Source organism: Enterococcus sp. CWB-B31 (assembly GCF_020567645.1).
Lineage (GTDB): Bacteria > Bacillota > Bacilli > Lactobacillales > Enterococcaceae > Enterococcus_L.
Map to the genome: position 1 here is coordinate 115,344 of NZ_JAJDJW010000001.1, position 115,343 is coordinate 230,686.

General features: G+C 36.8%; 79 protein-coding genes, 5 pseudogenes and 1 CRISPR repeat array (2 of these 85 cut by a window edge). Of the genes and pseudogenes, 59 read left to right on the forward strand and 25 right to left on the reverse strand.

Going from position 1 to position 115,343, the window contains the following annotated elements; genetic code table 11:
- From LI954_RS00475 to rhaD, 8 genes are all read left to right on the forward strand, one after another.
- On the forward strand, nucleotides 1–743 hold the 3' portion of the coding sequence (locus LI954_RS00475; RefSeq protein WP_229442086.1) for a DUF4357 domain-containing protein. It extends 109 nt beyond the left edge of the window; only the last 743 of its 852 coding nucleotides appear in the window; its start codon lies off the left edge, out of view; its stop codon occupies nucleotides 741–743.
- Between the two features lie 1,246 nt (nucleotides 744–1,989).
- Nucleotides 1,990–4,050 (forward strand): BglG family transcription antiterminator, encoded by a 2,061-nt coding sequence (locus LI954_RS00480; protein WP_202067019.1) that lies wholly within the window; start codon nucleotides 1,990–1,992, stop codon nucleotides 4,048–4,050.
- 7 nt (nucleotides 4,051–4,057) lie between these two features.
- Entirely contained in the window at nucleotides 4,058–4,525 is a 468-nt protein-coding gene (locus tag LI954_RS00485) for a PTS sugar transporter subunit IIA (RefSeq protein ID WP_202067018.1), read from the forward strand.
- 13 nt (nucleotides 4,526–4,538) lie between these two features.
- On the forward strand, nucleotides 4,539–4,955 hold the full coding sequence (locus tag LI954_RS00490; RefSeq protein ID WP_202067017.1) for a hypothetical protein: 417 nt from the start codon (nucleotides 4,539–4,541) through the stop codon (nucleotides 4,953–4,955).
- 51 nt (nucleotides 4,956–5,006) lie between these two features.
- A complete protein-coding gene (locus LI954_RS00495; RefSeq protein WP_202067016.1) occupies nucleotides 5,007–5,300 on the forward strand; it encodes a PTS sugar transporter subunit IIB in 294 nt (97 codons plus the stop codon).
- A gap of 26 nt (nucleotides 5,301–5,326) precedes the next feature.
- Nucleotides 5,327–6,598 (forward strand): PTS galactitol transporter subunit IIC, encoded by a 1,272-nt coding sequence (locus LI954_RS00500; RefSeq protein ID WP_202067015.1) that lies wholly within the window; start codon nucleotides 5,327–5,329, stop codon nucleotides 6,596–6,598.
- A gap of 27 nt (nucleotides 6,599–6,625) precedes the next feature.
- A complete protein-coding gene (locus LI954_RS00505) occupies nucleotides 6,626–7,672 on the forward strand; it encodes a zinc-binding dehydrogenase (RefSeq protein ID WP_202067014.1) in 1,047 nt (348 codons plus the stop codon).
- Between the two features lie 72 nt (nucleotides 7,673–7,744).
- Nucleotides 7,745–8,557, forward strand: a complete 813-nt coding sequence (gene rhaD / locus LI954_RS00510) for a rhamnulose-1-phosphate aldolase (RefSeq protein ID WP_229443197.1) — start codon at nucleotides 7,745–7,747, stop codon at nucleotides 8,555–8,557.
- Nucleotides 8,558–8,666: 109 nt separating this feature from the next.
- Here rhaD and LI954_RS00515 read toward each other — a convergent pair.
- A pseudogene (locus LI954_RS00515) lies at nucleotides 8,667–9,851 on the reverse strand (IS110 family transposase).
- Between the two features lie 306 nt (nucleotides 9,852–10,157).
- On the opposite strand from LI954_RS00515, the gene fucO reads away from it, so the two are divergent.
- The 11 genes and pseudogenes from fucO (at nucleotide 10,158) to csn2 (ending at nucleotide 25,268) form a co-directional block, all read left to right on the forward strand.
- Nucleotides 10,158–11,309, forward strand: coding sequence for a lactaldehyde reductase (gene fucO / locus LI954_RS00520; protein WP_229443198.1), 1,152 nt, complete (start codon nucleotides 10,158–10,160; stop codon nucleotides 11,307–11,309).
- Between the two features lie 134 nt (nucleotides 11,310–11,443).
- On the forward strand, nucleotides 11,444–12,274 hold the full coding sequence (locus LI954_RS00525) for a class II fructose-bisphosphate aldolase (RefSeq protein WP_202067011.1): 831 nt from the start codon (nucleotides 11,444–11,446) through the stop codon (nucleotides 12,272–12,274).
- An 11-nt stretch (nucleotides 12,275–12,285) separates the two neighbouring features.
- Entirely contained in the window at nucleotides 12,286–12,978 is a 693-nt protein-coding gene (locus tag LI954_RS00530; RefSeq protein WP_202067010.1) for a triose-phosphate isomerase, read from the forward strand.
- Complete coding sequence (locus tag LI954_RS00535; protein WP_229443199.1) at nucleotides 12,975–13,490, forward strand: YjbQ family protein; 516 nt, start codon at nucleotides 12,975–12,977, stop codon at nucleotides 13,488–13,490. The genes LI954_RS00530 and LI954_RS00535 overlap by 4 nt, the downstream gene beginning before the upstream one ends.
- Nucleotides 13,491–14,746: 1,256 nt before the next feature.
- Nucleotides 14,747–15,214, forward strand: a complete 468-nt coding sequence (locus LI954_RS00540; RefSeq protein WP_202067008.1) for a MarR family winged helix-turn-helix transcriptional regulator — start codon at nucleotides 14,747–14,749, stop codon at nucleotides 15,212–15,214.
- A complete protein-coding gene (locus tag LI954_RS00545; protein WP_202067007.1) occupies nucleotides 15,211–16,947 on the forward strand; it encodes an ABC transporter ATP-binding protein in 1,737 nt (578 codons plus the stop codon). The genes LI954_RS00540 and LI954_RS00545 overlap by 4 nt, the downstream gene beginning before the upstream one ends.
- Complete coding sequence (locus LI954_RS00550; protein WP_229443469.1) at nucleotides 16,940–18,829, forward strand: ABC transporter ATP-binding protein; 1,890 nt, start codon at nucleotides 16,940–16,942, stop codon at nucleotides 18,827–18,829. The genes LI954_RS00545 and LI954_RS00550 overlap by 8 nt, the downstream gene beginning before the upstream one ends.
- Before the next feature lie 570 nt (nucleotides 18,830–19,399).
- Nucleotides 19,400–23,410 (forward strand): type II CRISPR RNA-guided endonuclease Cas9, encoded by a 4,011-nt coding sequence (cas9, locus tag LI954_RS00555; protein WP_229443200.1) that lies wholly within the window; start codon nucleotides 19,400–19,402, stop codon nucleotides 23,408–23,410.
- Nucleotides 23,411–24,278: pseudogene (cas1, locus tag LI954_RS00560) on the forward strand (type II CRISPR-associated endonuclease Cas1).
- Nucleotides 24,275–24,616 (forward strand): CRISPR-associated endonuclease Cas2, encoded by a 342-nt coding sequence (gene cas2 / locus LI954_RS00565; protein ID WP_202067004.1) that lies wholly within the window; start codon nucleotides 24,275–24,277, stop codon nucleotides 24,614–24,616. Before cas1 ends, cas2 begins: the two are co-directional and overlap by 4 nt.
- Nucleotides 24,606–25,268 (forward strand): type II-A CRISPR-associated protein Csn2, encoded by a 663-nt coding sequence (csn2, locus tag LI954_RS00570; RefSeq protein ID WP_229443201.1) that lies wholly within the window; start codon nucleotides 24,606–24,608, stop codon nucleotides 25,266–25,268. Before cas2 ends, csn2 begins: the two co-directional genes overlap by 11 nt.
- A 131-nt stretch (nucleotides 25,269–25,399) precedes the next feature.
- Nucleotides 25,400–26,161: direct repeats of the CRISPR family, unit length 36 nt; unit sequence GTTTTAGAGCTATGCTGTTTTGAATGTCTCCAAAAC.
- A gap of 85 nt (nucleotides 26,162–26,246) precedes the next feature.
- Here csn2 and LI954_RS00575 read toward each other — a convergent pair.
- Nucleotides 26,247–26,435 (reverse strand): hypothetical protein, encoded by a 189-nt coding sequence (locus LI954_RS00575; RefSeq protein WP_229443202.1) that lies wholly within the window; start codon nucleotides 26,433–26,435, stop codon nucleotides 26,247–26,249.
- Between the two features lie 956 nt (nucleotides 26,436–27,391).
- On the opposite strand from LI954_RS00575, the gene LI954_RS00580 reads away from it, so the two are divergent.
- The 8 genes from LI954_RS00580 to LI954_RS00615 all read left to right on the forward strand — a co-directional run bounded on the left by LI954_RS00580 (nucleotide 27,392) and on the right by LI954_RS00615 (nucleotide 36,402).
- Nucleotides 27,392–28,219: a PRD domain-containing protein gene (locus LI954_RS00580; RefSeq protein WP_229443203.1), complete on the forward strand. Its 828-nt coding sequence runs from the start codon at nucleotides 27,392–27,394 to the stop codon at nucleotides 28,217–28,219.
- 94 nt (nucleotides 28,220–28,313) lie between these two features.
- Nucleotides 28,314–29,078 (forward strand): carbohydrate deacetylase, encoded by a 765-nt coding sequence (locus tag LI954_RS00585; RefSeq protein WP_229442082.1) that lies wholly within the window; start codon nucleotides 28,314–28,316, stop codon nucleotides 29,076–29,078.
- Between the two features lie 21 nt (nucleotides 29,079–29,099).
- On the forward strand, nucleotides 29,100–30,518 hold the full coding sequence (locus LI954_RS00590) for a PTS transporter subunit EIIC (RefSeq protein WP_229443204.1): 1,419 nt from the start codon (nucleotides 29,100–29,102) through the stop codon (nucleotides 30,516–30,518).
- 15 nt (nucleotides 30,519–30,533) lie between these two features.
- Nucleotides 30,534–31,862: a maltose-6'-phosphate glucosidase gene (locus tag LI954_RS00595; RefSeq protein ID WP_229442080.1), complete on the forward strand. Its 1,329-nt coding sequence runs from the start codon at nucleotides 30,534–30,536 to the stop codon at nucleotides 31,860–31,862.
- A 15-nt stretch (nucleotides 31,863–31,877) separates the two neighbouring features.
- On the forward strand, nucleotides 31,878–32,336 hold the full coding sequence (locus LI954_RS00600; protein ID WP_202067916.1) for a PTS sugar transporter subunit IIA: 459 nt from the start codon (nucleotides 31,878–31,880) through the stop codon (nucleotides 32,334–32,336).
- A 323-nt stretch (nucleotides 32,337–32,659) separates the two neighbouring features.
- Nucleotides 32,660–33,520, forward strand: a complete 861-nt coding sequence (locus LI954_RS00605; RefSeq protein WP_229442079.1) for a GRP family sugar transporter — start codon at nucleotides 32,660–32,662, stop codon at nucleotides 33,518–33,520.
- A 439-nt stretch (nucleotides 33,521–33,959) separates the two neighbouring features.
- Nucleotides 33,960–35,195, forward strand: a complete 1,236-nt coding sequence (locus LI954_RS00610) for an OFA family MFS transporter (protein WP_229443206.1) — start codon at nucleotides 33,960–33,962, stop codon at nucleotides 35,193–35,195.
- Nucleotides 35,196–35,388: 193 nt separating this feature from the next.
- The gene (locus LI954_RS00615; RefSeq protein ID WP_229443208.1) at nucleotides 35,389–36,402 is read left to right on the forward strand and encodes a YeiH family protein; all 1,014 of its coding nucleotides are present in this window, start codon (nucleotides 35,389–35,391) and stop codon (nucleotides 36,400–36,402) included.
- 287 nt (nucleotides 36,403–36,689) lie between these two features.
- Here LI954_RS00615 and LI954_RS00620 read toward each other — a convergent pair.
- Nucleotides 36,690–37,163: pseudogene (locus tag LI954_RS00620) on the reverse strand (glutathione peroxidase).
- Between the two features lie 209 nt (nucleotides 37,164–37,372).
- Between LI954_RS00620 and scrK the strand changes: the two are divergent.
- From scrK to LI954_RS00640, 4 genes are all read left to right on the forward strand, one after another.
- Nucleotides 37,373–38,254, forward strand: coding sequence for a fructokinase ScrK (scrK, locus tag LI954_RS00625; protein WP_229443209.1), 882 nt, complete (start codon nucleotides 37,373–37,375; stop codon nucleotides 38,252–38,254).
- 676 nt (nucleotides 38,255–38,930) lie between these two features.
- A complete protein-coding gene (gene efp, locus LI954_RS00630) occupies nucleotides 38,931–39,491 on the forward strand; it encodes an elongation factor P (RefSeq protein ID WP_202067910.1) in 561 nt (186 codons plus the stop codon).
- Between the two features lie 235 nt (nucleotides 39,492–39,726).
- The gene (locus LI954_RS00635; RefSeq protein WP_229442076.1) at nucleotides 39,727–40,872 is read left to right on the forward strand and encodes a glycerate kinase; all 1,146 of its coding nucleotides are present in this window, start codon (nucleotides 39,727–39,729) and stop codon (nucleotides 40,870–40,872) included.
- 167 nt (nucleotides 40,873–41,039) lie between these two features.
- Entirely contained in the window at nucleotides 41,040–41,273 is a 234-nt protein-coding gene (locus LI954_RS00640; RefSeq protein WP_324254740.1) for a thioredoxin family protein, read from the forward strand.
- 97 nt (nucleotides 41,274–41,370) lie between these two features.
- Here LI954_RS00640 and LI954_RS00645 read toward each other — a convergent pair whose 3' ends face one another.
- Genes LI954_RS00645 through LI954_RS00655 form a run of 3 tightly spaced genes read right to left on the reverse strand, consistent with a single transcriptional unit; the run spans nucleotide 41,371 to nucleotide 45,606 of the window.
- Nucleotides 41,371–43,599, reverse strand: a complete 2,229-nt coding sequence (locus tag LI954_RS00645; RefSeq protein WP_229443211.1) for a transglutaminaseTgpA domain-containing protein — start codon at nucleotides 43,597–43,599, stop codon at nucleotides 41,371–41,373.
- Nucleotides 43,592–44,662, reverse strand: a complete 1,071-nt coding sequence (locus LI954_RS00650) for a DUF58 domain-containing protein (RefSeq protein ID WP_229442074.1) — start codon at nucleotides 44,660–44,662, stop codon at nucleotides 43,592–43,594. The genes LI954_RS00645 and LI954_RS00650 overlap by 8 nt, the downstream gene beginning before the upstream one ends.
- The gene (locus tag LI954_RS00655; protein ID WP_229443213.1) at nucleotides 44,659–45,606 is read right to left on the reverse strand and encodes an AAA family ATPase; all 948 of its coding nucleotides are present in this window, start codon (nucleotides 45,604–45,606) and stop codon (nucleotides 44,659–44,661) included. The genes LI954_RS00650 and LI954_RS00655 overlap by 4 nt, the downstream gene beginning before the upstream one ends.
- A 730-nt stretch (nucleotides 45,607–46,336) precedes the next feature.
- Here LI954_RS00655 and LI954_RS16270 point away from each other — a divergent pair.
- Nucleotides 46,337–46,423, forward strand: a pseudogene (locus LI954_RS16270) (IS3 family transposase); the annotation flags it as partial.
- Nucleotides 46,424–46,875: 452 nt separating this feature from the next.
- On the opposite strand, the gene LI954_RS00660 reads toward LI954_RS16270, so the two are convergent.
- Both LI954_RS00660 and LI954_RS00665 read right to left on the reverse strand, forming a co-directional pair.
- On the reverse strand, nucleotides 46,876–47,817 hold the full coding sequence (locus LI954_RS00660; protein WP_229443214.1) for a N(5)-(carboxyethyl)ornithine synthase: 942 nt from the start codon (nucleotides 47,815–47,817) through the stop codon (nucleotides 46,876–46,878).
- A 181-nt stretch (nucleotides 47,818–47,998) separates the two neighbouring features.
- Complete coding sequence (locus tag LI954_RS00665; protein ID WP_229443215.1) at nucleotides 47,999–48,184, reverse strand: hypothetical protein; 186 nt, start codon at nucleotides 48,182–48,184, stop codon at nucleotides 47,999–48,001.
- Between the two features lie 919 nt (nucleotides 48,185–49,103).
- Between LI954_RS00665 and LI954_RS16275 the strand changes: the two genes are divergently transcribed.
- The 4 genes from LI954_RS16275 to LI954_RS00675 all read left to right on the forward strand — a co-directional run bounded on the left by LI954_RS16275 (nucleotide 49,104) and on the right by LI954_RS00675 (nucleotide 54,920).
- Nucleotides 49,104–49,295, forward strand: coding sequence for a DUF6609 family protein (locus LI954_RS16275; protein WP_420705964.1), 192 nt, complete (start codon nucleotides 49,104–49,106; stop codon nucleotides 49,293–49,295).
- A 50-nt stretch (nucleotides 49,296–49,345) separates the two neighbouring features.
- The gene (locus LI954_RS16185; RefSeq protein WP_324254741.1) at nucleotides 49,346–49,522 is read left to right on the forward strand and encodes a DUF6609 family protein; all 177 of its coding nucleotides are present in this window, start codon (nucleotides 49,346–49,348) and stop codon (nucleotides 49,520–49,522) included.
- A gap of 357 nt (nucleotides 49,523–49,879) precedes the next feature.
- Nucleotides 49,880–51,298, forward strand: coding sequence for a helix-turn-helix domain-containing protein (locus LI954_RS00670; protein ID WP_229443216.1), 1,419 nt, complete (start codon nucleotides 49,880–49,882; stop codon nucleotides 51,296–51,298).
- Nucleotides 51,299–52,025: 727 nt separating this feature from the next.
- The gene (locus LI954_RS00675; RefSeq protein ID WP_229443217.1) at nucleotides 52,026–54,920 is read left to right on the forward strand and encodes a Spy0128 family protein; all 2,895 of its coding nucleotides are present in this window, start codon (nucleotides 52,026–52,028) and stop codon (nucleotides 54,918–54,920) included.
- A gap of 257 nt (nucleotides 54,921–55,177) precedes the next feature.
- Here LI954_RS00675 and LI954_RS15990 read toward each other — a convergent pair whose 3' ends face one another.
- Nucleotides 55,178–55,312 carry a hypothetical protein gene (locus LI954_RS15990; protein WP_267491391.1) on the reverse strand — a complete coding sequence of 45 codons (135 nt, stop codon included), beginning with the start codon at nucleotides 55,310–55,312 and terminating at the stop codon, nucleotides 55,178–55,180.
- Nucleotides 55,313–55,988: 676 nt separating this feature from the next.
- Between LI954_RS15990 and LI954_RS00680 the strand changes: the two genes are divergently transcribed.
- From LI954_RS00680 to LI954_RS00710, 7 genes are all read left to right on the forward strand, one after another.
- Nucleotides 55,989–57,107, forward strand: a complete 1,119-nt coding sequence (locus LI954_RS00680) for a tyrosine-type recombinase/integrase (RefSeq protein ID WP_229443218.1) — start codon at nucleotides 55,989–55,991, stop codon at nucleotides 57,105–57,107.
- Nucleotides 57,108–57,369: 262 nt separating this feature from the next.
- The gene (locus LI954_RS00685) at nucleotides 57,370–58,026 is read left to right on the forward strand and encodes a helix-turn-helix domain-containing protein (RefSeq protein WP_229443219.1); all 657 of its coding nucleotides are present in this window, start codon (nucleotides 57,370–57,372) and stop codon (nucleotides 58,024–58,026) included.
- 112 nt (nucleotides 58,027–58,138) lie between these two features.
- On the forward strand, nucleotides 58,139–60,073 hold the full coding sequence (locus tag LI954_RS00690; RefSeq protein WP_229443220.1) for a SpaA isopeptide-forming pilin-related protein: 1,935 nt from the start codon (nucleotides 58,139–58,141) through the stop codon (nucleotides 60,071–60,073).
- A gap of 109 nt (nucleotides 60,074–60,182) precedes the next feature.
- Entirely contained in the window at nucleotides 60,183–60,896 is a 714-nt protein-coding gene (locus tag LI954_RS00695) for a pilin N-terminal domain-containing protein (RefSeq protein ID WP_229443222.1), read from the forward strand.
- 1 nt (nucleotide 60,897) lies between these two features.
- Nucleotides 60,898–65,220 (forward strand): lectin-like domain-containing protein, encoded by a 4,323-nt coding sequence (locus tag LI954_RS00700; RefSeq protein ID WP_229443223.1) that lies wholly within the window; start codon nucleotides 60,898–60,900, stop codon nucleotides 65,218–65,220.
- Nucleotides 65,221–65,685: 465 nt separating this feature from the next.
- The gene (locus LI954_RS00705) at nucleotides 65,686–67,485 is read left to right on the forward strand and encodes a class C sortase (protein ID WP_229443224.1); all 1,800 of its coding nucleotides are present in this window, start codon (nucleotides 65,686–65,688) and stop codon (nucleotides 67,483–67,485) included.
- Nucleotides 67,486–67,536: 51 nt separating this feature from the next.
- Entirely contained in the window at nucleotides 67,537–67,734 is a 198-nt protein-coding gene (locus LI954_RS00710; RefSeq protein WP_202067893.1) for a hypothetical protein, read from the forward strand.
- 571 nt (nucleotides 67,735–68,305) lie between these two features.
- Here the strand turns inward: LI954_RS00710 and LI954_RS00715 are convergent.
- Both LI954_RS00715 and LI954_RS00720 read right to left on the reverse strand, forming a co-directional pair.
- Entirely contained in the window at nucleotides 68,306–70,957 is a 2,652-nt protein-coding gene (locus LI954_RS00715; RefSeq protein ID WP_229443225.1) for a calcium-translocating P-type ATPase, PMCA-type, read from the reverse strand.
- An 809-nt stretch (nucleotides 70,958–71,766) separates the two neighbouring features.
- Nucleotides 71,767–72,024 (reverse strand): annotated as a pseudogene (locus LI954_RS00720) (TerD family protein); the annotation flags it as partial.
- Nucleotides 72,025–72,788: 764 nt separating this feature from the next.
- Here LI954_RS00720 and LI954_RS00725 point away from each other — a divergent pair.
- Nucleotides 72,789–74,225: a glycoside hydrolase family 1 protein gene (locus tag LI954_RS00725; RefSeq protein WP_229443226.1), complete on the forward strand. Its 1,437-nt coding sequence runs from the start codon at nucleotides 72,789–72,791 to the stop codon at nucleotides 74,223–74,225.
- On the opposite strand, the gene LI954_RS00730 is transcribed toward LI954_RS00725, so the two are convergent.
- The 3 genes from LI954_RS00730 to LI954_RS00740 form a co-directional block, all read right to left on the reverse strand.
- Nucleotides 74,206–74,493, reverse strand: a complete 288-nt coding sequence (locus LI954_RS00730; RefSeq protein ID WP_229443227.1) for a hypothetical protein — start codon at nucleotides 74,491–74,493, stop codon at nucleotides 74,206–74,208. The genes LI954_RS00725 and LI954_RS00730 overlap by 20 nt on opposite strands.
- 1,374 nt (nucleotides 74,494–75,867) lie before the next feature.
- Nucleotides 75,868–76,977 carry an ABC transporter ATP-binding protein gene (locus LI954_RS00735; RefSeq protein ID WP_229442435.1) on the reverse strand — a complete coding sequence of 370 codons (1,110 nt, stop codon included), beginning with the start codon at nucleotides 76,975–76,977 and terminating at the stop codon, nucleotides 75,868–75,870.
- 264 nt (nucleotides 76,978–77,241) lie between these two features.
- Nucleotides 77,242–78,099, reverse strand: coding sequence for a helix-turn-helix domain-containing protein (locus tag LI954_RS00740; RefSeq protein WP_229443228.1), 858 nt, complete (start codon nucleotides 78,097–78,099; stop codon nucleotides 77,242–77,244).
- Nucleotides 78,100–78,896: 797 nt separating this feature from the next.
- Here LI954_RS00740 and ahpC point away from each other — a divergent pair.
- Both ahpC and ahpF read left to right on the forward strand, forming a co-directional pair.
- On the forward strand, nucleotides 78,897–79,460 hold the full coding sequence (gene ahpC / locus LI954_RS00745; RefSeq protein WP_202067880.1) for an alkyl hydroperoxide reductase subunit C: 564 nt from the start codon (nucleotides 78,897–78,899) through the stop codon (nucleotides 79,458–79,460).
- An 11-nt stretch (nucleotides 79,461–79,471) separates the two neighbouring features.
- Nucleotides 79,472–81,001: an alkyl hydroperoxide reductase subunit F gene (gene ahpF / locus LI954_RS00750; protein ID WP_229443229.1), complete on the forward strand. Its 1,530-nt coding sequence runs from the start codon at nucleotides 79,472–79,474 to the stop codon at nucleotides 80,999–81,001.
- 157 nt (nucleotides 81,002–81,158) lie between these two features.
- Here the strand turns inward: ahpF and LI954_RS00755 are convergent, their stop codons facing one another.
- The 3 genes from LI954_RS00755 to LI954_RS00765 all read right to left on the reverse strand — a co-directional run bounded on the left by LI954_RS00755 (nucleotide 81,159) and on the right by LI954_RS00765 (nucleotide 82,685).
- The gene (locus LI954_RS00755) at nucleotides 81,159–81,551 is read right to left on the reverse strand and encodes a DUF4809 family protein (protein WP_202067878.1); all 393 of its coding nucleotides are present in this window, start codon (nucleotides 81,549–81,551) and stop codon (nucleotides 81,159–81,161) included.
- A gap of 120 nt (nucleotides 81,552–81,671) precedes the next feature.
- Nucleotides 81,672–82,247 carry a class I SAM-dependent methyltransferase gene (locus tag LI954_RS00760; protein ID WP_202067877.1) on the reverse strand — a complete coding sequence of 192 codons (576 nt, stop codon included), beginning with the start codon at nucleotides 82,245–82,247 and terminating at the stop codon, nucleotides 81,672–81,674.
- A 57-nt stretch (nucleotides 82,248–82,304) separates the two neighbouring features.
- Nucleotides 82,305–82,685: an RrF2 family transcriptional regulator gene (locus tag LI954_RS00765; RefSeq protein ID WP_202067876.1), complete on the reverse strand. Its 381-nt coding sequence runs from the start codon at nucleotides 82,683–82,685 to the stop codon at nucleotides 82,305–82,307.
- A 502-nt stretch (nucleotides 82,686–83,187) separates the two neighbouring features.
- On the opposite strand from LI954_RS00765, the gene LI954_RS00770 reads away from it, so the two are divergent.
- The 13 genes from LI954_RS00770 to LI954_RS15995 all read left to right on the forward strand — a co-directional run bounded on the left by LI954_RS00770 (nucleotide 83,188) and on the right by LI954_RS15995 (nucleotide 98,820).
- Complete coding sequence (locus LI954_RS00770) at nucleotides 83,188–83,871, forward strand: response regulator transcription factor (protein ID WP_229443231.1); 684 nt, start codon at nucleotides 83,188–83,190, stop codon at nucleotides 83,869–83,871.
- Nucleotides 83,868–85,346: a sensor histidine kinase gene (locus tag LI954_RS00775; protein ID WP_229443232.1), complete on the forward strand. Its 1,479-nt coding sequence runs from the start codon at nucleotides 83,868–83,870 to the stop codon at nucleotides 85,344–85,346. The genes LI954_RS00770 and LI954_RS00775 overlap by 4 nt, the downstream gene beginning before the upstream one ends.
- A gap of 80 nt (nucleotides 85,347–85,426) precedes the next feature.
- Entirely contained in the window at nucleotides 85,427–86,053 is a 627-nt protein-coding gene (locus tag LI954_RS00780) for a hypothetical protein (RefSeq protein WP_229443233.1), read from the forward strand.
- Between the two features lie 983 nt (nucleotides 86,054–87,036).
- Nucleotides 87,037–87,477, forward strand: coding sequence for an ArpU family phage packaging/lysis transcriptional regulator (locus LI954_RS00785; protein WP_229442428.1), 441 nt, complete (start codon nucleotides 87,037–87,039; stop codon nucleotides 87,475–87,477).
- A gap of 290 nt (nucleotides 87,478–87,767) precedes the next feature.
- Complete coding sequence (locus LI954_RS00790; protein WP_202067871.1) at nucleotides 87,768–88,214, forward strand: phage tail terminator protein; 447 nt, start codon at nucleotides 87,768–87,770, stop codon at nucleotides 88,212–88,214.
- Between the two features lie 8 nt (nucleotides 88,215–88,222).
- On the forward strand, nucleotides 88,223–88,708 hold the full coding sequence (locus LI954_RS00795; RefSeq protein ID WP_229442427.1) for a phage tail tube protein: 486 nt from the start codon (nucleotides 88,223–88,225) through the stop codon (nucleotides 88,706–88,708).
- Nucleotides 88,709–89,260: 552 nt separating this feature from the next.
- Nucleotides 89,261–89,677, forward strand: a complete 417-nt coding sequence (locus LI954_RS00800) for a hypothetical protein (RefSeq protein WP_202067870.1) — start codon at nucleotides 89,261–89,263, stop codon at nucleotides 89,675–89,677.
- Nucleotides 89,678–89,683: 6 nt separating this feature from the next.
- Nucleotides 89,684–90,346 (forward strand): Gp15 family bacteriophage protein, encoded by a 663-nt coding sequence (locus LI954_RS00805; protein WP_202067869.1) that lies wholly within the window; start codon nucleotides 89,684–89,686, stop codon nucleotides 90,344–90,346.
- Nucleotides 90,343–92,682, forward strand: coding sequence for a hypothetical protein (locus LI954_RS00810; protein WP_229443234.1), 2,340 nt, complete (start codon nucleotides 90,343–90,345; stop codon nucleotides 92,680–92,682). The genes LI954_RS00805 and LI954_RS00810 overlap by 4 nt, the downstream gene beginning before the upstream one ends.
- Nucleotides 92,679–94,193, forward strand: coding sequence for a distal tail protein Dit (locus LI954_RS00815; RefSeq protein WP_229443235.1), 1,515 nt, complete (start codon nucleotides 92,679–92,681; stop codon nucleotides 94,191–94,193). Before LI954_RS00810 ends, LI954_RS00815 begins: the two co-directional genes overlap by 4 nt.
- Complete coding sequence (locus LI954_RS00820) at nucleotides 94,190–96,598, forward strand: phage tail spike protein (protein ID WP_229443236.1); 2,409 nt, start codon at nucleotides 94,190–94,192, stop codon at nucleotides 96,596–96,598. The genes LI954_RS00815 and LI954_RS00820 overlap by 4 nt, the downstream gene beginning before the upstream one ends.
- A 133-nt stretch (nucleotides 96,599–96,731) precedes the next feature.
- Nucleotides 96,732–98,576, forward strand: a complete 1,845-nt coding sequence (locus LI954_RS00825) for a BppU family phage baseplate upper protein (protein ID WP_229442423.1) — start codon at nucleotides 96,732–96,734, stop codon at nucleotides 98,574–98,576.
- A 121-nt stretch (nucleotides 98,577–98,697) separates the two neighbouring features.
- Entirely contained in the window at nucleotides 98,698–98,820 is a 123-nt protein-coding gene (locus tag LI954_RS15995) for a hypothetical protein (protein ID WP_267491392.1), read from the forward strand.
- 234 nt (nucleotides 98,821–99,054) lie between these two features.
- Here LI954_RS15995 and LI954_RS00830 read toward each other — a convergent pair whose 3' ends face one another.
- The 8 genes from LI954_RS00830 to LI954_RS00865 form a co-directional block, all read right to left on the reverse strand.
- A complete protein-coding gene (locus LI954_RS00830; protein WP_229443237.1) occupies nucleotides 99,055–100,980 on the reverse strand; it encodes a heavy metal translocating P-type ATPase in 1,926 nt (641 codons plus the stop codon).
- A 618-nt stretch (nucleotides 100,981–101,598) separates the two neighbouring features.
- Nucleotides 101,599–103,464: a hypothetical protein gene (locus LI954_RS00835; protein WP_229443238.1), complete on the reverse strand. Its 1,866-nt coding sequence runs from the start codon at nucleotides 103,462–103,464 to the stop codon at nucleotides 101,599–101,601.
- Between the two features lie 76 nt (nucleotides 103,465–103,540).
- Nucleotides 103,541–104,851 carry a DUF6270 domain-containing protein gene (locus LI954_RS00840; RefSeq protein ID WP_229443239.1) on the reverse strand — a complete coding sequence of 437 codons (1,311 nt, stop codon included), beginning with the start codon at nucleotides 104,849–104,851 and terminating at the stop codon, nucleotides 103,541–103,543.
- 28 nt (nucleotides 104,852–104,879) lie between these two features.
- On the reverse strand, nucleotides 104,880–108,134 hold the full coding sequence (locus LI954_RS00845) for a CDP-glycerol glycerophosphotransferase family protein (RefSeq protein WP_229443241.1): 3,255 nt from the start codon (nucleotides 108,132–108,134) through the stop codon (nucleotides 104,880–104,882).
- A gap of 18 nt (nucleotides 108,135–108,152) precedes the next feature.
- The gene (locus LI954_RS00850) at nucleotides 108,153–112,772 is read right to left on the reverse strand and encodes a CDP-glycerol glycerophosphotransferase family protein (protein ID WP_229443242.1); all 4,620 of its coding nucleotides are present in this window, start codon (nucleotides 112,770–112,772) and stop codon (nucleotides 108,153–108,155) included.
- A gap of 347 nt (nucleotides 112,773–113,119) precedes the next feature.
- Complete coding sequence (gene tagD, locus LI954_RS00855; protein WP_202067858.1) at nucleotides 113,120–113,518, reverse strand: glycerol-3-phosphate cytidylyltransferase; 399 nt, start codon at nucleotides 113,516–113,518, stop codon at nucleotides 113,120–113,122.
- Between the two features lie 16 nt (nucleotides 113,519–113,534).
- Nucleotides 113,535–114,722 carry a CDP-glycerol glycerophosphotransferase family protein gene (locus LI954_RS00860; protein WP_229442418.1) on the reverse strand — a complete coding sequence of 396 codons (1,188 nt, stop codon included), beginning with the start codon at nucleotides 114,720–114,722 and terminating at the stop codon, nucleotides 113,535–113,537.
- A 182-nt stretch (nucleotides 114,723–114,904) separates the two neighbouring features.
- Nucleotides 114,905–115,343 carry the 3' portion of an ABC transporter permease gene (locus LI954_RS00865; RefSeq protein ID WP_202067856.1) on the reverse strand. 371 nt of this gene lie beyond the right edge of the window, so only the last 439 of its 810 coding nucleotides appear in the window; its start codon lies beyond the right edge, outside the window; the stop codon is at nucleotides 114,905–114,907.

The window sequence follows — 115,343 nt, forward strand, 5'->3', positions numbered from 1 at the left end:
AATTTGAGGATCGCGAAGGAGAAATCAACATCATAGATGCTGAAGATAAGTCAATTAATTTGGCACATCCAGCGGTCTATTTTCTTTTAAAGGATAATAAAGTAAACTACATTGGCAAAGTAAGTGAATCATATACATTGGATAGTTCTAATTTTAATAAAATAATTGTCATTACACCGCCATGGGAAATTGAGCCGCTATACCTGGAACAGCTGTTTCTTACGGAAGCAAAAGAAAATAAGCTGAAGCTGGTTGATCCGGTGACTGAAGAAGTAAAGGTGCCTGCTAATCAGAAAAAGGCAGTGACGGAATATAAAAATGAAGTATTGCTGATACTTGAAAAATTTGGTTATAGTTTGCAGGTTAAAAAGGCGAAGCCTGCAAAAGCCAGTCACCGTTGGACCAAAGCAGTCAGCCAAATCGAATTTTATGTCGATTCACGAGAAAGCAAAGCAACTGTTCTCTGGCAAAAAAGAAATGAAATGGTGATTAAGGCCGGAGCCATTTTAAAGCCTGAAGGCAGACTGAATAAAGACGGATCTATTGGGATGGATATGAAATTTGGCGATAAATTGCGGGATGATCACAAGGAAGCCATCAAGGATTTTAAAACGACGGAGGATGTTGTCTTAAAGAGTGTGAATGAAGCTGGTCTGTTTTTATATTATGGCGGAACGAATGGCTGGCTTGAAATGAAGGACAGCTCGGGTAAAACTATAGATGAATGGACAAAAGTTGACTGATAAAAGCAAGCGGTGACTGACCATTCTCATAGTGAAGAAACAAAAGAAAGAGAGGGATGATTGAGCCGCAATCACACCTCTCTTTTTTTGTTTAGATGACAGCAGTTAATGCACGGAAACGTATGATAGGAGCGGATTCTAGTCATTAGATAATCGAATAGCATAGTTTATATTTTAACTATAATAATTCAAAAGGAAAAGTTGAAGCTATGAGTGATCTATCATATGGTTATACAGCTCAGAAGCCAGTCTGATACGTTGATTTGAGTCTATAAAAAAGGATCTGCTAAAGTTGAACGAATCATTTATCTGAAACTTGGAATATACTGAATGACTGTACCACATTTGAATTTCAGCGGATGCTGTTGAATGCTTTGAATCGAAAGAAACAATTAATTGGAGAAAATCAAGGTGACATATGAAGCTTTAACGAAACAAACGTGGATTTCCAGTATAGGAGTATTTTTGAATGAAGGCAATTCAACTATTATCATTGAGGTCAAAGAAATAAAGCTGACTGAAAAAGAGTAGGGGATAAATTTGAGAAACCGTCTGTGGATTCAACTCTCTTAAACAGGATCAGCTTGGTGGGCTGCAAATTAAAGCTCTGATAGAATATCTGTAAAAAAGCAGATTGATCTGAATTAAGTCATCAAATAAAGAGCCGAATTGTAAAATTACTCGCTGCGATATACTTTAGACTGGGAAACTGTTCCCAGTCTATTTTCTATTCTGCAAAACAATTATAAGGAAGAGTAACAGCATCACAGTCTGGAGAAATATTGAGTTGAAAATGCAGGATGAATCTAGTGAAATGGGATATTAAAATGAATAATCATCATTTCATTTATTAGCTTGCTGACTTTTGGTTATGAAAGCGCGTTCTTTTTTTTGATACGTTCCTTTATACTGGAATTAAGTTCAAGAAATCCTCTGGATGATACTATGAGATAAGACTGAAGGGTAACTCAAAAGAATCCATGAAAAAATGACCGATTGAATAACCGATGCACTTAACAAAGAACCTCTGTCCATCAATAAAAGGCGCAGTAAAGAATCGCTTTGGGGCTATTATTACAGCTCCATGCTGTTCATTGTAAAATGCTCACGTCGCCACCTAAGATAATATAATTGAATCGTTGCAAGGGAGAAAATGAGAACAGGTTGTAAATCCGTGTATCAAAAGGATTTGAGGGGGTTAGGGTAATCTATGGGGAGTTACCTACTAAAGAAAGGCGGGGGAAATATGTATTTAGATAAACGCAGTAAAAATATTGTTCAATACCTTGTTTATCATTCTAACACGGACAATCGCGAACTCATGACAAGCTTTTCATTAAGCAGAAATCAGCTGACCTATACAATTAATAAAATTAACGATTGGTGTAAAGAAAATCGTTATCCTGAAATTAAACGGCTTCGTACTGGGCATTTCCAAGTACCGAAAAATCTGCTGAACTTAATGGATAAAGACGAAACAGCTAAAAATGAAACAGTAATCGAGGATTACGTATTGTCAGAGGATGAGCGGTCAAATCTGATTCTGCTGATGATTTTTTCCAAGCAGGGGTATCTTTCGCTAGACCATTTTATGATTGATCTGAATATCAGTAAAAATACAGTAATGCGGACAATCAATTATTTGAGGGAGCTGCTGCCTGAAAATATTCAAATTTCCTATAACAGAAATGAAGGGTATGTGCTGATTGGAACAGAGTGGGATATTAGAAAGCAGATTATTCGAACAGTAATGACTGTCAAACGGATGTATAATGGAGAACATTTTTTGAAGAAGTATATTGATATTTCTGAATCGACGTTTTTAAAATATCATGACATTTTGGAAAATGCGGAACAGCTGCTGAATGTAAAATTTACGGATGATCGAATCGAACATCTTCCTTATGTACTCGCACTGATGGCTAAAAGAATTGAACTGGGACATATTATTCAGGAATCATTTCATATTCGTAACAATATGCTTTCAGATACAAAGGAGTTTATGGCAGCCAGTAAAATTTTTGATAACTGGACCGGGATTCCTGATCAGGAAAAGTTATTTATTACCCTTCAATTATTGACTACAAATGTATTTTCTGGGGATCTGCTGACAGAAAAGCTCTCAAAAGAACTATTTGATGTTGTTGAAAACTGTTTGTATCAATTTGAGCGCAGAGCCTGTGTGACTTTAAATAACAAAAGAGAATTGAAACAGCGTCTGGTACTGCATTTGAAGCCGGCATATTATCGAATCAAATATCATTTGAATCTAAAAATGAGTGTGGAAAATTTTCATTTTAATGAATACCAGACGGCATTAAAAGGGATTGTCTATGAAACGTTTCAGCCTCTGCAGCAGTTTATTGGAGAGGTAATTCCGGATGAAGAATTCGAATTCATTTCTATTTTTGTTTTGAGTGGCTTGTCGGAAAAAAGTGATGCTACACCTAAAAAAAAGGCAGTTGTTATTTGCAAGAGCGGTATTCTGATTTCTCAAACATTACACACTTTTTTGCAAAAAATATTTCCCGAGTTCCAATTTGTTCCGCCACAATCGCTAAGGGACTTTAATAAACTTCCAGATGATGTTGAGATTATTTTTTCAACTGTTCCTATTGACGGCAAGCTTCCAGTATATTTAGTCAAACCAATGATGACACAGCGTGAGCTGGAAATTTTGAGAGTGGAAGTTTTAAATGATTTGTCAGTAATCTCGACAAAACCAACAAAGGCTGTCTCAGTAAATAACATACTGTCAATTATAAAAAAATATTCAACGATTGAGCAGTTGGAGCAGTTGGAGGAAGAATTGACACAGCTCCTTTATGAAGTGAACTATGAAGAACACGCTGCTTCGGGGAAAAGCTTAAGGGACCTTCTTCAGGCGAATCAGGTTCAGATTGTCAATAAGGTATTGAATTATCAGGAAGCAATTAATCTAGCTAGTCACCCTCTGATTGGCGAAGATTATATCAACGAAAATTATGTATATCAAATGATTCACAATCATGATTTTAATGCTCCATATATTGTATTAGGTGAAGAAATTGCGATTCCCCATGCGTTGCCGGAATACGGTGTACAGATGCTGGGAGTATCTGTTCTTTTTGTTCGTGAAGGAGTCTCCTTTTCTGAGGAAGATACGATTCATTTCCTATTTGTCATTGCCCCAGTAGATAAAGAGCAGCATATAGAAATGCTTTATGAAATTATGAATTTGGCTGAAAATCAACAGCGGCTTGAAAAAATGAAACAGGCGGCAAATGAAAAAGAGTTATATCAATTAGTTATTCAGGAAGCGGAGTGAAAGATGGATGGATGTCGAAAACCTAGTAGAAGAGGAACTGGTTCTGTTCACAACTCAGAAGGATCAGTTGCTTTTATTGGAAGAAACGGCTGATTTACTTGAGCAGCAGGGGAAAACAAAATCAACTTATAAGCAGGCAGTGATTGAACGAGAAAAAATATTCCCGACAGGACTGGAGACAGAACATATCGGTGTTGCGATTCCGCATGCAGACAGCATACATGTTAATGAATCGGCTATCGCAATTGTTGTGCTGAAGCATCAGGTTCCGTTTATCCAAATGGGCAGTGAGGATGAGCAGGTTCAGGTTGAAGTGCTTTTTATGCTCGCATTAAAGAAAGCAGAAGACCAGTTAGAGATGCTTCAAGTGCTGGTTGAACTGATTCAAGATGAAAGAAATATGGATAAGCTGAGACATGCAAAAGATGCCGCCGGAATTATTCAGTGTATTCGGCAGTTTTCAGCAAATCAATAGAGGAGGGAACACGATGTTGGCACCAATTATTGATCGAATGCTGAGCTTTAATTTAGGCGAACCGGGTCGCTTTTTTGTTGAACTGATTCAAAATAATCTGCTGCTTTTTTTGATAATCTTCGCTGTCTATGGAGGAATTGTTTTATATGCCAAATATATTTGGGTAGAATATCTTCCTGGAAAAATGAAAGCCTTTTTAGAAAAAAGTGCGTACGAAAAGATGACAGCAGATCAGTATTTTGAAAATTGGCTTGTGCAGCGACAGCAGCTGCCAAAGTATATCCTTGTCCCGACACAAAATGAGTGGTGGGTGAAACCGGCAGCTAAAATGTCAGGACAGGAAAAAATGCTCTTTTACAATTCAAAAAAGAAGAAACTGTCTGAGCGGGAACGTTTTTCTTTATTGGTAGAAGAAATGGGCATGGTCTAAGGCATCAATCCTGTTTATAGGAAAATAAAATAGAATCGGAGGAATAATAAGATGCAGAAAAAAAGAATTTATGTATGTTGTGGGTCGGGAATTGCCACTTCAACTGTGATTGCGAAAAAAGTCAAAGAAGCACTGGACAATAATGGCATTCCCTACACTTTGGATCAATGTACAGTACAGCAAATCAGTTCAAAAGTAGCAACATTGAAACCGGATTTGATTGTTAGTTCGGCGCAGATTACTACAGATGTGAAAGATGTTCCGATTGTTATGGGACGTTCGTTTTTGACGGGGATCAAAAAACAGGAAACGATTGACGAAATTATTTCAATTTTGAAAAGTTGATTTTTAAGAAGTAAGGAGGAGAAAAAATGACAGTAATTTTTGATTTTTTTCAGTACATCATCAACTTAGGTGTCAGTGTAATGATGCCGCTGATTATTACAATACTGGGACTGATTTTTGGTAATAAGTTTTCGGCTTCATTTAAATCAGGACTGACAGTTGGAATTGGTTTTGTAGGCTTGAATGTGATTGCCACACTGATGATGAATGCTATCAGTCCGGTGACACAGGCTCTTGTTGAGCAGTACAATTTCAAACTCACGGCGACTGACATCGGCTGGGGTGTGGGTTCATCTCTGGCATGGGGAACAGAGGTTGTTCCTTTTGTATTCATTACAATTATTGCCACGAATGCTGTTATGATTGCGCTAAAATGGACAAAGACCATGGATGTGGATATTTGGAATTTCTGGCATCCTATGGTTATTGCCAGTGCGCTGTACTTGGCAACAGGAAATATGGTGATTGCTCTGCTAAGTGCCGTTGTTAATATGGCCATTATTTTCAAAGTTGCAGATTGGACACAAAAAGATTTGGATGAAGTTCTTGGATTGGAAGGAATCTCATTTCCACAGATTCAATCAAGCGGTTGGGCATTTATCGGATATCCGCTGAATTGGCTGTTGGACAGAATTCCGGGAATCAAAAATATTTCATGGACACCTGAAAAAGTGCAGAATCGTCTGGGGATTTTTGGAGAGCCGATGCTGATGGGCTTGTTCGTTGGAGGGCTGTTGGCTGCGGTTGCCCGCATGCCATTGGATATCATTTTTCAAACAGCTGTAACCATTGCAGCAAGCCTGGTGTTGATGCCGAAAATGGTGGCACTGCTGATGGACGGACTGACACTGATTTCTGAATCAGCACAGGAGTGGATGCAAAAACGTTTCCCAGGACGAGAGCTTTATATTGGATTGGACTCTGCCCTGGGAATAGGTCACCCTTACGTTTTAACAACAGGATTATTAATGATCCCGTTTGCACTGGTGTTAGCATTCATTCTGCCAGGAAATAAAGTATTGCCTCTTGCAGATTTAACTGCTTTACCATACTTTATGATATTCGCTATCCTTCCGTCAAAAGGAAACCTGTTCAGAGGTCTGATATCAGGTGTAGTTTTCACCACGATCATTCTTTATTGCTCCAGCTATGCCGCTCCTATTATAACACAATTAGCGGTTCAGGTGGGATACCAGTTGCCAGAAGGTACTAAAGAAGTTACGTCTTTGGCAGTTGGTTCCCAATGGTACACATGGATTATTTATTGGGTGTTTGAAAAAATCGGTATGATGTTCTAATAAAAAATAGTAGGAGTGAACGAGCAAATGAAAGCAGCATTAATGTATGGAGCGAATGATATTCGTATTGAAGAGATAAAGAAGCCTGAGTATGATGCACAGGGATTATTACTGAAAGTTGAAGTCATCGGGTTATGTGGATCAGATATTCGAAACCTGACCACAGATTCAAGAAAAGGGGACTATCCACATATCTATGGACATGAAGTGGTTGGGACAGTTGCAGAAGTTGGTGCAGAATGTACAAAGTTTGAAGTCGGTGACCGATTGTATGTTTATCCGGCAGTTCCCTGTCTGAAATGTGAATATTGCCGGGCAGGAAACAGTCACAGCTGTAAGAATTTGAAAGCTTACGATCGTATTCAAGGGGGATTTGCACAATACATGGCAGTCCCATCATGGGGTGTTAACGGACCAAATATATATAAAATTCCTGCAAATGCTGCATTTGAAACGGCAGTGATGGCAGAACCGTTGTCTTCTGTTTATGCCTGTCTGGATAATGTCAATGTTCGTATTGGTCAGACAGTGGTTATTGTCGGTGCAGGACCAATTGGTTGTCTGCAGGCAGAACTGGCAAAAATACGTGGTGCCAATCAGGTGATTATGGTTGAGATTAATGATCAGCGGCTGGAAGAATCAAAAGAATTTGGAGTAGATCATGCAATAAACAGTTTGAAAGTTAACGCACTTGAAGAAGTAAAGCGATTGACAAACGGTGAAGGAGCAGATGTGGTTATTTCAGCTAATCCATCTACGAAAGCACAGACAGATGCAGTTTATATGGTGAGAGCAAATGGAACTCTGGTCTTCTTTGGCGGTGTTCCCAAGGGACAACTGACAGATATTGACACCAACTACCTGCACTATAACAGTATTTGGGTATATGGGCATTATGGATCGAATACAATACAAGTCAAAGAATCATTCGATATGATTATTTCTGGACGGATTGATGCATCGAAGTATATTTCTAAGATCATGATGCTGGAAGAATTGTTTGATGCCATTCAGTTAATGAAGAGCGGTCAGGCAAATAAAGTATTGATCAAGCCATGGATGAACGAAAAATAAAGAGTAAAGTAATCAAAAATTAACGATAACGAGCAGCATCAAATCAAAAGAAATAATTCAGGAGGAATTCGGATGAAGGATGTATTGAATTATCAGGCAGTTAAGGAAATGATAGATATTACCAGCAATTTGTATAGGCTGGGCTGGGATGAACGAAATGGTGGGAATATTAGTTATCTTCTTGAGGAAAATGAAGTGCTGCAATATGTGGATGCAGCGAAGGTATTACGGAATATTCCGATGATCTTTAATGGAGAAGAGTTGATTGGCAAGTATTTTCTTGTCACAGGTTCAGGAAAATTTTTCAAGAATGTTGCTGCTGATCCTGAGACAAACTTGGGAATTATCCGTGTTGCAGGGGACGGTGAAAGTGTGGACCTCCTTTGGGGATATAAAGGCGGCGGCGTTCCAACCAGTGAACTGCCAGCCCATTTTATGAGTCATATTGCGCGACTTGAAGTTGATTCAGAAAACAGGGTTGTGATGCATTGTCATGCGACACATTTATTGGCAATGAGCTTTACGCATGACTTAACTCCTAAAGTATTTACAAGAACTTTGTGGGAAATGTGTACAGAGTGTCTGGTTGTATTCCCCGAAGGAGTGGGGATACTGCCTTGGCTGACTCCGGGAACAAATGAGATTGGGGAGGCAACTGCTGAAATGATGAAGGTGTTTCGAATTGTTTTGTGGCCGTTCCATGGTATATATGGCGCAGGAAAAACAATGGATGAAACATTTGGGTTGATTGAAACTGCAGAGAAAGCGGCAGAAGTGTATACGTATGTTTGTGCACAGGGGGGTGTCAAACAAAGGATTACAGATGAAAATTTCCAGGCTCTTGCCAAACAGTTTGGTGTGGTTCCAAACAAGGATTTTTTTTAATGTAGAAAGACTAACTATATAAAGTCAAGTACAAATAAATAAAATCCATCTGGAATCAAATAACAATTTTTATGCATACCAAATAAATATTAGAAGGATCAAATTTTCATTACTGACGGATTTTGTAAGGTTCGTTTTTCGTTAATATCGCATGGGGGATGTAACACAGTTTTCTAGAGACTGAACCAATCGCAGTCAGATGGTGTCTCCCCTCTGCTCACTTCTTATCATAAAAGGCTTTAAGCGTGGGATCATGTTGTGAAGCAATCAAAGCAGCCTGAAACAACGCCTTTCACAGGTAAGGAGAACCATGTTTGCTCATCACAGTGTGGGTAGCTTCGTACTGTCCAGATTGAGTAACGGAGGCATCGATACCAGCGTAGGCAACCAATTTTTGGGGATTGGAAAATTTATGGATACCCCCAATCTTACTTAGTATCGTCGCCCCAGTGATCCGTCCAATACTAGGAATCGTTTCAACGACAGAATGTAAAGACATCATCAATTGTTTGATCTCATTTTCTGTTTGGTTGATCTGTTCTTCTAAAAAATTTAGTTAATCAATCATTGAGCGCAGCTGAAACGAAAAAGCGTTTTGTGCAAAACGAATACCAAAAGAATGAGAAGCTGCATCTCTTAGTGCTTCTGTTTTGATTATCCCAACGCGATTGCGACTAGCCTACCTCAAGGTTTCAGCTAGTGTTTCGACTGAAACTTGATTGAATTCATCAGGAGAAGAAAATTTAGAAAGCACGGTTTTAGACGCTTTTCTAAAAATGCCAACTTTTGAAAAGGTAGTCTCGTATTCAGGTAACACTTGATTCAAGACAGCGATAATTTTTCGTTTGAAATAACCCGCTGTTCTAATCAGATAGGAGCGATAGTGAGTAAGCTGACGTAAAGAAAACATCGTTTCATCTGCTAGAGAAGTGTTGTTAAACGAACCGTAGTGAATCAAATCAGCGATCAAGACCGAATCAATAATGTCATTTTTACGTTTGCGGATTTCAGTACCTTTTTGCCAGCCATCTGTTTGGATTGGATTAATGACGTGAACAAAATAGTCTTGTTCGTTGAGAAAGGAAAAGAGTGCCAACCAGTAATGTCTGGTAGCTTCCATTCCAACGAGAAAATCATTAGGTGAAGAAAAGAAAGCTTCTAATTGTTTCGTTAAGCTACAAGCGCCCTCCATCGAGTTTGGAAAAGAGAACCCTTTAAGGAGAATTTTTCCCTCTGCATTCATTACTGATACGGCATGGGTATGTTTACCAATATCAATACCAAGATAAAACATAAGAACCACCCTTTTCCAAGAATTTGGATTGATTGCCACTCAACTGAAAAGTGTCACTACCTTGTTCTAGATATAGAGTCAGGCAGAACACCTGCAACATCTAACTCATTCGTAATCAGAGGGATCAGTCTTTCAAGTACGAGTTTTAAGGATTCAAGGAGGGGACGATCCAACCTCTCAATCCATTAAGTATATTTTCTCAAATGAATGAGGAAATACCAATAGAAAGATAACAAAGGTTCAGAGGGTTCTTCTTCAACAATTGGAAGATTAAAACCCTAAATATAGTATACAAGGAGTGTAAACATGGTTAATCGAATGATTTTAAACGAAACATCCTATTTTGGTAAAGGAGCAATTGAGGAAGTTCCGGCAGAATTTAAAAAACGGAATTTTAAGAAAGCAATCGTGATTACCGACAAGGAGCTGATTCAATTTGGTGTAGCGACAAAAGTTACAGATTTACTGGACAAGGCGGGAATAAACTATACCGTTCATGATGGCATCGTTCCGAATCCGACGATCCAGAATGTGAAGGACGGGGTGGTGGCTGTTAAAGAAGCGGGAGCTGACTGTATTATCGCTATCGGCGGCGGGTCGCCGATTGATACAGCCAAAGCCATTGGAATTATCGTGACAAATCCTGAGTTTGCAGATGTCCGAAGTCTGGAAGGTGTTGCAGATACGAAGCAGCCCTGTCTGCCGATTCTGGCGGTGCCGACCACTTCAGGCACTGCAGCAGAGGTAACGATCAACTATGTTATTACTGATGAAGAAAATCAGCGCAAGTTTGTCTGCGTAGATCCGCACGACATTCCTATTGCGGCATTTGTGGACAGTGATATGATGATGGGGATGCCGAAGAGTCTGGCTGCGGCAACCGGCATGGATGCCATGACCCATGCAATTGAAGGCTTTATTACCAAGGGCGCATGGGAAATGACGGATATGCTGCACCTGAAAGCAATTGAGATTATTGGTCGATCATTGAGAGCTTCCGTAAATGGTGATGAAACCGGAAGAGAAGCATTGGCACTGGGGCAATATATTGCGGGAATGGGTTTTTCCAATGTCGGATTGGGACTGGTTCATGGAATGGCGCATCCGTTGAGCGCTTGGTATAATATTCCGCACGGCGTTGCCTGTGCTTCATTACTGCCGACGGTCATGAAGTACAACAAAGCATTTACCGGCGAAAAATACCGTGAAATCGCTGAGGCTTTAAAAATTGAGGGCGCAGAAACGATGATGATTGAAGAGGCAAGGGATGCCGCCTGTGAAGCAATTGATCGTTTAAGCCGGGATGTAGGCATTCCGGCGACTATCTCAGAGCTGGGTGTGAAGGCCGAAGACCTGCAGAAGATTGCCGAGGATGCATTTAAGGATGTCTGCACACCAGGCAATCCAAGAGATACCTCAGTAGAAGAAATCATTGGACTGTATCAGAGTCTGATGTAGGGGGTCTCAGTTTTAAATAAAAGAAGATATACAGAAGAGAATGTGCTGAAGAGTCATTGCATCCTCTTAAACTGAATAAATGATGTAATACAGACAGCTTTTGGTACAACTTTTACAGAAAGGATGGAAGATAAATGTTAGTTACTTCAAGAGAAATATTTGCTGATGCAAAAGCAAAATACTATGCAGTTCCTGCGCCAAACTTCTTTGATTTTTCTTCAGCCAAAACATTTATTTCAGTTGCTGAATTAATGAATCGACCATTGATACTGGCATTTGCTCAGGCACACATGGACTTGTTGTCGTTGGAAGAAGCAGCTTTAATAGGTAAGTATCTGGCTGCTGAATCTTTTGTTCCCATAGTTCTTCATCTGGATCATGGCACAGATGAGGCGATTATCAAAAAAGCGATTGATTTAGGTTTTACTTCCGTAATGATAGATGCTTCACAAGAGGCTTTTGAAGAAAATATTCGAAGAACGAAGAGAGTTATCGAGTATGCACAACCAAGAGGCGTAGTGGTTGAAGCCGAATTAGGACATGTTGGTTCTGGTGAAAATTATGAAAATCATTCCCAGAGTGATTCAATCTATACAGACCCCAAAAAGGTTGCGGTCTTTGCTGCTGAAACTAATGTGGATTCACTAGCGGTATCTATTGGAACAGCTCACGGCTTTTACAAAGGAGTTCCTCAAATTAACTTTGATTGTCTTCATGAAATCAAGAATAGAACAAATATCCCTTTGGTTCTTCATGGCGGCTCTTCTTCAGGAGATGAAAATTTGCATCGGTGTGCGATAGAAGGAATAGTAAAAATTAATATTTTTACAGACCTTGTAACTGGAGCAATGGAAAAAATTCAAACAGAAAATCCAAATGATTATTTTGAATTAAAACGTTCTGCTGAGAATGGTATGGCCGAGGTGTTGAGACATTGTTACCAAATTTTTGCAGCTAAGGAATAGGAGGAACAGAAATGAGTCGGTTAAGGACACCATTTTTTTGTGTGAATCCCAAAGCTTATCTTTATGGAGATTCTTCTTTGAAATTAGCGATTACAGCAGATTGTTTAGCTGAAAAGTATGATGTGGATATTTTTTTCACAGTTCAACATGCAGATGCTTATCGAATTGCTTTGCAGACGAAGAATCTTATCATTACTGTTCAACACATGGATTATTTGGAGCAGGGGCCGGGGATGGGATACATTTTACCGGAAGCACTTGCAAAAATAGGAGTTCAGGCAACGTTTCTAAATCATGCGGAGTACCCAATTACTTATAATGAATTGAAAAAGACAATTGAACGAGCAAAACAGGTAGGGATAAAGACAATTGTCTGTGCAGATTCTCTGGAAGAGGGAAAAGCTGCTGCTTTACTGGAACCGACAGTCATAGTCTGTGAGCCGACAGAATTAATTGGAACGGGACAGACTAGTGATCGGACATATATGGAGCAGACAAAGCAGGCGATAAAAGAGATTTCGAAAGAAGTATATGTACTGCAGGCAGCTGGAATCAGTACAGTTGAAGATGTTAGACAGGCACTTCTTTCAGGAGCAGATGGAACTGGAGGAACCAGCGGGATTGTCTGCGCGGATAATCCTGAAGCGGTTTTGAGTCAGATGATTCGGGAAGTCGGAGAATACAAGAGAGGAACATCCACATGAAAATAGCAGAGAAAGAGTTGATTTTGCGGTCAAACGGACGCCGAGTAACCTATCACAATATTACTGAAGAGATCAAAAAATTTTTGGATGAAAATGGAGTGAAAAATGGGATTTGTACCGTACAGTCACAGCATACAACCTGTTCTGTGATTTTTGAAGAATTCGTCCATGATTTGGATTATAATGGAGATGAATTTTTGCAGGCGGACTTAAATCATGTCCTAGACCGAATTGTACCAAGAGAGCTGTCAGAAAATATGAATTATCGGTATCCGGGGCAAAAGCATTTAGATTTTCTGCTTAGCTTGAATCATAAGGATCATCCGTCTGATTCGGCCGTTTTATTGAATGGAGATGCCCATATTCGTGCTTCTATTTTTGGCGCAAGTGAAACTCTTGTTGTGAAAGAAGAAAAATTAATGACTGGTGTTGTTGGTTCTGTCTATTTTATCGATTTTGATCAAAATCGGGTAAGAGACAGAATCTGTTATCTCCATTTTATCGGAGAGTAAAAGACATAAAGAGAAGGCAGCTGAACAGGTTGGAAAATTGACTTAATTTCCACTGTTTAGCTGTTTTGAGTTTAACTATTTTGTAAATTAATTAACAATAGAACATTTAAAAATGCCAGAACAGTTGAACTGCCTTGTTTTAGAATAATAGAGGGGGAGCTGGTAATTCCGCTATAGATAGTCACGCTAATAATTATAATTAAGAAAGTTATTGATATGTTCACCGGATTGATCGCAAAAAAGCAGACTGTAAAGCCGAGACCATTATAAATTCTCTGATTTTGATAAGAATGTTCACGGCAAGATAGTTTAATTTTTCGATAGATTGCCCCAATGCAGCAGCCAATGCTTTTCAAAGTAGATACAAGGCTCTTCTACTGATGTAGGAACATCTAGTAGGCTGGTATGTGAACCGACAATCTGATGAATGTGAAATATTCAGCCTTCAATCTTTATCACATACGTGAGAAGTACCACTATCGAGGTGAGTAAAACTTGATTGAGTGCTCTTTCTTAACTTCACGCGGATAGTTTTTTGATGGTTAGATCCTGTTTCAAGTACTTGAAAAACCACTCAATTTACCAACAGGCTTGATACATATCTGGAAGTTCATAGGTAGGCACATCGAAGTAGTTTCTTGCCTTTTGTCTCAAGGGTGATTAAGCGAAAACAAGATATCTTATACGTTTTCCCATATTCTAAGCTGACGTGTTGATCGCTCTGAGAATCTAATAATTTTCCTGCTTGGAAACAGATGTCTCTAGATGCTCAAGAATGCTGACTAACATATCCTTCTTGAGTCGGCTTACAAAGAAATACACGTCGGGATACATTTGATTGGACCGCACATAGTTGAAATACCCGTAATCTGTGATATAGGTGGTTTCGGCTTTATTAATCAGTCTGTCGATTTGTGTGAGTACTACTTGTTCTGGGTATTGATGAAGTAAATCTAAATAACAGAAGGTCATGTGAAGTAGGATTCCAGACTGGGGTGTTCGAAACTTTACCTATTAAAATAACTGTTTGCTTAAAGAAATAGAAGAAAACCATTTCTGAAAAGAGGTTTTTGAATGATAGGTATCCATGTACAGGTCCTTTATATTAGTTTCAGATAAGTTACCAAGAGTAGTATAAAGGCTTGTTTTGTTTGATGTTGATTTTCTTGTTTTTTTTTCAGCAATTTCTCTTGACGTTTTCCTATAATCTATCGTAAAATAGTTAGGGAGCGAACTAATTATGGGAAGGAAAAGTTATGAGCAGAAAAACTGCACTGAGAATTAAGATACTGTCTAATGAGCTGAACAGAAAAGTTGCTGAGCTTTTGAAGGAAGACGGTGAGCCTTCTTCAGGAATTCAAATGAGAGTATTGAATTTTATTCACTGGAAAAACAGCAGCAATGAACCAGTTTATCAAAAAGACATTGAACATGAATTTGATATCCGCCGTTCTACGGCAAGCGGGATTTTACAAAGAATGGAAAAGCGTGAATTAATCCGACGTAAGAGCTGTGACGAAGACAATCGCCTGAAGGCGATTTTTTTGACGCCTTCAGGGCAGCACAAGGTAAAAGAGAACATTTGTAAGCTGGAAGGCTTTGATAAACAGCTGATTCAAGGCATTTCAGAAGAAGAGCTTGCATTGTTTTTCAGAGTAATTGATCAGCTGTCTGAAAACAGCAAGAAGATGGAGATAGGTAAGGAAGGTAGGCGAAATGCATGATCAAAAAATTACTTGCTAATGTAGGTGAGTATAAGAAAGAAAGTATTATTACTCCGATTTATGTAACTGGAGAAGTGGCGTTAGACATTATTATTCCTTTAGTTATGGCGATGATGATTGACAGAGGGGTAGAGAAGGGCGACACTGGAGCAATTTTGATGTATGGTGCTTTGTTGTTTATCTGCGCAATTATTGCCTTATTTTTCGGTGCAATGTCCGGTCGTTATGCAGCAGTGGCTTCAGCTGGTTTTGCCAAAAACCTGCGGGATAATTTGTTTAAGAAAGTGCAGGAATTCTCTTTTTCCAATATTGACAGATTTTCTACGTCAAGCTTGATCACAAGAATGACGACCGATGTAACCAACATTCAAAATGCGTATCAAATGATTATTCGTTTACTGGTGCGCAGTCCGTTGATTTTCATTTTTTCACTTGCAATGGCATTCAAAATTAATGGTGATTTATCCATTATCTATCTGGCTGTTGTTCCGTTTTTAATTATCGGCTTGGCAATTGTTTTTTATTTTGCTCATCCGATTTTTGAAAAAGTGTTCCGTATCTATGATCGGCTGAATAACGTAGTTCAAGAGAATCTTCAGGGAATTCGTGTGGTTAAATCGTATGTCAGAGAAGATTTTGAAGATGAAAAATTTAAATCTGTTTCAAAAGATATCTACAAGAATTTTTCCAGAGCCCAAAGTATTGTAGCATTTAACAATCCGGTACTGCAGTTTGCTGTGTATACATGTATGCTGCTGATTTCATGGCTGGGAGCAAAATTTGTTGTCGGCGGTACACTGACAACAGGTGAGCTGATTAGTATGTTTACCTATACAATGCAGATTTTGATGAGTTTAAATATGCTGTCAATGGTTTTTGTTATGGTGATTATTGCCCGCACATCTGCAGAACGGGTAACAGAGGTTTTGTCTGAGGAAAGTGATCTTAAAAATAATGATCATCCTTTGTTCGATGTACCAAACGGCAGTGTCACATTTAAAGATGTTTGTTTCAGCTATGCCAATGATCCTGAAAAATTAGCGCTGAAGCATGCAGATATGACAATAAAACCGGGAGAAGTTATTGGAATTGTCGGCGGGACGGGAAGTTCAAAATCGACCATGGTTCAGCTGATCCCGAGACTTTATGATGCAACAGAAGGTATAGTTGAAGTCGGTGGGCATGATGTCCGTGAATACGACTTGAAAACCTTGAGGGATCAGGTCAGTATGGTGCTGCAGAATAACGTTCTGTTTACAGGGACAATTAAAGAAAATCTACGCTGGGGAAATGAAGATGCAACCGATGAAGAGTTGATCAGAGTTTGTAAGATTGCTCAGGCAGATGGCTTTATTCAGGAGTTTCCGGATAAATACGACACGATGATTTCACAAGGGGGAAATAATGTTTCCGGTGGACAGAAACAACGTTTGTGTATTGCCAGAGCCTTGTTGAAGCAGCCGAAGATATTAATTATGGATGATTCAACCAGTGCTGTTGATACCAAAACAGATCGATTGATTCGTGAAGGCATGAGACAGGAAATTCCAGGTACAACGACTTTTGTTATCGGTCAGAGAGTTTCTTCTGTTCAGGATTCTGACAGAATTGTTGTTATGGATAAAGGGAGGATTAACGCAATCGGTACACATGATGAGCTGTTGGCAACAAATCCTATTTACCAAGAAGTTTATGAATCTCAACAGAAAGGATTTGGTGAAGATGATGCGTAATGACTCTAAAAAAGGTGCTCACGAGCCTCAAAATCCTTTAAAAACATTGAGACGACTGTTCTCTTATATGGTTAAAAAATATAAGTTTCAGTTAACCATGGTAATGATTTTTATTTTACTCAGCACGTATGCCAATGTTCGCGGATCGCTGTTTCTTCAAGTAGTTATTGATGATTATATAACGCCGCTTCTGGGACTGACAAATCCCAATTTTTCAGGCTTGCTTAAAGCCATTACAATGATGGGCTTCATTTATGCAACAGGAATTATTTCCAATCTTCTTTATAACCTGATTATGGTGCGAATCAGTGAAGGAACGCAAAAAGAAATTCGCGACCAGATGTTTACGCACATGGAAACTCTGCCGATTGGCTACTTTGATTCTAATTCAGATGGGGATATTATGAGTCATTTTACCAATGACACAGATACTCTTCGCCAGATGATTTCTCAGAGTATTCCCAATCTGCTGGCTGCAGCAGTCAGCTTTATCAGCGTTTTTATTGCGATGTTCTCAATCAGTATTCCGTTAACCTTAATTGTTATCGTTTCTGTTGGGATTATGATCTTTACGATTCGTCTGATTGCCGGACAAAGCAGTAAGCATTTCGGAAAACAGCAAAAAGATTTAGGAAAAGTAAATGGGTATATCGAAGAAATGATGCATGGTCAGAAGGTTGTTAAGATTTTCAATCATGAATCGGCAGTTATTCAGGAATTTACTGATATCAATGAGTCGCTGCGTGAAAGTGCGACACAGGCAAATAAATATGCCAACAGTCTGATGCCGATAATGATGAACCTGTTGAATATTCAATATGTATTGCTGGCGATTATCGGCGGGCTGTTCTCTGTGTATGGTGTTTCCAGTTTGACTATTGGGATGCTGGCTTCTTTCCTGCAACTGAGTCGTTCACTGAATATGCCCATCAGTCAGGTTTCGCAGCAAATCAACTTTGTAATTATGGCACTTGCAGGAGCAGACCGTATTTTCCAATTGATTGATGAAAAGCCTGAAGTAGATGATGGGTATGTAACACTTGTAAATGTGAATAGAGAAAATGGTCAGCTGGTGGAAAGTGAAACGAGGACAGGTATCTGGGCGTGGAAGCACCCTCATGAAGATGGTTCAGTGACTTATACGGAGTTAACAGGAGATGTCCGTTTTGAGGATGTATCCTTTGGCTATGTTGATAATAAGCTTGTTCTTAAAGATATTCAGCTATATGCGGAGCCGGGGCAGAAAATTGCCTTTGTAGGGGCAACAGGTGCCGGAAAAACAACCATTACCAATCTGATTAATCGTTTTTATGATATTCAGGAAGGAAAAATTCGTTATGATGGTATTAATATAAAGAAAATCAGAAAGCATTCATTAAGAAGATCCTTAGGAGTTGTTCTGCAGGATACTCATTTATTTACAGGAACGATTCGTGAAAATATTCGCTACGGAAACTTAAATGCCAGTGATGAGGATGTAATTGCAGCTGCTCAGCTGGCAAATGCAGGTGCCTTCATCAATAACCTGCCGGACAAATATGATACAGTCATAACCGGTGACGGAGAAGGCTTGTCTCAAGGACAACGCCAGCTGTTGGCAATTGCCCGTGCAGCAATCGCTGATCCGCCCGTTATGATTATGGATGAAGCTACTTCCAGTATCGACACAAGAACAGAAAAACATGTTCAGGCAGGTATGGATCGTCTGATGGCTGGACGTACAGTGTTTGTCATTGCCCACAGATTATCAACGATTCAGAATTCAGATATTATTATGGTTATGGATCATGGACGTATTATTGAACGAGGAAATCATGATGATCTGCTTGCTGAAAAAGGTGTATACTATCAATTATATACAGGAAAAGTGGAATTGGACTAAAAATGCAGCTGATGAAAAGAAAAAGTGCTTCGAAAGAAAGCTTTAACAGCAGTGTTTATTTTCTAATATCAACTCCAGCATATTTCTCGTCTCAACGGTATTATGACATAACAGCAATTTAGCACTAGCCAACAATGCTGTAGAGGCAATCAATAATCCAACAATAAAAATACACTAAAAAAGACTCGGAAATTATATCTCAAATCTTATCAAAAGCAGGGATTAAAATCGCAAAAGTGATTTTGATCCCTGCTTTTTCTGCAGTTAAGAGAGTATAAAGTTTTCATAAATTAAAAGCTTATTATAGCAAGATTATCTATGTCTGAACTCATGAATTAGTTTTCTCAGAATAAAGAGAAAAATAAAAAAAAAGCGCCGAAAACAGCGCTACTAAAAAGTTGATTACGGACAAAGCCTTATTTTAACTCGCTATGTTGTTTTGAATATCTCCAACAAAATCATTTTAATCCATAGAAATAAAAAAAGCAAGGTTTTTTTGTTTTTATGATAGAAATTTCAAGCTAAAATTGGTAAACTAAAGATGAGATCAAAAAGAAAGCGGTGTTTTTATTGAGGAAAGGGTACACAATTGGTTTAGATATTGGAACAGCAAGTGTCGGCTGGGCTGTTTTAACAGAAGATTATGATTTAGTAAGAAGAAGAATGAAAATAAATGGAAATACAGATAGAGGAAAGGTTAAAAAGAATTTTTGGGGTGTACGTCTATTTGAACAAGGGCAGACGGCAGCTGACCGACGCTTAAAACGAACTACTCGTCGTCGTTTAGAGCGTCGAAAAAATAGGATTAGAACATTGCAAGAAATATTCTATGATGAAATAATTTCTAAGGACACTAATTTTTTCAATCGGTTGGAAGATAGCTTTTTGACACCTGAAGATAAACGTGCAGAACGTTATCCCGTTTTTGGCACAATAGAAGAAGAGAAACAGTATAATGACCACTATCCAACTATTTATCATTTACGTAAAGAATTAGCAGATTCAAATGAAAAAGCTGACTTAAGATTGGTTTATTTGGCGTTGGCCCATATCATTAAATATCGAGGTCATTTTTTAATTGAAGGGTCATTGAATACAAATAATTCTTCTGTTTCAGCAGCATTTAAAAATTTTCTACAAGAATATAATCGAGCATTTTCTAAACAAGAAGATGACAGCTTACTTAATCCTGTTGAGGAAACTAAAAATGTTGAAGCGTTACTTACTGAAAAAGTGTCACGTAGTAGAAAATTTGATCATGTTCTGCAAGTTTTTGACGGGGAAAAGTCTACAGGTTTATTTGCTCAGTTTATTAGAATAATTGTTGGAAATACGGGGAATTTCAAAAAATATTTTTCTTTAGAAGAAGATGCTAAAATTTTATTTTCAAGAGAGGAATATGAAGAAGAAATCGAACGTTTGTTGGCACAAATTGGCGATGAATATGCAGATGTGTTTGAAGCTGCTAAAAATACGTATGAAGCTATCGAACTTTCTGGAATTTTGACAACAAAAGATGCAGCGACACATGCTAAATTATCGACAAGTATGATCGAGCGTTACGAAGCACATCAAAGAGATTTGAAACATTTGAAGGAATTTGTGAGAAAGCAGTTGCCGGAAAAATATGCAGAGATTTTTAAAGATACAGCAAAAAATGGTTATGCTGGTTACATTGATGGAAAGACAACGCAAGATGAGTTTTACAGCTTTATGAATAAAGTACTAAATAAATATGATGGAGCAGAGTATTTTATCGAGAAAATTTCACAAGAGGATTTTTTAAGAAAACAACGAACCTTTGATAATGGAGTAATCCCACATCAAATTCATTTGAGTGAATTAAAAGCGATTCTGAAACGGCAAGCTGAATATTATCCGTTTTTGGCAGAGAATGAAGAAAAAATTATTCAGCTGCTAATGTTCAGGATCCCCTATTTTGTTGGACCATTGGCAAAAGGGAATAGTGATTTTGCGTGGCTGGTTCGTAATTCAGACGAAGAAATTCGGCCTTGGAATATTGAACAATTGGTAGATTACAGTCAATCTGCAACAAGGTTTATCGAACGAATGACCAATAATGATTTATATCTTCCACAAGAAAAAGTTTTACCCAAACATAGTATGTTATATCAAAAGTATAGCGTTTTTAATGAATTAACAAAAGTGAGCTATCTGGATGAACGAGGCTGTGAACAAAACTTTTCTAGTGTTGAAAAACGGGAGATATTTGAAAAATTATTTAAAGTACATCGGAAGGTTACTCAAAAACTCTTACTAATTTTTTTGAAAAATGAATATGGTATTGACGTCCAGGAAATTCGGGGAATACAAAAAGCATTTAATGCCAGTTTTGGCGTCTATCATGATTTTAAAGATAAAATGGGGTTTTCGAAAGAAGTGCTGAATGATCCGGCAAATAGTGAGATGTTAGAAGAAATCATTAAGATTCTAACCATTTTTGAAGATCGTAAAATGATAAAAAAACAATTGGAACGTTTTTCAGATCGGATAGATGACACTATTTTAAAGAAATTGGAACGTAGACATTACACTGGCTGGGGACGTTTATCTGGAAAATTGCTTGTAGGTATTTATGATAGATATTCGCAAAAGACAATTTTGGATTATCTAATGGATGATGATGGGCCAAAGAAGAATATCAATCGAAACTTTATGCAGTTGATTAATGACGATAATCTTTCTTTTAAAGAAGAAATAAAAAAAGCACAAGTAGATACGAAATCAAATAACTTACATGACATTGTTAATAATTTAGCAGGGAGCCCTGCAATAAAAAAAGGTATTTTACAGAGTTTGAAAATTGTCGATGAAATTGTAGAAATTATGGGTTATGAACCTAAAAATATTGTAGTTGAAATGGCAAGAGAAAATCAATCCACGGCTCAAGGGATTAACAATTCAAAACCGAGATTAAAGCGCTTGGAAACTGCTATGCAAGAATTGGGCAGTAGTTTACTTAAGAAAGCTCCCGTTAACAACACTGAATTGCAAAATGATCGTTTGTACCTGTACTATCTTCAAAACGGCAAAGATATGTATACTGGGGAAGAGCTTTCACTGGAAAAATTATGGAGCTATGATATTGATCACATTATTCCCCAAAGCTTTATCGTAGATAATTCGATTGATAATCGGGTACTGGTTAGTTCTTCAGTGAACAGAGGGAAATCCGATAATGTCCCTAGTGAAGATGTAGTGAATAAAATGGAAAGATTTTGGGAAAGCTTGCATAAGTCAGGTCTAATCAGTCAAAGAAAGCTTGACAATCTAACCAAAGCCAAGCGTGGTGGTCTAACAGAAGATGATAAAGCTGGATTTATCAAGCGCCAATTGGTAGAAACTCGTCAAATTACAAAAAATATAGCCCAAATTTTAGATTACCGTTTTAATGCTGTGGAAGGTCAAGAGCTTAAAGAAAGAAAAACTAAAATTATTACCTTGAAATCTGCGTTAACTTCACAATTTAGAAGAGAATTTCAATTATATAAACTACGTGAAGTGAATGATTATCATCATGCCCATGATGCCTATTTAAATGGGGTTGTTGCGATTACTTTATTAAAGGCATATCCGCAATTGGAGCCGGAATTTGTTTATGGCACATATCCAAAATTCAATAGTTTTAAAGAGAATAAAGCAACTGCTAAAGCACAGTTGTATAGTAATATTATGCGTGTGTTTAAAGAAGAAAAACGTGTGAATGATGAAGGAGAAATCGTTTGGGATAGTAAATACTTAGGTAAGGTTAAGAGTGTTTTACAATACAAGCAAATGAATATTGTGAAAAAGACTGAAGTTCAAAAAGGCGGCTTTTCAAAAGAATCAATTCTGCCAAAAAGTAATTCAGATAAGCTGATTCCCAGAAAAAATCAATGGGATACATCAAAATATGGTGGCTTTGACAGCCCGGTAATTGCTTATTCAGTGGTTATTTCTTATGAAAAAGGAAAGAAAAAGAAACGTGTAAAAGATATTATCGGAATGACAATTATGGAGAGTCAAAAATTTGAGCAAGATGAAATATCATACTTAGTTAATAAAGGGTTTGAAAACCCACAAGTATTAGCGAAATTACCTAAATATACTGTATATGAGTTAGAAAATGGGCGAAAGCGTATGGTATCAAGTGCCAAAGAAGCACAAAAAGGAAATCAAATGGTGTTGCCTAAGCATTTAATTGAATTATTGTATCATGCCAAACATGTTAATGATAGTTCAGGAAAAAGTAAACGTTATTTGGAGGAACATCGTAGAGAATTCAATGAATTATTGAAGGTTATCAGTGAATTTTCTGAGAAATATACAAGGGCTTCTGCTAATTTAGTTAAAATTCAAAAGTTGTATGAACAAAATTGTGATGGTGAAATAGTTGAATTAGCCTCTTCGTTTATTAATGTATTACAATTTAATAAAATGGGAGCACCGGCAGATTTTAAATATTTTGGCGAAACAATTCCTAGAAAACGATACACAAGCTTGAAAGAATTATTAGATGCTGTAATTATTTATCAATCAATCACCGGATTATATGAAACACATCGAAAGTTAGGTGATTAGATGGGCTGGCGTTCAGTTATCGTAAATACGCACTCCAAACTGTCGTATAAAAATAATCATTTGATATTTAAATCTCTTCAGCAGCATGAAATGATCCATCTTTCCGAGATTGATGTTTTATTATTAGAAACGACTGATATTACTTTAACCTCCATGTTGATTAAACGCCTAGTTGATGAAAATATACTAGTACTTTTCTGTGATGATAAACGCTTGCCTATTGGGAAATTACTACCATTTTATGGCCGCCATGACAGCAGCTTGCAATTATCCAAACAGATTGCTTGGGAGAGTGATAAGAAAGCAGGGGTATGGACAGAAATAATTTCACAGAAGATATTAAATCAAATGCAACTTCTAAATTTAGAGGGATATGCAGAGAAAGCTGACTCGTTGTATCGTTTATATGAAAAATTAGAAATTTTTTGATCCGACGAATCGAGAAGGTCATTCTGCTCGAATCTATTTTAATACATTATTTGGTAACGATTTTACACGTGAATCATCCAATCCAATCAATGCAGGGTTGAACTATGGTTATACGCTATTGATGAGTATTTTTGCTAGAGAAATTGTAAAATCTGGTTGCATGACACAATTCGGATTGAAACATGCCAACCAGTTTAATGATTTTAATTTGGCTAGTGATTTGATGGAACCATTCCGACCTTTGGTAGATAAGATTGTCTATGAGAGTAAAGGAAAAGAATTTCCAGCTATCAAGCGAACGCTGTTTGATTTATTTAGCAATACGTATGCATACAACAACAAACAAATGTATTTAACAAATATTGCCAGTGAATATACTAAAAAAGTCATTAAAGCTCTTAATGATGAAGGAAAGGAAGTTCCTGAATTTAGGATATGAGTTATAGATATATGAGATTATTGTTAATGTTTGATATGCCAGTTGAAACAGCAGACGAACGTAGAGCTTATCGGAAATTCCGTAAATTTTTAATAAGTGAAGGGTTTATTATGCATCAATTTTCTGTCTACAGTAAATTACTATTAAACGGTACTGCCAGTAAAGCAATGATTGCTCGACTGAAGCAAAATAATCCCAAAAAAGGATTGATTACTTTACTTAATGTGACAGAAAAACAATTTGCGCGAATGATTTATTTGAATGGTGCACAAGATAAAAGTGTTGGAAATACTGACACACGAATTATTTTCTTAGGAGAAAATTACGATGAAGCTTAATTTTTCTTTACTGGATCAACCGATTGAAATAGATAAATCTGCCTTTTTTATAATTGAAAATCCGAAAGCCTTTGCTCATGTAACGAAATTGTTGTATCAGTACGAACAAGGGAATGAACTAAAACTATTTGATGAAAAACAAAAAGCGCTCAAAGGTACAGAATTACTGTTGGTTACGGATGTTTTTGGCTATGATGTAAATTCTCCGGCTGTTTTGAAATTGATTTATACTGATTTAGAGCAACAATTGAATGAGAAACCGGAAGTCAAAACAATGATTGAAAAGCTGAGTTCGACTATAAGCGATTTGATTGGATATGAACTATTAGAGCATGAACTAGATTTAGAGGAAGATGAAATAACTATTTTGGAACTATTTAAAGCTTTGGGGATCAAGATTGAAACTAAAAGCGATACATTTTTCGAGAAGTTGCTGGAAATTATGCAGATAACCAAATTTCTTTCTAAAAAGAAATTACTGGTTTTAGTCAATGTCTGTTCATTTTTAACGAAGGAAGAATTAGAAGAAATGACGCAGTATATCTCTTTATTGCATATTCAAGTGTTGTTTATTGAACCAAGAAAAGTTGATACGAAAAGTCAATATATATTAGATGAAGATTATTTTCTTTACCATGATGATAAGGTATAATAGTAAGTGAAGATATGTGATCCTTGAGAATTGAATAATTAAGTAAATAATTTTGAGGCATTCAAAGCAAGAATCTTGCTAGGATGAGTAGTGCGATTACGAAATTAAGTGGAAAAAATTTTTTCTACGAGGTTTTAGAGCTATGCTGTTTTGAATGTCTCCAAAACTAGTGTGAGTTCTAAGAAAAGAACTATACTGTTTTAGAGCTATGCTGTTTTGAATGTCTCCAAAACTTTATTCTCAGGAATTGGTGGCTTTCGATTGTTTTAGAGCTATGCTGTTTTGAATGTCTCCAAAACTCATAAGGAACTTTCAGAAAAATGTAGCATGTTTTAGAGCTATGCTGTTTTGAATGTCTCCAAAACGTTCATAAAATGATTGATTACTTTACTACCGTTTTAGAGCTATGCTGTTTTGAATGTCTCCAAAACTTTCCAGGCATTACAACAAGCGTGCCCTCAGTTTTAGAGCTATGCTGTTTTGAATGTCTCCAAAACTCATAAGGAACTTTCAGAAAAATGTAGCATGTTTTAGAGCTATGCTGTTTTGAATGTCTCCAAAACGTTCATAAAATGATTGATTACTTTACTACCGTTTTAGAGCTATGCTGTTTTGAATGTCTCCAAAACCCATTTAAGATATTCATGCACTTGCACTATGTTTTAGAGCTATGCTGTTTTGAATGTCTCCAAAACGGTGGCTACCATGGAGAGTACTGCCATAGAGTTTTAGAGCTATGCTGTTTTGAATGTCTCCAAAACAGGTATTAACGTTATTACTGGTGTTATTGGGTTTTAGAGCTATGCTGTTTTGAATGTCTATAAAACAGTACTTCATGCCTTGCTTGTAGTCTTCATGTTTTAGAGCTATGTTGTTTTGAATGTCTCCCAAAATCCTGTTCAGCATGATAACCTTTCGTTGGGTATAGAAAAAGTACTCAAAGCTCGCAAGGTTCAAATGTTAAAAAATCAATCTGTTCTAACCTTCGTCAGATAATTCTGTGACAGGAGTATTAGTTGCAATTGTGTTTTTAACTTCGCTATCCATAGCTCTTACCCCCTCTTCTAACTCTTCATGATGATCAAGTATGTTTAATGGATTCCCCCTTCTGATTATTTTCTCAGGGATATCTTTTTTGAAATGATCTTTATAATCTTGTTTTAACATTTCAATTTTTTGGAACAGCATATCTGCTTTAGCTATTTTGCTATCTCTCTTTCAAAGTTATACTAATGATTAAATTAAAAAATTCCAGTTCACTATCTATTTTCCTGTAATACATAGTTCCTCCATCTCCAACTCTAGCTGATTGCCGTTCGGCACAATATATTTTTAAGCCCATGTTTAGAACCCCACTAGCTTTGGCATATTATTTTCCAATGTGCAGGCTTATAAACTGATCTTTCTTAGTAACTTCATCCGTCAATTCCTTATTTATTTTCAGTTGTTCCTGATTTGTTTTTTTGATTCTGAAGCGTTTAGATAATATGTGTTATTTGTTCTTTATTTTCGACTCTCTGTTTTATTGATTTGACAAAGAAATATACCGACCTTTCGCTTTGATGGAAGGCGTTGTTATATCAAAAAAAGCTGGAAAACAAGAGAAAAAGTGTATGGGATCACTGTTTCCCATGATTCCTCTTTTACATAATTAAGAAACATGAAAGGGCAGCTCTTTTAACGCAGTTTGTATTAGATACTGACGGGCACTGTTAGAAAGAAAGATATCTTGTTGTTACAATTTAATTCTCACGGCAACTTTAGCAGTAAACGCAGCCTTTGATCAAGCGTTGTTTTTCTAGTTTTATTTGAACAACTTCTTACTTTTCCTTCATCAATAATCTTCTCCATTGTTTACAATAATACTTAACATATAAGGGTATAGCGAAACATAATAAGAAAAGTGCTTTAAATCAAAGTTGTTTGGTATTGGTGAAAGCTGTACTTTTTTGAGGAAGGTATCTTCCAATTTCAACGAAAAATATTTGACAGCGCTCTCATTTAATGGTAGATTATAGGCGTAGATAGGGTGTTACTAATTCGATTAGGCACGACCTAAGGAGAAATTATTTTCCTTAGGTCGTTTTTTCATTTTCAAATTTCAGAAAAGAGGGGCAGAACTCATGCAATGTATAGTGAAAAAAATTAATCATAACGCAGTGCTGATTGAAGAAAATGGTATAGAAAAAATTGCTATGGGAAAAGGAATCGGCTTTTCTGCAAAATCCGGTGAGATTTTTGATGAAAAAACAGCAGATAAATTTTTTACCCTTGACTCAAAAGAGAACATTAAAATGTTTAGCGAACTGGTCTCGCAGATTCCGCTGGAATACATTGAATTTGCGGAGGAGATGATTTCATATATCAAAATGAAAATCAATATTCCGTTGAACAGCAGTATATATATTACTTTGACAGATCATATTTATTTTGCTATTCAAAGGCAAAAGGAAGACTCGCAGGTAACTGCAATTATGCTCCCGGAAATGAAACTTCTTTATCCAGATGAATTTCAGGTGGCAACAGATATTGTAAAAAAATTAAATCAACGCTATGAGACCGAGTTGGGAAATAACGAAGTTGGATTTATTACGATGCATATCATTAATTCTGAGCTGGGTGAAAAAAATAGTTTGAACGGCTTAAAAATTATGGAAATTACAAGCTTCACTCTAAATTTAATTGAAATCGAAAGTCGAATGAAATTGGATAAAAATTCTCTTTCTTATAATCGGTTATTAATCCATTTGAAGTTTTTAGCGAAGAGGCTGATTTATCAGGAAGTTTTATCAGAAGAAGAATCGTTCGAATTTTTTGATTCATCATTCAAAAAAAGCCAGTATTATAAATTGGCCGCTAAGATTACAGATGAAATTAAAAAGCAGTATCAGGTAAATATGCAAGAGAATGAAACGGCATATTTAGCTATTCATATAGGGAGAATTAAATAGACGCAGGGTGTTACTTTAAGCAGGCACAACCTCATTAAAAAGACGTTTGAGCTTTTTAGTGGGGCTATTTTTATTATTGAAAGGATAGAAAAAGATGGGGAAAGTAATTATTAATTCAGATGACTTTGGTTACAGCAGAGGGGTGAATTATGGAATTATTGATGCGTATCAAAAGGGGGTTTTGACATCGACAACCCTAATGGCAAATATGCCGGGATTTGAACAAGCAGTTGAGCTTAAAAAGCAGCTTCCGGAGCTGGGAGTAGGTGTACATTTAACATTAACCTGCGGGAAGCCGATTCTGAAAAATCTGCAAACGATTGTAGATGGAGATTCTTTTAAGCCTCTAAATTTTTATGAGCAGCCTTTTATGATTGATGAAGAAGAATTGTATCAGGAATGGAATGCGCAAATTCAAAAGGTTTTTGCAGCAGGGATTACACCGACACATCTTGATAGTCACCATCATACCCATACGTTTGGAGGAAATCAAAAGGTTGTTGTTGCTTTGGCTCAAAAATATGAGTTGCCGGTAAGGGGGAATTTTGAACGGAAAGATGAGGTGAAGCACGTAGACTATTTTGAAAGGTATTTTGATGATGTTGGTTCAGAAGATTTTTCAGAAAGGCAAATTGAGGAGTCTATGGAAGAATACCTCGAAAAACTGCTTGACCAACTGAGAACAGCACGAACAACAGAAATTATGTGTCATGCCGCCTATATTGATCAGGAATTATTGAATGGCTCAAGCTTTGTGCGTTCAAGAGTTAACCAAGTTGAATTTCTAATTCATTCTGATTTTGCCGAAACGGTGAGAACAGACAAGGAGATAGAACTGATTACTTATAAGGATTTATAAACAGCGAGGAGGAAATAAAAAATGTTAAATTTTAAAACAAATATCCAGAAATTAGGAAGAGCGATGCTGATACCCGTAGCAGCTATGCCGCTTGCCGGGTTAATTCTCAGAGTATCGGCAGATGATATGCTGAATATTCCAGTTCTGGGAGCTGCAGGGAATGCAGTGTTTGGTAATTTGGATATCTTATTTGCAATAGGAGTTACTTTGGGGTTTGTTAAGACGAAAGATAAAGGGATACCCGCGTTAACTGGATTTTTGGCAATTGCAACTTTAAAAGCGGGCTTAGCTATTATGGACCCGACGATAGGAATGGGGATATTTGGCGGTATTATTTCGGGGTTAGTTGCAGCTTGGACCTATAATCATTTTAAAGAACAAAAGTTGCCAATGGTATTTTCCTATTTTGCCGGTGAGAAATTTCCGCTGACTATGGTCATGATTTTACAGACAGGTTCTGCAGTGATTCTGGGTTTTATTTGGCCAATTATTCAAATGGGAATTGACAATTTTGCCAAAATGCTTGTAAATATGGGTGCTTTTGGTGTAGGGATATTTATGTTCTTAAATCGTTTATTGATTCCGTTTGGGCTTCATCATGTACTAAATACTTATGTTTATTATGATTTAGGAGAATATGTTTCTCCTTCAGGTGATGTGTTCAGAGGTGAAATGACTCGTTTTATTAATGGAGATCCACAGGCAGGCTTGTTTTTGTCAGGTTTCTTTGTAGTTATGATGTTTGGTGTACCGGCTATCTGTTTGGCCATTTATCATGCAGCATTTAAAGAGAATAAAAAAATGGTAAAAGGGATTATGGGAAGTGGTGCAGCCACTTCATTTATCGCCAACATAACTGAACCAGTTGAATTCAGCTTTATGTTTGTCTCACCATTATTGTATGTTATTCATGCCTTGTTTGCTGGACTGGCAGGAATGGTCTGCTATATGTTTAATATTCGAATCGGCTTTACTTTTGGCGCCTGTATTGTTGACTACCTCATTAATTTCAGAATTGCTACAAATGCTATTCTGATTATCCCGATCGGACTGGTGTTCTTTTGTCTTTACTATTTTACTTTTTATTTTGTTATAAAGAAGAAAAACATCTCAACCTTAGGTCGTGAAGCAGCAACAGAATATGGCGTTGAACGTGTTGAAGAAGAGGAAAAGGCGTTGTCATTGTCCAGTAAGAACTATGAATATATGGCAAAAAAAATGCTGGATGCCTTTGGCGGATCAGGAAATATCGAGGATGCTTACAATTGTAATACACGTTTACGGGTAGAAGTAAAAGACTCTGATCTTGTGAATGAGCAGCGTATTAAACAAATCGGGGTAAGCGGTATTATTAAGCCGACAGAAAAAAATTATCAAGTCATTATCGGATTGGAAGTAACCTATGTGATGGCAGAATTTACTAAATTATTGGAACAGTGAGGAAGGAAGTTAAGAATGAGTAAAAAGCAGATTATTACAATAGCAGGCGGCGGAAGCACGTATACACCAGGAATTATTCAAGCTGTATTAAACAATGCGGACAGATTACCGATTTCAGAAATTCGTTTATATGATATTGATAAAGAACGTAATGAGGATATGTATCTGATTATTGATTTTATGTTAAAAAAAGAAGGACATTCAAAGGTCAAGCTGGTATCAACGGAAGAGCCTCAGCGGGCATTTACAGGCTGTGATTTTATCTTCTCACAAATTCGTGTGGGCGGTATGAAAATGCGTGAAAAGGATGAAAAAATTGCTTTGAAATATGATTTGGTAGGACAGGAAACATGCGGTTTAGGCGGTTTTGCTTACGGAATGCGATCTATGAGAGGGTTGCTTGAGATTGTTGGCTATGTACAGCAGTTTGCACCAGAAGCATGGATTCTAAATTATACGAATCCGGAATCCATTGTTTCAGAAGCTGTTCGTCGTCAATATCCGGAAATTAATATGATTAACGCTTGTGACATGACTATCTCAATAGAAGAAACAATTGCAGATAATTATGGATATAATCGTAAAGAATGGGTACCTGGTTATTATGGATTGAATCATTTCGGCTGGTATACAGAGATTTATGATAAATCTTTGGGGCGGGATGTGATGCCGGAAATTATTGAGAAATTGAAGACTCAGACGATGAAGGTTGCTGATTTTAATGCAGGGGATCAATCGTGGCAGGAAGCATTTAATATGATGTCAGTGATTACTAAAAATTTTCCGACGAATATTCCCAACAACTATTTAGAATATTATTTATATCCTGATATGGTCGTTGAACATGCGGATAAAAACTATACACGCGCAAATATGGTAATGGATGGACGAGAGAAGAATACTAAAGAGATGGCTGAGAAAATACGTTTGGGCGTTACTGAGGATGTTTTAAATTTTAATTTTGGGGAGCATGGTCAATACATTGTTGATATGGCAACCTCTATACTAAATGACGAACATCGTAGATTTATGTTGATTGTACCGAACCAGGGAGCAATTCCCAATCTTCGTTCAGATGCAGTAGTAGAAGTTCCGGCCTATGTCGGTGCAACAGGCGCTGAACCTGTTTCGTTAAGAAAACCGATTTGCGATTTTCATAAAGGGTTGATGGAAGCGCAGGTTGCTGCAGAAAAGCTTTTAGTAGATGCATATTTTGAAGGCTCGTATCAAAAAGCTTTGCAGGCTTTTACGTTGAATCAAACGGTGCCGAATGCCAGAGTCGCTAAACTGGTATTGGATGAAATGATTGAGGCAAATAAAGACTACTGGCCAACTTTGGCATAAAAGGATGTGCATAGATTGGGTTTATTTAGCAGAAAACAAACATTAAATGCAGTTGCAGCAGGAGAACTGATACCAATTAGCAAAGTAAAAGATGAAGTTTTTGCTTCTGGAATGATGGGAAATGGTTTTGCCATAGTTAATCATGACGGGAAAGTTTTTGCACCATGTAACGGGACTATCACTAATATTTTTCCGACAAAGCATGCGATAACTTTAACGGGTAATAGAGGGGAAGTCATATTGATTCACATGGGGATTGATACTGTTGATTTGAAAGGATATCCTTTTAAATTGGTGATTTCCAACGAACAAAGAGTTCAAAAAGGTGACTTGATTGCTGAAATAAATCTCTCTTTATTAAAAGATCGGGGGAAAGATGACACATTAATTGTTGTAACACCAGACAGACAGCAAGGGGAGATAAAGAACAGCAGAAAATTTGTTACTCCCCATGATCCGGTATTCACGTTATAATCCAGATTCCGAAAAACGGAAAAATAGAGCCATTTTTAAATACTTAAAATCTCAAGACCCAGCTAAAAGATTGCCTATAATCAGCAGATGTTTCCAAATTTTTAACAATGGCTGATGTTGACTTTAACAGATGGAAGTGAAGATATGAATTAGGACTGCCTGAAAACTGGAATATAATTATTTTTCAGGTTTGTTTCTTCATAAAATCATGTTTATGTACTCTTTCTGGATTATCAAATATAAGCAAATAAAATCAGAAAAAGTCTTATTATGGTATATGAACATATATAATAAGGCTTTTTCTTAGAAAAGAAGGGAAATAAATGACGATTTTTCTGGCAGTGCTTCCTGCTTTAGGCTGGGGTTTGATGCCTGTGATTGCTCAACTCAGCAAAGGAAAACCTAATGAGCAGTTATTAGGAACAGCAACAACTGCTTTACTGTTCGGTATTGGCTTTTTTTTATGGATAAAACCGGAGTGGACTGAACTTGTTTTTATAACAGGTTTTCTATCTGGAGCCTTTTGGTCAGGGGGACAATACCTGCAATTCCATTCCTTTATAGATTTACCGGTTTCAGAAGCGATGCCCATTTCCAATGGTACCCAATTAATTGGAACGACAATTGCGGCGGCTGTTTTTTTCAATGAATGGTCAAATGCGGCGATGACAGCTGTAGGACTACTAAGCATTGGAATTATTATAACTGGAATATACTTGACAAATTACCATGAAAAGAAGGGGGAAGAACAAGCAGGTCTAAAAAAGAAGCCGCTGTTGAAATTGTTACTCTCTTCTCTGACCTTGACAGTGTATGTTATTTTGCCCAGATTTTTTGATATATCTGGAGAAGCAATTATTTTTCCCCAATCAATTGGAATGTTTACTGCCTCATATTTAATGAATTTATCACAGATAAAAATAATGAACAGAGTGTACATTCTCAGAAATATGACAACTGGTTTAGCCTGGAGCATCGCAAATGTCAGTCTGTTTTTAGTTATACCAAGTCTTGGGGTAGGGAAAAGCTTTACCATTTCTCAACTTGCTGTTTTAGTTTCATTGTTTGCAGGACTGATTGTATTTAAACCTGACAAAAGTAAAAAGGAACGAAGAGCGATTATCCTTGGAGCTTCTTGCATAACTATGGGTATTTTGATGATCAGCTTATTGAAGAATGGGTGAAAAGATCAATACTGAGAGCAAGCTGTTAAGTTAAGAGGAGTCTTTTTTTGAATCCCCTCATTTTTCACTAAAAACCCTATTATATCAGTAGTTACGGAAGCTGTTTTCTAAACAAATAAACTACGCTTCGAAAGACTGTTAGTTCAATAATTTTCTGCATTAGTTTCTAAAATTGGGGGTAAATTCAAAGAGTCGTTTTGAACGAAGAGGTCCAGAAAAAAAGGAGGATGAAATCGGTTAATTTTTTTATTCGAAAAAGCATATCAATTATTTTACCAATCTGGGAGACTATTTCAGTGGAGTATGGGATAATGATTTCAAGTTTACTGTCACGTACGTTCTTCAAATAAAAGACCTACTGTCAGTAAGATGTCGAATTGTAAACCAGAGTCAATGTGTTTATGACAAAAGTATATCAAGGATAAGGAGAGGTTTGTAAGTGAATAAAGTGAAAAATCGGTGGCTGATTGCCTTAGCAGGTGTATCTGTTCATTTATCCATAGGTTCTGCCTATGCATGGAGTATTTACACAAAACCGATTAATGCATTGACTGAATGGTCAGCAACATCCATTTCGTTTGCTTTCAGCATTGCTATTTTTTGTTTAGGAACATCGGCAGCATTTATGGGGAAATTTGTTGAGCATTATGGTCCCAGAAAAACGGGGATGGTCGCATCTATTTTCTTTGGAGCTGGGATAGCGCTGACAGGGTTGGCAATTCAGGTTCAGTCCTTGCCAATGCTGTATATTTCCTATGGCTTAATTGGCGGAATTGGCTTGGGATCGGGCTATGTGACTCCGGTATCAACAATGGTTCGCTGGTTTCCGGATCACAGAGGGTTGGCAACAGGGCTTGCTATCATGGGCTTTGGATTTGCTTCATTGGTAACCAGTCCGATTGCACAGTTCTTAATGGGAAAAGTTGGTGTCTCCAATACGTTTTATATTTTGGGCGCTCTTTATTTTTCTGTTATGTTTATTGCTTCACGTTATCTTGAGAAGCCGCCTAAAGGCTGGACACCTCAGGGAATGGTTCAACATCAGGAGAAAAATCAGGCTGGACAGCCGATCCAAACTGAAGGAGAAGGTCTTACTGCAAATGAAGCTCTCCGTACATCTAATTTCTGGATGCTTTGGCTGACGTTATTCTTAAATATTACCTGCGGCTTGGGAATCGTTTCAGCAGCTTCCCCAATGGCACAGGAAATGATTGGAATGTCTGATCAGACAGCTGCAGCAATGGTTGGTGTTATGGGAATTTTCAACGGTCTCGGACGTTTGTTTTGGGCAACTCTTTCAGACAGGTTTGGCCGGCCGAAAGTCTTTACGATGGTCTTCATTGTTAATGCAGCAGCCTTAACAACTCTTTATCTTTCCGGAGCACCTATTTTATTTGTAGGTCTGATTTGTTTGATTATGACTTGCTACGGTGCAGGCTTTTCAATTATTCCGGCGTATATCGGCGATGTTTTCGGTACAAGAGAACTGGGAGCGATTCATGGCTACATCCTTACTGCATGGGCAGCAGCCGGGATTGTAGGACCTATTTTACTGTCAACAGTTCATCAAATGATGAACAGCTATAAACCGACATTGTTTATCTTTATCGTACTGGTTTGTATTGCGTTGATTATTTCTGTGATTGTAGGCAGAAAAGCAGTTCATAAAAAATAGACTGATAGATATAGAAAAAAATTTTTTAATTAGAATGAATGGATCATTTGTTGAGTTTCCAAACTTCTGGTTACTCAGCAGATGATATTTTTGTTTTGCAGTCCTAAAAACAATATTCTCTGAGACTGCTTATTCTAAATGGGAATGAAATGTGTATAATAGGATTATTGAGAACATCAGGAGGTATTTTAAAGTGAGCAGGTTTATCAGCAGACATGGTATACAGAAAATACTGCCTGGATTGGGCGTTGCATTCTCAGTTGCGTTGCTCAGCAAGATAGCGGCTATTTGGCTGCCGACACTTGGAGCTGCCACTATTGCTATTTTACTGGGAATATTATTAGGAAATACATTGTTTAAGCAGCCAAAATTAGAAGCGGGAACGAAATTTTCAGAGAGCAGACTGTTGGAAATTTCAGTAGTTCTTTTGGGAATCACTGTTACCTTTCAGACAATCAGTGAAATTGGTTTTAAGGGTGTCGGGTTTATTTTGTTGATTATGACAGGAACGATTTGCGGGACGTTGTTTATCGGGAAGAAACTCGGATTTTCCCAAAGTATGGTACTGTTGATGGCAGGCGGTAATGCGGTGTGCGGTTCTTCAGCAATTGCTTCGATTGCACCGGTCATTCATGCAAAAGAAGATGAAAAAGGACAGATTATTACACTGGTTAATTTATTGGGCACGGTGATGATGTTGCTGCTGCCGCTGATAGGAACAGCTCTTTACTATAGTGATCTTTTGCGGAGAAGTGCATTGATTGGTGGAACACTGCAATCAGTGGGGCAGGTTGTCGCCAGTGCCAGTATGATTAATGAAGAGAGTGCTCAGCTGGCAATGCTGTTTAAGATCATGCGCATTATGTTGCTGGTTGTTGTTGTCTATATCTTTGGAAGGATTGCTGCTTGCCCAAGTGAGGATACCGCAGCGGAAAGAGTTGTAAAAAAAAAGCTGCCGATTCCCTGGTATGTGCTGGGCTTTCTAATTTGCTGTATACTCAACAGTTTGGTTCATCTGCCTGAACAGCTGGCATCAGGTGCACATTTTATCAGCAGCTGGGTTGAAATCACAGCACTGGCAGCGATTGGGCTGAGATTGGATTTCCAAAAATTTTTTAAAGAAGGTAAGCGTTTTTTGATTTTTGGTTTGTCTGTCGGACTTATCCAGATTGGACTGGCAGTGGTGTTGATAGGGCTGTTGCTGTAAAAATTATAATTATTTCTTTAGGAACAAGCACATGTTCAGCCTAATAATTTCAAGAAAATTTGTGGAAACAGTATTTATTTTAAAAGAAGCTGCATTACAGCTTGAATGCCTAAACTATTTTTTTGCTGCAGATAGTTGTAAAACCCTGCCAACTTCTAAATACAGTTATATTAGGGGGCGTCTGAAAACTTATTTCCCCAATAGTTTTCAGATATGCCCTAAATATTCCGTTCATTGTATCAAGTACATTTTTTTGATTTTTTCACTTAACCAAGAATAAGGAAAGCTTAAGCCAATACTTTCTCAATATCTGCAACCATTTTTTCAGGACTTGTCTGTGGTGCATAACGCTTCACGACCGTCCCTTCTTTATTTATTAGGAATTTAGTGAAATTCCATTTGATTGCACTGCCCAGTGTGCCTTTGGTTTCTTCTTTTAAATAGTTGAAAAGAGGCAATGCTTCTGAACCGTTGACATGACAAATCTGATGCATGGGAAATGTTACACCGTAAGTTATCCGGCAGGCTTCAGCAGCTTCCTCACTGTTTTCCACTTCCTGCTTAAACTGGTTTGAAGGAAAGCCCAGTACAATTAATCCACTATCTTTATAGGTTGTATAAAGGTTTTCTAATTGCTCAAACTGAGGAGCTAATCCGCATTTTGTCGCAGTGTTAACAATAATCATAGGTTATCCGCGATATTTATCCAATGTGTACGTTTCCCCATTGGCCAGTGTCGCTTCAAAATCATAGATAGTCATTATTTTATTCACCTCATTCTTTATTTTCTTTAAGTATAGTACGGAGTGAAGCGAAATGCATGGCAATAAGTCTCAAAGACAAAGAAAACTTGTTGAATCTGTAAAAAAGCAGGACAGCTGAACTCTTTTACGTTAAAATAATAGAGTAAATGTCTAGACTTTTCCGTATAGATAATAGTAGTAATTATTTAGAAAATGGAGGATAAAAAATGAGTGATATTTTATTAGGCAGTATTGAAGCAGGTGGAACAAAGTTTGTCTGTGCAGTTGGGAACACTGACTTTGAAGTCCAGGAGAGCGTTGTGTTCTCTACTGGTAATCCAGAAGAGACAATGGAAAAGGTTGCTGCATTTTTTTCGGCACATACCGTTTCAGCAATTGCCGTCGGTTCTTTTGGTCCGGTCGATGTAAATCCTGATTCCAGTGATTATGGAAAGATTTTGGCTACCCCTAAACTGGAGTGGCGAGGATTCAATATTCTGAAGGCATTGAGGAAACATTTCGACGTCCCTATTTTTTTGACAACAGATGTGAATTCCAGCGCTTTTGGTGAATACGTGAAAGGGGCAGCAGTTGAATCTAACTCCTGTGTTTATTTTACTGTAGGAACAGGAATAGGCGGCGGAGCCATCCAAAATGGGGAATTTATTGGAGGTCTTACTCATGCGGAAATGGGTCATGTTTTTGTTAAACGCCACCCTCTGGACATGGATTTTGAAGGAGTGTGTCCTTCCCATGGTGCAGATTGCCTTGAAGGGTTGGCTTCAGGTCCCAGTCTGGAAGCCCGAACAGGAATAAAAGGGGAAGAAGTGGATGAAACACATATTATCTGGGAGATCGAAGCCTATTACATCGCACAGCTGGCTTTCAATACAAGACTGAATTTTTCACCGGAAAAAATTATTTTTGGTGGAGGTGTTATGCAGCAGGATTATTTGATGAAAAAAGTCCGCTCAATTTTTACAGAGCTGAATAATGGCTATGTTGATGTTCCAGATTTGGACAATTATATCGTGAATCCGGCAATATCTGAAAATGGAAGTGCCACAGTCGGCAACTTTGCGCTGGCACTAAGAGAGCTGAAAAGATAATTATTAAGCAGAGAGTAGTAATATATTTTTAGATTGGTGATGTTGTTTTTTATCCATGAACCAGAAAGAAGGATCGTTCAAGCTGATCGGCGAAGAATTTATAAATATTTATAGAGAGGTTTGTGATAGATAGTCAGATTGTTTGAATTGAAGCTGAGAATTGATACACTCCGCTGCGCTTCAATCACATCAACTTCTACGTATAAAACATACGAGAGTTGACAGTCTTCACTAGGATTGCTTTAGCAGAGTAGATGAAGTCCTGTTACCTGCTCGGTGAAGGGCCTGGAACTCCTCATATTTTGAAGATTGCTTGATTTATTTCCGAAGAGGCAGCTTGTGGAGCTTGCTTATTCAGGTTTGGGCTATATTTTTTTAGAGAAAATAGGGAAGCAGCGTTTGAAATTGAAGTGGGAAATCAATTACTGAAGGAGTGCCTTTCTGCAGCAGAAATTCCTGAAATAATCTGCCTTTATTACTATAAGGGAAATTAAAGACTGAGGGATGTGGAAGCAGGTGAAACTCTGTTGGAAACAGTTGAAAATTCCAGAAATAGGAGAAAATAATTTATCCAGTCATGAGAATTTCACGTTCTCTTTGTATATTCCCTAGATTAACGGTCTGTAATTTGCTACAATGAGTGGAGATTATTTTTTAGAAAAGAGGAAATGATAGAATGATTGCAATCAGTGATCTTAAGTCAGGCATGACGTTTGAACAAGACGGAAAATTAATTAAGGTAATGGAAGCCAGCCATCACAAACCTGGTAAAGGAAACACCGTAATGCGTATGAAGCTGAAGGACGTTCGTTCAGGTGCCACAACTGAAACGACAATGCGCCCAGATGATAAAGTGAAAAAAGCGCATATTGATACAAAACCTGCTCAGTATCTATACAGTCAGGATAGCATGGCAATTTTCATGGATTTGGAAACCTACGAGCAATACGAAATTCCAACTGACTCTATTGAAGAGGAATTGAAATATCTGTTGGAAAACATGGAAGTAAAAATTCAGTTTTATGGATCAGAAGTAATTGGTGTTACACTGCCGACAACTGTTGTATTAACTGTGACAGAAACGCAGCCGTCTATCAAAGGTGCAACTGTAACAGGCTCCGGTAAACCTGCAACAATGGAAACAGGACTGGTTGTTAACGTTCCTGATTTTATTGAATCTGGGGAGAAGCTGGAAATCAATACACAGGAAGGTACGTATTTGAAGCGTGCAAAGTAAGCGGATGAACGAAGAGGTCAGGACAAACACTCATGAGGGCAAAAACCCTCATGAGTGTTTGTCATAGCCCCTTCTTTTTTTATCTTAAACGAGGTAAAGTATATTTTTTCTGTCCGTTTTTATAAATAAAAGCAAAAGGTGTTATTCGCTGGAAGAAGATAGTAGAATAGGGGTGTATGGGTAACTGAATATATTTTTCTGGAATAAAAGATTATTCAGTGAGGAGGAAGATAAAATGAACAGGCGAATTGTTATTGCTGTAGATTCATTTAAAGGCAGCGCAACATCTATGGAGGCTGCAGGCTATATAGAAAAAGGACTTTTCAGAGGAAATCCGGCATTGGCTGTTCGAAAAGTTGCGATAGCTGATGGAGGAGAAGGGACCGTTGAGGCTTTAGTGACTGGACTGTCTGGTCGACGCATTAAGAAACAGGTAACCGGTCCTGAAGGAGCTCCAGTTTCTGCTGTATTTGGTCTTTTGGATGATGAGACGGCAATTATCGAGATGGCTGAAGCTTCCGGACTGACAAAAATTAAAAATGAAACAGGAAATCCATTTATGGCAACAACCTATGGAACGGGTGAGTTGATTAAATTTGCACTGGATGAAAAAGTGAAGACAATCTATATTGGATTGGGCGGCAGTGCAACCAATGACGGCGGAGTAGGAATGGCTCAGGCATTGGGGATTTCATTTAAAGATGCGGCAGGACAGGAAGTTGGATTTGGTGCATCAGGCGTGCTGAATATACATACGATTGACAGGAAAAATATTGATCCGAGAATTGCTGAAACTACTTTTATAGGACTGACTGATGTAGAGAATCTTCTTTGCGGGAAACAGGGAGCTTCCTATATTTTTGGCAGTCAAAAAGGAGCCAAAGAAGATGAACTGGCATTATTGGATCAGTCCCTGCATCATCTTCAGGATAAAATCTCAGAATATTGCGGGCAATCTGTTTCTCATTTAAAAGGCGGAGGAGCTGCCGGAGGATTGGGTGCCGGTCTGGCTGCTTTCTGTCAGGCCAAGCTTGTTCCCGGTATTGAAACAATCAGCTGTCTGCTGCATCTTGAAGAAGAAATTAAAGCGGCCGATTTTGTTATAACCGGAGAAGGACGAATAGATCATCAGTCACTATCAGGAAAAGCACCTGTTGGGATTTTAAGAACGGCTCAGAAACACCGGAAGCCTGTCATTGCCATTGTAGGCAGTGTAGCTGGAAGCCTTCATGATATTTATGAGGCAGGGTTTGATCTTGTGATTGATACGATCTCTGCACCGATTACGCTTCAGGAAGCAATGACAAATGTTCGCAAAAATCTTCAAAATGGAGGAGAAACAGTGGCAAAGGTTCTCGAACTGATTGAAAAACAAAATTGAAAGTAATTGTTGATTATTGTTAAGGAAAAAATGAAACAGCAAGCACTTTTTACAGGTCTTTTGTACATCTATGCTATATTAAGTATGAAAAAAATGGAATGCAGGTATAGAAAAGAGAGGACAGCAAATGGACCCAATTATATACAATTGAAGAGGTACATTTATTTATTGAAAATAATCAATTTGCTTTTCTGTATGTTTCTCAGCAGAACTGCTCGGTTTGTCATGCTGTTTTCCCTAAACTAAAAGCACTGCTTGAAGCGTATCCTCAAATAGCATTGGGGGAAGTTGATGGCGGAGAGGTACAGCAGGTGTCTTTGGCCTGTAATATCTTTTCTGATCCTGCTCTGCTTTTATTTATTGATGGAAAAGAATACCTTCACAAAAGCCGCTTTGTGTAGTTTAAAAAGCTGGCATTTGATTTGAATCGGCTGTATGCTTCTGACGTATCAGCAGATAGAGAGGAGCATACATTATGAGAAAAGACAGCGGAACTGCCTACCGCTGTCTTTTCTTGTTGAATTTTGTAAAAATAGTAATGGCTTGTATCAGTAGATGCTCAGAGGTTTTTCGATTCGGTTCAATTCCCCCATAAATTGCCTGTTCATAGAGTTGTGTTAAGGAAATAAAAACTCCCTCAAATTCCGGATAATTTTCTTCAAAGCGAACGGCATACTGATTCAGGGGTTCGGTGGAACCTCTGGACTCTGTTTTTTCTGCCTGCTTTAAAATCAGCTGATACATCCCTGCGAAATTGGCAGGTCTGATAAACTGATAGACTTTAAATTTTATCAGAAAGAAATAGTAATGTAATAAAAACCAAACTGAACTGGCAATTGCCAATACGGCTCCAGCAGCAAACCATTTCAATACAGCTGACGGAAGCAGTGAGGTGATTTCTTCTGTTTGCGGATCTTCTTCCTCGGAAGAGGCGGCAGTGCTGTTTTCTATTCTTTGTGCTTCTGTTGAAGAAGACTCAACAGTACTGGAATCCTGATTGCTTTCCGAAGATTCATCAGCTTCTTCAACTGATACATCAGGATTGCTGAAGCTGGGTGTCGGCTCAAAAGGAATCCAGCCATAGCCTTCAAAATAGACTTCCGGCCATGAATGCGCATGACTGTTTCTAACAGAGTATTCCTTTAATTCTCCTTGATTCTCTATCAGTTCTCCTGAATTAAAGCCTTTAGCCCAGCGGCTTGGTATACCGATGGAACGGAGCAAAACAACCATGGAAGTAGAAAAGTTATCACAATAGCCAACCTTTGAATCGAATAGAAAATGATCAACATAATCTTGAGCGTTCGGAGTGAACGGTGTATCTGTTTTTGAATAGCGGAAGGATCGATCTGTTTTTAAATAATGTTCAATTGCCTTCACTTTGTTATATAAGCCATTTTCCTGTTCTGTTAATTCTAAAGCCAGTTCTTGTACCCGTACTGGAACAGAGTTAGGTAATTCTATACTGGTGACGGGCGGCAGATCCATCGCTTCATTGAAGGTTCCATTTATAACAGAGCCTGATTCCAGCTGCTCAGCAAGTGCTTCAGGAATGGCATTTGATACAAGCTGGAGATCAGCTGCCGGATAGTTTGGTTCCTGCCAGATAATATCCAGTTCAATTGGCATTTGAGATAAATTTACCCGATTATTTTCTTCAATGTACTCCATTTGAGTTACTCTATCGAGATTTACCTCAAATTTTCCATACGGCTGAGGCAGGTACTGAGGGGGAGGGTCGCTGAATGTTAGTGCGATCATTGTTTCTGTTGCCAATGTCCCCTGATAATCTGAATCACTTAAAATAAGTGTACCAGGATTACCAGTGGTCTGCGGAGGCGCAGACGCGGCTTCCCAGCCTTTTCCAGTGTAACTGTCCTTTGTCTCTACCCGCCAATAATGAGCTTTCGTCTGCAGAGCTGTAAACAATACTGTCGGATCATCCATAATAGGTCCGCCCAGCTGCTGATCATTATCACTGAAGCCAGTTCGTGTATTCGATTGAATACCGTATTGACTGACTTGGTTGTAAATGCCCTGACTGTTGAAAAAATTCCTTACAGAACTAGTTTTAGTATATAGAGCAGTTTGAATAGCTGGAAAACTCTGTTGAAAATAATGGGAGCTTCCGGCAATGAAAGCTAAAAGCAGGAGACTAAAAATTCCAGCTTTCCTTTTTTCCATTACTTTCCCTGTTTCAGGATATCTTTTTAATTGATAAAGCAGAACAGACAAACAGGTGATAACAATCAACGGCCAGCCTAGTTGAAGCCTATTGAAGATGACCAGCATGAAATGATAGCCGACAATCATCAGATAGCTTAGCCAAATACGCTCATACTGAATGAGCAATATGGCCAGTGCAACAAGAAAAAACAAAATAATGACCAAAGCGATAGTATTTGGCAGATAACTGACTTCACCTGATATTACCTGATTATAAGACTGGATAAGACTGTCATAAAAAGCACTTACCCATGAAATCCCAAAAAGATGATTCAGAGGAAAATAAACATACAAAGTAAAAGTATAGATCAGGAAATATAATGGAACTGTGATAAGAAAATGATTAAAACAAAGAGTAATCAGACAGATTAACCCCAGCATGACACTCAAAAAAAACTGATTCCCTAAATTATAAACCGCTATAAAAGGCGAGCTGGCTGTAATCAGAATCAGGAAACTAAGCAATGCAAAGAACCAGCCTTTATGAATTTTCTCACCCATGAGCAGCCTCCCATTTCAGTTCAATTATTTGTTCCTTCCAATGGAGGAAGGGCTTATCGTCATGATAAGTAATCAAAAACAGTGTATTATTTTTTTGAAGCAGCTCCAACTGTTCGCCCAGCTCCTGTGTCAGGCTTGGAGCAAAAAGAATCAGTTTTTTATTTGAATACATCGGCAGCTGGCGATGTTCAGTGAAGGAGGAAGCTAACGCAAATAATTGTTCATGACTTGCTTCCATGGGGGAATCTACAATAATTGTCTGTGAGAACGGCATCTGTCTTTCTAGAAAAAGAGTGAAGGAATAATAGAGAGAGAGCAACGATTCGAAGTTCAATCCATCCTGTCCATAAAATATCAATTCAGTATCCTGTTCAATTTCATGTTCATACTCTTTAACAATCAGTTCATTTCTTTTTACGGATTGCTTCCAATCGATCGTTTTCAGTGCGTCGCCAAACTGGTGGGAGCGAAAATTTCGAATGGAAAAGGTCTGGTTGCCAAATGAATTCTTAAAATTTGGAAGTTTAGTCAAAATGATCTGAAAAATCAGTTCGGCTTTTTTCTTTTGCAGCTCAGGCATAACCATAAATGGACCGGAAACCTGCCGAACAAGCTGCTTTTGAAACAGAGCTAAAAAATCTGTGCTTCCGACTAAAAGAGGTAGTTCGTTAAAGATTCCTCTCTTCTCTGGAGTCCATTGAAAACTGAAAGTCTCTCTTGTGCCCATATAAAAAAGCTGAGCATATAACGAACTGTTCAGAGTCTTCTTCAAACTGATGGTCAGAGATGGTGTGGGCAACAGAGATTTTTGACAGCGAAAAAGCTCCAGGGTCAGCTGACTGGGCTGATTGACAGTATAGGTCGTCAGTTCAGTTGTTTCCAGTTTAATCATTTTTAATGAAGGGAATAGACTGATTAAATCAACAATCATTAAAAAAACAAGAAAAAAGAACAGCATCCATCCCGTTGAATTATTAAAGGCGATAGTGTAAACAAAGATCAGACTGTAAAACAATAAAATTGAGAATATCTTTACACTGTTTTTTATCTTTAAAAAAGTCATATTGGTTTCCTGACAGGTACTGGCACACGTCGAATGATCTGTTCCAGAATTTGCTGGATTTTCTCATCAGACGCGGTATACCCGCCTTTCAATAACAGACGATGTCCAAATGCAGCCGGCAGGATTCTTTGAAGATCATCCGGAATAACATAACTTCGCCCTTCGGTTAATGCAAATGCTCTGGCTGCTTTCAAAAACGATACTGCTGTACGGGGACTGATACCCAGAATGATCCCATCATGATTCCGAGTTGCCTGGACCAGCTGAAGCGCATAACGGGCAACTTGAGGATCAACATAGACCTCTTCCGTCAACTGTTTTAACTCAGCTATTTCCTCAAATTTTAGAACTTGCCGGACAAGCGCCAATTTATTCTGCTGCTGATTCATTAAAAGTTCTAATTCATCGTCAAATTCCGGATAGCCGATTTGAAGACGAAACAGAAAACGATCCAGCTGTGCTTCAGGAAGGGGATAAGTTCCCTCATACTCAACTGGGTTTTGTGTTGCCAGCACAAAAAAATGCTTGTCTAATGTATAAGTGTGATTATCAATAGTGACATGGTTTTCAGACATTGCTTCCAGTAGGGCAGCTTGTGTTCTCGGCGTAGTTCGATTGATTTCATCAGCCAGCAGAACAGTAGTGAAAATCGGACCGGGATGAAATTCAAATGTCTGAGAAACCGTATTATAAACAGAAATTCCGAGAATGTCACTGGGCAGCAAATCCGGAGTAAATTGTATCCGGCTGAATTTTCCGTGAATAGCTTTTGCGAGGGTTTTTACCATCAATGTTTTCCCCACTCCTGGGATATCTTCAAAGAGCACATGACCGCCGGCTAAAAATGCAGTCACAGTTAATTGCAATACGTCGCGTTTCCCTAAAATAACTTTTTCCATTTCATCAATCAGGCTGGTTATTTTATTATATGGGTGATTATTCATAAGATAGTGCTGCCTCCTCTTCTGAGTCTTTAGTTTATTGTATAGATAACTAAATCTGAGTGCAAGCACTCAAAATTTTAATTCCCCCATTTTTCACTAAAAACCCTATTACATCAGTAGTTGCAGAAGCTGCTTTCTAAACAAATGGAATACGCTTCGAAATACTGTTAGTTCAAGGATTTTCTGTATTAGTTTCTAAAATTGGGGGTAAATTCAAACTCAAAACTATTTTATCAGGTTTCGGATTTTCCTTCTTATAGCGTTGAACCATGGAGAACAAAGCGATTCGATATTTTCTCGTATAAATGCTCAGTACAATTTTGAGTCTGCAAGTAGTGAGTGTACTAGCAATCTCTTAGTGATGAACATGACTATATGCCCATTTATTTCAATCAGAGCATTGCCTACCATCTCACTAGTTTATTTATCTTAGTGAGACTGGCAGCTACCTCCAAAAATTGATTGAATGTATACACATTCCTCAGATTGTCTGCTCGCATACCATCCCACTAGGTGTTCCTGCATCAGTGGGACTGGCAATTCTGTTCGAGGCTGCACATATAATATGTCTTATATGACTAAAAGACATGCGATGGGCATTCGGAGAAGCGTAAGAATAGACTCCTAATTTCTGTTCTAGGTAAGAATTTTTACAAATTCTACCTGTTATTGTATGTATACTATTCTGTTATGTATTCCCATGAAGTACTGACCAAGGACATTAAAAGAGTATATTCACTTTTATAATAATGATCGAATCACATTAAGATACGGCGGACTTACTCCAGTTGAAATCCGGAATAAAGCCACCGCATAGGTTACAAATTAACCTATAAGAGAGAGTGTGTGGGAAAAAAAGTTCCACACGCTCTTCGTATCTATCCCTGAATAAACAGTGGGACAAAAGCAAAAATTCTTTTTGCGACGAATAACCGCAGGAGCAGCTCCAGTTCCTTCACCGAGTAGGGAACTGGACTTCATCCACTCTGCTAAAGAAATCCTAGTGAAGCCTGTCAATTCTAGTATGTTTCCTACGTAGAAGTTGAGGTGATCGAAGCGCAGTGTATCAATCCTTAGCTATTCATTTTATGAATCGTGTCCCTTGACAATTTTCGGATAGTCCTTCTTAATTCTCGGAGCTGATCGCTTTTGTCCTGATCTTCCTTCTCTTAAGGGAAATTCAAGTGAAGCTTGAATATATATTTTATTTTTTCCATTGCCAACTTGACAGAGAGCTGTTCAACTCTTAGAGAGGAGCTCTTTTATCGTCTAATCTGCTTGTACTATTTTCTCTCTAAAAATAGCGATATCTTTTTGGTAGATATATCGGCTAAACTGCCGGCTTAAATATTCACTCACATTGCGATAGGCTAATGTCGGAGTATTTGGTACAGTATAGTAGTAATGCCCATGCTCATGATAAATAGGTGTGTCTAAAGAAGTAAAATGATTACCTTCAATGGCATTGCCTGCATCTGCAGCAACATCAATGAAAAAGGTCCCTGGTTTGACTTGTCTTTGATCCTCTAAGGTCAGTATTGGCTGTCCGCTGGCACCGACTTCAATCCCATTAATAATAAAGTCAAACGAGGTGAGCTGTGTGTGAAATTCTGGAAGGGTTCGTCGATAGAACATACGAACTGTTGAAGTAAATTTTGAAATGGCATGAAAGGCACCCTGAGCAACATTCCCTGAACCTAATATTGCTGCATTTACTTGATCATTTGGTAATAAGCCAAAGGCCAAACAAGCATGTAAGACGCCTGCATATCCCGCGTAAAAGCTATTTTGATAGACGACATTGGTGGGAATCCAGTCTGCACGTAGCTGTTGTTGCTGGTGGAAGATTGTCGGAAAGCGATTGTCTAAATCCACTACGATTAAATCTTTGGGATAAGCTTGTTGCTCCATGAAAGGTTTCCCCGATCCTAAAGGATGTGTCCACCCGATAATCATTTGCCCCGGGCGGATTTTTTCGTAATCGGATGGTTGAATCAACTTCAAAGAAAAAATGCCGTCAGATTCTTGGAAAACAGTATCCCGCGTACAAACGTTACATCCGGCATCTTCATAGGCACTATCAGGAATACCAAGCATAGCTCCAAATCCTGTTTCTATAAGTAAATCATTTTCAAAACCTTGAATATGTTTTGGCAGCAAAGGTACACGGCGTTCACCTGGAAAGTTTGAACGAATAAAACCTAATTTCATAGAAAATCCTCCTCTTCTTTGGTGGTAAGAATTAGGGTGTGTCTGAAAACTCAAGCAGCGAATAGTTTGATGATTTTTATCGAACCCATCGTCATAAATACTCGCTTATGACCCACGTAAGCTGTGTTTTTTTCCTTGATTTCAACAAAAATCACTGAAAAATTCGAATTCTACGAACTTTTCAGACACGCCCTAGTTGTGACAGGCTATGATGATTTTCCAAATGAAAACTTCTATAATACGCATGCAAGTTTTCTCTTTGAAAATAACTCGATTCATTGCAAAAATTGGTCGCCATTTCTAAATGTTCAGTTAACATATAATCAGGTTCCGGCAATTCTTTAGGTATTTCTTTAGGTAGGTCCATTCTCTTCTCCTTCTTTTGGCTAGTGCGGCTACGAGCATTAACTGATTATGAAAACTAAATAGATGAGCACGGAAGGGAGCGTTATCATTATATATATCGTAACATAAAAAGGAAAATAGAGCTTTTATTATGAATAATGAGCAGTCATACTATAGTTTTCCAAGTGATAAAAATGATAGATTTCAGCAATGGGTTGATTTAGATCGTGGAAGATTGTTCAGTGAACTAGAGGGTATGTATCTGCTTATAGAAACAAAGAAATGAGTATGGTGATAGAAGGGTTAATTCTTCATAGTTCTGAAGTCTTTGTTCTGCCTCATTTGTTTTTTTTTGAGAGGCTGTTCACAGCTTTTGAGGGTTTTAAAACATAATTTGAAAAGAATAGATGAGACTACTGAATATGCGATGAGCATTTGCCAAAAGCACAGGAGCAAGTCTCGTATGAGCATAAGATGCGTCAATATAAATTAACGGCAATCGTCGTTTGTCTAGCATTCTGCTGGATCAATGGGTCAGACTCGATTTAAAGCTTATCGTCTGTATACGGCTGTCTCTTTGTATATAAAAATAAATTTTGACAAATTTATTCCCGTCAGAGCTTCGTATACCATCCCACTAGCTGTTCCTGAAACAGTGCGACTGGTAATTTCACTAAAAATTCTACAAAAGTGGAACTGGCAAACTAGCAGTGTCCTCCAATTAAATGAATAGTAGATATGCTGAAGTATCTGGATGATTCAGCTTCACAGCAGATTAATTTGCTGTGAAGTCTATTCTTTATGTAAAAGTAATTGTATATATGTCTTTATAAATATTAGTTACCATTTTTTTGTATGTATAGTACAATTGTGATAATCAAAATTCAAAGGAGAAACACAAGGGATTTTCAGGATGAAGAAGGAAGTTAGGGAATATAGTTATCAAACATTGTTGTGAACTACAATGTTTGATTATTGGGATAGTAATTGCAGTTGCTGATTTTTTATGTAGTGAAAAAAATAAATGGAAGTATATTCTTATTGGTTTTTGTGGGGATTATACCTCAACAATAAATAAAGCAGTAGTCTCCAGACTCTCCAGTGGAAGTTTATCAAAATTTCAAGATGAATAAGGCTGTCTTTTTAATGAGCATTCTTTTTCCGATATATTTATTTTCGAGAGATTGCTTTTCTTGAAAAAAATTGGAGAATGATTTGGCTGGGAATATTTCTTGCAATTGGGGTGCTTTTTTTCTATTTTGTTCACGGAATATCTATGATAGGAATTGCTCTCTTATGTTCTGTAATTGTTATTTGGAGTATGGTGTATTCTACGAATCTATTCATACCACTGTGCTGATTGATAGAGTGATAAAAATGACGTTAAATGCACCTCTTTTATTTTTTTCAAAACCTAATCAATAGTAAGTTAAAAAGATAACGGTTTATGGAGCAGCTGTCAAATGGTTCTCCCAGATATGAAAAATCAGAAGTAAGAGATAGAGCAACTGAACTTTAAAAATTTTACAAGGATGTGAAAGATAGTCTGGAAGAGCTAAATTAGAAACTACAAACATGAGATTAAAAGCTGCAGAAACAGAGAAAGTGAAGGTTTTCCGATGTAATAACACAAATATTAAAGCACTAATTATTGTTAGTCTTTCAGCTGACAATCGGCAAAAAGTATTTGTAAATATTTGAAGAAAGGAATAGAGATATGATTTATGGTTATTTAGAAAAAAATCTTTTGAGAGCAGTTAAGCTGGTAGATTTGCTAATGGGAGAACGATATATTGATATTATGGTACTTTCAAGAAATTTGAAGTGCACACCAGTTACTGTACGAAATGATATAAGTTACTTAAAAAATACGCTGGATATTGATATTATGGAAAATAATTCTGAGACCTATAAAATTGATTTTTTTACTCTAGAAAAACGCGAAGCACTTTGCCATAAAATTTACGCTCAATCCCTTTTTTTGAAAGCGCTTGAATATTTTCTGGTCCCTTCTGAAAAAAAATATATTGATTTTATTGATGAGCAATTTATCTCCGTGTCTAAAGGCTATTTAGTAAAAGAAAATGTAGAAAAATTTCTAAAAGAGCTTGATTTAGAAGTCTCTGGTAATCAAATTATAGGAAATGTCATTAGAATTCGATTTTTATCTGCAATTTTGTTTAAGCAATTTGGCATGAATACAATAAGAAGAGACAAGAAAATAATAGAAAAATCGAACAATGTTCTTTATGCTACAGAAAAAAGTTTAGATGTTTCTTTTTCAAAAAGTGAAAGACATTTTTTTGGTATGTTGCTTTTGACAGCTGCTGATAAAAAGCTGTTTACTGGAAAATTGGAATTTCCGTTGGAAATATTGGAGGCTGTCAAGAGCTATCCTCGACCAATAGAGTTTGAAGAAGCTGTTGAGAAAAACTTTAAAGAAATTTGGGGAGAATACTTTGAGTCTGAATATTTATTTTCTGTTCTATCTTTAATGATTATCAATACGCATGTATTTGATCAGACAATGTCTCAGGAAAAGTTGTTTGCTCATCGCAAAGTTTTTTTGCAAGATCCACATGTAGAACGATTGATTGATTTATTTGAAAAAACTTTTTTTATAGATCTTACATCTAAAGATTGGTTTTTAACAGCAATTTTTATTTTTTTGAAGGATGTAACATTGAATCTGCACCCGTTATTATCAACCGATTTTTTGAGAATTAGTGAATCCGATCCTAAACTGTATCAGAAGATCAAACAAATCATCAAGAAATGGAATGTATATGGTCTGAACATCCCGGAAAAACATATTGAATTATTATGCTATCGATTAAGTCCTTTCATGTTTAAAAGACGACTTGCTGCAATTACCTTGATATCAAGCAATAGTATAGATTGTCAAGTTACTGAAATGTTGATCAAAGATTTTTTATCAGAAACCATTCACTTTTCTGTTTTTACAGATATAATTGAAGTCAATGAGAAAGCAGATAAAATAGAAGAAACCTTGTTTCTTATTGATAAGAAGGATATCTTTTCAATAGAAAGTATTTACCTTCCTCATTACCTATTACTTGATTTTCCACCTGAAATAAAAGATATAAAAGAAATATTAACCCATCTATTCATTTAGGGTGTGTCTGAAAACTCAAGCAGCGAATAGTTTGATAATTTTTATCGAACTCCTCATCATAAATACTCGCTTATGAACCACATAAGCGGTGTTTTCTTCCTTGATTTCAACAAAAATCACTGAAACATTCGAATGCCACTAACTTTTCAGACACGCCCTAGCTTTTTTATAGAATAACTTTTTTCTGATGCAGACTTTAATATAATTAGGGATCTGGAGCGATATTTTGAACAGATATTGCTCTAGATCTATTTTTCTATATACATTCCGTAAAAAAATAAGATTACAAATAAAGCCGATCAGTAAGTTGTTCAGGAAGAGTATTGACTTAATCAATGAACATTCGAACAGCCAAGGTAATCTGATAATACTTTGATAGGTAGGTCTCTTAATGAGAACTATCTTATTTGTCTTCAAATGTATCATGAATAGCAAATCGAGAAGGGTATCATTAATAGTTTATAGGATGGATATAGAATCTATTTTATTAAAAATTTTCCAATTTTTTTTTCAATGGTTTGGAAAACATTATGTGGAAGATATTTATAATGATAGGTAGATATTTATTAGAATTAGCCTATGTGATGTTCTTCCCTGCAATAGCATAAAGCTTATCAAATTCATAATAATAAGTTACATCGAAAAAAATCGGATTATTTAGAAGATGATAAATTATATGTTTAGCAAGGAAATCACTGCATGCTAATCAAAAAATCAGGAGGTTATTATGAAAAAGCATTTAAGTATAATGTTCCCAATATTTGTTGTCGTATCTCTATTAACTGGTTTATCATCATCTTCGCAAGCAACAACCAATAGTCACGAGGAGTTAATCATAGTTCAAACAGATGTCTTAGATTCAGAGGATACATTAGCAGATAGAAAATTTCTTGAAAATATTGATGAAAATACGAATCTTGAAATAAATGAATACACTAAAAATGACTCAAATTTGGTTATCACTGATAACTCTAATGAAGGGATAGATACATTTGAGGCGCTCTTAAACGCAATTGCAGCAGCAGATACTGATAACAATTTAACTACTATCAAAATCAGCCAAGATATAAACGTAACCTCTACAATTCAGATAGAATCTGGTCAAAATATTCAATTAGTAGCGAATGGGCAAAACGTCTCGTTGTTTCATAGTATGGTTGATACAGATTCAGTGATAAGAATAGCTGAAAATGCCACTTTTATCTTAGGGGAAACAACAGATGATTATATTATTACCGTAGATGCCAATGAAATTGGCAAAGGTGAATTGATCTATAATTTAGGAAACTTCTATTTAAATAAGGGAATTGTACGAGGAGCAATCGGCGGTGATGAGAGTAAAACTGGTGGCGGAGTATATAACGGCGGATATTTTGAAATGAACGGCGGCAGTATTCAAGATAATATTGGGTATGGTCTCAGTGGAGCTAACGGCGGAGGCGGAATTTATAATATTGGTGAATTTGTAATGAATAATGGTAGTATATCCAGAAATTTTACTGGACTACCAGCAGATTTTGAAAGTAGTATCGGGTTGGGAGGCGGAATTTTTGTAAGGAATGGCTCTATCACTTTAAGAGGTGGTGAAATCACTGATAATGCAGCCGGCAGTGGAGGCGGCGTTTATATTTATGGGATCAGTAACATAGCCGGGCAATATGGTACAGCAACCTTCGGCAATGGCTTGATTACAGAGAATTCAGCAACATTGCAAGGTGGTGGTGTCTGGCTTTGTCAAACAGGCGAGCTGAGCAGCTATGTTAATGATACTATGTCAGTTGTTGGCAACACAGTGGCTGTTGTGGATGATTATCGCGTAGGTGGAGATGACTATTATTCAGAAGGAATGACAGGTGATTACTCTGTAAGTTTACCTAGGGTATCAATTCTTGGAGACGCGTTTACCTATTATAGAGATGATCCTGCAGCTCGATATTCCTTAAGTACTACGCCTAATCCTATTTCGGTAGATGACTTGGATTTTTCTGATTTGGTATACTTACATGCAGAAGTAGCTAATGCAGCTGCACTAAAGTCAGAAGCAAAATTGCTCATTTCTGGAAATAAGGCTAGAGAAGGCGGAGGTGTAGCAAATAATGGAATTGTTAATTTTGGTTATGAATCAACTTCTATTTTGCTCAATTTAACAGCTGAAAAATTATTAACCGGCAAAGAACTGACAGCAGATCAGTTTAGCTTTGAATTAATCGATTCAACGGACACCGTGATTGAAACAGTTCAAAATGATGCCGATGGAATAATCAATTTCAGTGAACTTGAATACACGACCTCAGGAGTTTACGAGTATACCATCAGAGAAGTCAATGATGAACAGCCAAATATTACCTATGACGATCATGAATTGAAGGTAACAGTTACTGTAACAGAAGAAAATGGTGAGTTGACAGCCGCTGCAGCCTATGAAGGAGAAGTTGTTTTTAGCAACAGCTATACAAGTACTGCAGCCAATATTGTATTACAGTCCAGAAAATTATTAACCGGCAAAGAGCTGACAGCAGATCAGTTTAGCTTTGAATTAATCGATTCAACGGATACCGTGATTGAAACAGTTCAAAATGATGCCGATGGAATAATCAATTTCAGTGAACTTGAATACACGACCTCAGGAGTTTACGAGTATACCATTAGAGAAGTCAATGATGGACAGCCAAATATTACCTATGACGATCATGAATTAAAGGTAACAGTTGCTGTAACAGAAGAAAATGGTGAGTTAACAGCCGCCACAGCCTATGAAGGAGAAGTTGTTTTTAGCAACAGCTATACAAGTACTGCAGCCAATATTGTATTACAGTCCAGAAAATTATTAACCGGCAAAGAACTGACAGCAGATCAGTTTAGCTTTGAATTAATCGATTCAACGGACACCGTGATTGAAACAGTTCAAAATGATGCCGATGGAATAATCAATTTTAGTGAACTTGAATACACGACCTCAGGAGTTTACGAGTATACCATCAGAGAAGTCAATGATGAACAGCCAAACATTACCTATGACGATCATGAATTGAAGGTAACAGTTGCTGTAACAGAAGAAAATGGTGAGTTAACAGCCGCCGCAGCCTATGAAGGAGAAGTTGTTTTTAGCAACAGCTATGCTAATACTACAGCCAGTATTGTATTACAGTCCAGAAAATTATTAACCGGCAAAGAGCTGACAGCAGATCAGTTTAGCTTTGAATTAATCGATTCAACGGACACCGTGATTGAAACAGTTCAAAATGATGCCGATGGAATAATCAATTTTAGTGAACTTGAATACACGACCTCAGGAGTTTACGAGTATACCATCAGAGAAGTCAATGATGAACAGCCAAACATTACCTATGACGATCATGAAATAAAGGTGACAGTTACTGTAACAGAAGAAAATGAAGGCTTGATAACAACCGTGGACTATAAGGAAACGCCGGTCTTTACAAATAATTATCAGACAACTAGTAATAGTCAGCCAGATGAAGCGTCAGAAAGCACCGTAAATCAAGTTCAAGATAAATTTCCTTCAACAGGAACAATAGCTAATTTTTTCTTTCTTCTAACAGGAATAATCAGTGTTTGCATTACACTAATTATTTGGTGGAGAAATAATATCAGAAATTAGGACGTGTCTGAAAACATGAGCAACGAATATTTCCGCTATTTTTCTGGAACCCGTCGTTAGAAATTCTCGCCTATGCACCACATAGCCTGCGCTTTCTTTCTAGATGTCCACCAAAAATTTCTGGAAAATTCAGATTTCACTATACTTTCCAGACATGCCCTAGTTAATCATGGTTATATTTATGTAGATTATTTGGAAAGAATAAAGAAAGGGCAGATTTTATAATGAACTTGGGTATCTGGTAAGATGAAAAAATGTCATCGCAACATTTCATATGCTATTAAGGTTCCCGCATCAATCAATACAGTATGCAGACCACTAAATAAAGAAAGAGAAATAATTGCCGGATGTCGTTGGTGGTCGGACAAAAAAAGTCGAGCCTGTTTACCCATGAAGACATCTCCTGGATGATAACGCTTTACAACTAGATTGATCTTTGACTAGTGATAACACGAAACATAGACTTGCATCTTAAAACATGTCGCAATAACCTAGTTACTCCGCAGTCGTAATAAGAAAGCCTCGGGCTTGCCCGAGGCTTTCTTATTTATTTGGGCATAGTTCCTCGTATCTACTTTCTTTAGATTATTGAATTCTTATCACTAATATTCATTGACAATGGGCTAAAATATTTTTGTTCTAAGAAAAATTAAATTTGAAAACCACACAACTATTTTAGAGATAAAATAGTTGTGTGGTTCCTGTTTGTTTTAGAAAAGGGAGCCGTTTATTTTTGTTATAGTACTAGAAATATTGATAGTTAACAAATATATTTTAAATTGATCACTATCTATACCAATGTTTTTGTTATAGTATCCTATTGTAGTGAAATTAATAATAAAAATTAATGTTTTTCATAATTGTATATCAATTTAGAAAAAGCTTGATATAAAGACATTTTTGCTAGCTGATAGTCAAAATATTATATTAAATATAATCCAGTGTCAATGTTTTTTTAATATTTATAACATTTTTTTAAAGCTCTACCTATGTTTTAGCATAAAATAAAAAATGGCTTCTATAAGCCGTCAAATAAATCGTCAACAATTTGAGAAGGATGTGTGGTTAATGCCAAAAAGAGGAGAAAATATTTATAAGAGAAAAGATGGTCGATGGGAAGGGCGGTATGTCAAAAAACGTAATCAACATAATAAAATTTTTTATGGGTATGTTTATGGTAAAAAATATAGCGAAGTAAAGGAGAGACTCATATTATTAAAGGCAAAAAATATGGCTGAACCAAAGATAATTGAGACCTATTCAGGTAATATGGAAGACTGGATGTATTACTGGTTGGGAACAATCCTTAAAAAAACAATTAAAGATTCTACCTATTACAACTATTTACGTCTGCTGCAACGACATATTCTTCCCGAACTGGGGAGTTTAAAATTGTACCAATTAAAAAGAAATGATATTCAGACTTTTGTTGATCGCCTATATGAAAGAGGATTGTCACCTGGATACATTCAAAACAACTATAATTTGTTGAAAAATGGATTAGCTGCCGCTTGTCGTAGAGAATATCTCAATGAGACTCCATGCAAACAGATTCTTTTGCCTAAATATAAACGAAAAAGAGTCAAAGCTTTAACCTATGCACAACAAAGAGTGTTGGAAGAGGAAGCATTACAAGAAACATCTTGTTCACCAATTATTTTGGCATTATATTCTGGCATGAGGATTGGCGAAATCAGCGGATTAAAATGGTCAGACATCAATTTTGAAGAGAATAGTTTATCTATATGTCGGACAACCTCCAGAATATTGGATGAAAAAGGAACGAAAAGAATTACGAAACTTTCATTAACAGCTCCTAAGACTCTGAATTCTGAAAGAGTAATACCCTTGGCAGAGAACTTGAAAAGATACTTATTAATCAATTTTCAGAAGGCTAATTCTGAATATGTGATTACTTGTAAAGGAGGGGTGGCTGAACCACGGGTGATTAACTATCGTTTTAAGAAACTAATTGAAAAACTGGGAATGAAAGATATTCACTTCCATACTTTGCGACATACTTTTGCGACTAGGTGTTTAGAGAATGGAGTAGATATTGCTAGCTTGAGTAGATTATTGGGACATCAATCAACAAAAATGACTTTAGATGTTTATACTGATTCAATGCTTGAAAAACGGCAGGAAGCAATGAAAATTGTTGATACATTAATGAAACAATTTTCCTAAATGAAGAATACAGCTAGAGTAATTGGAACCAGATTCTGATTATCTCAGCTGTATTTTTTTTGTGTTTTGAACCGATGCGCCGTCTTTTTTCCGTCAAAAACAAGCAGGAATACATCCTTCATATGCCTTAATCATAATTTTTCGTAATTGATATACAATTCGGAAAAAACTTCGATAATTTATTCAAAAAAATAAAATAAGGAGAGAGACCATGAGTACAATCAGCATTATTAATATCTCTGGAGAGCTAGATCAATCCTATATGGAAGAACTAAAGAAAAATGAACACGATGTGCGGCTTGTTGATGTTAGGGAGTTAGAATCAGCTGCTTTAGGGACCAATATTACTATTATATACAATGACGGGAAACATAACCAATATAATGAACAAAATATAGGTCACATTTGTCTTCTTATATTGAAAATAAGAGAGAAGACAAATTCACTTCTATGGATATTTTCAAAAGAATACTCAGAAATAGAACGGCTGATCTACCTCAATCTAGGTGTAAATAATAATTTTGATAGTCGATGCTCTCCTGAAGAATTTCAATTAATTGTGAAAAATGCTATTAATCCTTGTCAGATTAATCATGAAGGGAAAAATATTTCGTTTCATAAAGAAGATATGAAAGTAATTAAACTAAATTCCAAAAACCAATCACTTTGGAATGGTTCGGGAAAAGAAATTGAGCTTACAAAATTAGAGTATAAACTACTGAGTATATTGGATAATGCTTCCGGTGATATGGTCAGCTATCAAGAGTTGGCTCAGCAATTATGGACTGATTCGATAAAAAATGAAAAAGCTCGGGTAGCAAATGTTGTTTTTCTTCTGCGAAAAAAATTAGAGGAACATTCAAATGTGATTATTCGAACAGTTCGTTCGAAGGGGTATAGGTTAGGTGACAGTGAGTAAGGATGATTGTTTCTAAACATTCTAGGAGGTGAGGCTTAACGAAAAGGACTGAAATAAGAGATATAGAATGAGTTGAAAAATTGTTATATAAAATTAGGAGGAGACTGATTAAATGAGTTATAAAAAGAAAATTCTTACTGGATTAGTTTTAGCAACAACTGTTCTGGGAACAACAACAAGTATAGTAATGCCAATGGTATCTGGTACGAATGTTGTTTATGCAAACACTGTTGCAGATGCTGAATCTGAGCGTTCATTGACATTGAAAAAATATGCAGTATCAAATTTAGGTGAATATCAAGATCGCGGAGATGGTGAAACAGAAGCAGCTCCGGATTATCGCCCTGTAGAAGGTGCAAAATATACAATTCGAAAAGTTGAAGCTCTGCCAGGAAAAAGTTTAACAAATCCGCAAGATCAAAAAGAAGGCGTGGATTATGCATTTGCTGGACCGGAAATTCAGGTTACAACAGATGCAACTGGAGCAGTAACGCATTCATTTGGTACAGGAACACTAAATGATGGCATGTACTTAGTTATAGAGTCTGATGATTATTCAGATATTAAAATTGATGGTAAAACATTAGAAGAAAATAAACAGCATGTAGTTAAACCGACAGATCCATTTTTTGTATCTATCCCCCAAACTTCACGTACAGATAATTCATCATTGGTTTATGAAGTGATTGTTGAGCCTAAGAACGTGATCGATGTAGATAATGCTTATGAGTTGGATAAAACAATCGAAGGTGGAAAAGTACATTCTGATATTGCTGGAAAGCAATTCACATGGGCTGCCAATGCTAAAATTCCAAGTGGTTTATATGTAATAGCAGATACTGATTTAACCATTTCACCAGTTTATGATAAAGAGGGTAATGTTATTACTGGAAACGGCACTACTGGTAGTGGGTTAGAGGTAGTTGCCGGGAAAGTTTCTATCGCTAAAGGAGATGCTTACTATGCGGATTATTTCCGTGTAAGAGATAATATTGATCCATGGTTGTCTCTTGATGCAATTGCAGTCAATGTTACTGGCGGAACTGAAGGGACATTAGTTGAAGGAACGGATTATCATGTGCTTATCTGGAATGGAACAGATTACACTGAAGGATACCAGCTGCCAATGCCTTCTGGAATTGTTAAAGATGTAAAGATTGAACTGACTCAAGCTGGAATGAAGAAAGTAACAGAACAAGGAAATACAGATATATCTGTTGAGTTTACTACTACTGCGCCAACAGGATACAATACACTGCTTGCAAACTATTTTGAGATGGAATATTTAACACCGGGAGCTGAACCGGAAAATCCTGGAACTTATCCTCCGGGAGTGACACCGCCGGAACCAGGAGAGCCAACACCGCCAACGATTCCAGGAGTAACGCCGCCGGAACCGATTGACCCGCCGGTATTGCCGCCGGTAGATCCAGAAGATCCCTATGAGCCTCCAGTACAACCGCCAGTATTGCCGCCAGTAGACCCTGATACACCGGTGGATCCTGAAATTCCTCAATATTGGACAGGTGGATTTGATATTGAAAAAACTGCTAAAGATACTGGTAATATATTAGCTGGAGCTGTTTTCCATATCGCCGAAAGTGAAGAGGATGCGAAAGCTGAAATGTTCCTTGCTACAGATGGGAACAGTTATAAGCTAGGATCAACATTGCCAAGTAATGTTACGCTAATTACGGCTGCTTCTGATGAGCAAGGACGTGCTGAATTTGATGGTTTGAAACTGGAAGCGTTAGATAGAGATGGCGATGGAAATATTACAATGGGAGAAATTCAGTACAGCTACTGGGTAGTGGAGACTACTGCGCCTGAAGGCTATGAGTTGGCGAAAGCTCCTTACGAAGTGATTATCAGCCTAAATACACATGATGAAGCATTTGAACTGGATGTTATTGATGAGAAGCAAACAGATCTTCCATTTACTGGTGGAACTGGCACAACGATTCTGGTAGCAATTGCAGTAGGGGCGATCGTAGTCGGTACAACAGCAATTGTCATGGATAAAAAACGTAAGAGTCGTTTAGCATAAGTATGTCGACTCAATTGTAGATACTGAGTAACACCAGATATGGTTTACTTGTTTGCAGGGAAGAGAGCAATTATCTTCCCTGTTTTTATAAAGGAAGGTGAATAATTTCTTGAAAAATATAAGCTGCTTAGTTAATTTTTTTACAGTAAGCTTTCTATTTTTAGGTTTGTTTCTTAGTAACACGATTCAAGCAGAAGCAACTGAAATAGATTCACAAACCTCTCTAAATAGCTTGCATATCATAAAATATCAATTAACTGAGGATATGGAGTTTTCTAGCCAGTTACAGAATGGAAGTAAAATTGATGGGGTAGATACACTGATACGTGTTCCAGGGATCAAATATGAGATTACTCGAATGAGTCTTTTGGGAAATTCAGGTGAGTACATTTCGGCAGCAGGAGAAGATCAATTCTCGATGCAAATTAAAACTAATTCTGTAGGAGAAGCAGTTGTTAACGGGCTGCCGGATGGTATATACAAGGTAATAGAGATACCTGATGAACGTATTCCAAAAGTGATGGAACCCATAGTTATTAATTTGCCAATGCAGGTAAGTCAAGGAGTATTAAACGAGGTATATGTATACCCTAAATCAAGTGTAGTTACTCCAGAAGATTCGATCAATCCGCCAAAGGGTACGGAGAACACTCCTAGCCAATCGGCAGATATAGATTCAGCTTCTGAGAAAAAGAGACTACCAGAAACAAGTGGAAATATCGGGAAGAGTGATATCATTCTGTATGCGATGCTAGTAATCAGTAGTCTGGGAATCCTATCAATAGTGATATCGGTGAAAAGAGATCGGAGGGAGTTTTTATAAAATGAAAAATACTTCGTTTTTAAAAAAAATGAAAATTATCTCCATTTTTTTATGTATTTTTACAGTCCTGTCCTTCCTTCAAAGTAATGTTTCCAGTATAGCAGCTGAGGAATCAGGTGATATTTCTGATACAGTAATTGAAGAAACGATTTCGGAAGAGCAGAATACTGATATAGAAATGGAACCCTTTGAAGAACAAGAAGAAGCAACTGAAATAGAGAGCTCTGAGGTAGTGGAGAATACTTTAAGCAATGAGGAAAATAATGTGTTGGATATTGCACCGAGAGCACCAGCATATGTGAAAGATACGTCTAATATCAATGTGTTTGATAAAAATAATAAAGCAACATGGACAAAAACAGATTACGCCAATGCATGGGATTTGCGATCGTCCACCTATGAAGTTTTTGTTAGTGGAGGTATTACAGCTGATAAAACAAAAGGAAATTATGGGGGAGAATTGGTTACGTTTAGGAACTTTCCTCTAAATATAAGCTCAACAGCTGGCAGAAAAACGATTAACACAAACTTTGGAATCTTGATCCGCAATGTTCGTTATGGAGATCAATTAGTGGATGTGAAAGTATCCATCCTTGATATAGTAATGGGAGCTGTTTCAAGTAGTGATGCTGCAGCTTTTGGGAATTCAATATATTTAAATATGAGTATTCTTACAATGCAAGGAATCCCATCTATCCGAATCAATTCATCCCAAATACCTTTACAATCTGAACGAATAGAGCTTGCCTTTTTTAAGGCTGGAACAAACACGCCAATTGAGGTAAAAACTCCTATTGGTTTTGGTGATTATGAAGGATACTGGGATCAGGATGTACTTCAAAATACGTATGCTACTGGTTATGATACTATAAACGTATTTGAAACAGCAACGATTTATAATGGGACGGATACGAGTAAATTTCCTCAGTACAATTTTTTTGGAGGCTGGGGAGAAGCGATTCCTTCAGTAGATCCATTAACAAGCAGACCTGTAGAAATAGAAATGTACAAATACAGGAGCAATGGAGAGGTTTGGCTTACTAAAGATTTGCGGTACACGGATACAACTTCTAATTGGAATGGTTTTAATCTTAATGAATGGAAGCCAAAGGAAGCACAGTTTACAGTAGATTTTAAAGGAACTAAATTTGAAACAGGACGCATTATCAGTACAAAAAATACTTTAGGAATTGGCGGGGTTGGCGGTTCAGATACAGAAACCTGGACTCATGGGACCTACTTTGGTTTTCCATATGCATTACCTTCAGAAATCACGCCGCCTCGAAAGTATGTATCAGATTCAGATGAGAAGCTGGCAGAAAAAAATATGTTAAGCAGTGCAGCTGAAACATTTACCTATACATTTGATGCGGAGTTTCCTGTTCAGTCTTATGAGGAATACGCATTGAAAGGGTGGCAAATTAGCGACACACTTCCAGACGGTATATCATTGAATGGCGGAATATCAGCTATAAAGGTAGAAAACAGATTTGATAATACAAACTTGACAAGTAAGTTTACATCCACTATAAATGGACAAAACTTAATTGTGAAAGCAAATGCAGATACTCTAAAGGATATGAATATGTATGGTCAGCATTCCAGTCTTCGTGTTACTGTACCTGTACGTATAACAGATGAGTCGAAAGTGGTTCGAGATGGTAATGGCAATATAGCCATCAGTAATAGAATCTGGCTGGTAGGGACTTATTTCAATGATGATAAAGTGTCGTTGTCGTCCAACTACGTACTTACAACCACGCCTCCAGAAATGGAAGCCCCTAGAAAATATGTATCGGATTCAGATGAAGAGTTAAAATTAAAGAATATGTTAGACAGTGTTGACGAAGCTTACACGTATACATTTGATGTCGAGTTTCCGGTTCTGTCTCATGAGGAACATGCGTTGACGGACTGGCGGATTACTGATACACTTCCGAACGGTATATCGTTAAATCAAGGTGTAGGGGATATAAAAGTAGTCAATCGGGAGAACGATACAAATTTGACAAGTAAATTTAGCTCAGAAATCAATGGGCAAAATCTGACAGTCAAAGCAAATGCAGATACTTTAAAGGACATGAAGATGTACGGAGAACATGCTAAACTACGTGTCACTGTTCCCGTGAAGATAACAGATGCCTCTGAAGTTACTCTAGATAGTAAGGGCAATATCAATATAGTAAATAGGATTTGGCTTTCATGGACAACGTTTAATGGCGAGAAATTACCATTGGCTTCTAACTATGTGAATACAACCACGCCCCCGGAAATGGAAGCTCCGAGAAAATATGTATCGGATTCGGATGAAGAGCTAAAGTTAAAGAATATATTGAACGATGTGGATGAAACTTATACCTATACATTTGATGCAGAGTTTCCGGTTCTGTCTCATGAGGAACATGCGTTGACGGATTGGCGGATTACCGATACACTTCCGAACGGTATATCGTTAAATCAAGGTGTAGGGGATATAAAAGTAGTCAATCGAGAGAACAATACAGATCTGACAACTAAATTCAGCTCAGATATTAATGGTCAGAACCTGACAGTCAAGGCAAATCCAGATACCTTAAAAGATATGAAAATGTACGGGGAACATGCGAAATTACGTATTACTGTTCCTGTGAAGATAACGGATGCCTCTAAAGTTACTCTAGATAATAATGGTAATGTAAATATAGTAAATAGGATTTGGCTCTCATGGACAATGTTTAACGATGAAAAGCTGCCATTGGCTTCTAACTACGTGAGTACGACTGTTGATACTACTCAGGCAGATTGCCGCATAGAGTTGATTAAAGTAGACGATGATGACGAAAACCTTCGTTTAGCTGGTGCAGAATTTGAATTGAGAGATAGTGAAAACAACATTGTACAAAGTGGTTTAGTTACAGATGATAATGGCGTGCTGCGTATAGAGCTGCCTTCTGGAGACTATCAATTGATTGAAACTAAAGCTCCAGAAGGCTATGAATTAGATCCTACACCAATTGAATTCACTGTAGAAGCTAACACAAATGTATCAATCAATAAAGAAAACTTTTTAGAGTGGTTCGATCTAAAAGATAATGCGGTGTATGATTCAAGCACAGGAATTGCGACACTTACTGAGGATATGGAAAATAGAAAAGGCTCAATAATCTTAAAGAAAAGTATTAGCACTGATGAAAGATCTGAATTCAGTCTCAAAGGAAAAGTCAATTTAGGCGTAAGAAATCAAGAACTTGGTGTGGCAGGTGCAGATGGTTTAGCATTTGGTTTCACCAGTAATGGCAGCACTCAGTTGGGAGAAAATATGGGGAATGCTTTTGGAGTAGGCGGTGTCAAAAATTCCTTTGGGTTCAAATTGGATACTTGGTGGAATCATGAGGAGGACAGAACCACGCGTAGTGCAAAAGATCCTTTGAAATTTGCTGCATCTGGTAATGCGGCCGCTTCAGGAGTGTGGAACCATTCCTTTGGTTCGTTCATCTACACTGATGATTCTTCTATGCACATGCTCCATTCCTATGAAGGAGCAGATGCGTCACCAGAAAAAATCGACGGTCCAAAGGATGGATTTAGAGATATAGAATTTCTATACTCTGGTGAAAGTAGAACAATGACTGTCAAATATGAAGGTAAAACATGGACAAAGGAAATCAGTGAATGGTTGAAAGACGATGTTTTAGACTTTGGTGTATTTGCTTCAACTGGAGGACATAGGAATATTCATCAATTTCAAATTGAAGAGATTCAGTACACTCAAGCGATAAAATTAGTTAAGACGAATAAAAAGAGTACCTTGGGCAGATTTGATTTATTAAAAATTGATGCAGAATCGAAAGAGCCGTTAAGTGATGCAGAATTTACTTTAGCACGTTCAAAGAAAGATGCAGAAGAAGGCAATTTTCTTGGAGAAAACGGCTTGTCATATCAAGGGGACAACCAGTCGTTTCAAGAAGCAAGAGATTTAGCTGAAGCAGATGGAACGAAGTTGATACTTGTGAAAACCAACGAGGCCGGTTTGGCTGCCGTTGATGGATTAGAATTAAATTCGATCACTATGGAGAGAGAATATTGGCTTGTAGAAATAAAAGCTCCAAATGGTTATGAGATACTAAAGGAACCACGAAGTGTACTTGTGAATCTGGACCCAGAAGGAGCAAAAACGATTGAGATTACTATAGAAAATCAAAAAAATACATTCTTGCCGTTTACGGGCGGGACAAACCTGATGGTACTCATTACAGCAATCGGAAGTACATTGGGTAGTCTAGGTTTAGGAGTGTATTTGTTGTTTTCTCATGGAAAAAATGTAAATCGTAATCAAGTACTTTAAATTTGTCATTTAAATAAAATTGAAAAGTTATTTCAAGAGGTATGGACAAAAGCAATCAGCTCCGAGAATTAAGAAGGACTATCCGAAAATTATCAAGGAACACGATTCATAAAATGAATAGCTGAGAATTGATACACTACGCTGCGCTTCGATCACCTCAACTTCTACGTATGAAACATACGAGAGTTGACAGGTTTCACCAGGATTGCTTTAGCAGAGTAGATGAAGCCCTGTTACCTACTCAGTGAAGGAACTGGAGCTGCTCGTATTTTCAGGATCGTTTGGCTTAATTCCGAAGGAGCTGCTCCTGCGGTTACTCATCGCAAAAAGAATTTTTGCTTTTGTCCCGCCATTTATTCAGGGTTAGATACGAAGAGAAGTTGGAACCTTATTTCTGTCCCACTCTCTTGATAACTAGCAAAATTTGGAACTGGAGCTAAATTTCTATATACAGGAGAAATGCTTATGAGCAAACCTAAGGAAAGAAAGAAAAAAATACGAACAAATACGAATAAGAAAGCTAGTAATTCTGAACGTAAAAATGTATCTATACTCAAAGCTTTTTCTATAATAATGATTTTATTTGGTGTAGGTGTTTTGTTATATCCAATTGCGGGCAACTTTCTAGCGAATCGTCAAAGAAGCGAGGTTAGAGCGAGGTATGATGAAGCGACAAAATTATTATCGGAAGATGAAATAAAGGAACAATGGGAAAGAGCGGAAGCATATAACGAATATATTTTTTCAAGTCAACAAGGTAAGCAGCTAAAAGAAATAGTTACATATGAATCAATAATTGACACAACAAAAGTTATGGGGACCTTGGATATTCCAAGTATTAATATAAAAGGAATGCCATTTTATCACGGAACTACGTATAAAACGTTAGATTTAGGTCTAGGTCATTATCAAGCATCTTCGATACCGATAGGAGGAAATAATACGCGTGCAGTTATTACTGGGCACAGCGGAGTTGAAAATCAAGTTCTGTTTACAGATATCAGGAACCTTGAAGAGGGAGATATATTTTTTATCAATATTTTAGATAAAAAACTTGCATATGAAATAACTTCTTTTGAGGAAGTGTTACCTTCAGATGTTGACAAAGTCAAAGTAGAAAAAGGTAAGGATCAAGTTACCTTGCTAACATGTACACCTCCAGGAATTAATACATATCGGCTTCTTGTTAATGGAGAGCGAATTCCTTATGAAGAGGCAGCAGCACGAGAGATAACAAAGCGAAATTTGTGGAGTTATCAAACGATTGTTCTTTTTTCTTTGGGAACGTGTTTAGTGTTATTTATTGTCTTATGGGTAATCTATCGTAGATTATTGAAACAGTCAAAAGCTGATGATACGAAGAAGGTAATACGTGCTAAAAGAAATATCCGTCTTTTTCTGTATACAATTAGAGGTCTGTTTATATGTTTATTATTAACAATGATTGGAATTCTTTGCGTAGCTCTCTATGGATATTTTCAAATGAACCGGGAAGTTTCAATAGAATCGATTAACATAGGGCAACAGGAAGAGCTAAGTGCATTTAATGAAGAAAAAATTATAAATGCAAATTATGAAGAAAGGCAGATTTCAAGTGTCAATATTGAAAATTATGCAGTAGCCAAAAATAACCTTCAAAGAAATATCAATGATTATGGGATTGGTAAATTATATATACCAGATGAAGAGATTTCTCTTCCTATTTTGGCGGGTCTATATAACGAAAATTTATTAAATGGAGTCGCGACATATAGGTATGAACAGAGGATGGGCGTAGGCAATTATGTATTACTTGCTCATAATATATACAATCAAGATGTGCTGTTGTACCGAATTGATAAATTACAGAAAGGAAGTCTAATTTATACAACTGACTTTCAGAATGTCTATGTGTACGAAGTGATAGAGAACAAAATAATTGAAGACAGTGAAGTAGAATATATTGAAAATCAGTCTATGGGAGAGCACTCAATTGTAACTCTAATTCGATGTGAAGGAAATGTTGGGACTCGGTTTCGTCGACTCGTTCAAGGAAGGCTTGTAAACACTCAAACATTTAACGAAGTTCCTACTCTTTTGAAGAAGATGAACTTAACGAGAGAAGCAAAAACAGTTGATGGAGTATTGTTAGAAGAGAATCCAGTATCTCCTTTCGAACAATTTAGTATAGAGATTGCAGCATCAATTTTGTCAGATCCAGTTCAAACTTTGATTCCATTAATTTTATTGTTGATCTTCCCAGTTATATTTTTATGTTTCATTTAGTACGCTTTTCAAGTTGTTTGCAAGGCTATCATAAAAAAGGGAGGTTTTTATATGCTGAATAGAACCATTTATAATACCTTAGGAAAACCTATTAAAAATGATTATTATAAGTTTAGAGATATTCCTTGGTATGTAGATTGTGATTGTGGTAAAAAAGCTGAACGAAAAGCAAATAAAGAAATGATTTGTTTTAGTTGTGGTACTAAATATAAATTACAACATAAGGAATTTGTACGTGTGAAAAAGTGATCGGCGATAGCTCAATTAGAAATTTAAGGCACGAAGTCGTCTCTTGACGCGAATACTACCAATGGTATCAAAGATGAAATACGAATACTATATAAAACGTGAGACTGAAGGTATAAAAAATTAATTTATGAAATTTTGTAGTATCATTGATTTTTATATGGATATTCCAGTACCAAGATAAATCACTTGATGATGTATTAATATATTTGAGTTTACCCAAAATTTTTAGGCTATCGAATGACTAAAAAGCAAGAAGAGTATTCAAAGGAAGAAAAGGGGAATAGCTCACTATTTTCACTTGAGATTTATGTACAGAAAGAGCTTCCGCATATGGTAAAATTAATAAATTCAAATTCTCTTAGGTGAGACATTTTGATTTATCTTTAAATTGGTTTTAGTTGATGTTAATTTAAAGGAATTCAAGGTGTCTTTTCTAGTGTAAATAAAAGATGCCGATGATAGCTCACTAACATTATTAATTGCAGCGCCTTTTTCAGTAAGCGCAAAATTAAAGCGCAGGTTTCTGCTGGCAAATAAACAGAAACCTGCGCTTATTTTTTCTATCTAATACTTATTTGTTAATTACTTTTGACACGACTTTTCGCAGCATATCAATTGGAATTGCCGCTATGGAAAGTCCTAGGACAATTGCCCATTCTGTAACACTCAGCGGAGTAGTTCTCAAAATTGCTCCGCCGACAAAGGTCATTAGAATCTGAACAACGATAATCAATATCATGATACGCAGGAACATTTTATTTCTGTTCAGGTTATCAAAGATGTTCAATTTCTCTGTTCTGACATTGAAACCATTAAACACAGCATACAGAATAAAGAATGAGAAGAATCCTGTGTAAAGTGCAATATTGCCTGTTCCGCTGGTGAAATACTGAGATAAGAAGGTTCCTTTCAACATCCAAAGACCAATCCCTGTAATTATTACACCTTCAAAAACAAAAGCAGCTAACATAGAGGGGGTCACAATATTTTCATCACGACGTTTTGGCTTCTCTCTCATATAACGCTTCAGGGTTGGTTCGGCACCGAATGCCAAAGCAGCCAGTGTATCCATTACCAGGTTAACCCATAGCATTTGGGTGATGGTCAGCGGATGATCAATACCGATAAATGGAGCAATGAAACTGATTAATAAAGCACCAACATTTAATGTCAGTTGGAACACAATGAACTTCTGAATGGAACGATAAATCGTACGACCAAACAAAATGGCTTGAGCGATAGATTTAAAGTTATCATCAAGAATAACAATGTCTCCGGCTTCTTTCGCAACTTCGGTTCCGCTGCCCATTGCGAAGCCGACGTCAGCACGTTTTAGGGCTGGACTGTCATTTACACCGTCACCAGTCATTCCGACTACTAAGCCGATTTCCTGTGACAGACGAACCAGACGAGATTTATCAGTTGGCAATGCACGGGCGATGACGCGAATATTTGGAAGAATAGATTTTACTTCTTCATCCGGCATTTCATTTAATTCCTGAGAAGTCAGAACAACCTCGTTATCTGCAGTCAAAATTTTAGCATCTTTGGCAATGGCGATTGCTGTTTCTTTACGGTCCCCAGTAATCATAACTACCTGTACGCCTGCTTGATGAACTTCTTCGATTGCTTCAATGGCTTCTGGACGTACGTCATCACGGATTGCCAGAATGCCGATTAACGTATAGTCATTTGGCAGACTTTCTTCTGTAATGATGTCTTCTGTAGTTGCTAAAAGCAGTACACGAATAGATCGTTCTGCCAATTCATTAATTTCTGTTTCCAGAACTGTTTGTTTTGTAAAAGGCTGTTTATGTCCATCTGTATCATAGTAAGCAGAACAGTTTGGCAGGATCATTTCAGGAGCTCCTTTGATCAAGGTTGTATTCCAGTCACCTGCTACTTGTGTTGCTGAAAACTTTCTGGCAGATGAAAAAGGGATTACTGAAACATGTTCCAAAGTTGCACGAACATTTTCATTTTTTTCTACAAATGCAAGAACGGCTTTCTCTGTTGGATTCCCTCCGATAATCAATACATTTCCGTTACTGTCTTCAGAAATTACTGCATTTGTGTTGTTGATAACAGCACTGCTGATAATTTTTTGCAGTTTCTCTGGAACATCAGCCAATGTATCAAAACTGTCATTCGCACCATTAATAAAGGAAACGACATCCAATTTTCCTTTTGTGATTGTTCCTGTTTTATCAGAAAACAGCATGTTCAAGCTTCCGCTTGTTTCGATCCCTTCCAGTTTACGAACCAGAATATTGTTGCGAAGCATTTTCTTCATATTTTGGGAAAGTACCATGGCAATCATCATTGGTAATCCTTCAGGAACAGCAACAACGATAATAATTACTGCAAGAATGAAAGCTTCAACGATATCATTTCCGAAAGCACCAAGATTTGAGAAGTATTCAGAAATTTGAGCTCCATCAAAACTGTTCTGTACTAGGATGCGGTTAATCATAAAGGCTGCAAAAATCAATATACCGCCAGTATAACCAACTTTAGAAATTGTATCAGCCAGACCGGCAAGCTTTAACTTCAATGGAGACTCACGCTCATCAATGGTAAGCTCAGAAGCCATTTGTCCGAAGAAGGATGCATCTCCAATTTTTGTCACCTTCATTACCGCTTCACCAGAAGTAATAACTGCACCGCGGAACAATGCATGTTCATCAAAGGTATCACCATCTTCATAGATCCCGCCTTTAGGAAGAGGGATTTTTTTAGCTTCATCAGATTCTCCGTTCAGAGAAGCCTGGTCTACTTTCAAATCACCATCAAGCAAGAGTCCGTCAGCAGGAATTTTATCTCCTGTCTGCAGAATAATTTCATCTCCCTGAACAATGTCATCAATTTTAATTTCAGCAACATGACCATCACGATAGACTTTTACAACAATTTTAGAAGCATCCTCCTGTAGTTTTTGGAAGGCACTTTCATTTGAGTATTCGCTCCATGTTCCAATCAATGTTGCTAGTAAAACAGCAATTGCAATTCCCAGAGCTTCATACCACTCGGCATAACCAAGAAAAGAAAAAATCAGATTTAGTACCAACGCAACGATCAGAATTTTAATAATTGGATCGTCAAAATTTCCTTTTAATTTGTCAAGAAATGATTCAGCCTGCTTTTCAGTCAAGGCATTTGTCCCATGCTCTTTGCGGGATTGTTCGACCTGTTCAGCCGTTAAACCAGTAAATGTTTTGTTCACGTGTTACTCTCCTTTTCATTGTGGAAACAATCTTTTTAAAAGATTGTAGTCATATTATGGTCCGATGTCCCCATTCCTAATCTGCTCCTGCCACTGAGAGAAAGCAGAAAGGACTGCGGCTCTCCTTTTCATTGTGGAAACAATCTTTCTAAAAGATTGTAGTCATATTATGGTCCGATGTCCCCATTCCTAATCTGCTCCTACCACTGAGAGAAAGCAGAAAGGACTGCGGCTCTCCTTTTCATTGTGGGACTGTGATATAAGTATGTCTGATACCCCTAAAGTCGAATGAACGGTGTTCCAGTCTTTGTATGATCTGAGCATTCGTAAGAAGTGTAGGAGCACATTCTTACTTGCCCTTCAGACATGTGACGAGCATTCGTAGGAGCGTAGGAACAAAGCACCTCCATGGAACGAAGTCCTTCAATTCTTAGCAGCTCTGCCATTTAGAAATTGATGAGATCGAAACGAAGTCCTTCAATTCTTAGTGGCTTTGCCATTTAGAAATTGATGAGATCGAAACGAAGTGTAGTGTAGTGTAGTTGAGAACCATAGACGCAGAAAAACGGATACAGCGTAATGTTTCGTCTCGAGAATCGTTGGACTCGTAGAGACAGCAGTTCTGGAAATAAGTCGAACTATACTGAAAATATGAGCAGCTCCAAGAAGGTATCCATTCACAGCTATTCATTTTATGACTGGTGTTCCTTGACAATTTCCGGATATTCCTTCTTAATTCTCTGAGATGATTGCTTTTGTCCCGCCTCCCAAGTCTTGAAGTTAATTATATAGCAACTGTTATTGCATGTCTAACCCATATCTAATCCATATACTTGAACTAATGCTGTAAGACCATCTTGATAACCGCTACCGATTGCAGTGAGTTTCCATTTGCGGTTATGACGATATAATTCTCCTGCAACAATTGCTGTTTCAATAGAAAAATCTTCACCTAAATCATAGCGAATCAACTTTTCATTAGAAGCAGCATCAATAATTCTTGTAAAAGCACTGGGTACCTGACCGAAATTTTGGGTACGTTCTTCAGCGTTATCAATAGTTAAAGAAGGCTTTCATTATACAGTATTCATTTTATTAAACTAGGGAGTAGGGGAAACAACGTGGGTTTCATTACGTAGGGTTCTGAAAAGGCTGTTGATCAATCCAGAAAAAGAATAATCTGCACCATATTCTTATGCTGGCTAAAAGAACTTCATGTTCCAGTAGAAGAATATACCAATATACCTTATTCCTGCTGTGGATTAATTCGCCAAAAAGTGGGAGAAAAAGAGTTGCCGACAGAAGCGATTTATCTAGCTCTGGGGGATCTGGTATGGACTACCGGATGCTGCTTCAAACTGGAGGGCATCTGTATGTTGGTAAGGAGTCAATGGGAATATCCAAACTTTTTCAAATAGAATATTCTTTTGATCGAATAGAAAGATTTCTTACTGACTGAGCTTTACATAAATAATCAGACTGATGGATTAGAATAAAAAATTCAGAATTTCAGAGTCTATTTTTGGAAACATAAATTATTGCAGATAAATCTTTTTTCTGCAAATAAGGTTACGAACTTAATCTGGCTGAATGCTCGTTGGAAACTGGCTGGTTTAAAATGTACAGCTCTAAAAATAAGTAAGAATAAACAGTTGATTGTAAGATCAAAAGAAGCTACAATCATAATGACTAGTCAATTTTTTGTAATGATTAGCTTATATCTGACAATAAGAGATAGTAAGCAGTAATTAATAATAGTTGAAACAGAGCAGATAGAATCCAGAGTAAGTGAAAATACGGATTGGTCAAAAACTAGATGGAGGTCTGAGAATTGGAACATAAACAACTTAAAAAATTTCCAAAAGATTTTCTGTGGGGTTCAGCTTCTGCAGCATATCAGGTAGAAGGCGCTTGGCAGGAAGATGGCAAAGGCGTATCAGTATGGGACGAATTTGTGCGCATTCCAGGGAAAACTTTTAAAGGAACAAATGGGGATGTAGCTGTTGACCATTATCATCGATATAAAGAAGATATAGCGTTAATGAAGGAACAGGGCTTAAAAGCCTATCGCTTTTCTGTTGCCTGGACTAGGATATTCCCTAGTGGACGTGGAGAAGTGAATCGTCCCGGGCTCCAATTCTATATTGACTTAGTAGATGAATTACTTGAGAACGGAATTGAGCCGATTTTAACATTGTATCATTGGGATCTTCCTCAAGCACTTCAAGATGAGTATCTAGGATGGGAATCACGCAAGATTATTGATGATTTTACAAACTATGCAGCGGTGCTTTTTGAAACTTTCAAAGGGAAAATAAAGCATTGGGTCAGCTTGAATGAACAGAATATTTTCGTAGCTCATGGTTATCTGCTGGCAAGCCATCCACCTGCAGTGCAGGACCCAAAAAGAATGTATCAGGTAAATCATTTCGCGAATCTTGCAAATGCTGCCGTTATCAAAAAATTTCACGATATGGATATGCCAGGTATGATTGGTCCAAGCTTTGCTTATAGTCCCAATTATTCCTTTAACAGCGATCCTAAAAATGTTTTGGCAGCGGAAGACTCAGAGGATTTGAATGCGCATCTTTGGTTGGATGTGTATGTCTTTGGTGAGTATCCAATTGCCGCTTTAAATTATTTGGAAGAGCAGGGACTTGCACCGGTTATTGAAGATGGGGACATCGAGCTGCTGAAAAGCGGGAAACCGGATTTTATCGGTATCAATTATTATCAAACAAATACAGCAGCATTCAATCCGCTGGATGGTGTTGGTATGGGGAAAATGAATACGACTGGTGAAAAAGGATCTTCAGAAGAATCAGGGCTTCCAGGTGTGTTTAAGCGTGTTGAGAATCCTTTTGTTGAACGAACAAATTGGGATTGGGAAATTGATCCTCAGGGCTTAAGAATTGCTTTAAGAAGGTTGACCAGCCGTTATCGTATGCCGATTCTAATTACAGAAAATGGATTAGGAGAATATGATAAACTGACAACGGAGAAAGAGATTCATGATGATTATCGTATTGATTATCTGAAACAGCATGTTCATGCTATTCAGGAAGCAATTACTGATGGTGTTACCGTTTTAGGCTATTGTACATGGTCATATACTGATCTCCTCAGCTGGTTGAATGGGTATCAAAAGCGGTATGGATTTGTTTATGTTGATCAAGATGAAACTCAAAAGGGTTCGTTAAATCGATATAAAAAAGATAGTTTCTACTGGTATAAAGAAGTAATTGTATCTAACGGAGAGAGCTTGTAGAACTCAACATTAGTATGTGGAATGGCAACAATTTTTTGACAGTTTCTATAAATAATTGAGGCACATCCGTTTGTTCTGTTACGGTTGCCATTGACAATGAGCCTTCTGGGGTATGTGTTTTCGTCTTGTCGCCTGAGCCTAGAAACGGCACAGACGATTCCCTCCGGATAACATACCCCAACTCATTGTCAATGGTTCGCTTCGCCAACAAACCACCGTAGATCGTGTTTTTTAACGCTCTATTTTCCACAGAAAAATTATCAAACAAAGTGTAGCCTATTCAATGTCTGATTTTTAAGATACCAAGCTCAACGTTACAAAAATTACTGAATTTACAGTATCCTTCAAGGAGAAATGGAAGGATGTTCAATTAAGCAAGGCTGTTTAAGACAGCAGCAAGATTAAAATCAAAAGAAGTGATCGTTCAGTTTGCTAAAGACCATGAACGATCATTTTTTGTCCATTTTTAAGTCTACGATCAGGACTAGTCTGAGAACTCTAGGAATGAGTTTTCTCGAAAAAAATAGATATGAGCTAGTTCCGTTTAAAGAGGGTCCCGGCCCCCTAAAACCGAATAAACGGTGTTTCAGTCTTTGTATGCCTTTGTGGTGATTAAGATTGAAGGTCTAAATGTTCATGAGATTGTCGTTTTGCATACTATCCCGCTAACGGTTCCTACAAAAGTGGGACTGGCAATTTTACTAGAAGTTTATATACTCGTAGAAAATCCCTGTCGCTATGAGTCTCACAATTCTCGATACAAATGCGTCTATTTAAAGACATGTGACGATTATTCGGAGAAGTGTAGAAGCAAGTTCTTGTATGCCCCTAAGACATGCGACGATTATTCGAAGAAGTGTAGAAGCAAGTTCTTACTTTCGATTCAATGCATTGATTTTATGAAATAAAGACAAGTTCATTCTCAGTACGTCTACCATTCCTACATCAGTAGAACTGATAATTCGGTTTTCTCTATTGTTTTCAGACATGCTCTAATTTCTTTAGCTATTTATCGAGCAGTCTGTCAGTTAGGTTTTTTTGTAACTAATGTCATTATTTATGTTCTTAAGTTAAAGTATAAAAAAGAAGACCTTCTGCCGAAGCAAGAAGGTCTAAGGGGACCAAATGATAAAATTTAATGGTTCGTTTGGCTACCTTAAGTATAGATGAAAACGCTGCAGGACAACAATGGTAGAGTGCACAAGAAGTCACTTGTTTTTTCGTCAAAGTGACAAATTAAACGAAAGGTATTCTCTTTGACTATTTAGAAATTTATTTCGCTGACTTAAAAAAATTGACTGCAAACTGTTAACCATTCAGATGCTGAAATGAAAGGTTTGAACAGACTTTTTTGCACAAATAGGTTGTTGTAAAGAGCTAAGGCTATGTCAAAGCTTCTTCATGCCGTTTCTTCCAGCATAGATAGAGTATGCTGTCGATAAATATTCCTTAAATGAAGCTAGCTCTCTCTTGGTCTGGCAGAACTGTATGTGCAGTGAAGCGTACAGAGGTGGAACACCGTTTATTCGGTTATAATTATTAAGGGCTGGGGGTACCTAAAATCCCCCCTATAAACTGATTTCAGTCATTTTATAGGGGGGGACGGGGACTTATATCGCAGTCCCTCTTCAAAATAATTTATTTAAGGCAACTTAATCACTTGTTCCGTTTCTTTATCAAAGAAATGTCCTTTATTAAGATTGAATGCCAATTTAATTGTTTCACCCGGCGTATGCAGTTCGCGTGCATCTACCTTTGAAATAAACTCATGTTTTCCTACTCTGGTATAAAGCATTGTTTCGGCACCCAGTAACTCTGAAACGACAATCTCAGAACGAATCACTGTTTCAGGTGCTGCTTCCAATGCTAAAGGCTCGCTGTGGATATCTTCAGGACGAATACCGAACACGACTTCTTTCCCTTCATAACCTTTTTGAACCAGCATCTTGTTTTGCCCTTCAGGTAATCTTAAATTAAAGTCATTTCCATCAGAAATCATACCGTTATTCAGCGTAACATTGAAGAAGTTCATTGCCGGTGAACCGATAAATCCAGCCACAAAAATATTATTTGGGGTATCATATACTTCTTTAGGAGAACCGATTTGCTGAACAAGACCGTCTTTCATAATAACGATTCTGTCAGCCATGGTCATCGCTTCTGTCTGATCATGGGTCACATAGATCGTTGTTGTTTCCAGACGACGGTGCAATTTAGCAATTTCTGCGCGCATGGCAACACGTAATTTTGCATCCAGGTTTGATAACGGCTCATCCATCAGAAAGACTTTTGCATCCCGAACGATCGCACGTCCCAGAGCAACCCGCTGACGCTGACCACCTGATAAAGCCGCTGGTTTACGCTGCAGATATTCCGTTAAACCCAAAATTTCAGCGGCATTTTCTACACGTTTTTTAATTTCTGTTTTGTCATATTTCCGCAATTTCAGTCCAAATGCCATATTGTCAAAAACGGTCATATGGGGATACAATGCATAGTTTTGGAATACCATTGCGATGTCACGATCTTTTGGCGCAACATCGTTCATAACTTTATCGCCAATAATCAGCTGACCTTCAGAGATGTCTTCCAAACCGGCAATCATCCGTAATGTTGTTGATTTACCACAGCCGGAAGGCCCAACAAAAACAATAAATTCACGATCTGCAATATCTAAGTTAAAGTCTGTCACTGAGTAATTTTCAGCGTTGTCATATTTTTTGTAAATGTTTTTTAAAGCAATTTCTACCATTCTTTTTTCCTCTTCTCTCTGTTTTGGATGAATTCAGTATATATGAAAGCGGTATCTGCCAACAAGGGTAGGTTGCCCAAGAAATTGGACAGATTTTCGTCAATTTGCCGAAACAGGGAAAAATACTTTTTCAGATTGGATTTTAAAGGATTGTTCATTAGTAAAACAGTGAGCAGCAGGTAGGGAAAAATTTATTATTTTGGCTGAGAAATATGAGGAACAAAAAAATCGTACAAGCAGATTATTCCTGTACGATCGTGTTATTCAGCTGTTTAGTAATAAAAAACAGAGAATTAAATCATCTGTATTTTTTAATTGCAGGCTGGTATTCTCCTGGAATTTTTCCAGCCGATACTGTAAAGTATTCCGGTGCATAAACAGTTCTTTGGCAGTTGAACTGATATTTCCCTGATTGCGCCATAATATATATATGATTTCCTTCATCTCTTCATCAATTACCCATTCTTCTTTCATTGATAGAATTAGGCTGCTTTTTGCCAGTGCATCCTTGGTAAAATAATGCAGTGCTACGTCAGAAATATCAAAGACCCTTTGCCTGTTCATCAAATGAGATTCTTCCCGAAAAATCGTTTGTTCCTCTTCAAAAAGAGCAGGGAATACAGAGGTACTGTCATGAAAGCCTCCGATAAATACAGAGCTGAGTGTCCCAAAATCATCATCTAGTGTCAGGAAAATCCCTTCGAGCTCTTCTTTCGTTAATGTATACTCTGCTTGTTTTTCAATGAGCAAAGCACTTTGAGGTGTTAAGAAAAGAGAATCTTCAGCATGCGAAAAAATCCCATTAATATGTTCTTTCCATGCATCAATCAGGAAATCATCAGGTAGCTGCAGCTGGATTTGAATCACACGAAAATGTCCTTCTTTTTCAATTCTCTTCTGCCGAAATAAAATTTGATACCAGAGACTGTTAGTTGATTTCCCAGAAGAGGGAACTTCTTTGGAAAGCAATGTCAGTAATAGCTGTTCTTTCTCTGACAGTTTCTTTTTTAAAAGCCAGAGATAGCCGCTATCGGTAGGAATTGATAAGTAAGCTGGATCAATTGCCGGATAATTATGCCGCTCAGCATCCGGGTAAATGGTTCGCAGATCTTTTGGTTCCAAATATCAAGCACCTCATTTAGTAAATATTTTTTGAATAGTCGAGTATCTAAAAAATCTGTAGAAAATGATTTATTTTAACAAAATAAGTCTATCATAGCCTGTTGGGAAATGTAAGATGTGATGATGTATTATAGCTAACCAAGAATCTATTGCTTTGAAGAAATTGAAGCGCTGATTAGCAATAGAGGGAAATAAATTTGTCATTCATTGTGAAGTTTAGAAACTGAATGTGCTCCTTTCCAACTTTAAGAGAAGTGCGGGAGATGCAGAATTTCTGTATGTAACGTATTTTTTTATTGACGACTATAAAAAATAAATTACATGATAAAATAAAAGAAATACATACTAAAATTCAGAAGAGGGAGATAATCGCATGATTACATCGGCGTATCCAAATAAGGTCAAGGTTATGGGACTGGATGGAGATATATTTAATGGACTGTGGAAGGTTGAAAATTACACTAAGTAAAATATAGTAAAATAGTCAAAGCTTGGTAAATGAGAGTTTTTAATATAAAAATATATGAGAAAAAGAGAATAAAAAAAGGTGTAATTGAGAATGGAGCTTTCTTGTTAATTATGATTAATATTTCACAAATTCTGTATTTAAAGGTTTTTGAATCTGTAAATTAGAATAATTATAAGTTTTTAACAATTATAATTACCTCTTGACTTTTTATGGCAGAACATTGATAATTTTAATTGTAATTTCATTTTTCAAAAATTGAATCATGAAGTTTCAGGTATTATTTACATTACGTATTCTCAATACAAATACTTTTATGGAGGAATTTTATATGTCATTAATTGGAAAAGAAGTTGAAGCATTTACTGCAAAAGCGTATCATCAGGGGGAATTTATCGATGTATCTTCTGAAGATTTAAAAGGTCAGTGGAGCATTTTCTGTTTTTATCCTGCTGACTTTTCTTTTGTCTGCCCTACCGAACTGGAAGATTTACAGGATCAGTACAAAGCATTGAAAGAACTGGGCGTAGAAGTTTATTCTGTTTCTACAGATACTCATTTTGTTCATAAAGGCTGGCATGACCAATCAGAAGCGATTGGTAAAATTGAATACATTATGATTGGTGACCCAAGTCAAAAGATTTCTCGTATTTTTGATGTATTGGATGAAGAGGAAGGGCTGTCACAACGTGGAACATTCCTTGTTGATCCTGATGGCGTGGTTCAAACAGTGGAAATCAATGCAGACGGCATCGGTCGCGATGCAAGTATTATGATCGATAAAGTTAAAGCTGCACAATACGTACGTAAAAATCCAGGTGAAGTTTGTCCTGCAAAATGGAAAGAGGGCGAAGAAACTCTGAAGCCTAGCCTTGATCTCGTAGGTAAAATTTAAGGAGGATTCAAATGGCGTTAGATACAGAAATTAAAGGTCAATTGGCTCAATATCTTGAGCTTTTAGAAAATAATATTGTGTTGAAAGCAAGCATCGGTTCTGATGAAAATTCTCAAAAAGTGCTGGAACTTGTTGAAGAAATTGTTTCAATGTCTCCAAAAATTTCCATGGAAAAAGTTCAGCTTGATAAAACCCCAAGCTTTGCTGTCGATCGTGCAGATGGAGGAAGCGGTGTTGCTTTTGCAGGACTTCCTTTAGGACATGAGTTTACTTCTCTGGTTCTTGCTTTACTGCAGGTCAGCGGACGTGCGCCTAAGGTTGATGAGAAAATAATCAAACAGATTCAAAGCATTGACAAGGAACTGCATTTTGAAACGTATGTGAGTTTGACTTGTCATAACTGTCCGGATGTTGTTCAGGCACTGAATATCATGAGTGTTGTGAATCCTAAAATTTCACATACAATGGTTGAAGGCGGTATGTTTAAAGAGGAAGTGGAAGCTAAAGGAATCATGGCTGTACCGACTGTCTTGTTAAATGGGGAAGAATTCTCAAGCGGACGTATGACGATTGAACAGATTCTTGAAAAAGCTGCCGGTCCAGCAGATGCTTCTGAATTTGAAGGGAAAGATCCTTATGATGTTTTGGTTATCGGAGGAGGACCTGCCGGAGCCAGCGCAGCTATTTACGCTGCCCGCAAAGGAATCCGTACCGGTCTTGTTGCTGAGACATTTGGCGGACAGGTTCTGGAAACACTGGGTATTGAAAATGTTATTGGAACAAAATATACAGAAGGTCCGAAGCTGATGGCTCAGGTAGAAGAGCATGTGAATGAATATCCTGTAGATGTGATGAAATCTCAGCGAACGGCTAAATTGGAGAAAAAAGATTTTGTTGAGGTAACCCTTGAAAACGGAGCGGTTCTGAAAAGTAAAACGGCTATTCTTGCAACAGGTGCCCGTTGGCGTAATGTTGGTGTTCCCGGTGAGCAGGAATTTAAGAACAAAGGTGTGGCTTACTGTCCGCACTGTGATGGTCCGTTATTTGAAGGAAAAGATATTGCTGTTATTGGTGGAGGAAACTCTGGAATCGAAGCGGCTATTGATTTGGCTGGAGTAGTAAAACATGTTACTGTTCTTGAATTTATGCCTGAATTGAAAGCAGATCAAGTGCTTCAGGATCGTTTATACTCATTACCAAACGTAACTGTCTTGAAAAATGTTCAGACGAAGGAAATCACGGGTACAGATAAAGTAAATGGTATTACGTATGCAGATCGTGAAACTAATGAAGAAGTTCATCTGGAGGTTCAAGGTGTCTTTGTGCTGATTGGTCTGGTTCCAAATACAGATTGGCTTGGAGATACACTAGAGCTTACAAGAATGGGTGAAATCGTTGTTGACAAACGCGGTGCAACAAGTTTGCCGGGGGTATTTGCAGCAGGTGATTGTACTGACAGCGCTTATAAACAAATTATTATTTCTATGGGATCAGGGGCAACGGCTGCTTTAGGAGCATTTGACTATATGATTCGCAACTAACATAGAAAAAAATAAATAACTGAATAATTAAGGAAGGTGTCTTTATCTGGAAAGTGATTTTCAGATAAAGATGCCTTCCTTTTGCTCTCTAGAGAAAAAGTTTTACAAAAAAAGATCGACAAAAGGATGTCGATCAATAAATAGCTTAAGGACGTATTTAATACTCAAAAGCAATAGCTTCTATTTGAAACAGAGTAGTCAGAATATTATTTGCTGTCTCTGTTAATTCTTGTGTATCTGCAATACGATCCCGTGTGTTCATTTCTGCAGCTGCACTTTTATAAGTGAGTCGATCATAATCTTCAAACAGTTTCACCTCAAGATCTCCTTTTGTAAAAGAAATATAGTCATCAAGAAGCGCCATCTTCATTTCCTGTTTAAAACCGCTTTTCAGAGCCAGAGTCATGACAAGTGTACTCACTGTTAATTCCTCCAAAGGTGTCTCCAAACCGTCCATTGTCAGTGTATAGGACTCACATTTTATAATTCCGCAGGCATTACAACCGCCTTCGGTCAAATCAATGATACTGCTGATTCTTGCTGTTTTCATTTGTCATCCATCCTTTTCCGTTCTCTGACTATTTATTTAATTGAAGCAATCAGAATGCAGTCTGCTTAGCTCGATTATAATAAAAAACAGCTTGACATAATAGTCTGTTTTTCTAATTTGTCAGATTTGTGCAGTAATGGCGTAAATTCCTTTAGTTGGAATTCTTTCATCGATAATTGTAAAACCAGCTTCCAACAGATACTTCCTCATTTCTTCCTGTGTGATTCGGGGATGGTTATGAGTGCCCGTCACATCTCTTTCAATTTCCACACAAAGAAAATAACCGCCTGACTTTAGGATACGTTTAATTTCATCCAGTGCCTGAGAAAGCTCCGGAATTTCATGCAAGGCAATTGAAGCTAAGGCTTTATCAACAGAATGATTTTCTAAGGGGAGGTTTGTCAAAGCAGAATGTACTGGTTTAATATTGGACATTTGCTGATTTTCCATTTTCTCTTTGATATATGCCAGCATTTGCATATCTAAATCAACAGCAATAACGGTTTCTGCAATTTCAGCGAGTGGAAATGTAAAATATCCGGTGCCGGCACCTAAATCAGCAATTTTATCTGTTGATTGGATAGCCAAGAGTGCTGCAATCTCTTCAAACGTAATAGTTTCAATGCGATGCTGTTCAAGATTGGCAACTTTTTTTTGAAAGAAGTCAGGATTGGTTGGATGATGTGAATGATTCATAAATAGATCTCCTTTGAATAAAATGATTTTGATGAATCGTTGAAAAAAACAGCTTGGTTAAAGAATATCAATAATCTTTTTTTCAGCTAAAAAGTTATTCATTTCCTTTTCAGCATTAGTAATAACTTGTTGAATCACACAATTGTGATTCACAGACATATCACAAACAAGCAGAGGTGCTCTTCCCTCAACTGCCTGAATGACATCGAGGAAGGAAATCGTTTCTTTAGGAGCAGCCAGCTGATAACCGCCTTTTGCTCCTGGTGTCGAACTGACCAGTCCGGCTTTTGTCAGTTGTGTCAAAATTTTGGACAAATATGTGGGAGAAAGCTTGAACTGTTCTGCCAAAGTGTATATGGAGGACTTTTCCTGAGATTTGCTGCTGATTAGATAAGCAATAATGTGGAGTGCGTAGTTTGTTGCTTTTGTGTATTTCATTGCGTTCACTACTTTCATTAGTTATTATGAGTGAAAATGATAAAAAGATATTAAAGAGTCTTTTTATCTATAATATTAGAGTTGTAAATGATTGTCAATCAAAAATACTTTGAATTTCCCCGTTTTTCACTAAAAAGCCTATTATATCAGCAGTTACAGAAGCTGTTTTCTAAATAAATGAAGGATACTTCGAAATATTGTTAGTTCAATGCTTTTCTGTATTAGTGTCAAAAATTGGGGGTAAATTCAAAAAATACGAAAAGAATTTTGGTTATTTGGGTTTAAGTATCGAATTGATTTATTAAGAGAAAAGCGGAGAAGAATCTGTTGAAGATTTGGAATGTTGGATTACTTCTATTCAAGGGCGGAATTATCTGAAAGGACTGAAATCGATTCTCACTAGTTACTGATGTAAAGCTCCTTCTTTTCAACTATAATGAGAAAAAAAGCAGTTTTACTGGAGTGGAAAGGAAAAGGACTGGGTTTCAGAAGGGAGAGACGAATGCAAAAGATTTTGATTATTGAAGATAACCATCAAATTGTTGATGTTCTGGAAAAATATCTGCAAAAGGAAGGGTATGAAACGAAGCATATTTATGATGGAAAAGAGGCATTGGATTTATTTCCAACTGAGCCTGCAGATCTGATTTTGCTGGACATTATGCTTCCAAATGTTGATGGTTTTACCATCTGTAAAAAAATTCGAAGGACCTCTATTGTGCCGATTATTATGATTACTGCAAAGTCTGAAGATGCAGATCGGATTCTTGGCTTGGAGATTGGTGCAGATGATTATATTGTGAAGCCTTTTTCGCCCAAGGAAGTAGTTGCACGAATAAAGGCATTGCTGAGAAGAATTGATTTTGAAAAAAATACTGTGGATTCAGCTCTTTTTTATGGCAATATTTTTATTGATCAAAAGACAAAAGAAATAAAGATAGGTCATTCAAAAGTTATTCTGACTAAGAAGGAATTTGAGCTTTTAATCTTGTTTCTTCAATATCCAAAGAAGGTGTTCACAAGAGAGAATCTTTTGGACAGTGCTTGGGGAATAGATTATTATGGTGATCCGAGAACTGTTGACAGTCATATTAAGCGATTGAGAGTGAAGCTGAAAACAGCGGGTTCTTCCTGTAAAATAAAAACGATTTGGGGAGAAGGCTATGCGCTTGAGGTGATGGAATGAAAAAAAGTATATTAGGCCGTCTCATTCGATTGGTTTCTACATTGCTAATTATGATGACTATAATGATCGGAGTGTTGTTTGCTGTCATTTTTTCAAAGCAGACCGAGGATCTCCATATGGAAGAAGTAAGTCACAGAGGAGAAATCATTCAAAATACCTTGGCTGATTACTTTTCAGGAGAAACACTTTCTTCCAGAATGGGCAGTGGTCAAAACAATCATAGTGGGATGATGGGTTATGGTACTTATTTGAATTTTATTAATCAAATTGCCGGAGACTATGTCTGGGTAGTTGATCAAAATAAGCAGGCGCTTTTAAATAGTCACCATGGAAATACAACAGATCAGGAGTTGCCAGAAGCAGCCAATCAGTTGATTGAAAGCGTGTATTTAAGCAAGAGCTCAGCTTCCATTAAAGAAGGAGGTCTGTTTCAATTATCTTCGATCACGATGGTGTTGCCCATTCTTGTGGAAAATCAAGTGGTCGGTATTGTTGTGATGTACTCCGATGTTGCCAGTATTCATCAGAATCAGGCAAATGGTTATTTAATTTTACTTATCAGTATGCTCATCGCTTTACTTATCAGTATTCTGCTGTTGATCAGACTGGCCAGAGACTTTGTTTCACCAATCAGAGAGATGGAGAACTATACAGATGCATTAATTAATGAAAAGTATCCTCCGGCTTTAAAGTTCCAAACAGAAGATGAACTGAATGAACTGGCTGAACGACTGTCTATTTTAAGTAAGCGACTTGAGCAGGCAAAAAATGAGCAGGAAAATAAAATACGGGGAGAAAAAGAATTTCTTTCACAAATTTCTCATGAATTAAGAACGCCAGTAATGGTGATGAAGAGCTCTCTGGAAGCTTTGACGGATGAATTAGTTACTTCTCAGAAAGAACTGAAACTATATCATCAGCAATTGCTGAAAGAAGCAGGGTGTTTAGAACGGCTGGTCAATGATCTATTGGAATTAAGCAGACTTCAATCTGTAGAATTTAGTTTAAATATGGAAAGTGTTGATCCTCTTGAAATTATAGAGGATGCAGTCAGAGCTTACCGTTGGAAATTGAAGGAGAAAGGCCAGGTATTAAAGATAGACAATCAATTGACAGAGCCTGTCTACATTTATGGAGATCACGTCCGGCTTACTCAGCTGATGAAAAATTTACTGGACAACGCAAATAAATACAGCAATAATAATTCAGAAATTCTGTTAAGTATCGAAAAGATTAAGAATCAGCTTTGTTTTAAACTCAAAAATCAAAGCGGCTCTATAAACCCTATAGATTCTCAGGCGTTATTTGAAACGTTTCACAGAGGAAACCGCATAAATTCAGAAGAGGGAACAGGCTTGGGACTGGCTATTTGTCAGCAAATCATCCAACGGCATTCGGGAGAAATTACCATTGACAATGAGTCTGGATGCCAGGTAGTCGTTACTTTTTATTTACCAATAGAGAACACCCGTTGAAAAAGCCGGCTCTTTTGTCACACTTCTGCCATAACTTCTTTTTACACTGTAAAGTAGATAGAGAAATGAGGTGAGGAAAAATGAAAAAGAGAACAAGTTTAATGGTGGTTATTGGAATGATTGTGTGTTTACTCATAGGCTTTTATGCACCGATAGTTAATGGTCAGACAGCAATATCTTCTGCTGAAGCAGCAGCTTTTCGAGAAAAGTCCGGCTTACAATTAGCAAATTTGACTAGAAAGACAGTCGGTTTGATAGCATTTTGCAGAGACGAAGCAGTACGTGTCCAGACAGAAACAACAAAACAGGCAATTCCACAGCAAACTAAATTAGAAGAAAATGCTGGACTGACGGCCATTGATAGAAAGGAATCTGAACAAACTGTTGATTTGGTTCAACCAGATGCTAATCAGCCAATGACTCAAAATGCAGGTATCTGTAACGAGCTGGGCCATTGGAATGAAATTTGCGATGGCAGCTGTACGACTCAGGGAAATCAGCCGCCAGGTACAGGTATTTGTGATGGAACAGGAAATCATGCGGCAAATTGTGCAGGTACTTGCAGTTATTATAATCAGAGAAATGCCGGAGATTCCCCAGAAAATAACCAAAATCAGAATACCATGCATAATGGAGCTATGAGAGGTCGGGGATATCATCATGGGGGGAATCAGTCTTCCAGTCACGGTACTGGGCATCGTCGCTAATTTATAGTTGAAACAAAAACAAATGCAGAATCTAAAGTACAGAATAGCTGAAAAAAAGTATTTTTGGAGTGGAGAAATTCACTCCTTTTTTGCATTTCATTGCTGAATCTATTAAGTATTTAATCTGAGGGTTCTTATCCCAATCTTTTAAATACAGCAGGAATTTATAGGTTTATATAAATATATATCAATCTATAAATAATTAATTTTATTTTTTTAAACATTTTAATAACTAATATGAAAAGTGAACGGCTGCTATGAGAGAACTTGAAAAAATGCTGGAAACTTTAGGGGAAAATATACATATTTCTGTCCTTTTTTATGTTGATTACGGTCAATTTATTCATTAATTGACCTCGGGGGATATATTTGTACAGTACTTCACCCGATGAAGGCAGAAGAAAGATTTTCCAGAAAAACTCCTCTAACCCTAATGATCCAGTCGGTCCCTGTAGCAATTGGAAATTATGTTTAGATTGGCAAGAATATTAGTATTATGCCTAGAGTTGCGATTGGAGATCATGTGGTGGATTAGAAAATATTGTGACCAAGTCTATATCGGTACAGAGTGTGGCAGTTGGGAATCCATGTAAAGTGAATAAAGTAGGAAGCAAAGAAACAGAATTGCAGCTAAGTATTTTTCCGTTTATCTTAAAATTTTTTATACAATAAAGCCCTATTTTGAGTGTTCCTGTCAAAATCAGGCTTTATTTATTTTAAATTCAGAAGTTACATATAGTCTTAATGATTTCAAACCTTGTTTTTTATTTGGATATTCTGAATAGAGAGAAAAAACGGAAAAAATCAGGAAAATTGAGTATATAAGAGCGGTTATAGTAGATAAGTAAAGAAGATAATACTTTCTAATTTCTAAAAAAATTTATTGGAATTGAAGATTTACGGTTAAAGAGCTGGTTCAATTATATGTTGACAGTAGATTCATTGAGCTTGGTTCTAAAAATAAGTTAAAGGAGATATAAGTTATGTTAATTTTCCCCGAAATTGATAAGAAAAAAACGAAACAAAATGCTCGCCTGACATTGCGGACTTTTCCTCAGTTGAGTCGGTTGGCAAGAACTGAAAAACTACCTAAAGTTACGGCAAGTTATTATTTTGACTTAGGTGAGGATGAAAAGAACCATAAGGAAGAACAGGTTGTTGAAAGAAAAATTTTGGCAGAGGTTGAACTAAAGCAAATTGCTTCGGCGATTAATAAATTATCTGCATTTGAACGTCGGCTGATCTATGACAAATATATAAATAATAAGGAGACAAATGTTGCTCTGTCTTTAAACTACCATATAAGTGAAAGTAAATTTTACCGGGAGCTGGATGGAGCGCTGTTGCATTTTGCTGAATCTTACGATGAGGGACAACTGGTGAAAGTAAAGCAAGGGTCTTCTGGGAGTAAAGTGAAAGTTTAAAATCGCCTTTTGGGTATAGACTTAATTTACCGATGAGAACCGGCGCCGGATTGGTCGGGAGAAAGGAGGATCCTAAAGGAACAGAAGAAGACATTTTTGGAAGCCCAAAAATGAAGGAACTGTTCATCTGTAGATAGGTTTTTGACACATTATTTATGAACAACGAATAAGAAAAGCATAAAAAGAATGAGGATAAATTTTCTGTTGAATAAAGCAATATACGAAAAGCATCCAAAAAGACGTATAGGTATTTATTCAAAAGAACCGTATCTGCAGTTGGGAAACAAGAGATGGACTTTTATGAGAAAATTGCTGAATATTTATTGAAGCAGCTGGATATTGATTCAGCAAGTCTGAACAAGCAGGGAGAAAAAGAAATTATTTTTCGACCATTGACAAATCAGGAGAAAGGTATAGCTATTTTGGATGAACCATCAGAAACAGAAATTCGTTTTTTAGATCATTCCAGATACTATAATGTAAATTTTCAGGTGTCAATAAAAAACAGTGATCAGAAAAAGGCACGACAGGAATCATATCTTATTTATCAGGAGCTGGACGATTTTCCCAGACCTGACATAAATGGAGAGCTCCTGACTGTGGTAAGTGATTCGGGCAGCTTTATCCTTCGTTCCTGCGAAGGAGTCCAATTACCTCAGTTACTGGAAATAACTGATAATGAAGAATTTATTTATATTCTCAAAATCAAAGCAAATCTATTAATTCAAAAAAACTAGGAGGAACAATGATGATCAAACAAACATTTATGAAACTTGCACCGGAGACAGGAGCAACAGGCTTTGCACCAAACTGGATGAATAAATATGAAGTGGGTCCCATACCGACAGGAGATACTGAACCGCAATTATTTGAACTAGCAGCAGGAATCCAAACTGTAGAACCGACAACTGAAGAAGAAACAGAAACTTATGCTTATTATGGAGACAAAGGCGGCAGCAATATTGATGTTACTAGCGTCACAAGTGCGTATGCATTTAAAGGGCACCGCCGTTATAAAGATGATCCAGCACAAGACTTTGTTCGTGACTGCCTGTCTAAATCAGGAGATGGCCGTTTGATTTATTTCCGTCATACAGAACCTGATGGACGAATTCGTGAAGGAAAATCAACACTAACAGGAATTATTCATACTGGTGGAGACGCAAATATGCGAGGTAATTTTGAATGCACGATTTCATTTAACGGACTACCAAAAGATACAAAAGCATAGTTGTCAGCCAGTGAAAAGCAGAACCAGTGTATCGACTGATTTAAACCTAAGCTACGCTTCTATACCAAGAAATGTGAGGCATATCCAGTAGTATTGAATACCATCCTGCTAATACTCCTAGATGAGCTAGCCTCTATTCAAGGAATATTTATAGAGGTCACGCATATCATTTCACTAAATGTTCTTACACAAGTGAAACTGACAAAGCAGGATTGGCAATCTCGCCAGCTGTTCTTGTAAAAGTGGGAAATCCTTGTATCTACTTGGAAATGCGTGGGCAACTATCCAGCTGTTTTTGAAGCTGCTCGTTCTTGTCATTGAAGTATATAAGTTAAAAAATTCGACTATTGAACATCATTTATAGACGATCTTTTAGTGTAATTTCTAAGTTGGTCAGAGCACTAGGTAATAGTGATAGGTAACGTACTATCACATGCACTGTGGAAATGCAGAAACAGAATATCAGGATAAAAAATCAGAATATTCAGACTTCAATACTGAGTTTCTGCATTTCCATTACGTTCTAAACAGATCCATGGAGGAGGAAAATATATGTCAAAGCAAATCAAAAATAATAAAGAAATCAATGTCAGTTTAAGCAATGGTTTTATTCCAGTAAATATAGGCGGTTTGGAGTTTAAATTACTGACCAGTGATCGTAAAAGAAAGGAATATCGTCAGGTACTGGCAAGTCTGGAAGAAGAACAAAAAGTACTTTTGAAGCAAGCCGATGAATTGAAAGATACTTCGGATGAAATCTCAGAAACAGCTGTTTACGAAAAAACTATCAAGATCATCAAAAAAGCAATTGATACAGTTCTTGGAAAAGATGCATTTAACCAACTCTATGAAAAAGCTGGGGAAGATGCCGAAGCCATCCTTGATGCATTTATCGGGGTAATGGAGCAATATCGGGCTATTCAGGAAAAAAATAAACTGCAGCAATTTGTTGACGGGAAAAAGAAGTGATGAACAATGACACTTTCATTGGCCTGGGGCTTAAATGACGAGGTAGAAATAGCCGGAAATCACTATCAGCTGAATCTTGAGTTTTCAAGTGTACTCAGATGGTATGAGGTGTTTCAAAATGAAGAGGAAAGTGAGCATTTCAAAGTTCTTTTAGCACTGGTAATGCTGGGAAATCTTACGGAAGAAGAACTGGAAATGATTCCATGGGAACAAAAAGAACAGTTGTTTACTGTTATTTTGAAAAAGATTTTTGGTGAAGTCAAAAATATTGCCGGAGAAAATAAAGACTTAATGGGAAATGTATTGATTGAAGAGCGTCCGCCTGAGACAAAGTATTACGATCTGATTGAAGATACTCCGTATATTTATGCCAGTTTTCGTCAGGATTATGGAATTAATCTGATGGAGGAAAGAGGGAGAATGCACTGGGAAGAATTTTCAGTGTTGCTATCTGGTCTAAGTGAACAGACGAAGCTCAGAAAAGTCATTGATATTCGGAGGATGAAGATTCCTGAAAAATGCAGCATGGAGGAAAGGCAGCAGATTCTTGAAGCGAAAAAAGCTGTTGCGTTAAAAACAAATCATGAAGCAGCTGTGTTCGAAGCAATGGATTTGGTGGAAAGAAGACGCTGGTACGAAGAAAAACAGAAACGAGGTGAAAGAAAATGAGTATGGAAGAAATACGCGTAGCACTGGCTGTTAACTCTTCACGAGCTGACAGTGTGCTGGATGCTTTTGAACAACGGCTAAACGACCTTCAGTTGGTTGAGTCGGTAATGGTTGAAGTGGACACAGGTGATGCAACAAGTGAAGTCGAAGTGCTAATAGACCGAATGACGCAACTGTCTGCAGAGTCTTTAAATACGGCAGGAATAGTCTCGAAAAAATTGAACAATGCATTGAAATCTATTTTTAATGCGGCTGCCGAAGCAAGCGGTCAGGACAATTTTTCTGCTGTTATGCAAAGATGGAAGGAGGCAGTGGAAAATATAAAAGCAGCATTTGGGCAGCCGCTACTGGAGCCGTTTACAAAAATGATTGAGGTTGCTTCAGATGTGGTGAACCGTTTTGCGGATTTTTTAAATAGATATCCAGCTATTGTTTATACAGTTACCGGAGCGCTGGTGGTTTTTGCAGCTGCACTGAAGTCAATTTTGATTGTTAATTCAATAACGACAGCGATCGGTCCGACAATCAGTGCACTCAGAGGATTTAAAACTATGCTGATGGGTGTTGGTGGAGCAGGTGGTCTTCTGGCAAGTCCGATCTTTTTAGCTGTTGCGGCGATTACCGCATTAGCCGTGATTCTTTATACAGCCTATCAGCGTTCAGAAACATTTAGAAATGTTGTGCAGGCTGTCTTTGAATACTTAAAAGTAGCTACGGCAGTTGTAATAGAAAAAGTTAAGAATTTTAGAGCTTCGGTAATAGAAGCCTTTACGTCAGCTTACCAGAACTCTGAAATGTTAAGAGGAGGAATGGCAGTTGTTTTTGAATTCATTAAAAACATTTTGGGGACAGTGACCGAAAAGCTGTCTCTTTTTAAAGAAGCCATTCTTCAAGCTTTTCAAAGTGGAGATATGTCCGGTCTTTTAGAAATATTTAAAAACCTAATTCCGACAATTATAGGTTTTATTTTGGGAGGAATTCCCAAATTGCTGATTATGGGGACTAAAATGATTTCCTCAATTGCAGAAGGAATGGGAATATCTGTTCCAGAATTGTTAACAATGGTAGTCGAATCAATTATGAACGTTATTATGGAAATCATCAATATGCTTCCTTCATTTATTGAGACAGGTGCAGCGATGCTGACAGGTTTAATTGAAGGAATTGCAGGGATGCTGCCAGGGCTGGTTGATGCCGGAATTGGGATTATTACAGGATTACTTACAGCTATTTTGGAAAATCTATCACTATTGGTTGAATCAGGGGTGGCCCTGTTAAATGCTTTGATTGAAGGTCTGATGACTGCATTGCCGTTTATCGTTGAAGCAGTCATTGTTATTGTAACGACATTTGTTGCACTTTTAATTGAAAATTTACCGATGTTGCTGAATGCTGGAATAAAAATTCTGCTGGCAATTATAGCCGGTCTGCTCGAAGTCCTGCCAGCTCTGCTTGAGGCAGCGGTAACAATCCTTACGGCACTAGTTTTTGCGCTGATAAAAAATCTGCCAAGAATTTTGTCTGTCGGCGTGCAATTAATTACGGCATTAATTACCGGATTGTTGAGCATGCTCGGGCAATTACTCGGAGCGATAGGAAATCTTATGCTGGGGATTCTCTCAAAAATTGGTGAGTTCCTAGGACAGATGCTTATAAAAGGAATCGAACTGATTACAAATCTAATTAACGGGATTGGTCAGAAAATTAGTGAAGCTGGTACAAAAGCCGGAGAAATTGCCCACTCAGTCATTGATGGAGTAACCGGATTTGTTAAGGATATGAAAAATGCTGGCGTGGATTTGGCAATGGGCTTTATTAATGGGATAGACAACATGATAACGAAAGTTAAAGAAAAAGCAGCTGCTTTGGCAAAAGGGGCAGTGGATACGGTAAAAAAATGGTTGAGAATCGCTTCACCTTCCAAGGTAATGATTCAGATGGGCGAATGGACAGGAGAAGGATTTGGTGCTGGAATTGAAGCGATGATTGCTCCTGTCTCAAAACTGTCTGAGAAACTGGCTGAAGCGGCAACGATTGATGCAGTGCCAAATGCAGATCTTTCAAATATGCTGAGTACAAAATTAAATAATGAATTAGGTATGATGAATCTCAGTGCCAATCCTGAACTGCTTCATACAGGTGCTGCTTCAAGTGCGCTGGTTGCCAAATATGATTTGGCAGTATCTACCCATGGAAACAATCAACCGCCGATGTATTTTGAAGCAACTTTTGAAGCGGATGGTCGTGAAATTGCTAAAGGAACAGCTAAGTTTATGAAGCCTGAAATTGACCGGATCAATCGCGCAGATGCAAGATTAGGAGGCGAGAGAATTTGAATGATTTTACAGTGATTTTTAATGGAGTTGATTTGTCTCCTTATTTAAGGGTGACAGAAGACTTTCGCCGGGGAATCGGCACAACAAGAACGAATCATACGCTGCAGGTGGGAACCCACCATTTCAAACGATATACCGGCTATAGTCTGGATGAAAAGATCATTGAGATGCCCTTTGTAGTAAGAAATGATTTAATAAATAAAAGAAGAGAACTGGCTCGGATACTGAATGTATCCGAACCGGCACAATTAATTTTTACAGATGAGCCAGATAAATATTATATGGCTCTTCCAACCGGAGATATTGATGTTTTGGAAAAAAGATTCCTAGGGTTCGGCACGATTACCTGGCAGATTCCGGATGGAGTTGCATACAGTGTTCAGGCGAAGGAAGCAACCAACCGTAAAAAAGATGTTCTGGACATTTATAATTCTGGAACATTTGAGTCATTTCCGAAGATAGAGGTGCAGATGACTTCCGATAATGGATTTGTCGGCTTTATTAATGATGAAGGAGCGTTACTCCAATTTGGCGATCCTGATGAAGTCAACGGCGTTGCCTACGAGAAATCAGAATATGGCATTATTGATATTTGCGGAGTTAACTTTTGGGAGGATACATTTGCAAAATCTAAGTGGCGTACAAACGAAGGCTTTGTTGTTCAATATAAGGGAATGGAGTGCAAGCAAAGTGGCAGCGGTTTATCCTACGATGTCTATAACATTAGTTATGATCCTTGGGCTGGGCAAAAATTTCCAAGTCTGCGAACAATAAGTTATGGAACAGGTGAAGGCTGGCATGGCCCATCTATTACCCGCCCGTTTACACCGGATAGTGAAGGGAAAGATACTGCCAAAAACTGGACCTTTGAAATCGGTCAATTTTTTATCTCGGGCTCTGTTGAACAAGCTGGGATGCAGCAATGGCTGGTAAACACTCCAGAGGGTAAAAATGTTGCTGGTATTATTTTTGTAAAAAGTAATACAAGTGCGCATGAGATGACATGTTGTCTGGTTATTAACGGACAGGTTGTGAAGGAGATACCTTCAAAATCCTTTACCGGAAACATGCTTACCGGCTGGTGGGGAGGTTCATGGAAGGTGGATAAATTTAATAATCAATTTACATTTACAACTCCTTCTGGGATATTCTCTTTCAATAATTCTGCTGCAGCAAATCTTGAAGGAAAATTCATTACTTTTTATGCGGCACAATGGAAGACACTTCCGGCAATGGCGGTGAATATATATACTTCCTGCAGATTCCAAAAGCATAATGTGGAGAAATGGATTGATATTCCCAACAAGTTTGGTGAGTATGATGTTCTCTCTATTGATACTGGGAAGGGAACGGTTTTATTGAATGGATTGGAAACACCTGGACTGGGAGCACTTGGAAATGACTGGGAACAATTTATGCTGAAGACAGGGGAAAATCAAATTCATTGTCTGTACTCTGAGTTTTCAAAGAAGCCGGAGATGAAAATCAGCTTTAATGAGGTGTTCTTATGATTCTATATTTTGCGGATAGAAAGTTTTCCATCTTGGGAATGGCTTCAACAGGAACTTTACCAAAGGCACTAAAATTCTATGATGACACGGAGTCACAGGAAATTGAAAAGGGGTCTTCTATTCTTACTGGCTATTTATCTATTGAAGATAATCTGACAGAAATCAACCGCTTAACTCAAATCGGTAATTACCTGTTAATGCAGGACGAAGATAAGCAGATTCGTTTTTATACGATTATTCGAAAAGAAAAAAACAGGAAAAACAGAGAAGTATTCATTTATGCCGAAGATGCGGGATTAGATCTTCTTAACGAAGTGGTGGACCAGTGGAGTGAGCCTGCCAAAGAACAGCCGATTTCCTATTACATTAATCGTGCAATTTATGATTCAGGATTTGAAATTGGTCAAAATGAAGTTTCTACACTTCAAAAGAAACTGCCATTTTCTAATGAAGAGACAGCGACAAAACGTTTATTGGCAATTGTTGAAGCATTTGATCAAGCAGAATTTTCCTTTCGGTTTGAGATAAAAGGAATGAAAGTTGTCAGGAAATATATCGACATTTTTCAAAAACGGGGAAATGAAACACAAATTGAATTACGACTCAACCGAGATATCGATAATATCGTTACAGAAGAAACGATAGAAAATCTTGCGACAGCTTTCAGAGTTTACGGAGGAAAAACCGAAGGCGATTCTGAAGGAATTACATTACAGGGATACAACTATGATGATGGGCGCTTTTACGTAGAAGGGATGTACCTGCTGGACAGACAGGCATTGTCAGTCTGGAGCCGTTATTTAAGTGAAACAGGGACAAATGTTGGACACATTGTCGCCAATTTTAACTACGATACATTAGATAAAGATCTGCTCTGCGCAGAGGCTGTAAAGGAGCTGAGAAAACGTTCTGAGCCGGAGATCAATTATGAAGTAGATATTGCTTTCCTTCCAGATGATGTACGAATTGGTGATACAGTCAATATTGTTGATGATGAAGATAATTTGTATTTACAGGCAAGAGTTTTAAAACTGGAGCGTTCCAGATCTAACAAGAAAGCGACAGCAGTTCTTGGAAACTATTTGATAAAGTCCAGTGGGATCAATCAGCGGCTTCAAGATCTGGCTGATAAAATTCAGACGATAAAATCAGGAGATACCTATTTTCCGTGGATTCGTTACGCTGATGATGAGAATGGAAAAAATATTTCCGCTATGCCTCTTGGTAAAACATATATGGCTATAAAATACGGGTTAAATCAGCCGACGCCTTCAGATGATTCCAGAGATTATGATGGTCTTTGGGTTAAAATCATCGGTCAGGACGGACAGGATGGATTAGAAGGACCTCCAGGGCAAAATGGGCTGCCAACTTATACGTGGATTCGCTATGCAGATGATGTAAACGGAAATGGGATCAGTGAGAATCCTGAGGGCAAGAAATATATTGGAATTGCCCATAACAAGGCAACGTTAACCCCTTCAACAAATCCCAAGGAATATATTTGGTCGGCAATGTATGACGATGAACAACTGAAAGCACTCCAAAATAAGGTAGAAGGCATTACCTATCCATTCACCTCTTCCAAGGAGCCGTCGAATCCTAAGGCTGGACAACAGTGGTGGAGGCAGGATATTAATAACCCTGACTCAATTACCGGCTATTTTGTTTGGGACGGAAAGAAATGGAATCCTCAAACGATTCAGCAGTCCATATTGAATATTATAGAACTAAATGCCGTTAAAATTTTGGGTGGAGAGATCACTGGCACAGTCATGACCGGATCAAAAATAATTAATACGTTTGACATGATGGATCAGGGAGCTCGTCTGGTCGGATTGACGAAACTGGATGCCGCCAAATTACGAATGGAATATGTTGTTCCAGAAACCAGTCAAAGTGGGTTCTTGGAAATTAACCCTCAGGAGCTGCTTTGCCGAATCAATGATTCTGATGGAAATCAGTTGTCTGCATGGGCTTTAAGCAATCAAGGATTACGACTTGCTTATGGTAATAAAATTGGTGTACTTAGCTATGATTCTCTGATTGATCATGATTGGTACTACCTGACTTTGGCTTCAGGACTTTCATGGGAGTATCCAAATGAAAACTGGTATCAACCGAAAATAAAGAAAATTTATATTCAGGGAAAGAGTGGAATCCAGACCGCCGGAATTATTAAAAGAACAACTGCTGGTGGAGGTGATGGTTTCTGGGTTTCTATAGGAACATGGAAGCCATCGGAAATGCTGGTCTTTCCATCCCGAGATGTGACGATTACCGGAACTATTCAAGATGGTACAAGTGCAGCGATCTCTTTTCAATCCAACGGCAACATTAGGATGAGATGTCCAAAGAACTGGACAGAATTGCGTTGGGATGCCTGTGTAATTGTTCAAGATTAAAGCGGGATGATTGATCTGGAAAATAAAAATATAGGCATAATAAGAGTTAATATCAAATCATAAAATAAAAAATTTGAAAGTTGATTGTTGTAACAAGTTCATCAATAAGTAAAACAAAAGAAGAGGTGAAAGAATGAATACTCAAAAAATAGTAATAGATTTAGAGAAACAAACACGAAATCCATCGAATTATATTGTTTTGCGTCAGGGAGATCAAGGGTTGCAAACCGTTGAAATTCTGGTAAAGAAAAACGGGGAAGTCTTTTCTCTTGAGGGGCTGACCCTTAAGTTTGAAGGAAATCTCAGCAACAAATTATATGTTAAAGGAGATGCGACAATTACGACAGCAGTAGAAGGGGAAGCGATGTATACTTTTTCAGGGCGGGATACTTCAGTGACAGGGCGCTATCAGGTAGCATTCTTCCGTTTATATGATTCAAAAGGTCTGTGTATTTCTTCAGAAGACGTTATCGTGGATGTAAAAAAGAATGCAGATCTCAGCAACGGAGAGGCTAAAAAATACGAAACAGAGTTTACTAAATTGCTGAATCAGTTTAATCAGGAATGGACAACTTACATGACTGATAAGAATGCTTCGCATGAACAATTGGAGAAAATATATATAGAGTTGATTGAAAAAGCTGATCAGATGGAGCTTGATTTGTCTGTTTTAGAGAAGAAAATTGATGGATTGAACGCCTACACTAAAGCAGAAGCAGATAAGAAATTTTTTAAAGCAGCACAGGATATTCCTGAAAGTGCTGATTTGAATGATTACAGAAGCGAAGGCCATTATAATTGTTCATTAAATTTAACCACTAAAACATTAATGAATTGCCCAGTTCAGCTGGCATTTAGTTTAGAGGTCACGAAGCATAGCGGTATACACCAAAAATTAATTACACATCCTATTTCCGGCTGGCTTACATTTGAACGGAATTTTTACAATAACAGTTGGGGAGAATGGAAAGTTACTACGAAAGATAACTTCGGCAGAAGAATTAGTACCTTGCCTAAGTTACCTCAATCTTTATTGGAAATACAGGAACCGGGAACTTTCTATATTACGGCTGCAGAATTGGCGGCAATGACCAATGAATCTTCCCTTCCTTCAGATGTAAAAGGTGCCGGTTGGCTCATTAACACAGCTGGAGATACTGCAGGCGGGGTTTATCAAATGTGGCTCAGAAATACTTCAGCGGCGGCTTATCATGCTAGACCTGTAATCAGAATAACAACTCCAACCGTTGCTTATGCCTGGAAAGAACTGGCAGATGCCGGGAAAACGCAGAATGTGAAATTGACTGCGGATACAGGATATACAACACTAATTCAAAATATGTCACCTACTGTTACTAGCTTGAAAGCATTATCTGCCTATCCAGGTTGGTTTTATGTTAATTCAACAGAGGTACAGAAGCTAACTGATTACTCTGAATTGCCAATTTCCGGTGCAAAAGCCTGGTATGTTTTTAATATGCCTGCTGCCACTTCCTCCTCCTACTCTTATCAAGAAATATCTGTAAACAGCAGTAGTACGCCCAGAAAATTTTTTAGAATGGTGCATCCAACATCTGGTACAGGTGTTTGGAAGGAAATGGAAACAGCTCCGACTGCAGCCTCTGAAGTCATTCCAACTTTTGAAGAAGGCTTTGAGAACTACAGTTCAGATCCAACAAATATAAGTCATTGTATCATTCGTAAAGGAAGTGATGGCAGGTGTTACATGTATGGTGCTATTAAGAATCTAAATGAAATAGCTTCAGGTACAAGTGTTACGATGGCAAAAATACCAACCGAATACAGACCTGTTAGAAGTGTGATCATTTTACAGCAAGCTTCAAAATGTGAGGAATATTTATTACATGTTAATCAAGATGGTACTATTCAACTGGCACGCTATCGGACAGGTGGATCTTATACAGCAGTACCAGCAGGAGCCTGGTTAGGAACAATGTGCAGTTGGGAAACCGTTTAATTATAAAAATAGTTTGAAGGAATTGATCGTCAGAGTATGAAATTTCTGGTGTAATTATTGCAGAGATAACAGTGCTATCAAAAAATATAGATGTGGAAACAAAATGGGATATGATAATATTATGAGATTTTTTGAAGATCATAAGGAAGAAATTGATTACATTGAGATTTTTTGGAATATGATGAGCAAATTAAAATATCGTTTAGAAAAGAACAAAAAAGTAATGGGAGCTGTTTATCTTTAAATGTTTTAATCAAAATAGAGAGTAGAATTGATATAGTTTCGATGAACAGAATTACTCAAGCCTCATTGATAATTGTTGAAAACTATGCCGGAAAAATCAATAGAGGTTATTTTGAGGTTTCGGTGTACTTTCGAAATGGTGTGCAAATGTGGTTGAATGTGCGGAATAAAAAGTACTTGGCTTGTAGATAAAGTGAAACCCTGTTTCAAAGATGAAGCAGGGTCATTTTATGATTTAATTTTTAACCGGCAGTAACAGGCGCAGCCCGTTTAGTATGACAATCAAGGTACTTCCTTCATGAGCAATGACACCGATTGCAATGTCCATTTTGCCTAATAGGTTAAGGGCCACCAGAAGAGCAACAACCGTCATGGAAAAAATAATGTTTTGCCAGACAATTTTATTCAGTCGTTTAGAGACTTTATGTGCGTAACTGAATTTTTGAAGATCGTTGTTCATCAGAACGGCATCAGCAACATCAATGGCAATATCTGTTCCGTCGCCCATCGCAAAACCGATATCTGCAGTAACCAGAGCCGGAGCATCATTGACACCGTCACCTAGCATAGCAGTCATACCAAATTTTTTCTGATGCTCTTTAACAATTGTAGATTTATTTTCCGGCAGAACATTTCCGGCAACTTCGTCAATACCAAGAACTTTTGCAACAGCCTGCCCGGTTTTTTCGGCATCTCCGGTAATCATGGTTGTATGGATATTTTGTTCTTTCAGATAAGAGATCACTTCTTTAGCTTTTGGATTTGGAATAGCCATCATAGCTATTAATCCTACAACGGAGTCGTTTTCACTGAAATAGATGACCGTTTTTCCTGATTCAGAAAGCATTTCTTCTTTTCGATGGATAATTGGTGGAACCTGTTCAAATAAATCAGGTTTTCCTAATCGGTAGCTTTTGTTGTCATAGTGAGCCAATAAACCTTTTCCGATTTCATTTGTTACCGCCATTTTAATTGCATCAACAGGAGGGAATTTAGCCAAAATAGCATTTGCTAAAGGATGGTTTGCTTCTTTTTCCATGGAGGAAAGAACTTTAAGCCATTTAGCTTTAGCTTTCTTATCATCTGTATGAAAATAATAATCAGTGACTACAGGTTTTCCTTCAGTCAGAGTGCCTGTTTTATCAAAAGCAACAGCTCTGATGTCTGCGAGATTTGACAAAAATGTACCGCCTTTGAAAAGGACTCCTCTTTTAGCAAGATTGGAAATACCAGCTAATGTAGCCGGAACAGCGCTGGCAGCAAGAGCACAGGGAGAAGCAGAAATCAGTAGAACCATTCCCCGATAAAAACTTAGTTCCCAACTCCAGCCTAACAGGAATGGTGCTGCAAGAATGAACAGAGGCACAATAATCAGAACAGCTGTTACATATTTTGGTTCCAGTAATTTGATTTTAGTAGCCGTTTTAGAAAGGTTGGACTGAGACTGCTCAACCAGCTTAAGAATTTTTGCAAAGACGGTATCTTTACTGTCCTTTGTAACTTCCATTGTGAAAGAACTGGTACCGTTAATTGTACTGCCAAAGACAGTATCACCAATCGTTTTTTCTTTCGGAATACTTTCGCCATTAATTGATGCTTCATCTATAACTCCGGTTCCTGAAAGAATCACACCATCTGTAGGAACCTGATCTCCATTTAGGACCTGCAATTGATCGCCTATTTGCAGAGTAGAGACAGCAACCAGTTTTGTTGAGCCATCCTCTTGAATCAAACGTGCTTCAGTTGGATTCATTTTTAATAAATTAGTAATTTCGCGTTTACTTTTACCTTCTGCATAATCTTCAAGGAAATGTGCACCAGAGAAAATCAGGATCAAGAGAGCACCCTCATCAAAATCACCAATAACGGATGCACCCAGAGCAGCAAGAGTCATCAAAATATGCACATTGGGCGTAAATCTTTTCTTTGCGATAGTATCCTTAATGGTATCTCCAAAACCTTCCATAATAACATGCTGCCCGGCAGCAATCATGGAAAAAATATAAAGAAGGATTTGCAGAAAACTGTCTTCTTTTATAGCAAAAGCAGCAAGATAGGTAATGAGACCTGCAAAAAATAATATAGTGGATGTATTTCCGTGACCATGATTATGACCGCAGTTGTGGTTATGTTCATGTATTTCAGTGTGTGTATGTTCCATGTCTATTCACCCTTTCTTTCATAGATAAATTCCATAATATATTCGATTGAACTAGTTATATGATTGAATGTTCATGTATTCATGACTATTATATATGAATGTCTGTTCATGTGTCAAGAGTAACCATTGAGAAAAGGGAAAGAATATGAAAAAAGAGGGATAAATAAATCTGGAAAAGATATAAAAGAGGGAAAGAGAGTCAAGTTTTATATAGGAAGGAGAGGGAGAATAATTTAGTAGTATTATAAGCGGGAGACAATCGCAGAAAGATTGTCAACTCCTTTGCGAAGGTCAGTATGTCCACAAACTAAGTAACAGGTATCGACTCGAGAAAAATCAACGAGCATCAGTTATTCGTTCCTAACTTTCCAGTAAGAACAATCATTTCGAGAAGGGGAGATAGGAAGGCAAAGGGGGAAAGAAGAAACATGAAACGAAACAATCATCTACTTTGATAGCTTTAGTATAGCGATTATTTCTTATGATTAGTATGCGTTCGTTTATTTCCCGCTCACCTTACATGAAAAAATCAGACAGATTTTGAGGTCTGTCCGATTCTATGCATAATTCATTTAGCTTAACCAACACTATTGATATGAAGAATCAAAAATATTAAGTTTATTTAGCTTCTAATAGTTGATTATAATTATTGGCAATCAAGTATGTTTTATCTCCAAAAAATATGAGCTGCTCAGTCTCCATTTTACTATTCAATTTTGTACTTGATAACCCGATATCAATCGCACCAAGTTGTGTTTCAATCGGGTTAGCATTATCTGTTGCTGTTGACTGTGTATAACTTACAGATGCTCCTGAAACATACTTACTTAATGCTTTAGTACCAACTGTATTATATTTTTCTAAATCAAAACTCATCCACACATCATTAGCTGTAATGTAAAGTCGACCATCATTAGGATTATAACTTATACTTTGAGCTGGATCAATTCCCGTGCCATCTGATTTTGTGTCTCCAAGTATATTTTGGATAACAATTGGATTTTGCCGAATATTTAGTTGCTCATTTGCAACTTTGACTTGATAAACAGCATATCCATACCACCCCTTCTGATTTCCAGAAGATTTGCTGTACGGAATCACAAAGTATCCAGTATCATTATCAACCATGGTAAAGTTTTTAGGCATAAGTGAAACACCCGTTGCTTGTTGATGATCATTCTTCTTAAACGTTCCTGATACAACATCTGTAGCAGTTAACAAAGTGCGTGTTGCTGTGTCCTTATATTTCGCTGTCGTACCGGTATTTTGTGGTCCTTTACCTAAAGCATAGCTATAAGAAAGCTTGGTAAGCGTTTGAGTCGTAAATTCTTTATTTGTTGTTAGAACATAAGGAGTATCATCCACTACCGTTAATACCGCACCATGAACGATTGGTAAAATCTCACTTAGCGCAACTTGTCCACTATCTAAAGCTTTTTTAACATCCTCTGTCGTTAGCCAAAGTGGGGTGTTTTTATTGTCAACTTGTTCTTTTCCTTCGATAGATGTCAGATATTGAACAAAACTAGCCGAAATCCGCATGACAAAACCACCCAAATTTTTTGCGTCATTGTCGTTGTCATAAACAACATATAAATTGCCTTTTGTATCCATTGCTGCTCCTTGTTGAGCATCCATTTTGTAAGTTGTACCTTGCCACTCAAGGGTAGCACCTGTATCTGCGGTACGAATCAATCTCATTTTTGAAACAAACTTAGCATCTTTACCATTAGTAGCTGCTCCTGTTGTAGTTAATCCATTCCAAGACCATGACACCGGTTCCGTCTGTCCGTTTTCTGTACCTTGGTATAAGTCAATACCAGCTTTATAGGTAAAAAGATTTCCGTACGGATATGAATTCGACGTTCTTTCGCCAAACTGATCAGAAATTATTTCATTAGGCTTAGATATTGTAATCGCTTTAGGTAGGATACTCTGATCAACTAAAGGAGTTGTATTTTTATTTCTTAAGTATGTGACGTTGCCTCCCAACACCGAACGATTCAATTTGTTAGATGGATCGTTTGAGTCAAAATACTTTCCTCCATCTACAACTCTTTCATAGACCGAAAAGTCACTTTTTTTTGAGGTTCCAGTTGAAATAGTTCGACCATTTAGCGTCTCTCCATTGGCCCAGTCTTGATTAGAAGTTACATAGACCCAAGAATAAACCCCGGCTCTTAAACGATGGGACAAATCAAACTTAAACCAACCATTTTGGTCTGCTTTTCCATATCCAAGCAAAATACGATTTCCCGCTATATCAATTGAGTTATATGAGATAGTCGCATAAGGCTCTGTATATCCATAATAAGTTAGAGACGTATCATAGCGAGCGGTAGGGTTAGGTAGACTAGTCACTGCATTCCCATTACTAACTAGTGGCGCTGCTTCACTCTCAGTTTGATCAAATCCTAAGCCAATAATTGCTAAGCTTGAAAGTACTACAACTCTGAATATTTTTTTCTTTAAGTCATAATTCATAAATATTCTCCTCTCTAAATAGGCAATGAGCCACCTATTTATTCAATTTTATTTCACAAATAGACGATTTAAAATACTAATGTAACTCGTTTAATGCCACTTGATAACCACCGTCAGCATAAGACAATTGCAATTCCGTTAAATTATAAGAACCATTTTTCTTTAGATACGGAATTACTTTTACGTACTTGCCTTCTAACTCTACTTCTCTAATAAAATAATTAGTAGATTTTTCAGACAATTGCTCCAGTACTTCCGATTTAGTGATTTTTATTTCTTTAATAGCATCTTTTGCTTTAAAAACATTCCGTTTTTCAAAAGTTCTTATAATTACAATCGGATCTGTATCTTCCATATCAGATAAATCAATTGCCTCAAATTTAAAAGAGAAGTATAATCGATCATTCTCTGCCACTTCTATTGCTTCTGAAACAATTTGATTCCATTTATTCTCAATATTCCCGTGTGCACTTACAGTAAGCATTTCATCTTGAATAGAAAAAATTTGAGGGTTAAAGACTTTCCAACTGGAATTTCCAAAGGCAAATTTCGAGTTTTGAATAAGATTTCCTTCAACAATCGTTGGCTCAAGATCAATATTTTGATTAGTTAAATCATTAAATGTGATTGCCAATATTTTTTTTAGAAAGTCATCATAATAATTATGCATGTAATGTACATCATCTAGTCCGCCAAACCTATAATTAGGATCTGCGTAATATTTTTTGTCATAAGAAATAGATCTAACGTTTGGATTTTTCAGTATATAGTTGTCTAACTCAGACCATAGCTTATTCAATTCTAAATACTCTTCTGGCGTTTTTCTTCCAAAAATATTCACTTTTTTATTAACGCTATCCCAGTATTCATAGGTATATCTAGCCTGATTAACAATAATAATTGTCTTTTTCAAATATTTGTTGACAAAAGCAATGAATTCATCCAAAGCCTTTTTAAAAATTTCGAAAAAGGCAACAAAATCTAATTCAACATTATAATGAGCTCCATGATTTAAGATATTCCACAACTCGTTTTTTTTGTAAGAATACTCTTTATTTGTTAAATACGACTCACCAACTTTTATTACACCAAAATGTATATCGGCATAAAAATCAATGATTAAATAATCTGGCTGTGAAAGAACTAAATCATTTAGAAATCGCTTATTCAATTCTGTTCTAAAATGCCAATCAGCAAACTCCTTAACGCTTTCAACGTAATTGAACTTTGTCGAATCATACTCTATTGGTTTTGACATTAAAGAAATGATTGATGTATGAAATTGATTGACTGACAATTTATAGAAATCTTTATAATTAGGATTAAACAAAGAATTGAAAGGATCTCTGGTCATACATGAGCCTAACGTAGATACTTTTATTTTCATATTACGAACAACCTCCATTTCTTTGGTCCTATTTGGTGCTCTCGGTACTCATATTAATTAATTTATAAAATAAATTTAATGCATTTTCATTGTATGTCGCTACATCAAAACGTTTAAATTTCAATTTTGAATTTAAAACTTGTAACATGGCATTTTTTAAATCTTCCACTCCAGCACTTGAACTCAACAAACCATAATTATTGTCAAGGAGATTTCTATTTTGAGGAATATCAGTAGCTACAATTTTTAGACCTAATGCAAGAGCCTCCAATATAATCATTGGTTGCCCCTCATAAAAAGAGGGGACTACCAAGATGTCCATCAATTCTAAAATTGGAAATGGCTTGTTTGTTTGACCTAGAAAAATAACTCTTTGCGTTAAATTCAAATCATAAACCAGTTTTTCCATCTTTAAAAGTAACGGTCCTTCTCCTAACAAATACAACTTTGCATTCGGGAGCATTTTACTAATCTCGTTAAAAGCCATAATCAAATTTTGGTGATTTTTTTCAGGTGAAAATCTTCCTGCAAAGACATACCGAATTTTCCTGGAATCATTTTCAATTACTACTTGAGTTTCTTTTTTATTTAATAAATCATTTTGTACAGTCATCATTTGACTCAACTGATTCAACTTCAGTGATTGCTTTTTGGACCATCCTAAAACTTGATTTCCGCGAACAATTTGAACCCACAATTCGTTATTAACCATAGTTTCAACGTTAATAATATAATTATTGGAAGGTAGTAGTGGATATGAACTGATTATAAGTTTATGACCCATTATTCCTTTAGGTTCTGAATACAAATCTACAAGTAATGGTCGATCAAGTAAAAGAGTAGATCTTTCTTTTATTACACTTTGACTAATACAGGTATATGTTCGGCTGTTTTTTAATAGAAAGTATACTTGTGAGGGTGATAAGTTAAGCATAGTATGTTGATTAGTTAAACACTCCTTTTTTATCCAACCAATCGATTTTTTCCAGTCATAAATATGACAAAAGGCTCCTAATTGAGTTGAACATATTTCTTTAACCCATACATATCGATTGGACAAGTAACGAACATAACTAATTCCCTTTGACAATTCTTCTTGTTTAGTAGGTAATGTGCGATAAATCAATTTATCATTATTTCTTTTTAAACTAGCAACAATATTTACTCTTTGCTTTGAAACTTCAAATTTTTGCACACTTTGAGGCAAGTATTTTTGCTCAATCCATCCCAAATATTCAGAATTCAATATTATCTTGTAGTAATATTTACCGGAAAATAAAGCCTCGGCAATGAAAGACAGAATATCTCCAGGTTTAGTGCGCAAATTTTCACCACAAGTAATATTAATATCCTTGTAATTAGCGAATACATGAGGTAAATCTCCAAAATCTTCAACTGAAAAACATTCTTTTTTAGCTACAATTCGGTTGTCGATTCGCGTTTTTTTTTCTTCATTTTGGCTGCTGATGCTAATAATATTCCCTGTATAGGATACTTGTTTGAGCGTTAAAAAACTACGTAACGACTTATAATTGATTTCCATTAAGCTTTTTGAAACACTATTTACTTTATCAAATTCCTTATATAACCAAAAAATCTCATTCAATCGTTTTCCATGTGGCTGATTTCCATCTATTCTCTTTTCGATTTCTTTCGCAAGTTCATTATGCTGATAGATTATCTTTTGTTGAGCATTAGCATAAGCAACTATCCTTGCCCAAGCAGGGCTATAGCCGCTATAATCAATTACACTATCGAACTTTATTCCTGATAAGACACGAGAACTTTCACGTTTAAATGCTTTAGTAAGTTTCCCAGAGCGATTGTTTGCATCTTTTTTTAACTGTTTCTTTTCTTTTTTAGAATACAAATTTCTTCCTGATTTAAAAATTAAACGTACATTGGAATTTATCCTTTTTATACTTTCAACATTACTATCACTTACTGGTGGAATTAAAACTGATACATCTAATTTTTGGTAGTCTAACCTATCTAACAAATTTAGAAAACTTGAAGTAATTCCATTTTTGAGTAGTCCTCCAGAATAAAAAAGTATTTTCTTTTTTTTATCATCAGCTAGTATAATTTCGTTTATAGAATCATTTTGTTGCCCTTTAAAAACTCGTTCTATAATTCTCTTTGAAACATTTCCGTCTTCATAAGGAACTAATTCATCAACAAATTCTCTATATTTCGATACATGCTTAGACTCACACAATTCTAAATTATTAACAGCTTGAATCATTTCTCGAACTGTAAAAACACAATCACCTGGCAGCTCATCCATTTTCCAATACGTGCCTCTATGTTGTTCGTATAACTCCATATCCCAAACATAAAAAATAATTGGTTTTGATGTAATTAAAAAATCAACAAATGAACTGGAAAAATCTGTAATTAAAACATCTGTAATACTTAAAATGTAATTGGGCTCCCAATAGTCTGGTACCAATTGTTTTTTAATTCTTTCATTTTTACAGATACTGTTATACATGTAAGGGTGAACTTTCAAAAAAACGTTGTATCTGCCATGGAACTGACTTGTTAATAGCTCCATTTCATGAATCAATTGTTCAATATCATTTGTAGGATTTTTAATTGATTCACCACGCCAAGTTGGCATATAAAGAATAGTTGGTAAACTTCTATCGAAAATCAAATTGTCCTTTTTTAATTGTCTGAAATATTCATCGTTATCTGCTTTCTTAAAAAAATCAATACGAGGGTAACCTGTTTCTAATACAGTTCCATTGTAAATCCCTTTCAATTTGTAGCTATGCGCAAAAATATTTGTCGTATGAGAATTGGGAGAGAGAATGAAATCTGTCATCAACAAATTCCGTAAGACATTCTGTGAATGAGAAGGATTACCTGAAATGTCGAACCCCATATATTTCAAAGGGGTTCCATGCCATGTATTTAAATAGACTTGTCCTTCTTTTTTTGAAAAAAAAGATTGAAATGTTGAGTTTGTAATTAAATACTTTGCTTGAAGCAAATAGTGAATGTATTTTGGCGTATTTCTTATTACGAACTTAACTTGACTTCTTAATTCAATTGGAATTGAATTTTTTTCAATTAATTGTTCATCATCAATAACCCAAATATGCTTCATATTTCTGTAATCTGGATTTTTAGCTAATTCAATAAATAGTGCTAAAGGAGAATCAACTATTGATTGACCATCCCTTGTTTCATATAAAATTAAATATTCATCAATTGATACATCATCATATTTTTTAGCATAAGTCTCACTTAATTCACTCAAATTCAATCTTTTCATTTTCACCAAACTTTCCACTTAACTCTCAATCAAATTATAAAATTGATTTAAAGCGTTACAATTATACTTTTCACCATCAAATTTCTTAAAATTATTAGTTGAGGTTAAAGCTTTTAGCAAAGCTTCCGAAAGATCATCAGAAAAAAGACCTTTTGTTAATATTCCATAATCATCATTCGCTCCTAAAATTTGTTCGTTTTGAGGAATATTTGAAGCAACAATTTTCTTACCTAGAACTAATGACTCTAACAGTACCATTGGCTGACCTTCATGAATAGATGCTAAAGCAAATATGTCCGATTGACGAATTACACTGAATGGATAGTCGATTTGTCCCGCAAAAAAGACATTTTTCTGTAGATTTAGCATCGCTACCCTGGTTCTTAATTCTTGTTCGAGAGGACCTTTCCCTAATAAAATTAACTTAGCGTTAGGAAATTGTTTTGTTACTTTCTCCATCGCAAATATCAATTCACCTTGATTTTTCTCAGGAGATAATCTCCCCATTGCAACAATCAAAATATCATCTGGCTTAATTTCTTGTCTAATTTCTGATGATAAATCCGATAGAAAGTCTGAATATACAATTTCAACATCTTTTGAAAAACAATATATCGATTTAGATTCATGGAAAATCTTATAAAACATGCCATGAGTATAATTTAGAACTCGTTCAATTTGGAAAGTGTCTGTTAAAGAAATTGTATGTGCTTCATTTAACAAGATATCTTGCTCACTCAAATAGCATTTAAGCTGGCTATCCTTTTTCTTGACCAATAAGGATATGTCCTTTTCAGATACAAGGTAGTTGATATCTGATTGTTTTTTTTCTACTTTTTTGTTTAAAGATACATCAAATAATTCTTCTTCTGAAATCCATCCGGCATGTTCTTGTTTGGAGGATAGCCGATAATATTCTTCTCCATTTTGAAGTATCATTTTAGCATCAACTTTCAATTTGGTATTTGTCTTAATTTTATTGTAGGTCAATTCACCACTAAGTTTTTCAAAAATTTTATTGAATGTACTTATTGAATTCGTTATTTCCAATGAAATCTCTTGATCCAACAAAAATAATTGCTTAGGTAAATTACTATAATGATCACTATCCATATTTTCCAAAGAAAAATCAGTAATAAAATATTCAGAATTTATCCAGCCGTAGAAATGATCATTGAAAAGAAGTCTCTTATAGGTCACGCCATTTAATAAAGTGACCTCATAATCGGTTATAAACTTAAGTCCTGATACTAAATAGCTTGTAGCAACACGAACAGTGGGTTCAAACATACCATATGGATTTAACCAGATAGCATCTCCTGCTTTTACTGCTCCAACACTATTTACATAATTTATATTCTTAATAATTTGCTTACTAACTATTGGAATCATTCCTAGTAATTCTTGTTCGTTATATAATCGAACTTGATTGTTTTCAAAAACTCGATAAATGAGTCCTTGTGTACTTAATATTTTTGAAATAACGAATTTAGGATTAATAAAATTATATTTTTCATAATTGTTGCTTCCAATTAATACATTTTCTAAACTTAATGTCTCAACTGCAATGTCTTCAGCTGTCACAAAATAATGAGAGCCTTCAATCTGAACTTTAAAAATCAATGTATTATGGGATATACTCTGTCCTTCGATAGAACAAGCTTTCGCTAAAAAGATTTCAGAATTAATTTCTTCATAAGAATCTAAACTAATATTTTTATATAACTTAATTACATTTTTCTTAGGAACAAAAAGAACATCTTTTTGTTGCCAATCCATGAATTCATATTTCGAAAATTCGGGAATACGTGTTGCTAGAAAGTCTAATTGATGTTCATCAACCCAACCAATACAATGTTCTCCAAGAGATAATTTACAATAAGTCATACCATCTACAACCAATTTATCCAACACCTTGTAAACGTAATTGACACCTGGAGACCATTCATTGAATTGCTTGTGGATTTGCTGACAACTATCATAAGTCTGGACTGTTGGAAATTTTATTTGAGCATAGATACGCTTATTGAAAATCTTAGCATTTGTCCACTCTTTAAATTCTTCGAAAAGTTCAGAAGCTTCTTGTTCAAATAGTAATTCATTCTTAGTAATTTTTATGTCTGCTATCTCAATCCATCCAATTTTATACTTCTCATATGAACAATGAATGTACGTAGAAAATTTATCAATGGCTATTTCATCAATACGCAGTATACAATTTGAAAATAGTTGAACGTTGAGTGAATTTATTTCGGCACCAAATTGTGGTTGTTTTCTAACATCGCAACTTTGAACGGAATTTGAAAAGATACCACTATAATCAAATTTTGTCCTTCTCGTTAAAAAATGCATATCATCATCAGACATGTAAGGAATTAAATCATGTTCAGATACCCAGCCTAAATATTGATTTTGACATATTATTTTATAGTAAATTGTTTCTGAATTTACATATTCTGCAATAGAACGAACAATCACTATTTTATCAATTTTGATACTTTTTTTTCTGAGAGGTATCTCATGAAGAGTGTCAAACGTGGTTAACGATGTATTGGGCATTAAAACCCAAATTTGTTCATGCTTATTAATTTCAATATCTGAATCAGCTTGTGGGCGATTTACAATTTTTTCTATATTAATCGAATTCTCCACAAATCCCATTTGTGAAGGTTTTACATATTCCTTCAATCCGTCCAAATTAATATTCATCAGGTTTTTAGATACAGAAATGAGTGAATCAAATTTTGGATACAAAGAAAATAATCCGAGCAGATCATTTCGGATGGTATATTCACCATTTACCTTTTTATTTATTTCAGAATATAAATCATTATGCATGAAACAAATTTTCTTTTTAGCACCAACGAAAAGTAAATATTTAGCCCAAAAATAGGAATAACCGTCAAAGTTGATTGTCACATCGAAATGTAAGCCAGCAAATAATCTTTGGGCTTCTCTTTTATAACCCAATTCAGGCAAATATTTATCTACTTCACTTGGCATATGAACATTCTTTAAATATCTATCAAAAATATTTTCTTCAAATGTATATATTGGTAAGCCTGGTTTAAACATTTTTCGAACATGACGATTCATTTTATTCCAATTTTTTACTATCTCTGGGTTTGTTGAATCATGTAGGAAAGCAGTAACATCATACTTATCATAGTCTATTTGATCAATCAGATTTAAAAACGAGTTTGTAATACCATTGTCAATCATGCCGCCTGGATGAATTAGCAATTTGATTTTTGATGTATTTGCTTTAACTTCTTTCATACCATTCGTTTTATTGCTTTTGAAAATTCGTTCCACATATCTCTTTGTGACATCTCCATCATCATGACTCACAAAACGTTTCTGACATTTTTTGTAAATTTCTTTATGGTCTATCTCAATTTGAGTGATATCCTTAATCGCATTAATTAGATCATCTAAAGTATAAACAGTTGGACCTGGCAATTCGGAAGCATCAAAATACATTCCACGTTCATTTTCATAAATGTCATTGTCCCAACAATAGAAAAGAATTGGTTTTCCTGTTAAAAGAAAGTCAAAAAAGACACTTGAATAGTCTGTAATCATAATATCTATAATCTCAAATAATTCATTTGAATCAAAATCATTAGGAATTAGTTTCCCTTTAAAAAGAGAACTTTGATCTGCTTTATCAAAAACATAAGGGTGAACTTTTAATAAAACATTATATGAGTTTCCTAGTTCATTTTCTAATAATTTGATTTCGTTACTAAGAGTTAAAATCATATCTGTTGGTGCGCCAACGTCAGATCCTCGCCAAGTGGGCATGTAGCAAACAGTTTTTTTCGTGCGATCATAATCTATCCCCCGATCAGTTATATCTTGTTGCACTTTTTCAACCAAGCCAGTAAATAACGAGTCATTTCTAGCGTGTCCACCTTCCAAAATTGTTCCTTCCCATATACCATCAAGTTTGTACGAATGGAGAAAGAGGTTTGTCATATGATCATTAGGTGACAAAATATAATCAGTCATCAGAAAATTCCGCATCACATTCTTAGCGTTCATTGGATCTTGAACATAGTCAGATCCCATATGTTTCAGAGCAGTTCCATGCCAGGTATTGATATAGATTTGACCTTCACGTTTCAAATAAAATGAATTGAAAGTACTATTATTAATTAAATATTTTGCTTCCAATAACGCATCCATGTATTCAAACGTATCTCGAATAATTAATTTAAGATTAACTTCAGGATATTTTTTTTGTAACTCAAAAAAAACACCTTTTTTTTCAGCAGTAAAAACAATTTGATGCTCAAAATTTTCAAATTCTTTTTGGCTTATCATATACTGGAAAATTGCAAAAGGGGAGTCTGTAAAAATAGTGCCATCTCTAACTTCATAAAGAATGACGTTTTCATTTATTATTGCCGAATCGAATTTAGAAGCATAGTATGTTCTAAGACGAGCCTGCAAATTGTTTTTCAATTGTTCTGTCACTTGTTTACTATATTTTTCATACCAATTCGTTTCATTTTTCTGAGAAATTTTTTCTTTACTCTCAACATTAAATTTATCACGTAATTTACGTCTCATATCCTCAGGGAGGTATGTTCTAAAAGTTTTTCTAAGCCATGATAGTTCATTTTTCTCCATTTAGTAAAATCTCCTCAATATTATTTCGTGCGAGTATGGAAACATGCCAAGGATGATAGACACTGAGGTTTTCTGGAATCAAGAATTCTGGATTCCTTCAGCTTTTTCTTCTCAGGTACTCTTATTATAATAAGTAACTATCCTTGAGTTTATTGGGTATCTCCTCTATCTCATTAGAAAAATGAGAACTGGTTGAGTCAGCTAGGAGAGAGGGGTACTCCGTTTTCTCAGTTAGTTTCCGTACTCACTTATTTCAAGCAACAGATAGCAACTAACAAAATGATCAGGAACTTTTGACATTTAATTATTTCCATGAATAGTTGAATCTGCTCATTCTTTTTATTGTTCTAACTTCCAAGCAAATCTTTTTTTATTTGGCTAGTGGATATTTCAGGTGTACGTGCCAAATATATTACAGCAGCATCAGTTTCTTCCTGAATGAAATCAAATTTTCCAGCCCAATCATCACCCATTACAAATTTATCGATATGATATTCTTTTACATCAGTTGTTTTCTGCTCCCAGCCATTTTCTGGAATAACCAAGTCAACGTAGCGGATTGCTTCAAGTAATTTTTTCCGTTTATCGAAACTAAAATAGCATTTTTTCTGCTTTTCCTTCCAATTAAATTCATCAGTCGATAAGGCAACAATTAAGTAATCACCTTGTTCCTTTGCACGTCTTAACAAATTAATATGTCCGTAATGTAATAAATCAAATGTTCCATAGGTTATAACTCGTTTCATAAAACAGCTCCTCAATCTATTTATTTTTGAATAGTTTGTTAATTAAATGCTCGGATGAACTAATTTTTATATCAGGACAAAAAGTTTCTTTGAATTTTTCATAGCGAGTATTGACCGTAATAAAATCTCTATCAATCAACTCCAGAATCTTGTTAGTTAATTCTTCTTGCGTTTTTATAATAGGGCCAGGAAGAATTTTTTCAAGATTAAGATAGCAGCCACGAATATTTTGTAAGTAGTCTTGTTGATCGTACATAAAAAAAAGTATTGGTCGTTCTGTATAAGCAAAATCAAACATTACAGAAGAATAATCGGTAATCAATAAGTCTGAAATAAGATATAAATCTTTAATATCCGGATAATTGGAACAATCGATTACCCGATTGTCATATTTGGAACTATCTAGCTGATTAGCAATTAAGTAATGTGCACGAAATAAAATAACAGAGTTCTCCGAATTTTTTAATACTTGATCAAATGGAAAATGATTAATATATTTATAAGCACCTTTACTGTAAAACTCTGTGTCTCGCCAAGTTGGAGCATATAAGATTATCTTTTTCCGTTCACTCAAACCTAAATTTTTCAGAACTCGTTGCTTATTTATGGAATAATGCTTTTTATCCAACAAAATATCATTCCGCGGATAACCAATTTCAAGAATTTCTCCCTGATAATTAAATGCGTTTTTGAAAATGTTAGAACTAAAGGCGTTTGCCGATAGCAAATAATCCCAGCGAGCAGCTTCATTTTCAAAATTTTTCCGATATTGTTTGGTGGTAGTTCCTGGCATTGAAATATTTTCAATATCTAAGCCAAGTTTTTTTAAAGGAGTTCCATGCCAAGTTTGGATGTAGATTGTTTGTTCATTCTTTTTCATCCATGCTGGCATACGTGTATTAAAAATCCAGTATTTTGCTCTAGGCATTATCAACAGCCATTTCAAACCCAAACGCCGAACATAGGGAACATTATTTTCAATAAAAGGCTTTTCGAATCCTTTTTTTACAGCCCATAAACAAGGAATCTCTGGATATTCTTTTTGTAAATATTCATAAATCGCACGAGGATTGTCACTATATTGTTTTCCATGGAAGCTTTCAAAAAAGAATAATCTTTTTTTAGGGAGTGCTCCAAGGATGCTGAATACAACTTGTACAAACAAGTGATATAGATGCTCTATTCGTCTACGGAACTTTTTCATTATTCTCTCCCTATCAATTTGATCCTTAAATTAAGTAAATTTGAGTTTTACTAGTAGAATGGATGCTTTTTTAATAGTTAATATCTGATACCTTGAAAAGTGGAATGCAAAATAGAATAAAAATTCCTAATTATATTTTGCATACCCAACTTAATAAAAGAATGTAGAAGTCTTTTTGAGATTCATATATAGTCAACAAACTTTGCTCTGAACTTCAAATGCAGATGGGAACCAATAATCAGAAGAATCAAAGCCATCAGCCAGAAGATCATCGTGTAATTTCCTTTTTCCCAAAACCATTCTCTGGAAAGGAAGCTGTCTCGAAAGCCTTCAATAAGGTAATAGAATGGATTCAGCTTGAGTATTCGTACCAACTTAACCGGAAGATTTCGATTCTCAATATCCCAGATAGGTCCTGAGATGAAAAATACAACACGAAAGACAGATTGCAGCAAAATATGGTAGTCTCGAACTAAGGTGGTTAATGTAGCATTCAAGATACTGAACGAAAAAATAAAAATAATCATTGCTGCAAAATAGTACAGACTTTGCAGCCAGTACAGGCTGGGATAAATTCCTGCGTTAATCAGAAAAAGAAAAGTGATCAGTATCATCCAAAAA

What these genes read in the sequence shown, in the direction of transcription:
- LI954_RS00480 (WP_202067019.1), top strand. Translation starts at nt 1,990, where the DNA reads ATGTATTTAGATAAACGCAGTAAAAATATTGTTCAATACCTTGTTTAT.
- LI954_RS00485 (WP_202067018.1), top strand. Translation starts at nt 4,058, where the DNA reads ATGGATGTCGAAAACCTAGTAGAAGAGGAACTGGTTCTGTTCACAACT.
- LI954_RS00490 (WP_202067017.1), top strand. Translation starts at nt 4,539, where the DNA reads ATGTTGGCACCAATTATTGATCGAATGCTGAGCTTTAATTTAGGCGAA.
- LI954_RS00495 (WP_202067016.1), top strand. Translation starts at nt 5,007, where the DNA reads ATGCAGAAAAAAAGAATTTATGTATGTTGTGGGTCGGGAATTGCCACT.
- LI954_RS00500 (WP_202067015.1), top strand. Translation starts at nt 5,327, where the DNA reads ATGACAGTAATTTTTGATTTTTTTCAGTACATCATCAACTTAGGTGTC.
- LI954_RS00505 (WP_202067014.1), top strand. Translation starts at nt 6,626, where the DNA reads ATGAAAGCAGCATTAATGTATGGAGCGAATGATATTCGTATTGAAGAG.
- rhaD (WP_229443197.1), top strand. Translation starts at nt 7,745, where the DNA reads ATGAAGGATGTATTGAATTATCAGGCAGTTAAGGAAATGATAGATATT.
- fucO (WP_229443198.1), top strand. Translation starts at nt 10,158, where the DNA reads ATGGTTAATCGAATGATTTTAAACGAAACATCCTATTTTGGTAAAGGA.
- LI954_RS00525 (WP_202067011.1), top strand. Translation starts at nt 11,444, where the DNA reads ATGTTAGTTACTTCAAGAGAAATATTTGCTGATGCAAAAGCAAAATAC.
- LI954_RS00530 (WP_202067010.1), top strand. Translation starts at nt 12,286, where the DNA reads ATGAGTCGGTTAAGGACACCATTTTTTTGTGTGAATCCCAAAGCTTAT.
- LI954_RS00535 (WP_229443199.1), top strand. Translation starts at nt 12,975, where the DNA reads ATGAAAATAGCAGAGAAAGAGTTGATTTTGCGGTCAAACGGACGCCGA.
- LI954_RS00540 (WP_202067008.1), top strand. Translation starts at nt 14,747, where the DNA reads ATGAGCAGAAAAACTGCACTGAGAATTAAGATACTGTCTAATGAGCTG.
- LI954_RS00545 (WP_202067007.1), top strand. Translation starts at nt 15,211, where the DNA reads ATGATCAAAAAATTACTTGCTAATGTAGGTGAGTATAAGAAAGAAAGT.
- LI954_RS00550 (WP_229443469.1), top strand. Translation starts at nt 16,940, where the DNA reads ATGCGTAATGACTCTAAAAAAGGTGCTCACGAGCCTCAAAATCCTTTA.
- cas2 (WP_202067004.1), top strand. Translation starts at nt 24,275, where the DNA reads ATGAGTTATAGATATATGAGATTATTGTTAATGTTTGATATGCCAGTT.
- csn2 (WP_229443201.1), top strand. Translation starts at nt 24,606, where the DNA reads ATGAAGCTTAATTTTTCTTTACTGGATCAACCGATTGAAATAGATAAA.
- LI954_RS00575 (WP_229443202.1), bottom strand. Translation starts at nt 26,435, where the DNA reads ATGTTAAAACAAGATTATAAAGATCATTTCAAAAAAGATATCCCTGAG.
- LI954_RS00580 (WP_229443203.1), top strand. Translation starts at nt 27,392, where the DNA reads ATGCAATGTATAGTGAAAAAAATTAATCATAACGCAGTGCTGATTGAA.
- LI954_RS00585 (WP_229442082.1), top strand. Translation starts at nt 28,314, where the DNA reads ATGGGGAAAGTAATTATTAATTCAGATGACTTTGGTTACAGCAGAGGG.
- LI954_RS00590 (WP_229443204.1), top strand. Translation starts at nt 29,100, where the DNA reads ATGTTAAATTTTAAAACAAATATCCAGAAATTAGGAAGAGCGATGCTG.
- LI954_RS00595 (WP_229442080.1), top strand. Translation starts at nt 30,534, where the DNA reads ATGAGTAAAAAGCAGATTATTACAATAGCAGGCGGCGGAAGCACGTAT.
- LI954_RS00605 (WP_229442079.1), top strand. Translation starts at nt 32,660, where the DNA reads ATGACGATTTTTCTGGCAGTGCTTCCTGCTTTAGGCTGGGGTTTGATG.
- scrK (WP_229443209.1), top strand. Translation starts at nt 37,373, where the DNA reads ATGAGTGATATTTTATTAGGCAGTATTGAAGCAGGTGGAACAAAGTTT.
- efp (WP_202067910.1), top strand. Translation starts at nt 38,931, where the DNA reads ATGATTGCAATCAGTGATCTTAAGTCAGGCATGACGTTTGAACAAGAC.
- LI954_RS00635 (WP_229442076.1), top strand. Translation starts at nt 39,727, where the DNA reads ATGAACAGGCGAATTGTTATTGCTGTAGATTCATTTAAAGGCAGCGCA.
- LI954_RS00645 (WP_229443211.1), bottom strand. Translation starts at nt 43,599, where the DNA reads ATGGGTGAGAAAATTCATAAAGGCTGGTTCTTTGCATTGCTTAGTTTC.
- LI954_RS00650 (WP_229442074.1), bottom strand. Translation starts at nt 44,662, where the DNA reads ATGACTTTTTTAAAGATAAAAAACAGTGTAAAGATATTCTCAATTTTA.
- LI954_RS00655 (WP_229443213.1), bottom strand. Translation starts at nt 45,606, where the DNA reads ATGAATAATCACCCATATAATAAAATAACCAGCCTGATTGATGAAATG.
- LI954_RS00660 (WP_229443214.1), bottom strand. Translation starts at nt 47,817, where the DNA reads ATGAAATTAGGTTTTATTCGTTCAAACTTTCCAGGTGAACGCCGTGTA.
- LI954_RS00665 (WP_229443215.1), bottom strand. Translation starts at nt 48,184, where the DNA reads ATGGACCTACCTAAAGAAATACCTAAAGAATTGCCGGAACCTGATTAT.
- LI954_RS00670 (WP_229443216.1), top strand. Translation starts at nt 49,880, where the DNA reads ATGATTTATGGTTATTTAGAAAAAAATCTTTTGAGAGCAGTTAAGCTG.
- LI954_RS00675 (WP_229443217.1), top strand. Translation starts at nt 52,026, where the DNA reads ATGAAAAAGCATTTAAGTATAATGTTCCCAATATTTGTTGTCGTATCT.
- LI954_RS15990 (WP_267491391.1), bottom strand. Translation starts at nt 55,312, where the DNA reads ATGGGTAAACAGGCTCGACTTTTTTTGTCCGACCACCAACGACATCCG.
- LI954_RS00680 (WP_229443218.1), top strand. Translation starts at nt 55,989, where the DNA reads ATGCCAAAAAGAGGAGAAAATATTTATAAGAGAAAAGATGGTCGATGG.
- LI954_RS00685 (WP_229443219.1), top strand. Translation starts at nt 57,370, where the DNA reads ATGGAAGAACTAAAGAAAAATGAACACGATGTGCGGCTTGTTGATGTT.
- LI954_RS00690 (WP_229443220.1), top strand. Translation starts at nt 58,139, where the DNA reads ATGAGTTATAAAAAGAAAATTCTTACTGGATTAGTTTTAGCAACAACT.
- LI954_RS00700 (WP_229443223.1), top strand. Translation starts at nt 60,898, where the DNA reads ATGAAAAATACTTCGTTTTTAAAAAAAATGAAAATTATCTCCATTTTT.
- LI954_RS00705 (WP_229443224.1), top strand. Translation starts at nt 65,686, where the DNA reads ATGAGCAAACCTAAGGAAAGAAAGAAAAAAATACGAACAAATACGAAT.
- LI954_RS00710 (WP_202067893.1), top strand. Translation starts at nt 67,537, where the DNA reads ATGCTGAATAGAACCATTTATAATACCTTAGGAAAACCTATTAAAAAT.
- LI954_RS00735 (WP_229442435.1), bottom strand. Translation starts at nt 76,977, where the DNA reads ATGGTAGAAATTGCTTTAAAAAACATTTACAAAAAATATGACAACGCT.
- ahpC (WP_202067880.1), top strand. Translation starts at nt 78,897, where the DNA reads ATGTCATTAATTGGAAAAGAAGTTGAAGCATTTACTGCAAAAGCGTAT.
- ahpF (WP_229443229.1), top strand. Translation starts at nt 79,472, where the DNA reads ATGGCGTTAGATACAGAAATTAAAGGTCAATTGGCTCAATATCTTGAG.
- LI954_RS00755 (WP_202067878.1), bottom strand. Translation starts at nt 81,551, where the DNA reads ATGAAAACAGCAAGAATCAGCAGTATCATTGATTTGACCGAAGGCGGT.
- LI954_RS00760 (WP_202067877.1), bottom strand. Translation starts at nt 82,247, where the DNA reads ATGAATCATTCACATCATCCAACCAATCCTGACTTCTTTCAAAAAAAA.
- LI954_RS00765 (WP_202067876.1), bottom strand. Translation starts at nt 82,685, where the DNA reads ATGAAATACACAAAAGCAACAAACTACGCACTCCACATTATTGCTTAT.
- LI954_RS00770 (WP_229443231.1), top strand. Translation starts at nt 83,188, where the DNA reads ATGCAAAAGATTTTGATTATTGAAGATAACCATCAAATTGTTGATGTT.
- LI954_RS00775 (WP_229443232.1), top strand. Translation starts at nt 83,868, where the DNA reads ATGAAAAAAAGTATATTAGGCCGTCTCATTCGATTGGTTTCTACATTG.
- LI954_RS00780 (WP_229443233.1), top strand. Translation starts at nt 85,427, where the DNA reads ATGAAAAAGAGAACAAGTTTAATGGTGGTTATTGGAATGATTGTGTGT.
- LI954_RS00785 (WP_229442428.1), top strand. Translation starts at nt 87,037, where the DNA reads ATGTTAATTTTCCCCGAAATTGATAAGAAAAAAACGAAACAAAATGCT.
- LI954_RS00790 (WP_202067871.1), top strand. Translation starts at nt 87,768, where the DNA reads ATGGACTTTTATGAGAAAATTGCTGAATATTTATTGAAGCAGCTGGAT.
- LI954_RS00795 (WP_229442427.1), top strand. Translation starts at nt 88,223, where the DNA reads ATGATGATCAAACAAACATTTATGAAACTTGCACCGGAGACAGGAGCA.
- LI954_RS00800 (WP_202067870.1), top strand. Translation starts at nt 89,261, where the DNA reads ATGTCAAAGCAAATCAAAAATAATAAAGAAATCAATGTCAGTTTAAGC.
- LI954_RS00805 (WP_202067869.1), top strand. Translation starts at nt 89,684, where the DNA reads ATGACACTTTCATTGGCCTGGGGCTTAAATGACGAGGTAGAAATAGCC.
- LI954_RS00810 (WP_229443234.1), top strand. Translation starts at nt 90,343, where the DNA reads ATGAGTATGGAAGAAATACGCGTAGCACTGGCTGTTAACTCTTCACGA.
- LI954_RS00820 (WP_229443236.1), top strand. Translation starts at nt 94,190, where the DNA reads ATGATTCTATATTTTGCGGATAGAAAGTTTTCCATCTTGGGAATGGCT.
- LI954_RS00825 (WP_229442423.1), top strand. Translation starts at nt 96,732, where the DNA reads ATGAATACTCAAAAAATAGTAATAGATTTAGAGAAACAAACACGAAAT.
- LI954_RS15995 (WP_267491392.1), top strand. Translation starts at nt 98,698, where the DNA reads ATGAGATTTTTTGAAGATCATAAGGAAGAAATTGATTACATTGAGATT.
- LI954_RS00830 (WP_229443237.1), bottom strand. Translation starts at nt 100,980, where the DNA reads ATGGAACATACACACACTGAAATACATGAACATAACCACAACTGCGGT.
- LI954_RS00835 (WP_229443238.1), bottom strand. Translation starts at nt 103,464, where the DNA reads ATGAATTATGACTTAAAGAAAAAAATATTCAGAGTTGTAGTACTTTCA.
- LI954_RS00840 (WP_229443239.1), bottom strand. Translation starts at nt 104,851, where the DNA reads ATGAAAATAAAAGTATCTACGTTAGGCTCATGTATGACCAGAGATCCT.
- LI954_RS00845 (WP_229443241.1), bottom strand. Translation starts at nt 108,134, where the DNA reads ATGAAAAGATTGAATTTGAGTGAATTAAGTGAGACTTATGCTAAAAAA.
- LI954_RS00850 (WP_229443242.1), bottom strand. Translation starts at nt 112,772, where the DNA reads ATGGAGAAAAATGAACTATCATGGCTTAGAAAAACTTTTAGAACATAC.
- tagD (WP_202067858.1), bottom strand. Translation starts at nt 113,518, where the DNA reads ATGAAACGAGTTATAACCTATGGAACATTTGATTTATTACATTACGGA.
- LI954_RS00860 (WP_229442418.1), bottom strand. Translation starts at nt 114,722, where the DNA reads ATGAAAAAGTTCCGTAGACGAATAGAGCATCTATATCACTTGTTTGTA.